The 85,819-nt window shown below is 68.2% G+C and carries 78 protein-coding genes and 1 pseudogene; 35 read left to right on the top strand and 44 right to left on the bottom strand.

The features are described from left to right. Positions 1-224 precede the first annotated feature (224 nt). Entirely contained in the window at positions 225-395 is a 171-nt protein-coding gene (locus ACFE65_RS08290; RefSeq protein ID WP_375381886.1) for a hypothetical protein, read from the bottom strand. A gap of 203 nt (positions 396-598) precedes the next feature. Continuing rightward, positions 599-1,272 (bottom strand): annotated as a pseudogene (locus ACFE65_RS08285) (CobW family GTP-binding protein). Positions 1,273-1,591: 319 nt separating this feature from the next. Here ACFE65_RS08285 and ACFE65_RS08280 point away from each other — a divergent pair. After that, the gene (locus tag ACFE65_RS08280) at positions 1,592-2,299 is read left to right on the top strand and encodes a ZIP family metal transporter (RefSeq protein ID WP_375381885.1); all 708 of its coding nucleotides are present in this window, start codon (positions 1,592-1,594) and stop codon (positions 2,297-2,299) included. A gap of 559 nt (positions 2,300-2,858) precedes the next feature. Here the strand turns inward: ACFE65_RS08280 and ACFE65_RS08275 are convergent. From ACFE65_RS08275 to ACFE65_RS08240, 8 genes are all read right to left on the bottom strand, one after another. After that, positions 2,859-3,668: a phosphatase PAP2 family protein gene (locus ACFE65_RS08275; protein ID WP_375381884.1), complete on the bottom strand. Its 810-nt coding sequence runs from the start codon at positions 3,666-3,668 to the stop codon at positions 2,859-2,861. Beyond that, entirely contained in the window at positions 3,665-5,314 is a 1,650-nt protein-coding gene (locus ACFE65_RS08270; protein ID WP_375381883.1) for a S10 family peptidase, read from the bottom strand. The genes ACFE65_RS08275 and ACFE65_RS08270 overlap by 4 nt, the downstream gene beginning before the upstream one ends. Positions 5,315-5,518: 204 nt before the next feature. After that, positions 5,519-5,707: a hypothetical protein gene (locus ACFE65_RS08265; protein WP_375381882.1), complete on the bottom strand. Its 189-nt coding sequence runs from the start codon at positions 5,705-5,707 to the stop codon at positions 5,519-5,521. Between the two features lie 178 nt (positions 5,708-5,885). Continuing rightward, complete coding sequence (locus ACFE65_RS08260; RefSeq protein ID WP_375381881.1) at positions 5,886-6,359, bottom strand: DUF3299 domain-containing protein; 474 nt, start codon at positions 6,357-6,359, stop codon at positions 5,886-5,888. After that, positions 6,356-6,847 carry a hypothetical protein gene (locus ACFE65_RS08255; RefSeq protein ID WP_375381880.1) on the bottom strand — a complete coding sequence of 164 codons (492 nt, stop codon included), beginning with the start codon at positions 6,845-6,847 and terminating at the stop codon, positions 6,356-6,358. The genes ACFE65_RS08260 and ACFE65_RS08255 overlap by 4 nt, the downstream gene beginning before the upstream one ends. After that, entirely contained in the window at positions 6,844-8,073 is a 1,230-nt protein-coding gene (locus ACFE65_RS08250; RefSeq protein ID WP_375381879.1) for an ABC transporter permease, read from the bottom strand. Before ACFE65_RS08250 ends, ACFE65_RS08255 begins: the two co-directional genes overlap by 4 nt. Continuing rightward, on the bottom strand, positions 8,074-8,709 hold the full coding sequence (locus tag ACFE65_RS08245; RefSeq protein ID WP_375381878.1) for an ABC transporter ATP-binding protein: 636 nt from the start codon (positions 8,707-8,709) through the stop codon (positions 8,074-8,076). Beyond that, entirely contained in the window at positions 8,697-9,113 is a 417-nt protein-coding gene (locus ACFE65_RS08240) for a TlpA family protein disulfide reductase (protein WP_375381877.1), read from the bottom strand. The genes ACFE65_RS08245 and ACFE65_RS08240 overlap by 13 nt, the downstream gene beginning before the upstream one ends. Positions 9,114-9,242: 129 nt before the next feature. Here ACFE65_RS08240 and ACFE65_RS08235 point away from each other — a divergent pair, with 129 nt between their 5' ends. Continuing rightward, on the top strand, positions 9,243-11,189 hold the full coding sequence (locus tag ACFE65_RS08235; protein WP_375381876.1) for a M1 family metallopeptidase: 1,947 nt from the start codon (positions 9,243-9,245) through the stop codon (positions 11,187-11,189). 73 nt (positions 11,190-11,262) lie between these two features. On the opposite strand, the gene ACFE65_RS08230 is transcribed toward ACFE65_RS08235, so the two are convergent. Further along, positions 11,263-12,246, bottom strand: a complete 984-nt coding sequence (locus tag ACFE65_RS08230) for a glycosyl hydrolase family 18 protein (protein WP_375381875.1) — start codon at positions 12,244-12,246, stop codon at positions 11,263-11,265. A gap of 28 nt (positions 12,247-12,274) precedes the next feature. Beyond that, entirely contained in the window at positions 12,275-13,522 is a 1,248-nt protein-coding gene (locus ACFE65_RS08225; protein ID WP_375381874.1) for a M16 family metallopeptidase, read from the bottom strand. Between ACFE65_RS08225 and ACFE65_RS08220 the strand changes: the two genes are divergently transcribed. After that, positions 13,512-13,649, top strand: a complete 138-nt coding sequence (locus ACFE65_RS08220) for a hypothetical protein (RefSeq protein ID WP_375381873.1) — start codon at positions 13,512-13,514, stop codon at positions 13,647-13,649. The two genes, ACFE65_RS08225 and ACFE65_RS08220, sit on opposite strands and share 11 nt — an antisense overlap. Here ACFE65_RS08220 and ACFE65_RS08215 read toward each other — a convergent pair. The 7 genes from ACFE65_RS08215 to ACFE65_RS08185 form a co-directional block, all read right to left on the bottom strand. Then, positions 13,646-14,989 (bottom strand): M16 family metallopeptidase, encoded by a 1,344-nt coding sequence (locus ACFE65_RS08215; RefSeq protein ID WP_375381872.1) that lies wholly within the window; start codon positions 14,987-14,989, stop codon positions 13,646-13,648. The two genes, ACFE65_RS08220 and ACFE65_RS08215, sit on opposite strands and share 4 nt — an antisense overlap. Before the next feature lie 123 nt (positions 14,990-15,112). Further along, positions 15,113-16,429, bottom strand: coding sequence for a GDSL-type esterase/lipase family protein (locus ACFE65_RS08210; protein WP_375381871.1), 1,317 nt, complete (start codon positions 16,427-16,429; stop codon positions 15,113-15,115). Positions 16,430-16,545: 116 nt separating this feature from the next. Then, a complete protein-coding gene (locus ACFE65_RS08205) occupies positions 16,546-16,776 on the bottom strand; it encodes a hypothetical protein (protein ID WP_375381870.1) in 231 nt (76 codons plus the stop codon). Beyond that, on the bottom strand, positions 16,773-18,125 hold the full coding sequence (locus ACFE65_RS08200; RefSeq protein WP_375381869.1) for a radical SAM protein: 1,353 nt from the start codon (positions 18,123-18,125) through the stop codon (positions 16,773-16,775). Before ACFE65_RS08200 ends, ACFE65_RS08205 begins: the two co-directional genes overlap by 4 nt. Positions 18,126-18,141: 16 nt before the next feature. Further along, positions 18,142-18,915: a prolipoprotein diacylglyceryl transferase gene (locus ACFE65_RS08195; protein ID WP_375381868.1), complete on the bottom strand. Its 774-nt coding sequence runs from the start codon at positions 18,913-18,915 to the stop codon at positions 18,142-18,144. Between the two features lie 22 nt (positions 18,916-18,937). Next, the gene (locus tag ACFE65_RS08190) at positions 18,938-20,320 is read right to left on the bottom strand and encodes a PAS domain-containing sensor histidine kinase (RefSeq protein WP_375381867.1); all 1,383 of its coding nucleotides are present in this window, start codon (positions 20,318-20,320) and stop codon (positions 18,938-18,940) included. After that, complete coding sequence (locus tag ACFE65_RS08185) at positions 20,310-21,692, bottom strand: sigma-54-dependent transcriptional regulator (protein WP_375381866.1); 1,383 nt, start codon at positions 21,690-21,692, stop codon at positions 20,310-20,312. Before ACFE65_RS08185 ends, ACFE65_RS08190 begins: the two co-directional genes overlap by 11 nt. Before the next feature lie 128 nt (positions 21,693-21,820). Between ACFE65_RS08185 and ACFE65_RS08180 the strand changes: the two genes are divergently transcribed. From ACFE65_RS08180 to ACFE65_RS08160, 5 genes are read left to right on the top strand one after another with little or no spacing between them, the layout of a single operon-like run. After that, the gene (locus tag ACFE65_RS08180; RefSeq protein WP_375381865.1) at positions 21,821-22,120 is read left to right on the top strand and encodes a hypothetical protein; all 300 of its coding nucleotides are present in this window, start codon (positions 21,821-21,823) and stop codon (positions 22,118-22,120) included. 33 nt (positions 22,121-22,153) lie between these two features. Next, positions 22,154-23,440 (top strand): efflux RND transporter periplasmic adaptor subunit, encoded by a 1,287-nt coding sequence (locus ACFE65_RS08175; RefSeq protein WP_375381864.1) that lies wholly within the window; start codon positions 22,154-22,156, stop codon positions 23,438-23,440. Between the two features lie 12 nt (positions 23,441-23,452). Continuing rightward, on the top strand, positions 23,453-24,133 hold the full coding sequence (locus ACFE65_RS08170) for an ABC transporter ATP-binding protein (RefSeq protein WP_375381863.1): 681 nt from the start codon (positions 23,453-23,455) through the stop codon (positions 24,131-24,133). A gap of 13 nt (positions 24,134-24,146) precedes the next feature. Continuing rightward, positions 24,147-26,561 carry an ABC transporter permease gene (locus ACFE65_RS08165; RefSeq protein ID WP_375381862.1) on the top strand — a complete coding sequence of 805 codons (2,415 nt, stop codon included), beginning with the start codon at positions 24,147-24,149 and terminating at the stop codon, positions 26,559-26,561. Next, on the top strand, positions 26,554-27,828 hold the full coding sequence (locus tag ACFE65_RS08160) for a TolC family outer membrane protein (protein WP_375381861.1): 1,275 nt from the start codon (positions 26,554-26,556) through the stop codon (positions 27,826-27,828). Before ACFE65_RS08165 ends, ACFE65_RS08160 begins: the two co-directional genes overlap by 8 nt. 20 nt (positions 27,829-27,848) lie before the next feature. Here ACFE65_RS08160 and ACFE65_RS08155 read toward each other — a convergent pair whose 3' ends face one another. The 6 genes from ACFE65_RS08155 to ACFE65_RS08130 form a co-directional block, all read right to left on the bottom strand. After that, complete coding sequence (locus ACFE65_RS08155; RefSeq protein WP_375381860.1) at positions 27,849-28,457, bottom strand: FMN-dependent NADH-azoreductase; 609 nt, start codon at positions 28,455-28,457, stop codon at positions 27,849-27,851. A 238-nt stretch (positions 28,458-28,695) separates the two neighbouring features. Continuing rightward, positions 28,696-29,490, bottom strand: coding sequence for a hypothetical protein (locus tag ACFE65_RS08150; RefSeq protein WP_375381859.1), 795 nt, complete (start codon positions 29,488-29,490; stop codon positions 28,696-28,698). A 315-nt stretch (positions 29,491-29,805) separates the two neighbouring features. Beyond that, on the bottom strand, positions 29,806-30,411 hold the full coding sequence (locus tag ACFE65_RS08145) for a DNA-binding response regulator (protein WP_375381858.1): 606 nt from the start codon (positions 30,409-30,411) through the stop codon (positions 29,806-29,808). Next, entirely contained in the window at positions 30,408-31,466 is a 1,059-nt protein-coding gene (locus ACFE65_RS08140; RefSeq protein ID WP_375381857.1) for a sensor histidine kinase, read from the bottom strand. The genes ACFE65_RS08145 and ACFE65_RS08140 overlap by 4 nt, the downstream gene beginning before the upstream one ends. A gap of 32 nt (positions 31,467-31,498) precedes the next feature. Continuing rightward, on the bottom strand, positions 31,499-32,266 hold the full coding sequence (locus ACFE65_RS08135) for an ABC transporter permease (RefSeq protein WP_375381856.1): 768 nt from the start codon (positions 32,264-32,266) through the stop codon (positions 31,499-31,501). Further along, positions 32,263-33,171, bottom strand: coding sequence for an ABC transporter ATP-binding protein (locus ACFE65_RS08130; protein ID WP_375381855.1), 909 nt, complete (start codon positions 33,169-33,171; stop codon positions 32,263-32,265). The genes ACFE65_RS08135 and ACFE65_RS08130 overlap by 4 nt, the downstream gene beginning before the upstream one ends. Before the next feature lie 224 nt (positions 33,172-33,395). On the opposite strand from ACFE65_RS08130, the gene ACFE65_RS08125 reads away from it, so the two are divergent. Continuing rightward, positions 33,396-34,307 (top strand): NADP-dependent oxidoreductase, encoded by a 912-nt coding sequence (locus ACFE65_RS08125; RefSeq protein WP_375381854.1) that lies wholly within the window; start codon positions 33,396-33,398, stop codon positions 34,305-34,307. 19 nt (positions 34,308-34,326) lie between these two features. Here ACFE65_RS08125 and ACFE65_RS08120 read toward each other — a convergent pair whose 3' ends face one another. Together ACFE65_RS08120 and ACFE65_RS08115 are read right to left on the bottom strand one after the other, a co-directional pair. Next, positions 34,327-35,946: a hypothetical protein gene (locus ACFE65_RS08120; RefSeq protein WP_375381853.1), complete on the bottom strand. Its 1,620-nt coding sequence runs from the start codon at positions 35,944-35,946 to the stop codon at positions 34,327-34,329. A gap of 98 nt (positions 35,947-36,044) precedes the next feature. Then, complete coding sequence (locus ACFE65_RS08115; RefSeq protein WP_375381852.1) at positions 36,045-36,395, bottom strand: hypothetical protein; 351 nt, start codon at positions 36,393-36,395, stop codon at positions 36,045-36,047. A 243-nt stretch (positions 36,396-36,638) separates the two neighbouring features. Here ACFE65_RS08115 and ACFE65_RS08110 point away from each other — a divergent pair, with 243 nt between their 5' ends. Further along, entirely contained in the window at positions 36,639-37,076 is a 438-nt protein-coding gene (locus tag ACFE65_RS08110; protein ID WP_375381851.1) for a hypothetical protein, read from the top strand. Positions 37,077-37,104: 28 nt separating this feature from the next. Here the strand turns inward: ACFE65_RS08110 and ACFE65_RS08105 are convergent, their stop codons facing one another. Genes ACFE65_RS08105 through ACFE65_RS08080 form a run of 6 tightly spaced genes read right to left on the bottom strand, consistent with a single transcriptional unit; the run spans position 37,105 to position 45,702 of the window. Further along, positions 37,105-38,550, bottom strand: a complete 1,446-nt coding sequence (locus ACFE65_RS08105; RefSeq protein ID WP_375381850.1) for an MFS transporter — start codon at positions 38,548-38,550, stop codon at positions 37,105-37,107. Beyond that, positions 38,547-38,939: a hypothetical protein gene (locus ACFE65_RS08100; protein WP_375381849.1), complete on the bottom strand. Its 393-nt coding sequence runs from the start codon at positions 38,937-38,939 to the stop codon at positions 38,547-38,549. The genes ACFE65_RS08105 and ACFE65_RS08100 overlap by 4 nt, the downstream gene beginning before the upstream one ends. Beyond that, positions 38,929-40,413 carry an aldehyde dehydrogenase family protein gene (locus ACFE65_RS08095; RefSeq protein WP_375381848.1) on the bottom strand — a complete coding sequence of 495 codons (1,485 nt, stop codon included), beginning with the start codon at positions 40,411-40,413 and terminating at the stop codon, positions 38,929-38,931. Before ACFE65_RS08095 ends, ACFE65_RS08100 begins: the two co-directional genes overlap by 11 nt. A gap of 41 nt (positions 40,414-40,454) precedes the next feature. Continuing rightward, entirely contained in the window at positions 40,455-41,246 is a 792-nt protein-coding gene (locus ACFE65_RS08090) for an SDR family oxidoreductase (RefSeq protein ID WP_375381847.1), read from the bottom strand. Continuing rightward, positions 41,243-43,066: a flavin-containing monooxygenase gene (locus ACFE65_RS08085; protein ID WP_375381846.1), complete on the bottom strand. Its 1,824-nt coding sequence runs from the start codon at positions 43,064-43,066 to the stop codon at positions 41,243-41,245. The genes ACFE65_RS08090 and ACFE65_RS08085 overlap by 4 nt, the downstream gene beginning before the upstream one ends. Positions 43,067-43,095: 29 nt before the next feature. After that, positions 43,096-45,702, bottom strand: coding sequence for a TonB-dependent receptor (locus tag ACFE65_RS08080; RefSeq protein ID WP_375381845.1), 2,607 nt, complete (start codon positions 45,700-45,702; stop codon positions 43,096-43,098). A gap of 150 nt (positions 45,703-45,852) precedes the next feature. Here ACFE65_RS08080 and ACFE65_RS08075 point away from each other — a divergent pair, with 150 nt between their 5' ends. Next, the gene (locus ACFE65_RS08075; RefSeq protein ID WP_375381844.1) at positions 45,853-46,494 is read left to right on the top strand and encodes a TetR/AcrR family transcriptional regulator; all 642 of its coding nucleotides are present in this window, start codon (positions 45,853-45,855) and stop codon (positions 46,492-46,494) included. A gap of 201 nt (positions 46,495-46,695) precedes the next feature. Here ACFE65_RS08075 and ACFE65_RS08070 read toward each other — a convergent pair whose 3' ends face one another. After that, a complete protein-coding gene (locus ACFE65_RS08070; RefSeq protein ID WP_375381843.1) occupies positions 46,696-48,441 on the bottom strand; it encodes a CocE/NonD family hydrolase in 1,746 nt (581 codons plus the stop codon). 551 nt (positions 48,442-48,992) lie between these two features. On the opposite strand from ACFE65_RS08070, the gene ACFE65_RS08065 reads away from it, so the two are divergent. Beyond that, positions 48,993-51,266, top strand: a complete 2,274-nt coding sequence (locus ACFE65_RS08065) for a CocE/NonD family hydrolase (RefSeq protein ID WP_375381842.1) — start codon at positions 48,993-48,995, stop codon at positions 51,264-51,266. A gap of 13 nt (positions 51,267-51,279) precedes the next feature. Next, positions 51,280-52,080, top strand: coding sequence for an enoyl-CoA hydratase/isomerase family protein (locus ACFE65_RS08060; RefSeq protein ID WP_375381841.1), 801 nt, complete (start codon positions 51,280-51,282; stop codon positions 52,078-52,080). A 15-nt stretch (positions 52,081-52,095) separates the two neighbouring features. Here the strand turns inward: ACFE65_RS08060 and ACFE65_RS08055 are convergent, their stop codons facing one another. Continuing rightward, positions 52,096-52,725 carry a TetR/AcrR family transcriptional regulator gene (locus tag ACFE65_RS08055; RefSeq protein ID WP_375381840.1) on the bottom strand — a complete coding sequence of 210 codons (630 nt, stop codon included), beginning with the start codon at positions 52,723-52,725 and terminating at the stop codon, positions 52,096-52,098. 111 nt (positions 52,726-52,836) lie between these two features. On the opposite strand from ACFE65_RS08055, the gene ACFE65_RS08050 reads away from it, so the two are divergent. From ACFE65_RS08050 to ACFE65_RS08020, 7 genes are all read left to right on the top strand, one after another. Further along, positions 52,837-53,124, top strand: a complete 288-nt coding sequence (locus tag ACFE65_RS08050; RefSeq protein ID WP_375381839.1) for a Dabb family protein — start codon at positions 52,837-52,839, stop codon at positions 53,122-53,124. Positions 53,125-53,139: 15 nt separating this feature from the next. Then, on the top strand, positions 53,140-53,370 hold the full coding sequence (locus tag ACFE65_RS08045; RefSeq protein WP_375381838.1) for a hypothetical protein: 231 nt from the start codon (positions 53,140-53,142) through the stop codon (positions 53,368-53,370). After that, positions 53,367-54,605, top strand: coding sequence for a CaiB/BaiF CoA transferase family protein (locus ACFE65_RS08040; protein WP_375381837.1), 1,239 nt, complete (start codon positions 53,367-53,369; stop codon positions 54,603-54,605). Before ACFE65_RS08045 ends, ACFE65_RS08040 begins: the two co-directional genes overlap by 4 nt. A gap of 100 nt (positions 54,606-54,705) precedes the next feature. Then, positions 54,706-55,656 carry a VOC family protein gene (locus ACFE65_RS08035; RefSeq protein ID WP_375381836.1) on the top strand — a complete coding sequence of 317 codons (951 nt, stop codon included), beginning with the start codon at positions 54,706-54,708 and terminating at the stop codon, positions 55,654-55,656. Between the two features lie 15 nt (positions 55,657-55,671). After that, positions 55,672-56,484 (top strand): fumarylacetoacetate hydrolase family protein, encoded by an 813-nt coding sequence (locus ACFE65_RS08030; RefSeq protein WP_375381835.1) that lies wholly within the window; start codon positions 55,672-55,674, stop codon positions 56,482-56,484. Between the two features lie 161 nt (positions 56,485-56,645). Further along, positions 56,646-57,464: a FadR/GntR family transcriptional regulator gene (locus ACFE65_RS08025; RefSeq protein ID WP_375381834.1), complete on the top strand. Its 819-nt coding sequence runs from the start codon at positions 56,646-56,648 to the stop codon at positions 57,462-57,464. A gap of 77 nt (positions 57,465-57,541) precedes the next feature. Next, positions 57,542-57,832 carry a hypothetical protein gene (locus ACFE65_RS08020; RefSeq protein WP_375381833.1) on the top strand — a complete coding sequence of 97 codons (291 nt, stop codon included), beginning with the start codon at positions 57,542-57,544 and terminating at the stop codon, positions 57,830-57,832. A gap of 230 nt (positions 57,833-58,062) precedes the next feature. On the opposite strand, the gene ACFE65_RS08015 is transcribed toward ACFE65_RS08020, so the two are convergent. Continuing rightward, positions 58,063-58,497 carry a cupin domain-containing protein gene (locus tag ACFE65_RS08015; RefSeq protein WP_375381832.1) on the bottom strand — a complete coding sequence of 145 codons (435 nt, stop codon included), beginning with the start codon at positions 58,495-58,497 and terminating at the stop codon, positions 58,063-58,065. Between the two features lie 176 nt (positions 58,498-58,673). Between ACFE65_RS08015 and ACFE65_RS08010 the strand changes: the two genes are divergently transcribed. Together ACFE65_RS08010 and ACFE65_RS08005 are read left to right on the top strand one after the other, a co-directional pair. After that, complete coding sequence (locus tag ACFE65_RS08010) at positions 58,674-59,183, top strand: flavin reductase family protein (protein WP_375381831.1); 510 nt, start codon at positions 58,674-58,676, stop codon at positions 59,181-59,183. A gap of 89 nt (positions 59,184-59,272) precedes the next feature. Beyond that, entirely contained in the window at positions 59,273-60,160 is an 888-nt protein-coding gene (locus ACFE65_RS08005) for an SDR family oxidoreductase (protein WP_375381830.1), read from the top strand. A gap of 94 nt (positions 60,161-60,254) precedes the next feature. Here the strand turns inward: ACFE65_RS08005 and ACFE65_RS08000 are convergent, their stop codons facing one another. The 3 genes from ACFE65_RS08000 to ACFE65_RS07990 form a co-directional block, all read right to left on the bottom strand. Next, the gene (locus ACFE65_RS08000) at positions 60,255-62,765 is read right to left on the bottom strand and encodes a TonB-dependent receptor (RefSeq protein ID WP_375381829.1); all 2,511 of its coding nucleotides are present in this window, start codon (positions 62,763-62,765) and stop codon (positions 60,255-60,257) included. A 190-nt stretch (positions 62,766-62,955) separates the two neighbouring features. Further along, a complete protein-coding gene (locus tag ACFE65_RS07995; protein ID WP_375381828.1) occupies positions 62,956-63,492 on the bottom strand; it encodes a nuclear transport factor 2 family protein in 537 nt (178 codons plus the stop codon). Between the two features lie 199 nt (positions 63,493-63,691). Continuing rightward, positions 63,692-63,865 carry a hypothetical protein gene (locus ACFE65_RS07990; protein WP_375381827.1) on the bottom strand — a complete coding sequence of 58 codons (174 nt, stop codon included), beginning with the start codon at positions 63,863-63,865 and terminating at the stop codon, positions 63,692-63,694. A 286-nt stretch (positions 63,866-64,151) separates the two neighbouring features. On the opposite strand from ACFE65_RS07990, the gene ACFE65_RS07985 reads away from it, so the two are divergent. The 3 genes from ACFE65_RS07985 to ACFE65_RS07975 all read left to right on the top strand — a co-directional run bounded on the left by ACFE65_RS07985 (position 64,152) and on the right by ACFE65_RS07975 (position 67,090). After that, the gene (locus ACFE65_RS07985; protein WP_375381826.1) at positions 64,152-65,375 is read left to right on the top strand and encodes an MFS transporter; all 1,224 of its coding nucleotides are present in this window, start codon (positions 64,152-64,154) and stop codon (positions 65,373-65,375) included. A gap of 53 nt (positions 65,376-65,428) precedes the next feature. Beyond that, positions 65,429-65,965, top strand: coding sequence for a nuclear transport factor 2 family protein (locus ACFE65_RS07980; RefSeq protein ID WP_375381825.1), 537 nt, complete (start codon positions 65,429-65,431; stop codon positions 65,963-65,965). A 69-nt stretch (positions 65,966-66,034) separates the two neighbouring features. Next, complete coding sequence (locus ACFE65_RS07975; RefSeq protein ID WP_375381824.1) at positions 66,035-67,090, top strand: alpha/beta hydrolase fold domain-containing protein; 1,056 nt, start codon at positions 66,035-66,037, stop codon at positions 67,088-67,090. A 67-nt stretch (positions 67,091-67,157) separates the two neighbouring features. Here the strand turns inward: ACFE65_RS07975 and ACFE65_RS07970 are convergent, their stop codons facing one another. The 3 genes from ACFE65_RS07970 to ACFE65_RS07960 all read right to left on the bottom strand — a co-directional run bounded on the left by ACFE65_RS07970 (position 67,158) and on the right by ACFE65_RS07960 (position 71,503). Further along, positions 67,158-68,750: a bifunctional 3-(3-hydroxy-phenyl)propionate/3-hydroxycinnamic acid hydroxylase gene (locus ACFE65_RS07970; RefSeq protein WP_375381823.1), complete on the bottom strand. Its 1,593-nt coding sequence runs from the start codon at positions 68,748-68,750 to the stop codon at positions 67,158-67,160. Positions 68,751-68,944: 194 nt separating this feature from the next. After that, a complete protein-coding gene (locus ACFE65_RS07965; protein WP_375381822.1) occupies positions 68,945-70,207 on the bottom strand; it encodes an acyl-CoA dehydrogenase family protein in 1,263 nt (420 codons plus the stop codon). Between the two features lie 189 nt (positions 70,208-70,396). Continuing rightward, positions 70,397-71,503: an aldo/keto reductase gene (locus ACFE65_RS07960; protein ID WP_375381821.1), complete on the bottom strand. Its 1,107-nt coding sequence runs from the start codon at positions 71,501-71,503 to the stop codon at positions 70,397-70,399. Positions 71,504-71,580: 77 nt separating this feature from the next. On the opposite strand from ACFE65_RS07960, the gene ACFE65_RS07955 reads away from it, so the two are divergent. The 8 genes from ACFE65_RS07955 (at position 71,581) to ACFE65_RS07920 (ending at position 79,133) form a co-directional block, all read left to right on the top strand. Then, positions 71,581-72,234 carry a TetR/AcrR family transcriptional regulator gene (locus tag ACFE65_RS07955; protein ID WP_375381820.1) on the top strand — a complete coding sequence of 218 codons (654 nt, stop codon included), beginning with the start codon at positions 71,581-71,583 and terminating at the stop codon, positions 72,232-72,234. Between the two features lie 418 nt (positions 72,235-72,652). Beyond that, the gene (locus tag ACFE65_RS07950) at positions 72,653-72,943 is read left to right on the top strand and encodes a hypothetical protein (RefSeq protein ID WP_375381819.1); all 291 of its coding nucleotides are present in this window, start codon (positions 72,653-72,655) and stop codon (positions 72,941-72,943) included. Further along, positions 72,940-74,052 carry an S-(hydroxymethyl)glutathione dehydrogenase/class III alcohol dehydrogenase gene (locus ACFE65_RS07945; protein WP_375381818.1) on the top strand — a complete coding sequence of 371 codons (1,113 nt, stop codon included), beginning with the start codon at positions 72,940-72,942 and terminating at the stop codon, positions 74,050-74,052. Before ACFE65_RS07950 ends, ACFE65_RS07945 begins: the two co-directional genes overlap by 4 nt. Positions 74,053-74,054: 2 nt before the next feature. Continuing rightward, positions 74,055-74,885, top strand: coding sequence for an S-formylglutathione hydrolase (fghA, locus tag ACFE65_RS07940; protein ID WP_375381817.1), 831 nt, complete (start codon positions 74,055-74,057; stop codon positions 74,883-74,885). After that, positions 74,882-76,126, top strand: coding sequence for an NAD(P)/FAD-dependent oxidoreductase (locus ACFE65_RS07935; RefSeq protein ID WP_375381816.1), 1,245 nt, complete (start codon positions 74,882-74,884; stop codon positions 76,124-76,126). Before fghA ends, ACFE65_RS07935 begins: the two co-directional genes overlap by 4 nt. A gap of 208 nt (positions 76,127-76,334) precedes the next feature. Then, positions 76,335-76,667: a hypothetical protein gene (locus tag ACFE65_RS07930; protein WP_375381815.1), complete on the top strand. Its 333-nt coding sequence runs from the start codon at positions 76,335-76,337 to the stop codon at positions 76,665-76,667. After that, entirely contained in the window at positions 76,667-78,022 is a 1,356-nt protein-coding gene (lysA, locus tag ACFE65_RS07925; protein WP_375381814.1) for a diaminopimelate decarboxylase, read from the top strand. Before ACFE65_RS07930 ends, lysA begins: the two co-directional genes overlap by 1 nt. A gap of 94 nt (positions 78,023-78,116) precedes the next feature. Further along, entirely contained in the window at positions 78,117-79,133 is a 1,017-nt protein-coding gene (locus ACFE65_RS07920; protein WP_375381813.1) for a CorA family divalent cation transporter, read from the top strand. On the opposite strand, the gene mgtE is transcribed toward ACFE65_RS07920, so the two are convergent. Both mgtE and ACFE65_RS07910 read right to left on the bottom strand, forming a co-directional pair. Next, a complete protein-coding gene (gene mgtE / locus ACFE65_RS07915) occupies positions 79,084-80,406 on the bottom strand; it encodes a magnesium transporter (protein WP_375381812.1) in 1,323 nt (440 codons plus the stop codon). The genes ACFE65_RS07920 and mgtE overlap by 50 nt on opposite strands. Positions 80,407-80,473: 67 nt before the next feature. Next, positions 80,474-82,933, bottom strand: a complete 2,460-nt coding sequence (locus ACFE65_RS07910; RefSeq protein ID WP_375381811.1) for a TonB-dependent receptor — start codon at positions 82,931-82,933, stop codon at positions 80,474-80,476. Between the two features lie 577 nt (positions 82,934-83,510). Here ACFE65_RS07910 and ACFE65_RS07905 point away from each other — a divergent pair. Together ACFE65_RS07905 and ACFE65_RS07900 are read left to right on the top strand one after the other, a co-directional pair. Beyond that, positions 83,511-85,085 carry an outer membrane beta-barrel protein gene (locus tag ACFE65_RS07905; protein WP_375381810.1) on the top strand — a complete coding sequence of 525 codons (1,575 nt, stop codon included), beginning with the start codon at positions 83,511-83,513 and terminating at the stop codon, positions 85,083-85,085. Between the two features lie 20 nt (positions 85,086-85,105). Continuing rightward, on the top strand, positions 85,106-85,789 hold the full coding sequence (locus ACFE65_RS07900) for a retropepsin-like aspartic protease (RefSeq protein WP_375381809.1): 684 nt from the start codon (positions 85,106-85,108) through the stop codon (positions 85,787-85,789). The last annotated feature ends 30 nt before the right edge of the window (positions 85,790-85,819 follow it).

The raw sequence follows: 85,819 nt of genomic DNA, 5'->3' as shown, positions 1-85,819 counted from the left end.
CTCGTCAGGCTCATAACCTGAAGGTCACAGGTTCAAATCCTGTCCCCGCAACCAACCTCGAAACCATACCCAATACCCCCAATAGCCGCGGCGATGCTTAGATCGTCCTTGGCAAGCATGTTACGCGGTATAGCCTCTTGCCGCTTTCTGCTATTTCATGAGGAGATCCGCGCCCCATCGATGCGGAAGGAACGTCGGCAGGGCGGCCCCGACGATCTCGGGTGTCAAAACCGACGCTCCGCCGTCACGCCGGGCACGACGAGCTTGACCTTTCGGCGCGTCAACTCCGTGCCGATCGCCAGAAGCCGAGGGTGCGACGCCTTGCGGAATTCGCCGAGCGTGTGCCCGCGCACGATGCACAAGCCCGTCCGGCCATGAGACCGGCAGATGTCCACGCACAGACTCCTCACGCGCGCACCTCCATGTCCAGTAATCGGGCGAGCATCACCGCTCCGTCGTCCTAGGCGATCGCCAAGGGGTCATTGCGCGGGTGGAAGGCTACGCGGCCTACGATCGTTCCCTTGCGTTCCGGAAGCAGCAGCGGCGCGTTGCCTATCGGCCCGTCTTGTCCTCGAACGGCCAGACGATCGCCTGAGCGTCACCGCCCGTCGCCAACCACTTGCCGCGCCGTTCCCAGGAGAAGTCGTGGGTCTTGGCGGCATTGACCGACATGTGCATGTAACGCCGACAGCGGCACGACGCAGTTGCGCGTCTCGTGCAGCCTTGCCGGTCCGTTGTTAGTGTAGACTCGCTGAAGTATTTGTTCCAGCTCCTGCGCCGAGACGAGGTCGATCTTGTTGAGCAGGATGACGTCCGCGAACGCGATCTGCTCTTCCGCCTTGTGGCTGTTCTCCAGCCGCGCGACATGCCGCGCGTCGACGACCGTCACGATCGCCTCGAGCCTCGCGCGGGCCTGCACGTCGTCGTCGACGAAGAAGGTCTGCGCCACCGGCGCTGAGTCAGCCAGCCCCGTCGTCTCGATGATGATCGCATCGAATGCGTACTTCCGCTTCATCAGGCCCTCAATGATGCGGATCAGGTCGCCGCGGACGGTGCCGCAGATGCACCCGTTGTTACTCTCAAACGCCCCTTCGTCGGCGCGACGATGAGGTCATTATTGATTCCTATCTCGCCGATCTCGCCGAACTCGTTGACGATCACCGCGTATCTGCGGCCATGGTTCTCGCTGAGGATGCGGTTGAGCAACGTGGTCTTGCCGGCCCCTAAATAGCCGGCGAGCACGACCACGGGGATCGGCGACGTGGCGACCATGAGCGGCCTCAAAGTACAATATATCATAGAACAATAGGATGCGGATGATGAACTCAACCGACCTGCGTGGCGCACGCTTGATCGGTTTGTCCGCCGCGGCGCACCGATCCGTGCTGTCGATTACCATTGAGATACAGTGTATCATTCTTTACCCGAACGCCTGTATGGCTGGGTGGAGCGAGTGAATGAATGAGGACTTCCTGCCGATGGCCGCCGCTGGTCGGGCGACAGGCAACGCGGACTCCTCGTCAGGGGATGCCGTCCGCGACCGGTCTGGCCCTTGTCTCGGTCGTGCCGTCCGGCTGAGGGGACGCCGGCCATGAACGCCTTTCCGATCATGTTCGGGATGGCCGCGACGGCAGCCACGTTGATGGGAGGTCTGCTCGCGCTCAGGTTCAGCAGCCGCATCGTGCTCGTCCTCGGCGTCACCGCCGGCGTCGTCATGGGCGTTGCGCTGTTCGATCTCGTTCCCGAGGCGCTGGAGCTCGCGGCGCCCCGCTGGTCTTCACGCGCGATCACGGGGTGGATTGGCGTCGGACTCGGGACCTATATGTTCATCGACCGTGCGTTCGGGCGCACGCAGCGACTGCCGATCCGCTGGCGCGCCCATTTCGCGCCGGCGACGCTGACCCTCCACAGCTTCTTCGACGGCCTGGGGATCGGGCTCGCCTTCCAGATCGACATGCAGGCGGGCTGGATCGTGGCGATCGCGGTTTTGACCCACGATGTGGCGGACGGCGTGAACACGGTCAGCCTGTGCCTGGCCGCCCAGGCGGAAAGCGCCGCGCGACGCTGGCTGTTGCTCAACGCGGCCGCGCCGCTGGTCGGCGTTCTGGTCGGGCTTGGCATCGCCGTCTCGTCAGCCATGCTGGCACCGCTGCTGGCGATGTTCGCGGGCGTGTTCCTCTACATCGGCGCCTGCGAACTCCTGCCGCGAAGCCATGCGCTGGACCCACGGCCCCGTACCACTTTCGCGAGCCTGAGCGGCATGGCGTTGATGTTCGCCGTCACCTCCGTCGTGCATTGAGGCGGCCGACGGGCTTGGCGAAAAGGGCCACTTCGACCCTTCACATTGATAGGGCGGCTCGATCGTTCCGATCCAGCGGCGAGCGCCAGCACCATCGCCGTACAGCCGCCTAGACGGCAAGACTGCGTCGCATGCGGTCGCCGCAGGTTCGTCGAATCGACCGCCAGCCAGACATCGGCCAGACCGCTGAGGCTGAGCAGACCAGGCGCGCCAGCGCGGTGTCGATCTGGGTAGAGTCGTCGAGTGAGGAACAGACCTTCGCCTGCATCCGTCGCCATCGGCCGCCGCCCGGGCAGCCGATGGCTATATGATATCCGCGAGATCTATCTCTTGGGCGAGCCGTCGCGCGCCGAGATCGGTCGTCCGATCGACCGCTATCTCTCGACCGCCGTCTGGCGCTCTATGGCGTGGCGAACGGGCCCCGCTTGCCGGTCGGTGCGCGGGCACACGAGGCGGGTGGATCGAGCCTGTCGATGACGGTGCGCTACGCGCCGGACGGGCAGGTCTCGCTGGAAGGCAAGGCAAGTCCCGTTTCGTCCCGCCCTCATTAGTTCTGCCCTCAATAGATGCGCTGCGCCACCAGCGCCGCCTCGGTTGCGCAGGCTTTCGCGTCGGGCCGCGGGGTTGCGGGATCGGCGCGCAGCGCGTCGATCTCGCGCTGGGCGTCGGCGAGATCGGCCTGGAAGGCGGGCGCCTGGGCTACCGCGTCCAGCGTCGCGCTTGCCGAAAGGAAGCCGTTCTCGACCGCGCTCAGGTTATGCGCTCCGCATACCGCCCGGCTCTCCCCGAACGCACGGCCGCGGGCGAGGATGGCGGTCGCTCGGTCGGGCGCGAGCCGGGCGAGGATCGTCGCCCACGTCCAGCCGAGCGTGGTGTGCCCGGAGGGATAGTCGAAGCTGTCCGCGAGTTCGGCGACCGGCTCGCAGACCGGGCCGGGGTCGAAGTGATAGGGTCGCGGGCGACGATAGAAGTTCTTCACGGCGTTGGTCTGGCGACCCGTGTCGATGCCGGCGCGGCGGAGCAGCGCCACCGTCCGTGGCGCGTCCTGCGGCGTGAGCGCGACCCCCAGCGAGCAGGAGAAGTCGCGGCCGAGGTCCGCCGGGGAGAGCTTCACGTCGTTGGTGGCCATCGCCCAGCGCGGCGTGCCTTCCAGCTTGCGCAGCGCGCGGAACTCCGCCCGGTCGGCATCCGCGCGCGGATCGCCCGGCACAGGGGCAGGGGGCAAAACCTGGCGGACGTCGAATGCGCCAGTCGCAAGGTATCCGCTTGGGCTGGCGTGCTCCTGAGCAAAGGCTTCCGTCACGAGCACCCCAGCCAGCGCCCCGACGACGATCACGCTTAGCCCAGCCGCGAGGGCCGTACGCCTCATCGCCGCGGCCTCGGCTGCCCGGCGGGTCGGTCCTCGGCAGCCGCGGCGACGGTGCCGTCGTAGAAGGCTGCGAGGTCGGCATGGAGCTGGTGCAGCGCGTCGGGGTTGAGGTAGACCATATGACCGGACGGATAATAGCGGAACGTGACGTTTCCGCGTAGCGGCGCGTCGAGCATCATGTGCGCGATGTCGTACTCGGTCGCGAAGAACGGCGTCGCCATGTCGTAATAGCCGTTGAGCGAGAGCACCTTCAGATAGGGATTGGTGCGGATCGCCGCGGCGAGGTCCACCGCCACGTCCGGATTGTTCTGCGCGTCGCTGGCACCCGGCGCCTTGTGCTTCCAGTCCCAGTCGAAATCCTTGAGGCCATAGGCGGCGACCCGGTACGGCACGTCGGACTGGTAGTGGAGGTCGCGCGACACATAGTCGCTGAACGTCGAGACGAACGCCGACGAGATCGCGCTGTCCGACGCATCGAACTCGGGGCTCTCGCCCGCGGCGTCGGTGTCGACGCCGGTGTAGCGGCTGTCGAACCGGCCGATCGTCCGCCGCTGGTCGCGCAGCAGCTCCTTCTGGAAGCGGCCGAGGTCGACGCGCAGGTTGGCGCGCTTGATGAACTCGGCCGACAGGCCGGTGTAGCCGGCCATCTTCGCGGCGATCGCGTCGATCTGCTCGGGGCTCAGGTTCTGCCCCTGCGCGAGTGCCTGCGCATAGGGGCCGCCGGCAAAGGCGCGCACCTCCTGCAGGAACGTCGGCAGGTCCGCCGGCGGGTTCGCGAGCCGCTTGTGGTACCATGCGGCGGCGGCGTAGCTCGGCAGGTAGCTGATGTAGGTCTGGTCGTAACCCGACTGCTCGATCCCGTAGTTGAGGATCGACGACAGCAGGACGACCCCGTTCATCGCCATGCCGCGATCCTGCAACTGATAGGCGAGCGCCGCCGAGCGCGTCGTGCCGTAGCTCTCGCCGAACAGGAACTTGGGGCTCGTCCAGCGGCTGTTCTTCGTGGTCCAGCGCATGATCGCCTTGGCAAAGGCGTCCGCATCCTGGTCGACGCCCCAGAAGTCCTTGCCCTTGGCGTCACCCAGCGGGCGGGAGAAGCCCGCGCCCACCATGTCGACGAACACCATGTCGGTCTTGTCGAGCAGCGTGTCGGGATTGGGACCGAACTCATAGGGCGCGGGGCGGATGAACTCGGGATTGGCGGTTTTCACCCGCACCGGCGCGAACGATCCCATGTGGAGCCAGACTGACGACGAGCCGGGCCCGCCGTTGTAGAAGAAAGTGATCGGCCGGTGCGCCGCGGGAGCGCCGTCGAGCGTGTAGGCGACGTAGAACACGCTTGCGACCGGCTTGGCGTCGTCGTTGCGGATCGTCACCGTGCCGGCGGTCGCATGGTATTTCAACGTGCGCCCGCCGAGCGCGATCGTGTGAGCGGTGGCGGTCTCCGACTCCTTCGCCGGGCTGGTCGCCCATTCCGCCGCTATGTCCTCCGCGACCTTCTGGCGGTGCCGATCCTCGATCGAGCCGGTCTTGGGCGCGTCGTCGCCACCGGCGGCGCTGGCAGGTTTGTCCTGGGCCATCGCCGGCGTTCCCATCGCGAGCGCCAACGTCGTCAAGGTCGTGAAGATCGTGGTCAGTCTGTTCATGCTGTTCCTTCCTTAAACGGCTTTCCGGCCAAGCCGTCATGCGCAGTCGAGTTCGCCACTGGTGCGCGAGGAGCGAACGACGCTCGGACCCGCAAGGCGACCCATCACGGCACTCAACCCGCCGCGCCGCCATCGGGGCGGGACACGCCAACAGGTGTTCGATGCGATGCTAGGGATCGCGCGCCCGCCCGGCAACGGCCCAGTTCATAGGCCACAGACCGTCCGGACGACTTCGCCGCCGATCGTGTGGTCGACCGCGGGCAGCATCGGGAGTGGCGCGGCGCCGACCGCCGAACGCCGCAGAACCTGGCCGTTCTCATCCTGCGCCTCGTATCCGAGCAGGCGCCACTTGCGGTCGCGGCAGTCGATCTCCTCGTCCTGGTAGACGAGCACGACTCGTCCGACGATCGCCGTCGGCGCGCCGATCCTAACCGGGCACGCCGTCGTCCATCGACGTCGCGCACGCTCGCGCGGTCGACGAAGACGCGGAGTCGCGAGTCGGTCACACCGACGGGCACCCAGGATGCCGCAACGGTAGCGGCTGCGCCTGCGATCACCGCCGCGGCCGGGATCATCGCACCTCGGCGTTAGACATCTGGAAGAACAGGCCGTTGTCGCCGTTGTTCTCGAGACCGAACCTGCCCGTCACCGCAACCTGCCTCGCGCCGTACGCGATCAGCCGGCTCGTCCGGACCTCGACTACCTCGTTTGGCTCTCCCGGCGGGCAGAAGGCGCAGACCGGAGTGTATTTGGAGAGGAGAAAGTGGCTGCCGCTCGTAAGCGCGTCCAGCGGCATCACGAAGCCGGACAGGGTGACGGTCCGGCCGACCAGCGCCTTCACCGCGGGCGGGTGATCCGCCTTGAAGATGCCGCGCGCGTCGTCCTCGCTGATCCTGGTGGTGCGCAACGTCGACCAGAGCGGCGAGCGCGCCTGCGGCAGCTTCGCCTGCGCCGACCGCTCGCCTGCCTCCTGCACCTGCGACGTCACGGGAACCAGCGGCATCGCCACGGCGGCGATCGCGATCGCCATGCGCATCCTCGTCATTGCACCTTCGCTCCGTCCAGCCTGAAGAAGAGGCCCTGCTCGCTGCGGCCCACCAGATGCAGCGTCCCGCTGACCGTCACCGGCGCCTGGGTGTAGGCCACGGGCTTCGCGGAAAAGACCTCGATCGCCTCCGTCGGCTCGTTGGGCGGGCAGAACGGGCATCCCGTGCTGCGACGCGTCAGCACGAAGTGCGGCGAGGTCGTGCTCGCGTCGACCGGCAGCATGTACCCCGTGATCTCGAACGCCGCGCCATTCTCCTTGGCGAGCGCCGGCGAGAAGGTGGCGCGGTACTCGCCTTTCGCGTCATCGGCGGCGATCTTCGCGTCATGGAAGAACACCCAGCGCAGATCGTCCTCGTGATCGAGGGTGCCGTTGCCGTTCGGACCCCATTGGGACGAGCCCCCGCCGTAGAATTGTGCAGCCGCGACGCCGGGCTGGAGGGTAAGGCCCGCCAGCAATGCGGCCAATGGGCGGAGATGGAGCCTCATGCCTTGAGCACCTGTGCTGGGCGAACGCGATAGGCCGCGATCGCGGGGATGAGCGAGGCGACCAGAGCGAGGGCCACCGCCGCGACGACGATCAGCGCGTCGCTCTCGCCGATCGGCGGCAGCGCCAGCGCCGGTCCGCCGCCGCCGGCGACGGCGCGTGCCGCCACGGATGCCGCCAGCCGGCCGAGCGCGACGCCGACGAGCCCGCCGACGGCGCCGAGCAGCGTCGCCTCCACCAGCACCAGCCGGACCAGCAGCCCCGGCCCGCCGCCGAGCGCGCGTAGCAGCGCCAGCTCGCGCTGCCGTTCCTGGACCGCCGACAGGAGCGCAACGAAGAAGCCAAGCGACGACAGCGCGAGCAGGCCGATGCCGAATCCGCGCAGCACTTGCGTTCCCGTTCCCAACAGCGTGTTGAGCCGCGCGAGTTCGAGCGCCGGCACAGCCGTCTGGACGTTCGGGTCTGCCTTGAGCAGGCGCGGCACCATCAGCGCGCCCATCACGGAGCGGTAGCGGACGAGCACCGCGGTGATCTGGCTGCCGACCGCCGGATAGAGGTCGGGTCCCTCGTCGGTGTGCTGTTCGGCGGCCACCGCGGCGGCATGTTCCGCGTTCTCGTGCTCGTGCACCTTCCACACGCTGGCGACGTCGGTCAGCGCGAGGCGGTCCACCACCGCCCCGGTCGGACGCAGGACGCCGACCACGCGGTAGGGATTGTCGATGTGGCGTTCTCCGCCGCGCGCCAGGCCGTGTTCGCCGACGAAAACGTCGCCGACCTTCAGATGCTCGTCGCTGGCCACCTCGCTGCCGAGCACCGCCTGGAGCGGCGCAGTCCACCAGCCGCCCGACGCGAGCGACGCCCCGTAGAGCCGTCCGTAGTCGGGCGTCGTGCCGACGATGCGGTAGCCGCCGATGTTGTCGCCCAGCGAGACCGGCACCGCGTCCTTGACCAGCATGTTGCGCTTCAGCCGGGCCAGCGTCGCGATCGGGATGTTGCCGGTGGGCTGGTCGATCTGGAACACCGAGGAGAGGATGATCTGCAGCGGGCTGCCCTTGCCGCTGACGACGAGGTCGATGCCGGCGAGGTCGCGGTCGAAGCGCGTGGCGAGACCGCGGTCGATCGCCAGCAGCGCCACCACCACCGCGACGCCCAGCGCGAGCGACAGCAGGTGGAACGCCCAGGCGAGCGGCTTGCGCCGGATCGAAGCGAGGGCGAGCTTCGTCAGCACTCAGGCCGCCTCCGCCGTCACGGTGCGGGAGATGTGCGAGCGGACGCGGCCATCGTGCGTCGCGATCACGAGCGCGGCGCCATACTCGCGCGCGGTGTCGCTCAGCAGCGCCAGGACCGCCGCGCACGATGCGTCGTCGAGGCTCGCGGTCGGCTCGTCCGCCAGGATCACGCGCGGCTTCATCAGCAGCGCGCGGGCGATCGCCACGCGTTGCGCCTGCCCCCGGCTCAGTGTCTCGGCACCGGACCCGGCGTGTTCGCGCACGCCAAGCCGTTCGAGCATCGCGAGCGCTCGCATCCGGTCCGGCCGGGCGCCGCTCGCGAACGGGGCGAGCAGCATGTTATCCAGCGCGCTCAGCCCCGGCACGAGGTGCAGGTCCTGGAACACCAGCCCGATCGCGCGGCCCCGGTGCCGGTCGCGCCCGCGGGGCGACAGTCGCGTCACGTCTTCGCCCTCAACCCGCACGCTGCCGCGCATCGTCTCGGCGAGCCCCGCGATCGCGAGCAGCAGCGTGGTCTTGCCGGATCCCGACACGCCGGCGAGGATCGCCGCTTCGCCCGCGCCGACCGACAGCCGATCGAGGTGCGCGACCGACTTGCCGTCATAGCCCGCCAGGAGATCCGTCACTTCGAGCATCGTGCCGCCCAGTCGTGCAGCTGGTCGGTTCCCAGCAGCCCCAGCTTTCGGCCGCAGATCCGCCCCTGCGCGTCGAGCGCGACGGCGATCGGCAGCGCCGTGCCAGGGCCGCCCCATTGGTCGAGCACGGTCCTGGGAGGGCGATCGTCGGCATAGGCATTCGCCGTCGGCTGACCGCGCTGCCGCAGCAGCGCCAGCGCCCGGTCGGGCGAATCGAGCGCCAGCGTCTTCACGGGAAGCGGTGCGGCCGCCGTCGCGAGCTGCGGCAATCGTGCCAGCTCCGCCTTGCAGGCCGCGCACCAGCTTGCCCACAGCACGACGACCGCTGGTCCGGCAAGCGGCGGCTCCCCGGGCGTCAGCGGACGCGGCGCGTCCGATGGCACCGCCGCGACCGCCGCCATCATAAGGAGGGCTGGCCCAAAGATCGTCGAAAACGTCATTCCTCTGGGATACTATATCATCTCCCGACTGGGCTAGTGACAAAAAGCGTCCGGTCGTGAAATGTCCACGCCTTGGCCAACGAAGGACCCGCAATGGCAGCACCGTCCACGATCCGACTGCTTCCGCTGCTAGCCCTGGTTGGCGCAGCGTCGCCCTACTCGCCGCGCGAGACATTCGCGCCGTTCGACATGGGGCAGGCGGTGAACGTGTACCGCGGGGGCGACGGCCTTCCCGGCCCCGCCTTGTGGCAGAACCGGGCCGACTATGCGATCCACGCGATCCTCGATCCGGGCACGCACGCGATCGCGGCCACGGTCACGATCCGCTACGCCAACAACAGCCCGACGCCGCTGGACGTGCTGTGGCTCCAGCTCGACCAGAACATCTACCGGCCCGACTCGCGCGGCAAGCTGATCGGCGGCGCCAGCCGGGGCGGGGGAGGCTCGACGGCCGGCATGACGCTGGACGCGGTGAGCGTCGCGGTGGCGGGCCATCCCGCCGTGCCGGTGACGCCCCTGGTGACCGACACGCGCGCCCAGTTGCGGCTGCCCGCGCCCTTGGCGACTGGAGCCAAGGCGGTGGTGACGATCCGATACCATTATGTCGTGCCGGACAAGACGTTCGGCGGCCGCACGTCGTGGGGAACCACGAAGAGCGGCGCGGAGGTTTACGACGTCGCGCAATGGTATCCACGCATGGCGGTGTACGACGACGTCCGCGGCTGGGACACGGCGCCTTATCTCGGGCAGGAGTTCTACCTCGAATACGGCGACATCGACTATTGGGTGACGCTGCCGGCGGGCATGACGATGGCGGGATCGGGCGCGTTGCAGAACCCGGCCGAGGTCCTGACCGGGGCGGAGCGCGCGGCGCTGGCTCGGGCTGCCGCGAGCGACGCGACGGTGACGGTACGCGGCCCCGACGATCTCGCCCGGCCTGCGCCCGCGGGCACGCGTACCTGGCATTTCCGCATGGCGGACACGCGCGACGTCGCCTGGAGCGCGTCGAGCGACTTCATCTGGGACGCCGCGCGGATACGCCTGCCGGCGGGCAGGACGGCGATGGCGATGTCCTTCTATCCGCCCGAGAGCCAGGGCGCGCCGAAATGGGGCCGCTCGACCGAATATGTGAAGGACACGGTCGAGAACATGTCGCGCCGCTGGTACTCCTATCCGTGGCCGGCGGCGATCAACGTCGCCGGTCCGTCCTCCGGCATGGAATATCCCGGCATCGTTTTCGACGGCCCGGACGACGCGGGCAAGACGCTGTTCTGGATCAGTGCGCACGAGATCGGTCATAGCTGGTTCCCGATGATCGTCGGCTTCGACGAGCGTCGCCACGCGTGGATGGACGAGGGCTTCAACACCTTCATCGACACCTATGAGTCCGATGATTTCAATCGCGGCGAATACGCCCCCAAACGCGACAGCGAATATGCGCCGGGCGGCGGCAACCCCGTCGACGATATCCTGCCGCTCCTCGCCGATCCCGACGCGCCGCCGATCCTCTCGCGCGCCGATACGGTGACGGAGAAGTACCGCCACCCCGTCACCTACTTCAAGTCGGCCCTCGGCCTGACGCTCCTGCGCGAGCAGATCCTCGGGCCGGAGCGTTTCGACCCGGCGTTCCGCCGCTTCATCGCCGCCTGGGCCTACAAAGATCCCAAGCCCGCCGACTTCTTCCGCGCGATGGAGAGTGAGGCTGGCGAGGACCTGTCCTACTGGTGGCGTGGCTGGTATCAGAACAACTGGCAGATGGACCTGGCGGTGCCCGGCATCGAGACGATGCCGGGCACCGGGCCGGGCGGGGCCACCGCCGTCCGCGTCGAGGCCCGAGACAGACTGGTCATGCCGGTCACGCTGCGCCTGAGCTATGCCGATGGGCACAGCACGGACATCAGGCTGCCGGCCGAGACGTGGATACGGCAGGCTTCGGTGGCGGTCGGCGTTCCCGCCGGGCGGGTCGTCCGGGCCGAGCTCGATCCTGACCACAAGCTGCCCGACCGCGACCGGAGCAACAACGTCTTCACGGCTGGCTAGGCACGGGTGTGCCGAGGGCGGGAGCAGGCGCGCTGGGAGCCTGTCCGACGTTGCCTTGATGGTCGTGGAGGGATCATGGGGACCTGCTCCAGAGCCGACCGTCCTCGGTCCCTAGGCGCCACAGAGCCACGTTCGCGGCGCCGGCCGCGCGGGCGATCGCGGCCTGGGCACCGGCAGTGGCCGCGTTCGCGATCCACACCTGATGCCCGATCCCGCCCGCGGCATAGGCGAAGTGGGTCGCGCCGCTCTCCGGATCGACGACGAGCGGCGCCCCGGCTTGCGCGGCGAGCGCCTCGGCCTGATCGACGGACAGGACCGTCGCCGGTCCGTTCGCCGGCCAATCATAGGCGTAGGAGGCGATCGCTACCACGCTGCGGCCGCGGGGCACCTGCGCGACCGCCCGGGCGACGGCGGAGCGGAACCAGCGATCCGACGCGATCGGACCGGGCGGGCCCGTCTGCCAATGCTCGTCATAGGCCATCAGGATCACGCGATCGACGACCTGGCCGATGGCGGCGAGATCCCAGGCGGGATCGGCAACGGGCGCGGTCACCGCAAGCGTCCAGCCGTGGCGGCGTGCGCGGTCGCGCGCCCTTGCGAGGAAGACGCGCAGATCGGGCTGCGCGGCCGGCGGCAGGTCCTCGAAGTCGATGACGAGCCCAGTGGCGGCGGCACCGACCGCTTCCGCTTCGATCCGGCCGAGCAACGCGCCCGTGGCGACCGGATCGCGCATCAGGCTGGCGGTGCCCGCGCCGTCCCAGCTTCCCAGGCTCGCGTTCTGGATCATGATCCAGAGCTTGGGGTCCCGATGTAGCCCTGCCAATGCGGCGCGGCCAGGGACGTCCGGCGCGATCGTCACCTGATGATCGGGGCCCGTGACCGAGATCCAGGCGGGCACGACGACGGCCAGATCGGCGCCATGCGCGCGGAGCGACGCGACGCTGGCCGGGTCCCAGGGGGCGTAGAAGCCGATCCACCGCTGCGCCAGCGCAGGGACGGACGCCGTCGCCAGCCACGCCGCCGTCGCCATCCGCGCCAGGCCGAGGGCGAACCGCATCACCTCATCCGCCGCAGACCGGACACCGTCACCGGGTCGGCGCCGGGCCTTGCACCGCGGTGACGAACGCGTCCGCTCTCACATAGGTGCGGAACGCGGCCTGGACGTCGGGCGCGGTCAGCGCCGCATAGCGCCCGCCGGCGATCAGGTCGCTGTCGAGCGGCTTGTCCTCAAGCGAATATTGCAGAAGCCGCGATGCGATGCCGTCGAAGCTCGACTCGCCGAGCACCAGCTCGCGGAGCAACATGCCCTGCGCCTGGTGCAATTCGTCCACGGAGATCGGCGCGTCCTGCATCGCCTTCATGTCGCGGACGACGAGGTCATGTGCCTGGCCGACCTTGTCCGGATCGCAACCATATTCCACCTGGTAGCGGCCGCGGCGGCGGTCGAGGTCGAAGCGGCTGTCGACGGTGTACACCAGCCCGCGCTGTTCGCGCAGGTCGCGGGTGAGCCGCGCCGAATAGAAGCCGCCGCTGAGCACCAGATTGCCGAGGTTGAGCGCGTAGCGGGCGTCGCTGTGATTGTTGACGGATATCTGCTGCGCCATCGTGACCGAATCCTGCAACGCGGTCCCGGCCGGCGTGTCGAACACGCCCGCGGCGGAGTTGGGCGGCGCGGGCGAATAGTCGGTCTCCGGTTTCGGCCCGCTCGCCGTCCAGCCGCCGAACGCCTGCTCGACCACCTGTCGCGCCTGCGCGGGCGTGACGTCTCCCACGACGACGATGGTGGTCATGTCGGGCCGGTAGACCTTCGCGTAATAGCCCTGCACATCGGCGAGGGTCAGCCCGCCGACGCTTCGGGGCGTCGGATAGCGCAGTTGCGGGTCTTCGGCCGGGAGCAGCGCCTTGCCGAGCGCGACCGCGTTGAGGAAATCGGGCGACTGTAGCGCGCCGGCCGCGCTCGCCGTCTCCCGCTGGCGAATGATCTGGAAGGCGGCGTCCGGCATCGCCGGATGCAGTTCGTTGTCCGCCAGCAACTGCATGCCGGCAGCGAAGCCGGCGGTGGGGACGGAGAGCGAAAAGGACTCGCCGGCCTGTTCGTGCGCACTGATCGCGTCCAGCGCCGCCTCGAAATGCCGCCGGTCGAGATGGGTGGTGCCGAAGGCAAACAGGCCGCCCAGCACGTCGGCGACGCCTTCCTTGTCGCCGGCGGCTTCCAGATCCTGGTTGGCCTTCACCCGTCCGAAGACCTGGACCGTCTTGCTGACCGCCTCCGGCTGGACGATCACGCGCAAGCCGTTGGGCAGCGTGAAGTCCGCCGGGTGGATGGCAGACATCGGCGCCGGCAGCTTCGCGAACGCGGCCTGTGCCCAGATCGGGAGCACCACCGGGCCGCTCGGCTGGCCGGAGAACGTCTCCGCGCCGCCGAAGCCCTTGCCGCTCGTCGGCTGGCCGGACGCCTAAGGCGTCAGGATCGCCGTGATGGCATGATCGGGATCGAACAGGCGCTTGGCGAGCGCATCGACCTGCGCGGGCGTGACCGCGGCGACCGACGCCTTCACAGCGTCGGGCGAGTCCTGACCGGCGAAGGCGAGCGCTTGCGACCAGGCGTTGGCGAGGCCGTCGACGGAGTTATTGTTATATTCGAGGTCGGCGATCGCGCGGCGCTTCGCCGCCTCGACCAGGTCGGCCGGGATGCCATGGGCGGCGGCATCGGCCAGGATGCCGCGCATCGTCTCGACGACGCCGTCCGGCTTGCCGTCGCGCGGAAAGACGCCGGTCGCATAGCCAAGGCCGCCCTGCGGCAGGAAATCGCCCGTGAAATCGCCGAACAGGGCCTTGCCCGTCAGCCCCATCTCGAACAGCGGACCGCGCCTGGAACTCATCGCCTGCGACAGCACGAGCGCGGCCGCATAGTCCGGGTTGCGCAGGCTGGGCATCCGATACGCGATCAGCGCGAGCCCATAGGGGAAGTCGGACGGCAGGGTGATCATATGGGCCTGCACCGGCTGAGGCGCGAAGACGGGCCGGGCCGGAAGGACCTTGCTCGGGATGGCCGAGAACAGCGCGCGCACCTTGGCGAGGGTCGCCTGGGGATCGACATCGCCAGCGATCACCAGGATCGCGTTGTTCGGCGCGTACCAAGTGTCGTGGAACCGCTTCAGGTCGGCGGCGGTCGTCTTCTCGAACGAGGGGCGCGTGCCCAGCGGGGTATGCGCATAGGGCGTCCCCGCGAACAGCCGCGACCGCAGGTCGGTGTAGAAGTTGAAGGTGGGATTGGAGAGGTCGCGGGACACCTCCTGCTCGATCGCGCCGCGTTCCTGCGCCCATTCCTGCGGCGCCATGTCCACGCCCTGCATCCGGATCGCATGGATGTGCAGCGCGATGTCGAGATCATGCGCCGGGACGGTGAAGAAGTATTGGGTCACGCTCTCGTTGGTGTCGGCGTTGAACTGCCCGCCCATGTTGGCGGCAAGCGCGGAGATTTGGTCCTTGTTCAGGCCTGGACTGCCGCGAAACATCATGTGCTCGACGGCGTGCGCCGTGCCGGGCAGGCCCTCGGGCGCCTCGTCCGAGCCCGCAAGATAGTTCATCTCCGTCGTCACGACGGGTGCCAGCGTGTCGCGCACAATCACGACGCGCAGTCCGTTGGGCAGCGTCGCGCGGGTCACGTCCTCCACTGCGCCGGGGCGGGCGCCGGTCGCACGGGCCGGCGCCGGACCGGCCATCGCGAGTAAAAGCAGCGCTGCACAGACGCTCGCGACCGACGTGCCGAACCGGCGTTTCACGGATCGACCCGGCATGACATTCCCTCCGAACATCCCTGCCGCGTGATACAGTGTCACCGGGCTGTCAGTGTCTGTGACGTCGGGCGCCGGTCGCTCGCCAGCCCGACGGAGGACCTGCGGCTCCGGGCCGCCTGCCGGTCAGAACAGCGACAGCGGGATCGCGGCAACCATGGCGGCGTAACCCGACGGGTTGGGGTGGATGTCATCGCCCGAATCGTAGGTCGGCTTCATGTAGCTGCGGTTGGCCGGGTCGACGAGCGCGCCGTTGAAGTCGATGATGGCGTCGGCGCCGGGCGGCTGCACGGCGGTGCCGTTGACGGTGGACGGCTGGGTGGACACGACCCAGCCGTTGATGAGGAAGCGCTGCGCCTCCTCGCCCGGTGCTTCGGCGAACCGGCTGCCGAAACCGGACGGGTTCTGCGCTCCGCAGAAGGTGGAGGGCGCGGTGGTCGCCAGATACAGCTTGAGCCCGGCGGCGCGCGCCTGGGCGGCGATGGACTGCTTGCCCGCGATCAGCGTCTCCGCCTTCACGCACGCGCCGCGCAGGTCGTTGGCGCCGAGATAATCGATCACGCCCGTCACGCCCGGCAAGGCGGTCACGTCGCGCGCGAAGCGGTTCACGCCGGCCGTCGGATCGGTGCCGAGCACCTGCGTGCCCGCGATGCCGACGTTCGCGATCGCCACGTCGTCGCGCCCGGCCGCATGCAGCGCCGCGGCGAGCTGCTCGGGATAGGTCATGTGCTGGTCGCGGCCCGAGGCGATGCCGTCGGTCGTCGAACTGCCGAAGGTGGCGATCGTCCCCGCATAGGCGCCGTACACGTCCACCCGGTCGAGCAGGAAGGTGTTGAAGATAGTCCCGGTGAAGCTCGCGCCGACCGCGTCGGCGGTCTTGTCGCCCGCGTTGGCCGCGGTGGCGTAGCTGGTCACGTTGCTGCCGGCCTGGTTGTGCTCCGTCAGCGCGGTCCAGGACCCCTTTACATATTCGGTGACCGCCAGGACGTCGCCATAGGCAAAGGTCATCGCGACCTGATCCGAGGTCGCATAGCCGCCGGCCGGGATCGTCACGGACGCGGCGCCGCCAAAGGTGACGGCGACGTCGTGCGACACCGCCGCGCCCGTTCCCTTGATGCCGACGTGGGCCGCGCCGATCGTCACCGGCATGGTGCCAAAGAAGTTGGAGAAGTGCAGCCGGACGGTGCCGCGGCTGCCCACGGTCGGCTTGACGATCTCGCGGAACGTCTGCTCCGAGCTCGCCGGTCCGAAGGCGTCGCTCGGCGCATCCGCCCAGGCGGTGACCCAGCGCTGAACTGGCGTCGGCGTCGGCGTGGGGTCGGCGCGGGCGTTGCCATAGAGCCGTCGCCACCACAGCTTGCCAGACAGGTGGCCAGGGTCGCAGATGCCAGAAGAGCTCGCCAGAACCTCATACCGCCTCCGGTCGCGCGCCTGCTCTGGCACCGCTCTGCTGGCATGAGAACCGGCGGGCACCGGCGCAAGCGGCGCGTCGGTCGGACGCGATCATCCGGTGCGGGGCGTCGGCAGGTCGGGATCGGCTCGCCGTCTTCCGGCAGGCATCAGTCTTCGTCGGACGAGCGCATCATCTGAAGCCCCGCCCGGGCCAGGAAGACGCCGGTTATGCAGGGAATGATCCCGACGAGCAGCAAGGGGGAGGCGGGCAGCATCGCGCCCGGCTGGCGAATGGCTTCGGGAAGCGCCGACAGGATCACGAACCCTGTACACAGGCCCGTCGTACCGGCGAGCAGGACGCCGATCGCCAATAGGAGGCCTCCGAAGAACTTGGTCATTCAATGCTCCTCGTCCGTCGACCGTCGAGCTTCGCCGCCGCCAGCACCGACGCTCCTGCCGCGCCCGGCCGGTAGAAGAGGTTGTAGGTATCGAACGGAATGATTGCGCCATCGGGCTGGACGAAGTGGACGCAGCTGCGCTTGACCGTGCCCAGGTCGAAATTGAAGCGGTCGAGGAACTGCGAGATCACGACGCGGAACGTCTGCTCGTACCCAATATCGTTCGGCACCGCCGCTTCGGGCAGGCAGCACAGCAGGCTGGCGAGCTTCTCCGAAGTGTCCGCCTGCGCGGTGGACAGCGACAGCAGCTGGAAAACGCGTTCCTTCAGCTCGGGATACGCCTCGAAGCTGACGGTGTTGGGAACGGCGGCGACGAACAGCTCGCGCGGCAGCATCGCGGTCACCGGTGCCACTTCGCGCCCGTTGCGCAGGCCGTAGCCGATGCAAATCTGATCGGGATTGCACGGCAGCGGGATCAGGTCGTCGAGCGCGAACACCCCGGTCTCGGCGATGCGGCGGCGGATTTCCGTTAGGGTGATGCGATGTCGCTTGGCATCGAAGCCGTCGTTGCGCCCCGCATCCTGCACCGGCTGGAAGGTAACGCCACGCACGCATCGCCACTCCAGCGCATGGCGGACGATGTCGGGGATCTGCTCCTCATTCACACCCTTCTTCACCGTGACGACGAGGGTGGTCGAGATCCCTGCCGCCTCCAGCGCCTCGAGCGCGCGGCGGCGGATGCCGGCAAGCCGCGCGCCGCGGAGCGCCATCAGCGCCTCGTCGTCGAGCGCATCGAATTGCAGGTAGATTTCAAAGCGCGGGCGGAAGGTCGCGAGGCGGGCGACGAAATCCGGCTCCTGCGCGATCCGCAGGCCGTTGGTGTTGACCATCAGATGCCGAATCGGACGGGCCCGCGCGGCTTCGAGTATCTCGAAGAACTGCGGGTGGATCGTTGGCTCGCCGCCGGAAATCTGGACGAGATCGGGCTCGCCCTCGGCGGCGACGATCACGTCAAGCATCGCCTCGACTTCGGCGAGCGGGCGATGGCCAAGATGATGGACTGACGAGCCGGCGAAGCAGACGGGGCAACTGAGGTTGCACGCCTCGTTGATCTCGATGAGCGCGAGGCAGCTATGCTGTTCGTGATCGGCGCACAGGCCGCAGTCGAACGGGCAGCCGTGATCGGTGCGCGAGTGGATCGACAGCGGCCGGTCGCCCGGCTTCAACCAGTCCTTGGCGGCGCGCCAATAGCCGACGTCGTCGGAGATCAGGGTCTTGGTGACGCCATGGTCGCGGCACCTCTTGCGGTAGAAGACGAGATCGCCCTCGATCATGATCTTGGCCGGCACCGGCTGCAGACAGGTCTCACACAGGCTCGTCGTCTCGCCGAAGAACAGATAGGGTGCGACTGCTCGTGGCGGCGCGCTCGCGTCGGACGTCGGCGACGTAATAAGCGCATCCATAAGCGATCAGCCCCAGACATAGCAGGTGAAAGACGTTTAGCGGCCCGATCAGCCTTGGATAGGGCTTGAGGAACTCCCAGGCGAAGCGCTGCGCGCCATACCATCCCGCAAGCACGTAGAAGCTGCGGCGGAACGCCCATCGCCGCCGGCGTGCCAACGCGACCAGATAGACGAGGAGGAACGCGAGCATCGCAACGCTCTCGTAGAGCTCGACCGGATGCCGTCCGACGCCGTCACCGAGATCGACGGCCCAGGGCAGCGACGTCGGGACGCCATATGTCCCGTCCGGTAGGCCCGCGAACAGGCATCCCCATCGCCCGATCACGATGCCGACCGCCAGCGGGGCGACGAACGGCGTTCCCGTCGACCCGGTCACGCCCGCCGCGCGCTTGTAGATTTCGACCCCGACGATCGCACCTGCAAGCGCGCCTGCAATGCTGTGCGACAGCGTCGGAGTGGTCATGCGGAGCGAGTTGAAGGAGCCCATCGCCCACGCTCCGATCAACGCGCCTGTCGCGAGCGCCAGGAAATAACCCGGGCCGGCAGCGCGCGACAACCGCTCGACGGCATCGCGCAATCGCCAGCGGTGCAGCACCGTGCCCGTAAGCGCCGACGTCGCCCAAGCGAGCATGTCGAACAGCGCGTGCGCCCATGGCGCCGTCGGTATCACCAGCATCGTGGGGTGTCGTCCAACGCTTTCAGCCCTGCCGCACGCCATCTCGACCCGCGAGCGTGTCGCCGCGGGCCGCGGGCAGAAGCGCTTCCAGGCAGCCGCCGCCTGCCGCGGCGATGCCGATCTGGCCGCCGTGCAGCATCACGATCTGCCGGGCGAAGCTCAGCCCGATGCCGGTGCCGGTCGGCTTGGTGGTAAAGAAAGGGAGGAACACGTCGCGCGCCAGCGTTGGCGGGATGCCCGGGCCGTTGTCGGCCACGGTGATCTTCACGCGGCCGTCGAGCGCGGGCTCCGCGCTGACGGCGATTGCGGGACTGGCCAGGCTGGCCGTCGCCTCGCCGGCGTTCTTCAGGAGGTTGAGCATCGCCTGGGTCAGCAAAGCGGCATCGCCATCGATCGCGGGCGTGTCGTTCGCGACCGACCAGGAGACCGTGACGCCCTGGGCGGCCGGGGTGATGCCGAACAGCTCCGCAAGCTGGGCGAACCATATCGCGACCGGGATCGCCGCGCGTTGCAGCGCCGGCGCCTCGCTGAACCCCTTGTAGCTGGTGACGAACCGTTCAAGCTCGGCGGCGCGGCGGGCGAGGGCGCCGATCGCGAGCTGCGCGTCGGCGATGCCCGGCGCCGCCGCGGCGTCGAGGTCGCCGATCAGATGCGCGGCGGACGCGGCGAGCGAGGTGACCGGGGTCAGCGAGTTCATCACCTCATGGGTCAGGACGCGGACGAGGTCGACCTGCGCGGCAAGCTCGGCGCCGTCGAGCTCGACCTGGATGACCTTGATCGCGACGATGCGGCGGACCTGGCCACCCATGTCGGCCTGGGTGGTGTCGAGCGCCACCCTCTGCGACAGCCCGTCGAGGACGATGTGCGCCAGCCGCGTCGGCCCCGGCGCGGCGGCGCGCAATGCCGCGACGAACGGCGGCCCGAACGGCGCGAGCGCGTCCAGCGGGCACGGATCGCCGCGCGCGAACAGCCGGCGCGCCGCCTTGTTGGCGAAGCTCACCTCGTCGTCGGGCGCGAGGACCAGCAGCGGCGTCGGCGCGCCGTCGACGATCGTCTCCGCGATGCGTGCCGCGGCCGCGCCGCTCGCCCGCTCGGCGCGCAGCCGCTCCAGCGCGGCTTCATAGGCCGAGCCGAGCTGTTCGAAGCCGGCGCCGCGCCCGTCCCGGCGGAACGACTGGCCAAGATCGAGGCGGTCGAGCGCGGTCACGAACCGGGTGAGCTCGACATTGCCCCTGTTGACGACGCGCCACAGCTCGATCGCGGCCGCCGCCACGGCCAGCAGCGCGAGCCCTGCCGCAGTCGGCGCCCGCCCGAACGCCAGCAGCGCCGAGGCGACCGCCACCGTGGCGAGCAGCCAGGCGACGCGGGCCGCGAGGCTGAGCGCGAACCGGCGGCTAGAGGCCATGTTTCTCCATGCGGCGATACAGCGCCCCGCGCGACAGGCCCAGTTCGGCGGCCGCGGTCGAGATGTTGAAGCCGTGCTTGCGCAGGGCCTGTTCGATCAGCTCTCGCTCGGCGCGGTCGAGGTTGAGGTCGGCGGCGAGTTGCTGGGGCGCCGCGGGCGATGGCGATGGCGATAGCGGCGGTGGCGGCGGCGGCGCGGCGCGGCCGAGCGGGAAATCGGCAAGCGCATAGGCGTCGCCCTCCGCCAGGATCACCGCGCGCTCGGCGGCGTGGCGGAGCGCGCGGACGTTGCCCGGCCAGTCATGCGCGACGAGCGCGGCGAGGACATTGGCCGGCACCGCCCGCTCCAGCTTGCCGTACCGCTTCGCATAGTCGGCAAGGAACGTGTCGAGCAGCAGCGGGATGTCGTCGCGCCGGTCGCGCAGCGGCGGCAGTTCGATCTCGACGGTGTTGAGCCGGAACAGCAGGTCCTGGCGGAAGCGGCGCTCGTCGGCGAGGTCGGCGTTGGTCGCCGACACGATGCGCACGTCGACCTCGACCGGCCGGTTCGCGCCCACCGGCGTCACCCGCCGCTGTTCGAGCACGTTCAGCAGCTTGGGCTGGAGGTGAAGCGGCAGGTTGCCGATCTCGTCAAGGAACAGCGTGCCCCCGTCCGCCGCCTGGATGCGCCCCGCGCGATCGGCGCGCGCGTCGGTGAAGGCGCCTTTGACGTGGCCGAACAGCTCGGCGTCGAACAGCGTCTCGGCCACCGCGCCGAGGTCTACGGTGACCAGATCGGCGGCGCCGCGCCGCGACAGGCGATGGAGCTCGCGCGCGACCAGTTCCTTGCCCGTGCCGTTCTCGCCGAGGATCAGGACGTTGGCGTCGGTCGGCGCGGCCTTCTCGATCAGCGAGTGGACCCGCGCCATCGCCGCCGACCCGCCGAGCAGCGACGACGCCGCGCGGGACGATGCCGCCACGCTGCCGCCGGCGCGACGCGACGCGCCGAGCTGCGTGGCGTTGCGGACCGTGGCGAGCAGCCGGTCGTTGTTCCAGGGCTTGGACACGAAATCGGTCGCGCCCTGTTTCATCGCGTCCACCGCGATCCGGACGCTGGAATGCGCGGTGATCATCACCACCGACGCGGCCGGATCGGCGGCGAGGATCGCGGCGAGCCAGCGGAACCCTTCGGCGCCGTCGGTCGCGCCGCGCGCGAAATTGGCGTCGAGCAGGACCGCGTCGGGGCGCCGCCCGCCGACGGTCGCCACCGCCTCGGCCGGCGAGGCGGTCGTCGCGACCTCGCCGAACAGCGGCGCCAGCGCCAGCCGCGCGGACAGGCGAATGTCGTCATCATCGTCCACGACGAGGCACAAGGAGAAAGGCGACGCGGCCATGGACGCTCCTGTCAGCATCTCCGAAGATCAATCAAGATACATGCCAGCTTCCTACAGGCTAGCGTCCGGTAGGCCGGTGTCCGGAAGCGGACACTTAGCTGGTCGGCAATGGACGGTTGGACGCGATCATGGGCAAGGTCGATGACCTGACAGCTCGGGCCAAGACCATAAGAAGCAACGCTTTTCCGACATTACCGCCAGCTGGCACGCCTCTTGCAGAACGTATCGTGCCGGCATCGTCGCCGGACGACGGGAAGCACATCATGACCTCGATCATCACCCGCGCCTGTTGCGCGATGCTGAGCATCATCGGCGCCGTCGGGCTGGTGGCGTTCGCCGATCCCGGCAGCACGATCGGTACGGTTCGTTCCGATCCCGCAAAGGTCATCGCGGCGGCCGGCCCGGTCGCGGTCGCGCAGCGTGGCTGAGCGGGCCGGACGGTCGACCGCGGCGCGGCGGCGATGACGGTCGCGCCCCCGGCACTGGCGCCAGCATCGCCACCGGGAATGGACCGGGCGATCCAGCGGCCGCGTCGTCTCGATCGTCGCGCCCGCCTCGCGCTGGTCGCGCTCGCCGTCGTGGCGCTGGTCGCGGCCTTGTGGTGGTGGCTGCCCGCCGCGCAGTCGACGAACGTCGCCGCCGCCGACCTCCAGACCGGCGCGATCGAGCGCGCGCCGTTTGCGGACGTGGTGCCGCTGCGCGCCACCGTCGCGCCCGAGGTCTCGACCTTCGTCGGCGTCGTCTCGGGCGGGCAGGTCGACAAGCTGCTCGTACAGGACGGCGCCGCCGTGACCCAAGGCCAACCGCTCGCGACGCTCGCCAACCCGCAGCTGAAACTCGACATCCTGACTCGCGAGGCGGCGATCGCCAGCCAGCTCGGCCAGGTTTCGGGCGAGGACCTGTCACTCGAGCGCGGCTCGCGCGATCGCGACACCCAGGTCGCCGGCGCCGACTATGACCTCATCAAGGCGAAGCGCGACCTGTCCATCCGCCAGCAGCTCCACGACCAAGGCTTCGTCTCCGACGCGGGCCTGCGCAGCTATCAGGAGGAGGAAGCGTACCAGCGCCGGCGCTCGGCGCAGCTCCACGCCGCCGAAGGATCGGAGGCGCGCATCGCCGCGCTGCAGGCCGGGCGCCTGTCCGACACGCGCACGCGGCTGACCAGCAACCTCGCCGCGGTGCGCGCCGGGCTCGACGCGCTGGTGCTGCGCGCGCCGATGACCGGCCGGCTCAGCAACTTCACGCTTCAGCCCGGCCAGGCGCTCAAGCCCGGCGATCCGGCGGGGCAGGTCGATACCGAGGGATCGTGGAAGCTGGTCGCCGACGTCGACCAGTTCTTCCTCGGCCGGGTCCGCGTCGGCCAGCCGGCCAGCGCGGAGGGCGACCTGCGGCTGACGGTCGCCCGGGTGCTGCCGGCGGTCACCGACGGGCATTTCCGCGTCAAGTTGGGCTTCGTCGGCCGGTCGGCGGCGGGGCTCAGCCGCGGCCAGATCCTCGACGGCCGGATCACGCTCGGCGCCGCGCGCGCCGCGGTGGTCGCGCCGCTCGGCGGCTGGATCGAGAGCGACGGGGGATCGGCCGCCTATGTCCTCGATGCGAGCGGTGCCCATGCGACCCGCCGCGCGATCCGCGTCGGCCGCCGCAACGCCGACCAGGTCGAGATCCTGTCGGGCCTCGTGCCCGGCGAGCACATCGTCACGTCCGACACCGGCGCCTTCCACAAGGCACCCATCATCAACATCAACTGAGGAGGGGCACCCATGATCACCCTTGAAGGCATCCAGCGCCGCTACGTCTCGGACGCGGTCGAGACGACGGCGCTCGCCGACATCAACCTCCACGTCGCCGCCGGCGAGTTCGTCGCGATCATGGGCCCGTCGGGGTGCGGCAAGTCGACGCTGCTCAACACGCTGGGCACCGTCGACCGGCCGAGCGCGGGCAGATATCTATTCGACGGCCGCGATCTCGCGATCGAGGACGAGGCGCGGCTGGCGCAGTTCCGCGCGCGGACGCTCGGCTTCGTCTTCCAGAGCTTCAACCTCATCGACGAGCTGACCGTCGCCGAGAACGTCGAGCTCGGCCTCGTCTATCGCAAGGATGGCGCGATCGACCGGCGCCGGCGCGTCGACGCGGCGATGGACCGGGTCGGCATCTCGCACCGCGGCCGCCACTATCCGCACCAATTGTCGGGCGGCCAGCAGCAGCGCGCCGCCATCGCCCGCGCGATCGTCGGCGATCCCAAGCTCATCCTCGCGGACGAGCCGACCGGCAACCTCGACACCGAGAACGGCGCGCAGGTTATGGGCATATTGGAGGCGCTCAACCAGGGCGGCGCGACGATCATCATGGTCACCCACTCGCCCGCGCACGCCGATCGGGTCGGCCGGCGCATCGACATGCTCGACGGGCGCGTCGTCGCCTCCGTCGAGCGGCAGATCTGAAGGAGGCCGCCCGATGAACCGCTTTACCCTGGTAAGCTTCTGGCGCTCGATCGTCCGCCACCGCCTCTACGCCGCGCTCAACATCGGCGGGCTGGCGGTCGGCATCGCCGTGTTCCTGGTGCTAGCGCTCTACGTGCGCTTCGAGACGGGGTTCGAGCGCTGGCTGCCGCGGCATGACCAGATCTATCTCGTGCAGACGGAGTCGAAGGGGATCGATGGCCCCTTCATCGGCACCTATCCGAACACCATGGGTGGCTTGCTCGACGAGCTGCGACAGGATTTCCCAACGATCGTCGGCACGCGGTTCATGGGCGGCGCGGACGGCGGCAGCGTCATCCGGAACGGCGTCGCCTCGCGAGCCGATGTCGGCTGGGTCGATGCCGACTTCTTCAAGGTATTCGACCTGCCGATGATCAGCGGCGACAAGGCGACCGCGCTGGCCGATCCGACCAGCATCGTTATCAGTCGCTCCGCCGCGCAACGCTACTTCGGGAACGCCGATCCGATTGGCAGGACGATGACGATCGCCTACGACAAGCCCGCCACCTACCGCGTCACCGGCGTGTTCGCCGACCTGCCGCGCGACACGGACTTCCAATTCTCCATCCTGGCCCGCCTGATGCCGGGTCCGAAAGCCTATTGGCATCATTGGGGGTCGACGTCGCTCTACACCTATCTGCGGTTCGCGACTCCAGCGATGGCGCGCGCGTTCGAACAGCCCTTGCCGGCCTTTATCGATCGTCACGGCGCCCGCGACATGGGCGCCCATGCGTCTCACCAGATGGGCCTGCCGCTGCTGCCGCTCGTCCGCGCGCACCTGCAGCCTGCGGGACAAGCGAGCGCCAGCCGCAAGCTGACGATCGCGACGCTCGGTATCGTCGGCGCGCTGACTCTGCTGATCGCCATCGTCAATTACGTGAATCTCGCGACCGCCCGCGCCGCGCTCCGGGCGCGCGAGGTGGCGATGCGCAAGGTGCTCGGCGCAGGTCGAGGAGTGCTGATCCGTCAGTTCCTTGGCGAAGCCGTGCTCACGGTAGCGATCGCGGCGGTGGTCGGGCTCGCGCTGGTGGAACTGGGCCTGCCGTTGATCAATGCAGCGGGCGGCCTGGAACTTGTCATTCCCTATCTGCTCGTCGTGCCTGCGCTGGTGGTGCTCGCGCTGGTCGTCGGGGTTCTGGCCGGTTTCTATCCCGCATTGCTGCTGTCGCGCTGGCCGGCGAGTGCGGCGCTCGCGTCGGCGCGCTCGCCGGGCGGCGGTCGCGCTGGCACGCATGTCCGCGAGATACTGGTGATCTTCCAGTTCACGCTGGCGGTGGCGTTCATCGTCGGCACGCTCGTGCTGATTGCGCAGACCCGCCATGTCCGCGCCGCCGATCTGGGGTTTAGGCGCGACGGGCTGCTCGTGGTGCCGTCGCTTGCCGAAGATGGCCTGGATCACGCTCAGCGCACGGCATTGCTCGCCGCCTTCGGCCGACTGCCCGGGGTCGTGTCGGTCACCACTGCCGACTCTGCGGTTGGCGGCAGCGGCAACGACAATTCCGACAATCTCGACGTGCCAGGCAGGCCCAAGCCCGGCCCGTCGCTGCGGCGGATCAGCGTCGGCCGCGACTTCTTCCGCACCTATGGCCCGCATCTGATCGCCGGACGATTGTTCGACGACGCGCATCGGATGGACGACGCGACAGGCCTCAAGTGGCACGATCCGCGCAACATCGTCGTCAACCGGCGAGCGGTGGTGAAGCTCGGGTTCCGCTCGCCCCAAGACGCGATCGGCAAGACCGTCGGCGGCGGAGCGGCGCGAACGATCATCGGCGTGGTCGATCAGCTACGCTTCTTCTCGCCGCGGTTGCCCGACGATCCCACTTATTATGTCTACTATGGTGATTTGGCACCCGATCCCGTAGCTACCTTGCGATTCACGGGCGATCCGCGGCCTGTAATGGGGGCGGCGGAGGAGATCTGGCGTCGGATCGCTCCGCAGGTCCCGTTCATCGCCGGAACGGGCGCCAAACAACTGATTAAGTTCTATGAGGACGACGACCGCGCGGCGCGGCTGTTCGGGATCGGTGCGGCGCTGGCGGTGATGATCGGCTGCGTCGGGCTGTGGGGCCTCGCCTCGTTCAACACCGCGAGGCGGATCAAGGAGATCGGCATCCGCAAGACGCTGGGCGCCTCGTCCGCCGACGTCGTCAGGCTGCTCGTCGGCCAATTCCTGCGGCCGGTGCTGATCGCCAACCTGTTCGCCTGGCCGCTGGCCTGGGTGGCGATGCGGACCTGGCTCGCGGGCTTCGACGACCGGATCGCGCTGTCGCCCTTGTTCTTCGTCGCCGCCAGCGTCCTCGCATTGGTGATCGCGCTGGCGACCGTGCTCGCCCAGTCGCTGCGCGCCAGCCGCGCGACCCCCGCCTGGGCGCTGCGCCATGAATAGCCCCGTACTGGCGGCCGTGCTGGCGGCGCTGCTCGCAGCGGGGCATGCGTCGGCGCAGGCATCAGGTCCGGCGCCGACCGAGACGCTCGCCGATGCGGTGCGCGCCGCGGTCGCGTCGAACCCGGCGCTCGCCGCCGCGCGCGACCGGCAGGACGCGCTCGCCGAGACGCCCGAACAGGCGCGCGCCGCCGGGCGCCTCACCGCCGAGGCCGACGCGACCGGCGGCTACGACCGGTTCGACTATGGCAAGGGCGGGGTCGCGACCGTCTCGGCGGCGCTGCCGATCTGGACCGGCGGCCGCGTGTCGACCGCGGTGCGCGCCGCGAACGGCGACGTCGAGGCGGGCGCGCAGACCCTGCGCGACACCGCCGCCGACGTCATTGAGCAGGTCGTCGGCGCCTATGCCGCCGTGCAGTTCCAGCAACAGGCGGTGGCGATCGCGCGCGCCGACATCGCGCTACTCGACAGCCAGGTCGCCGAGGCGAAGGCGCGCTTCGATCTCGGCGCGGGGACGCAGACCGACGTCGTCCGCCTCGTCGCCGAACGCGAGGGCGCGGTGGCGACGCTCGCGGCCGCGGAGGCGGCGCTGGTCGCGGCGGGCGCCTCCTTCCGAGCGGTGGTCGGCCGCGATCCGGGTGCGCTGGCGCCGCCTCCGGCCGACCTCGCCGAGCTGCCGGCCAGCCTCGACGAGGCGCGGCGACGCAGCGTCGCGGCCAACCCCGCCTATCTCGCCAGCCTCGCGGCGCGCGGTGCGGCGGCGGCGCGGATCGGCGTCGCGCGCGCGAACGGCGCGCCGAGCGTCACGCTGGCCGGCGGCTATGGCTATGGGCTGGCGTTCGGGCGCGATCCCAGCGGCTATCCGGCCAGCGCCGCCGCCGGGGTGACGCTGCGGGTGCCGATCTTCACCGGCGGGCTCGTCGCGTCGCAGGTGCGCCAGGCGCAGGCGGGCTCCCGCGCCGCGGCGCACGACGCCGACGGCGCGGCGCGCGAGGCGATCCGGGCCGCCGACACTGCCTGGGCCAACGTCGTCGCCGCGCATGTGCGGGTCGCGGCCGGAGAGCGCGCCGTCGTGGCGGCCGACCGCGCGCTGGCCGGGGTCAAGGCGGAATACGTCGTGGCGCTGCGCACGACGCTCGACATATTGATCGCCGACGAGAGCCTGCGCGGCGCGCAGCTCGCGCTGGCGAGCAGCCGCTCCGACCTCCTGACCGGCGAGGCAGCACTGCTCCGCGCGGTCGGATCGCTGGATCGGACGGCGATCACCTGATCAGCGCGGCCGCTCGCGCGCTAGGCGGCGACAAGCGTCCCGATGCGCTCCTGCGCGGATGCCATCGCGGCCTTGTCCTGATCGGGGCCGTAGGCGACCCCCTCGGCACGCACGACCTCGACCTCGCCGATCCCGAGGAAGCGCAAGATGGACGTGAGATACGTCGCGAGGTGCTCCACCGCCGCAAATGGGCCCTGCGAATAGATCCCGCCGGACGAGAGCGCGAGATAGGCCTTGCCCGACAGCAGACCCTTGGGGCCGGTCGCCGTATATTGAAACGTCTGCCCGGCGATCGAGACATGGTCGATCCAGGACTTCAGGGTCGACGGCACCGTGAAATTGTACATCGGCGACCCGATGACGACGACGTCGGCGGCTTTCAGCTCGTCGACCAGGGCCTTGGATCGCGTCGCCGTTGCCGTCAGCGCGTCATCCTTCTCGCCGTCGGGCAGCCACGCCTCGCGGATGGTCAGGTCGACATGGGGAAGACGGTCGACCGCGACGTCGCGGTAGACGACGGAGGCGCCGGGATTGGCGGCCTTCAGCTTATCGACCAGCTCGGCCGAAAGGCGGCGCGTATGCGACGTCGCCGCGTCGCTGGCGCTGGAGTCGATGTGCAGGATGTTCATGGAAGCTTCCTTGCATCGCCACCAGGATGGTGCCGGTCTGCGGATCGATTGAATGGCAAAATCGATCATCGCTCGCAAGGAGGCTTTGGCCAGGCGCTCGGAGGCGCCGCAGCCTGAGGAGGCCCCGAACGCTCAACCGTGAGCCGACAGAGCGCCCGATCCGGTACGGGCCGGACAGGGCGCTCAGGAGCAGAAGACTTCAGGTGATCCGTGTGGACAGAGACGCGTTCCGCCCCAGTTATTCCTCCGTCCTGACGACGGCCGGCGAAGCGACGGCAACGGCAGGCTGAAGCGTCGCCGCGACCTGGGTGAGCGCGGCGACCGCGGCCTGCAACGCCTTCATCGTGTCCGCATTCGATGGCGGCGGCGGCGCAACCGGAACCGCTTTGGTCGCGACGGGGACGGCAACGGGGTCGTGGACAGGAGCCGAGATGGCGGCGAGCACTTCTGGGGAATGTTCGCCCGGCACGATCGTCGCGACCGCCGGCTCGGCCTTGACGGGGAGGGGCGCCGGCGGCGTCGCGGCGATGTTCGGCCTGCGCCATACCGGTATGACCATCGCGGCCGGCGCCGCGACCGCGGCGGCCGGCTCCGGGCATTGGGTGATCGACGTCGTGGCGGCCGTCATGTTCGCCAGCACCGCCAGATCGTCCTCGCTCGCGGCCGCAGCCAGCCGTGAATAGGTGCCCGCCTTCTCGCACTCGCCGACCGTGACAAGCGCCGATGAGTTCTGGTTGCCGAGCCTGGTCTGATAGTCATCAGACGCCTTCAGACCATCACCGGCGCCGTATTGCCGGACGAAATGCGCCTGGATCAGGTATCTGTCGCGCACGATCACGTCGTGCTTGTCGGCCATGAACTTGTTGTACGCGGCCAAGGTCGTCGGTGACGTCTCCTGGCACTTCAATGCCTGCACCATCAGCAGCGTCTGCAACGTTCCGACCCGCGCGGCAGCCACCTCATCGGCGTGCCAGCAGTCGATCTTGCCCGCCGCATCGGCTCCGGCATGCGAGGTCGTGATAGTTGTTGCCACGGCACAAAGCGCCGCCAATCGACGAACGAACATCGTGTGATCCTCCAGTCAAAAGACTGACGGCTAATCGCGCTGGCCAGGAAACGAGTCGTCGCTAATCCTATAACGTCAAAGACTTCAGGCCGTAAGTGCCTTTCTTTCAACACATTAGTAATCTGCGTTGTAGAAACCGCCGCTTCCAAACCCCTCAGGCTCGATCGCGCAAGAAAGGCCACAGTCATCGCCTGAAGGTTGCAGACCGCAGGCGAGCCGCCGGCGACGCGACAGGCCGCGCGGCTCGTGCCTAGTCTTGGTGGAGATCGATCGCAGGCGCCGTCAAAGCCATCCGTTGAGCCGCGCGATCCGGCCCGCCTCGATCCGGTTGGAGGCGCCCAGCTTGGCCGCGCCTTCGGATAGATAGTTGCGCACCGTCCCCGGCGACAGCGCGAGCCGAGCCGCGATCGCCTTGTTCGACAATCCCTCGTCGGCGAGGCGCAGCGTGTCGCGCTCGCGTTGGGTCAGCGGGTCCGCGCCGGCATCCCAGGCCGCGGCGGCCAGGTCGGGCGGCACTACGAGGCCGCCGCGTGCGACCTCGCGGATCGCGGCGGCAAGCTCCTCGACGGGGCTGTCCTTGAGGAGATAGCCGCGAACGCCCGCCGCGCGCGCGCGCGCCAGATAGCCCGGCCGCGCGAAGGTGGTGACGATCACCGTCCGCGTCGTGGCTCCGGCTTCCGACAGCAGGCGGGCGGCGTCGATGCCCGTCGTCTCCGGCATCTCGATGTCGGTCAGCAGGATGTCGGGCGCGAGCGCGCGGACGCATGCCACCGCGGCGGCACCGTTCGCAGCGCGCCCGATCACCTGCATGTCGGGCTCCAGATCGAGCAGCGCGGAGATCGCGCCGAGCACCAGCGCCTGATCCTCCGCTATCACGATGCGGATCATGCCGGCACCGTCGCGACGAGGCGGGTCCCGGGCGCGTCGGGCTGGATGCTCAGCGAGCCGCCCGCCGCCGTCAGCCGCTGGCGCATGCCCGCCAGCCCCAATCCTTCGCGGAAGCTGCGGCCGACGCCGTCATCGGCGACCACCAGCCGTGCCAGCCGGGCGTCGAGCGCGAGCTCGATCGTGCAGGTGCCGGCCTCGGCGTGGCGGATCACGTTGGTCACCGCCTCGCGCAGCGTCATCGCGAGGACCGCGCCGGCATCGGCCGGGATGGCGGCGCCGTTCCCCGCCAGGCGCGCAGCGATGCCGGCCGCGGCCAGCGCCTCGCGCGATGCGGCGATCTCATGCGCCAGCGTGCTGCCGCCCTGTCCGGCGAGCGCGGCGCGCACCTCGGCGAGCCCGGCGCGCGCGATGCCGGCCACCGCCCGCATCTCGGCTTCGGCCCGCGCCGGATCGGGCGCGGCTAGCTTCGCCGCCAGATCGGCCTTGAGCGCGGCGAGCGTCAACGTGCGGCCGACCACGTCGTGCAGATCGCGGGTGATCCGCTCGCGCTCGGCGGTCCCGGCCAGGCGGCGGACCTCCTCCTGGCTGGCGAGCAGCGCCTGCGTCCGCGCGTAGAAGGCGGAGCGGGAGATCGTCGCGCCGCCGGTGGCGATCACCAGCATCACGCCGGCGGCCCACCAGAACAGCGGCTGGCGCCAGCCGAGCCCGATCGCGATCGTCGCGATCGCGATCAGCGCGATGGCGATCGCGGCCCCCCGCGCCGGCCGGGCGCGCCCGGCCTCGGATGCGGCATAGATCGGGAACACCGTCCAGCCGCCACCGACCGGCGCCAGCGCGGCGCCGACGAGCAGCATCACGCCCGCCGTCGCGAACAGGCGCGTCCCTGTCAGGCGGTGGCTGGCGAAATAGACGGGCAGGAACACCGCGAGCCCGACTGCCGACGCCGCCAGTTGCCAGGCCGCCGGCCGGGCCCACAACCAGGGCACCGCATAGAAGACGAGGTAGATCAGCCACGGCCAAGGCCCGTCCCACCAGCGCTCCGCCTTCGTCTGCACGCCGCCATCGTCGCGCCTTGCCCCCGGCATCGTCAAGCCGGGCTCCGCCGCCAGCCGGCCCACGCCCAGGCCGCCGCCACGACCGTCATCGCCGCCACGGCCGCGCCATGCGTCCAGGCGCTTCCGATCACCGGCATCCCGACAATGCCGAGCGCGAGCTGACCCAGATGGTAGGACGGCATCGCCTCGCCGATCGCGCGCATCCAGCCGGGCAGCATCGCCGACGGGATCCAGAGCCCGCCCAGTATGGCGAAGCCGAGGAACAGCGCGTTGGCCGCGGCGACCGCTCCCTTGCCGCTCATCCGCATGCCCAGCCCGAAGCCGATCAGCGCGAACGGCACGCTCGAGGCGAGGTGCAGGACGACGAGCCGCAGCCATTGCGCCGGCGCCAGGGCCGCGCCCGCGACGATCGCCAGCAGGTAGATCAGCGCCAGCGCCGCCGCCACCGTCGCGACGGTGGCCGCCAGCTTGGCCGCGACATAGGCGCCGGCGGGCAGCGGCGACACGCGCTTGAGCTCGATCAGGCCCTGTTCGCGCTCCATCGCCACGCCCGCGCCGAAGCCGAACAGCGCCGGGCCGATCGCGGCGAACACGCCATAGCCCGCCAGCGTCGCGACGGCCGCCGCCGGCGACCGGTTCTGCGCGATGGCGAGCGTGAACAGGCCGTAGAAGGCCGCCGGGGTCAGCACTGTCGGCACCAGGAACTGCGGCAGCCGCCACGATCGCTTCAGCTCGGCCACGCACTCGCGACGCCAGATGCCGGCAGGAAGGGGGAGGGCGGGCAGGGTGAGGGCGGTCATGCGGCGATCCTTTCGTCACGGGCGAGCAGGCTGGCGATCGCGTCCTCCAGGGCGGCGTCATGGACGCGCAGGTCGGCGATGAGGGGATCGGCGTCGAGCAGCGCACGTACGGTCGCGGCCGCGTCGATCGTGACTAGGCGCAGCTCGGCGCCGTCCGCCGCCGCCTCGCAGATGCCGGGCAGCGCCGCCGCGTGCGCCCTTGGCAGCGCGCTGCGGCAGCGGACGACCGCGCCGCCGGCGCGCGCGCGGATCGCGGCGGGCGTGTCGTCGGCGACGATGCGCCCGGCGTCCATCACCACCACGCGATCGGCGAGCGCATCGGCTTCGGCGAGGTCATGCGTCGTCATCAGCACCGCCGCTCCGTCCGCCGCCGCCTCGCGCACCGTCGCCCACAGCGCGCGCGCCGAGGAACGGTCCATCGCCGCGGTCGGCTCGTCGAGGACGAGGAGATCGGGCCGCCCGCAGATCGCGAGCGCATAGTGCACGCGGCGCGCCTGCCCGCCCGACAGCGTGCCGCAACGACGCCGGGCGAGGTCGCCCAGCCCGGCGAGCGCCAGCGTCTCCCCTAGCGGGCGGGGATCGCGGTAATAGCCGGACTGCAGCGTCACCATTTCGGCGACGGTCATCACGTCGGGCAGTCCCGCCGCCTGGAGCATCACGCCGAGGCGCGCCCGCGCGGCCGGACGGTCCGGGCTCAGCCCATATAGCCGCACCTGGCCGGCGTCGGGCTGCAACCGCCCGACGAGCAGGCCGACGGTGGTCGACTTGCCGGCGCCGTTCGGGCCGAGCAGCGCGGTCACCTCGCCGGCGCGGATCGCGAGGTCCAGCCGATCGAGCACCGGTTTGCCGCCCAGGCTCTTCGCCACCCCCTCCAATGACGCCGCAGCCGTCCTATCCCGTTCCATTCGCCCACTCCCTCATTTGGTTTGCGAGATGTGGACCGGCGCGGCGCGAGCCGTCAGTGGCGAGCGTCATGCGCTGGGGGTGACAGATGTCAGGGCGAGGTGACGCTCGGCGCGGGCAAGATCGGCTACGGTCCGGGTCGGAACATGGGAAAGAGGCTTCGATAGCGCCACGACGCCGGCCTGTGCGTATATCGCAGGACGAGCGACGTCCGGAGGAACAGGCGATGAGAGCGGTTCGGATCTATCACTACGGCGGGCCCGACGTCCTGCGGTACGAGGATGACGTGCCGGAGCCCGCGATCCGTCCCGACGCCGTGCTGATCGCGGCGGTCGCGACGAGCGTGAACCCGATCGACTGGAAGGTCCGCTCCGGCGCCCGGCAGAAGGACTTCCCGCTGACGATGCCGGCGATCCTGGGCCGGGACGTGAGCGGCGTCGTGACGGCGGTCGGGAGCGAGGTCCGAAGCTTCAGGCCCGGCGACCGCGTGATCGCCCTGGCCGACGCGACCTATGCTCAGGTCGTGGCGGTGCCGGCGGCCTTGGTCGCCCACCTTCCCGACGGGGTCGACCCGATCGACGCCGCGGCCATCCCGCTCGTCTCGTTGACCGGGGACCAGCTCGTCCGGGTCGCGACGCAGGCGGCGGCGGGCCAGACCATCTTCGTCAGCGGTGCGCTCGGCAGCGTGGGCCGCGCGGCCGTGCACAGCGCGAAGAAACTCGGCGCGACGGTCATCGTGGGCGTCCGAGCCCGGCAACTGGACGACGCGCGGCGCCTGGGCGCCTACGCCGCCGTCGCGCTCGATGACGAGGACGCCCTGGCGAGGCTGGAGGCGGTCGACGGCGTGGCGGACACGGTCGGCGGCGAGGTCGCGGCGAGGCTCCTCGGCAAGGTCCGGGCCGGCGGCCGGTTCGGTTACGCCTCGGTGCTACCCGAAGGTGCCGCGAGAGCGGCGTCTGTCGAGGTCAGCCGCGTCTTTGCGCGGCCCGACGCGTCCAAGCTCCGCGAGTTCGCCGACGACATCCGCGACGGCACGTTCGTTCTGCCGATCAGCCGGCGCATGCCGCTGCGCGACGCCGGCGCCGCCCACGCGCTGTTGGAGAAGGGCGGCGGCGGGAAGATCGTGCTCACTCTGTAACCGGATATGGCGGGCGCGCTCAGCGCCGGCCCGGGTCGGGGTGCGGGTGTTGAGGCGCGGGGTGAGGATGCGGTGCTGGCGGCGGCGCTGCGCGGGGTGGCGGCGCCGCGCGGGGCGGTGGGGCGGCATGCGGCGGTGGTGCCTGACGTTCCGCCGGAGGATGAGCTCCGCCGCCGTGATGTGGTATGTCCCTCGCGGGCGGCTCCGCCTGCTCTCCTCTGGCGACGACGACATGCTGTTCGTGCCCCAGCGCCGCATGCTCGCGCCTCGCCTCGGCGCCCGCCGCGGCTTCCTCATGGGCAGCCTGGACGAACCGCGCATGCTGCGCGCGAGCGGCCTGAACGTTGCGCTGCGCGGCAAAGCGGGCCGCTTCCGTCTGCGCGGCCCGTGCCTGGACGTCTCGCGCCTGCGCCTGCGCGGCGGCCGGGGCGGCAAGCTGCTGCTGCATCCGGGCGCCGCCGACCACGGGGCGGTGCTGCGCGGCAAGCACCGCGGCCGCGGGCATGGCGGCTCGGGCTGGCGGCTGATTTTCGACATATCGGTTCGGCGCTGCTGCGAACCCTGCTTGCCGCACCCGGACGGGCGGGGGCGCAGCAGGGGTGGGTGCGGGCGCGACCGGCCGCGCATAGGGTTGGGGCTGGGCGGACGCGACGCGACCCGCCGCGGGCGGCGGAAAAGCGCCTCCCGGCCCTTGCAAGCCCTGGTTCGGTGTCATCCCACCAAGCTGCGGGACACGTTCCGGGCCGGGCGATGGCCTGGCATCCGCGCCCTGCCGCTGCGCCAGGACCGCTCCCGCCGCGAAGCCGAGGCCGGCGCCGATCGCTGCCGCATAGGCGGTGCGTCGGCCCTGTTCCGCCTGCCAGTATCGGCGGTCGTCGTCCTGATGCGCGTCGTGCCACGCCTGCCAGTCCGCGTCGCGGGCGCGGGCGGCGTTCCATGCCTGTTGCTGCTGGATCACGGCGACACGTCGCTCCCGCCAGTCGGCGGCATAGGCCGCCTGCCGCTGGTCGTATTGTGCCGCCCGGAAGAGCGCGCGGGCGCGATCGAGATAGCGCGCCGCCGCATCGGCCCGCTGCGCGGCATAGACGTCGTCGAGCGGGACACCGTCGGGCGAGTAGATGCCCGCCAGCTCGTCACCGTCATAGGCGTAGCCGCCGTCCGGATCGCTGACATAGAAGGGCTGGGTGGCGCCGGCGTCGTAATAATAGACGCGTTGCCCCTCGGGCAGACGCTCGACGACGCGGTAGCCGCCGTTGTCCGCCCGCCAGATCCAGGGCCGTGTCCCCTGATAGTCGACGGTATAGTCGGGCGGGCTCTCGCCGAACGCCTGGCCCATGGCACAGGCCCGCTCGGCGTAGCGGTATCGGTCGGCGCGGCGGCCGGGCGTCAGGCGGATCGCGCGGGTCGCGCTGGGCAAGGCCATTGCCGGCGGCGCGGCGACGGCGGGAGCCGAGGGCGCGGCCGTGGCGAGCGGCAGGGCCGCGATCGGCGGCGCGGTGACGGGCTGACCGGTGCCGCTCGCCACCTGTTGCGGCGCGGTCGGCGTCCCCTTGTTGCAGCCGGCCAGTGCCAGAGCCGCGAGGCCCACGCCCAGCGTCAGCCGAGCCGTCGTGCCGTGTGTCATGATCGTCTGCCCCATGATGGACTGCGCCTCGAGATGGTCGATCCTTGCTGAACGACTGCCGAACCCGTGTTCGTGATCTCCCGCCGGACGACCGGCGGGAGGTCATCGCCGCCTCACCAGCCGGAGTGGCGCATCCAGCGGATCTGGCGGCTGATGCCGTCGAGACGGCCCTGCACCTGGCCGAGCTGGCCTGGGGTCAGACGGCCTTCGTCTTCCCAATGCATGTGGTGGATCCATTGGCGCACGCCGTTCAGCTCGTGGTTGACGCGGCCCGCCTCGCGGCGATCCAGGCTGCCGTTCGACATGCCTTGGTTCACCCGGTCCTGCAGGAACTGGATGCGCTGATACGGGCTGTCGGGCGCTCCACGCCAGAACGCACCCGGGTTGTACGGGCCGGCCTGGGCGGTCGCTGCACCGGCCGTCATCAGGCTGGTTGCGGCGAGGGCGATTGCAAGAAGTTTCATGACATCCTCCGTTCTATACCATCACGTTCTTGTCGGGATTGCCCGAGAAGAGCGGCTGAAATGACGGCGAAGCTCTGAACTTTTGCGTAACGAGCATTGCAGCCGCCGTTCAGCACAAAGTGTTCGGTTCCAGAGGCAGTCCGGTCGCTGTTATCATGCCGTAGGGCGCGAAGTGAGGTGCTGGAAGCGACGGATTGAAATTGGTATGGCGCTCCGACCCGCTTCGTCGAAGGATGATCGCGAATGAAGAACCTGTCTCTTGCCGTCGCGCTGATCGCCTGCGCGTCCCCTGCCGTCGCACAACAGGCGGCTCCGACTCGCCCGACGGCGGCGGACGCGGCCCGCCTGCTCGCCAATCCCGCGGCTCAGGACCTGATCGCGCAGCAGATCGCGTCGCTCGCGGGCATCGTCCTCGATACGAAGGTCGGGCCGCTCGCCGCGCTCACCGACCCGCGCGACCATGTCCGTCCCGACGACACGTTGCACTCGGTCGAGCAGCGCAGCGATCCCGAGTTCGACCGGCACCTGTACGACGGTTCACGCCACGCCGTCGCCACCGCAGGTGCCGTCGCCGGCGGTGCGGCGATGGAAGCCGCGGAGCTGCGCCGGACGGCCGACCGCCTGCGCGCCGCGCTCGCCCCACTGGTCAAGGCGGCGGGTTCGCTCAACCAGGCTCAATAGTCACCGGCAGCCGGGACTGCTTCCAGGATTACGGTCGATGACCCGGAGCGGCACCGGCCGGGTCCGCGATCCGGCCGCCGCCCTTGACGAGTCCGAGGACGATCAGCCCGGCGACCAGCAGCCCAACGATCGGCAACAGTCCCGCGCGCTGCGATCCGGTCGTCGCGGTCGTCACCTGGACGAGCAGCGGCCCGAGCCACATGGTCGCGGTGCCCGCGATCACGAACAGGCCGAAGAAGACGCCGATCTTGTCGGCCGGCGCGACGCGCGTCAGCATCGTGCGGCGGGAGGAATAGGCGGCCGTCACCGTCACCGCCGCCAGCATCGCGCAGCCGATCAGTGCAAGCTCGGGCGCGGTGCGGAAGATCGGGCCGCTCCAGATCGGCGGATGCGCTGCCGGATCATAGGACCGGTACAGCAGCAGCGACGGCGTGTTGCCGAGCAGGAGCAGGAACGAGACGATCACGCCCGTTATCTCGATCTGAAGCGCGCGCTTGGGCCCGACCCGACCGTCCAGCCAGCCGGCGAGCAGCCCGCCCGCTACCGCGAACACGCACAACACCATGCCGTACACGAGCAGTTCCAGCGTGTGCCAGCCCATCGTGCCCGCCGCATAGACGCCGCTGAACAGCAGGATGCCGGTCAGCCCGTCGGTGAACAGCATCAGCGCGGCAAGATAGGTGAGCGCATCGCGATACCCGCGGGCTTCCATCACCAGCGTCTTCAGGTCTGTCACCGCGAGGCGCAGCGCCCGCGCGAAGCCGATCCCGGTCGCGGCCACGTCCGGCACGCGGAAAAGCAGCGGCAGCGTACCGAGTGCAAGCATGACGGCGGCGATGACCGGCACGATCCGATCCTGCTCGTGCGCGGCCACGTCGAGCCCGAACAGCGGCGCGGTCGGCACCAGCCCCCCTCCGCCCTTGGCGGGCAGCGCGAACGCCCACAGCACGAAGACGAGCGCGGCGACCGACATGAAGTTCCCGAACGCCAGCCCCAGGCCCGACGCCGATCCCGCCCTCGCCATGCCCGCCGCCGGCACCAGCAGTGCGTTGTGCAGCGTCTCGGTATAGGCGAACAGCACGGACAGCGCGGCGAGGATGGCGATGATCGTGCCGATGCCCAATCCCGCTCCGGCGGGCTTGGCCCACCACAAGGCGATCAGCAACGGCAGCATGAGCGCCACCACGCCTGCGAGCCACGGCTTGCGCGCACCCATCCGGTCCACCGCGGCGCCCAGCAGCGGTGCCGTGAGCGCGACGATCCAGCCGGCATATTTGGCGCCGCCCGCCACCGCCGCCTGCCCGTGGACCGGATCGCCGATGACGCTGGTCGCGAGATAGGGAACGAAGATGTAGATGGTGACGAGGATGATGTAGGGATCGCGCCCACCCTGAAACGCGGCCCAGGCCCAGGCGGCACCGCCCAGCCGCGCGGCGACCGGCGACTCGAACGGCGCGATCGGCTGTTCGGTCACGCCGCGTCGGCCGGCGAGAGGAGCCAGGCCAGCGCTTCTGTCTCTTCGGTGAACAGCCGCTGGTTAGGGACGGCGATGCGTTCCATCTGACGCTTGAGCAGTGCGCTCGACACCAGGCTGGCGAGGCGGCGCGGCGCGGCGAGCCCGTGCGCCTCGATCCGGTCGCGCCAGGCCGCCACGACTTCTTGCGATTGCGGGCCGCCGGCGCGGGCGTCGACCAGCGCGAGGATCTCGTCGACAGGGCAGCCCAACGTCGCCATCTTCGTTCCCGCCTCGATCACCGCGTGCCGATAGGCTTCGACCGTCTCGACGGTCCAATGGCCCTGCATCGTGATCCGCATGAGCCGCTTGTTGGGTTCGATCGTGATCTGGAACGGTTCAGTGCTCACTCCCGCTCTCCGCTGCAGCGCCGCCGAGTACTGCCTGTACCAGCCCCGCCGCCTTTGCATAGGGCGCGTAGAAGGCGTCGATGTGGTCGCCCTGGCCGCGCACCACTACGCCGCGCTGGTTGGAGAACTCGCGGAAGCCCTCGATGCCGTGGTGGCGACCCATGCCGCTCATGCCCGAGCCGCCGAACCCCATCGAGGGCAAGGCGCTCTGCACCGCGCAGGCGTTCACCGCCGCGCCGCCCGAGGTCGTCGCGACGAGCACCCCGTTGGTCACGGCCGGATCGTCGCCGAAGACGTAGAGGCCGAGCGGACGCTCGCCCGCGTTGATGCGGCCGATCGCGGCGTCGAGATCGTCATAGGGGACGACCGGCAGGATCGGCCCGAAAATCTCCTCCTGCATCAGGCGCAGATCGGAGGCGGGGTCGACCACCAGCGAGATCGGCATCCGCCGGGTCGTGCGATCGACCTCGTCATCGTCCTGCAGCGTCACGATGCGGCTCTGCCGGTCGCGCGCCTCGTGCAGCATGGTCTCGACGCGGTCGAGATGACGGGTCGAGATCATGCCGGTGCATTCGTCGCCATGCGAATAGTCGGGCGCGGCCCTCGCCATGAACGCCTTGGCCTCGTCGACGAACGTCTCCAGCTCGGCGCGCGGCACAAGCGCATAGTCGACCGACACGCACATCTGGCCATTCTTGATGATCTTGGTGCCGATCACCGACTCCACATTGGCCGTGGTCACCGAGCCCGGAGTCAGGATCGCCGGGCATTTGCCGCCCAGTTCCAGCGTCACCGGCGTCAGATTGGCGGCGGCCGCCTGCATCACCTGCCGGCCGACGTTCGGGCTGCCGGTGTACAGCAGATGGTCCCAGGCGACCGACGAGAAGGCGCGCGCGAGGTCGAGCCCGCCCACCGCCACCGTCACCAGGTCGGGATCGAAGGTGGCGGCGATCATCTCGGCGAGCAGGTCGGCGCAGGCGGGCGTGTACTCCGACGGCTTGACGATCCCCCGGTTGCCCGCCGCCAGCATCTCGACCATCGGGCCGACGGAAAGGTCGAACGGGAAGTTCCAGGGGACGATGTTGCCGATCACGCCCTTGGGCTGATATTGGACGTGCGCGGTCGCGGTGCCGAACAGCGCGGCGTCCATGTCGCGCGGATCGGGGCGCATCCACGCCTCGAGATGCTCCATCACATATTGCGCGCGCCCGACCACGCCGAGCGTCTCGATCAGGTCGGAGGCAGGTGCCGGATGCGCGCCGAAGTCCGCCGCCATCGCGGCGGCGATCCGCTCGCGGTTCGCCAGCATCATCCCGATCAGCGCGCCGAGCCGCTCGTGCCGCTTGGCGAGGCTCGGGTCGCGGTCGGCCGCGAACGCCGCGCGCTGGGCCGCGAAGGCGGCGTGCAGCCGGGCGATCTCGTCGTCGTCGGCGGACGCGATCGGCTGGACGGGGGCGGCTTCCAAAATCGACATCGTGGCAGTTCCTTGCTTGTGTCCGGATCGCGACCGCGACGTTATTCGGCCATCATCGCCATCAGCGCCGTGCGCTCCTCCCGGACCGCCTCCGGCTCGTTCACCACGCGCGCGTGGAAGGCGCGGAGTTCCTCGGGCACGTACCAGTGGAGCACGTCGGCGGAATAAGCCTTCCAAACCGTCTCGGCGACCTCCAGCGGTTTGACCAGCCGCCACTCGCCCTCCGCCGGCGCCATCGCGCGCATCCGGTCGGACAGGAGCGGCGTGTCGATCAGTCCCGGTAGCAGATCGGCTGCGCGCACGCCGAAGCGCTTGAGCTCGATCGACAGCGCTTCGGTCAGCCCGCGCACCGCGTGCTTGGTCGCGGAATAGACGCCGATCCCGGCCGTGCCGAAGATCGCCGACGACGACGACGTGATGAGGTTGAGCGAGCCGGGCGTGGCGCGCAGGAGCGGGATGGCGGCACGCACGCCGATCAGGACGCCGATCAGGTTGACGTTGATGATCTGCAGCGCCTGCTCCCACGGCTGCTCGTCGATCAGGCCGCCCATGCCGATGCCGGCGTTGCCGAACATCAGGTCGAGCGTGCCGCCGGTCGCGGCGCCGAACTCGGCCATGACCTTCCCGAACGCGTCGACGTCGGTCACGTCGAGCGTGGCGAACACGCCGTTGGCCGCGCCGATCTCCTTCTCCAGCGCGGCGAGGCCGGCCGCGTTGACGTCGTGCGCACCGACGAACCAGCCGCGGCCTGCGAACAGCAGCGCGGTCTCGCGGCCGATCCCCGATGCCGCACCGGTGATGAAGATCGACTTGCGGCCCTCGGCGCCGCTCACGACACCGCCTCCGCGGTCGCGCGGGCATGCGCGCCATCGAGCTCCATGCCGGCGAAGTCGCCCTCCTGGCGCCACTGCCGCAGCAGATCGGCGAAGGCCAGCGGCCCGGCGGCAAACGTGCCGACGGTCGCCCCGGCCGCCGACGCACGACCCTCATTGTTGTAGAAGCCCGGCGTGCATTCCGCCAGGATCTTGCCCCGTGCGGCCATCCCTGCGACGATCGCGCTCACCCAGTCCTTCTCCGCCGCCTCGGTCGGCTCGACCGCCCCGATGCCCTTGGCAAGGCATTGCTCGACGATGTGAGCGATGTGCGCGGCCTGCTCGCTGATCATGTGGGGGAAGTTGGGCGACATGCCGGCCTGCACCTGACTGATCACGAAGGCGTTGGGGAAACTGCGGGTGTGGAGACCGTGCAGCGTCGATGTCCCCTTTTCCCATTTTCGATTGAGCGAGAGGCCGCCGACGCCGGTGATGGTCATCCCGCCCGACCGCTTCGCATAGCTCGAATCGGTGTCGAACCCGGTCGCGAAGATCAGACAGTCGAGCGGGTACAGCGTGCCGTCCACGATCGCGCCTTCGGGCGTGATCTGCTGAACGCCGGCGCGGCCGGTCTGCACCAGCGTGACGTTGGGCTCGTTGAACGCCTGCAGGTAGAGGTCGGAAAAGCAGGGGCGCTTGCAATAGACGCTGTACCACGGCTTCAGCGCCTCGGCGGTCGCAGGGTCGGTGACGATCGCATCGACCCTGTCGCGCGTCATCTGCATCTTCTCGAAATCGGCAAGATCGTGGAGCGCGGCATAATCGGCGCCAGGCCCGTGCTCGACGACCTTCTGACGCATCGCGCGGGCAAGCACGGTCCAGCCGTCGTGCACCAGATCGGTGGGGGGCAACGCCTGCGTGAACTGCGCGGAGAAGTTCTCCATCCGCTCCTTCTGCCAGCCGGGCGGCAGGCTCGCCCACCAGGCCGGGTCGGTACGGCTGTTGTCGCGCGCGTCGACGCCCGACGGCGTCCGCTGGAACACGGTCAGATGCGCCGCATCGCGGGCCAGCGGGGGCACGCACTGGACGGCCGTCGCGCCGGTCCCGATGATCCCGACGCGCTTGTCGGCCAGTTTCGCCATCGGCTCGGTCGCGCTGCCGCCGGTGTAGCCGTAATCCCAGCGGCTGGTGTGGAAGCTGTGCCCGGCGAACGTGTCGATACCCGGGATGTCGGGCAGCTTGGGACGATTCAACGGCCCGGTGGTCAGCACCACGAAGCGCGCACGAACGACATCGCCCTTGTCGGTCCGCACGGTCCAGCGCGCCGCCGCGCCGTCCCAATCGAGTGACGTGACCTGCGTGGAGAACAATGCCCTGGGATAGAGGTCATAGGTCTCGGCGATGCGGACGGCGTGCTGGCGGATCTCCTCCGCCTTGGAGTAACGCTCCACCGGCATGTAACCGGTCTCTTCCAGGAGCGGAAAGTAGATATAGGACTCGATGTCGCACGCCGCGCCCGGATAGCGGTTCCAATACCAGGTGCCGCCAAAGTCACTTCCTGACTCGGCGATCCTGAAACGGTCGACCCCCGCCTCGCGCAACCGGGCGGCGGTCAGCAACCCACCAAAACCGCCGCCCACGACGAATACGTCGCTGTCCTCCACGATCGGCTCGCGCGTCGGCGCGGTGCCGTAGGGGTCATCCAGAAGATGACCGAACCCCGTTTCCGGATCGCGATACCGGCGTTCGGTCGCATCGGTCGCGAGACGCTTGTCGCGCTCCGCGCGATAGCGTTCGCGCAACGCCACGACGTCGAGGGTCGGGGTGGAGTCGGTGGACATTGAAAGCTCCTTGATCGGGGCGCGTCGCGTCAGAACCGCTTGGTGAACGTCACGCCATAGGTCCGCGGATCGTTCAGGAAGCCGGAATAGCTCCCCGTCTGCGCCACGGTCGGGAAGGCGAAGTTGATCTGATTGTTCTTGGTCAGGTTGCGCACGAAGAACAGCAGTTCCACCTTCTGCGGGATCAGCGAAAAGCCGAGGCTCGCGTTGACGTTCCTGACCCCATAGGTCGAGATGTTTGCCGGGACGACTTCGGTCAGCTGCGTATTGCTCTGGTAATCATATTCGCCGCGCAGGAACGCGCCGACGCTCTCGCCGAAATTGTGGTTGATCGTTGCGGATGCCGATACGGTCCACTTCGGGATCAGCGCGGGCCGCGTTCCGGAGAGGTCTCGGAACAAGGGGGCGACGCCGGTCGCAGGATTAACCGCGCAGCGCGGGTCGAACGTCACGCACGGTGCGCCCACGAACGAGTCGTAGCGCGGGTCAAGATACGTGGCGCCGCCGGTCAGCGACAGCCAGGCGATCGGTCGATAGGCCGCATCGACCTCCACGCCCTTCACCGTCTCCTGGCCTGCGTTCACCAGCGCATAGCCGGTGCCGACATACGCATTGTCCTGGAAGCCCTTGATCGTCTGCTTGAAGACCGCAACGTTCAGGTAGCCGCCGCGGAACGCCGACTTCGCACCGGCCTCGTACAGCGTCACGTTCTCGGGATTGACGGAACGACCGACCCCATTGGCGTCGGGCGCGCGCGCATCGGTCGACAGGTTGAACGCACCGGCCTTCCAGCCCGTGGAATAGCTGACGTACAGATTGACCGGCCCGGCCTCATAGTTCGCGCGGGCGAGATAGGTCACCTTGCTGCCCTTGAGGATGCCCGACTCGTTGGCGTTGGGATAGTTGACCGGGCCATGCGTGGGTGCATCGCCATAGAAGAACTGGAGTGGGGCAAGCGCGCCGTACAGGTTCGCCGGCAGACCCAGCGCGGTGAACTGGGGTATGTTCTGAAGGTTGAGCGCCGAGAACGGATCGGTCAGCTGGACGTTGGCGGTCGATGCCTTGCGATCGTTCAGATAGGCAAGGCCGCCCGTGATCGTCAGGTGCCGGATGGGATGGATGTCACCCTGACCGAAGAAGGAGAAGGAGTCCTGCGATTGCGTGTAGGGCGCATACACCGCCTGGCCGGGCTGGAAATAGGTCGCGCCGGGACGGATCGACGGCGTGACCAGGCTCTGCAAAAACTCCAGCGCATAGATGTTGGAGCGACCCGTGAGCGCGGCGATTGCCGGGGCCGGAAGTGCCTTGGAGAGCGCCTGCACGAGTGCCGTGTCCGGCCCGCTCAAGCCGTCGGCAAAGGCGCGGATCTGGCTGCCGAAGTTGATGGTGCTGTTGTAGTTGAGATTCTCGTGATCGTAGAACCCGCCGATCAGCCAGGTGAAGAAGCCCTTGCCGGTGGAGGTCAGGCGCACCTCCTGCGTGAAGGTCTTGGTATGCGTGTTGTCGACGCGGCTCGACAGGTCGGCGCCCGTGAAGTCGACGTCGCCCGTCTCGTCGTCGCGCTGATCGCGATAGGCGGTGATCGACGTGAACCTGGCGAACGACAGGTCGTAGTCGATCTGGCCGGAGATGCCCTTGCCGACGATGTGATTGGTCGGGTCGACGTTGGTCGCGACGTTGCGGTTGAACTTGTTCGCCGGATCGGCGACGGTGGCGCCGAGGCCGAACGGCGCAGGTGCGGCGATGAACTGCGTCGCGGGACCGTTGAGCAGCGATACGGCGCCGCAGCACTTCTCGTCGATCTCGTTGATGTCGGCGATGATGCGGACGGAGAGCCGGTCGATCGGCTTCCACAGGACGTCGACGCGGCCGGATACGCGGTTGCGGTCGTTGTCCTTCTGGCCGGTCACGACGTTCTTCAGGAAGCCGTCGCGCTCGTCGACGTTGCCCGACAGCCGGATCGCCAGCGTGTCGGACAGCGGACCGGTCGCGGTCGCCTTGGCGATGAGCTGGCCGTAATTGCCGACGGTCAGGTCCAGCCGGCCACCGGGATCGAACTGCGGCAGCTTGGTGACGATGTTGATCGCGCCCGCCGACACGTTCTTGCCGAACAGCGTGGACTGCGGCCCCCGCAGAACCTCGACCCGCTCGATCTCCGGCAGGTCGTTGAGCGAGGCTGCGCTGCGCGACCGGTACACGCCGTCGATGAAGACGCCGACCGACCCCTCGATGCCGACGTTGCCCGCGCCGTTGCCGAAACCGCGGATGTAGAAGTTGGTGGCGCCGACCGTGTTGCCCTGGGTGACCTTGAGCGACGGGACGACCGACTGGAGGTCGACGAGGTCGCGGATCTGCGCGCGCTGGATCGTCTGCTCGCTGGTCACCGCAACGGACAGAGGCACGTCCTGGAGCGTCTGCTCGCGCTTGTTGGCGGTGACGATGATGTCGTCGGTGGTCTGCTGCGCATCCGCGGCCGCCTTCGCGGGCGTGGGGTTGGCGACGGCGCTGCTGTCGCGATCGTTGATCGACTGCGAGCTGGGTGCAGTCGTCGTCGGCGGCGCGGTCTGCGCCGACACCGACGTGCTGACGGCCAGCGCCAGCAACGAAACGCTCACCAAACCGGTCTTGCCCATCATGAACTCTCCTTGTGCGCGCGCCGAGTGGTCCGTCGCTTCGCGTGCAGTGCTCATCGCACGCAAGAAAACCGAACTCAACCTAGAATTGTTGGAAGCTGTCGTTATTGTCGGTCGCAGGCCCGTGGTCAGAGAGGCTCGAGAGGAACGCGAATGACAGTGCCGGACCGCGCATCCGCCGTGCGAGCGGCGCCCGATCCCAAGCCGCGCGCCCGCGGCCGCAAGTCGGCGGACAAGCGGCTCGCGATCATGCGGGCGGCGATCGAGATCATCAACGCCAAGAGCTTCGCGCTGGCGACGATGACCGAGATCGCGGCGAGCCTCGATCTGCGGGACGCGACGCTTTACTACTATTTTCCGAACAAGCAGGCGCTTGTCTACGACTGCCATGTGGCCTCGCTCGCGCGCTTCGAGCGCTTGCTGGCGCAGGCGGACGAGGCAGGCGGCAGCGGCATCGACAAGCTGCGACGGTTCCTCCTGATGTTCCTGGAGGACTCGCAGATCAACGGCCAGCAACTGTACCTCGGCGATTATTCTTACCTCGAAGAAGCCCAGCGCGAGCGGATCGCCGGCTGGGCGGAGCGGCTGAAGAACGGACTGCGGGGCTTCATCGAGGAGGGCATGGTTGACGGCAGCGTCGTGCAATCCGAGCCCGAACTGGTGGTGCAACTGATGCTGGGCACGTTGATCTGGCTGGCGAAATGGGCGCCGGAAGTCAGGAGCCTGACCGTGCCGCGGCTGGCGGGAGCGATCGAGGCCTTTGCGTTTCACGGGCTGGAAAGCCGCAGCATCTGACCGGACGGGAAGCGGCGCCATCGGTGCGGGACGTTTCGCGCCCGGCAGTGATCGACGTCGCAGGATCACCAGAAGCGCGCGCTAAGCTGAGGAAGGACGGCCGCTGCCAGCACAAGAAACCCGTGAAATGCGTTATCCGACCGTCCTCGGCGACCCGCGCGTAGCTCTGCGCGGCAAGGCAGGCGGCAACCCGCAGGCGCGTTACGCTGCCTTCGGCTTCATGGGAAGCTGAAGGTAGGAGGCGTACTGCCCGCCGGTATGGATGACGTGCCGGGCCGTGTTCGCATTGGGCACGTTGTCGGTCCCCGGCATGACGCCGCCGAGTAGATGCTGCCCGCTCAGGATCAGCCGCAGCTGTTCGCCGGGATGCAGCGCGAGGCCCATGGGGAACAGGTCGATGTCCAGGCAGGCGACCTCTCCGGGCGCGAGCTTCTCGACCTTGGCGAACCGGTGGACCGGGATCGCGTCGGTCGACTCCGCCTCGTCCAGCGCCCGCATCGATGCCCGCAGCCGGCCGTTCACGCCCTTGTACTTGAGGATCGCCGCGCCGTTCCGCGTCACCGCGTCCATCTGCGGACCCTTGTTGGGAACGTTGAACTGTTCGAGCGCCTCGCCATCCGCGTTCAGCTTCTGGAGCAGGGCGAAGACGTCCAGATCGTCGCCGCCGTTCGCCTCGACGAAGAGCCGGAGCTTGGGATAGCCGACGAACTCCGCCCCCTCATCGAAGCGGATCGTGAAACTCGCGGACCCGTCTGCCGATGCGCCGTCATAGGTCGCCGACGCTGCGGCGGTCGGCGCCTGCGTTCCCAGCGATCCGGGACCCGCGTCGAGATAGTATTTCTCCAGCGTGACGTCGGCCGGCGGGAAGTGGGATGCCGTCTCGTTGACGCGATCCCCGCCTTCGAGGTCGAGCACTGCGTAGCGGACCCGCGGCGTCTCGCGCCAGCCGTTGTCGATGCCCTTGAGGTAGAAGTCGAAGAAGCGGAGCAGGTCGCTGAGGTGCTCCTCCTCGTAATAGTCCGGCCATTCCATCGTGTTGTGGATGCGCAGCCATTTGTCCGCCGAGGCGATCCTGCGCCAGCCGCGGAACGTTCCGGGTGTGTGGATCGAGTTCGAATAGCTCGCCACGACATAGGCCGGCACGGTGATCTTCTCGAACGCCGGGGTCTTGGTCTGCCAGAACTCGTCCATCAGCGGGTGACGTTCGGCCTCCGCGACCAGGTCTTCACGCTGGTTCTGGCCGACGAAGCTCCGCTCCAGCGTCTTGGGGAACGGGAAGTCGGGAATGCCACCGCGCATCACGAGGTCACGGTAGATGTCGCTCATGCCCTCCCATGGCGCGATCGCGGCGAGGTGAGGGGGTTGCTCGGCGGCGGCGAACCATTGCGCGATCGCCAGATAGGAGTTGCCCGACGTCGCGACCTTGCCGCTGCACCAGTCCTGCCCGGCGAGCCACTCGATCACATCGTGGCAATCCTCGCCTTCCTGGCGGCTCCACACGCGGAGGTCGCCTTCGGAACGGAAGGAGCCACGCGGGTCCGGGTTGCAGACCGCATAGCCGTGGGCGCACCAGAACGCCGGATCGGGGCCCTCGAACCGCATCAATCCCGACACCGTGCGCGTGTCCATGCCCAGCATCTGGAAGATGCGGACGTACAGCGGCGCATTGCCCCGGCTCTTGCCGTAGGGGCTCCAGCCGACGATCACGGGCGCCTTGTCGACGCCGACCGGGCGGAACACGTCCGCATAGATCGTCACGCCGTCACGCAAGGTGATCGCCACGTCCTTGTCGAGGATGATCTCGACAGGCAGCGGCATGAACTTCTCTTCCACCTGGAAGCCGGCGGGAAGCGTGCGCGTGCCCGGGTCGAAGGCGCTGAAATGCCCCTGGTCGCTGTCCTGATCCAGCGGATAGGCGGGTGCGAGCACTGGTTCGATGTCGAGCATGCTTGTTCCTCTTGAAAGTTCCGAGCGGGCGGGCGCCGCGCAGGTCCATGAGACCGAAGCGCTAGACGAGGCCCAGTGCCTTGATGTCCGACATCTTGCGGTCCACGGCCACCTCTCGCTTTTCTTGAACCCGATGTTCGCGAAAGACACCTGGTCTCTTAATGAGCGCGTATCACCGGCGTTGTGCCCGCGCAAGTCAGCTGTCGCGGCGGTTGAAGGTCAGGCTGTGGGACGACCGTTTTTCTTGTCTGGCCTCAGCCGCCATGACCCAAGCCTTGACGGCAGTCACCTGGTCACCTAGCCGGTCGTGGCCGCGTACGACGCACCTAGAAGGTCGTGGCCGCGCACGACGGTGGGGAGAGTGGATGCGAGAGCGATCGAGCGATCCGAAGCCGGCCTCGGCCGCGCTCCATTACCGCGGCCTGTGCGACTGGCGGACGGCGTATCGGCCGCGAGAGGCTCCGCCGCCACCGCCCAGCGCTTTCGCCGCAGCGGCGCCTGGTGCGCCCCCGTCGCGGCGTCGCTGACAACCGGATCACAAGGAAGAACCCATGCTCCTCAAAGGTGTATTCGCAGGACCCGTCGTCGGCCTCAGATATCAGACGCCAAGCTGTTCCGGCGTCACCGATGACAAAGGACAGTTCAGCTACAGGGCAGGGGAGAGGATCGCCTTTCTCGTCGGTGACGTGCCGGTCGGCCACACGATGGGCGCGGAGCGGGTCAACATGGCCCAGCTCGTCAGCCGCGTGGACGGCAACATCCAGAAGCTGCTCGATCCTGGTCTGACCAACGTCGCCCGCTTCCTGTGCAGCCTGGATCGCGACGGTGATCTGGACGGCGGCATCGAGATCGCGCCCGAGGTCCACGCCATCGTCGGCTCGCGGCCGATCAACTTCCGGAGGGACGTCTCGTTCGCCGGTGTCTACGCGGATCACGTCGGGGATTTCGAGCGGGATCCGCTCATCCTGAAGGTCCTGGCGGATCTCGACCAGGACGGAGCGTTCACGGGCAATAAGCCGCGGCGGCTGTGCTCCGCCGCGACGGCCCGCAACGAAGTCCGCCGCAACATCCTGGGCATCCGCCGTTTCCGGGACGTCAAGGTCCCGCTGCAGAACGGCTCCTACGTCTATGCGGACGTGTTCCGGCCCGACCGAAACGGCCAGTTCCCCGTGGTCATGAGCTGCGGCGTCTACGGCCGGGCGTTCCACCACCATACCGTCTGCAACGATGCCGATTTCGAACGGCATGAGGAGGAAGAGGAACGCTATTTCCAGGGCAATCCCGAAGGCTTGATCTTCGAGAATCACGAAAGCGTCAACACGGCGGACTGGGTGCCCCACGACTATGTGGTCGTCCGCGTCGACGGGCCGGGAACGGGCAAGAACCCGGGCAAGCTCGCGGTCTGGGGCCATTCGACCGCCGAGGCGTATCGCGACGCTATCGACTGGGCCGGCGTGCAGTCCTGGTGCAACGGCAACGTCGGCCTCTGGGGCCTGTCCTATCTGGCGATGACCCAGCATCAGGCCGCCAGCCTGAAGCCCGCGCATCTCAAGGCGCTGATCGCGATCGGCACCGACGTCGATATGTACGAGGAGGTCGTCTACACGGGCGGCATCCTCAACGAGGAGTTCTTTCCCTTCTGGTTCAAGGCGGGCGCGGCACGGGCGGTGTGCGGGGAACCCGACGCGGTGGACTTCATGTCGATCGTGCGGAACGCGCCGTTCAAGGACTCCAATCCCGCCGCGGTCTTCGGCCCGACATCGGAGGTCTTCATGAGCCCTGACATGAGCGGCGTCGACCTGCCGCTGTGGACCGTCGCGGTGACGGCCCATCCGTCGCATCTCCACCAGCTCGGCAGCAGCGAAGCCTATCTGACGACCAATACCACGAACAAGAAGATCGACTTCTGGGAAGATTGGTTCACCAAATCCTATTCGGCCCAATCGGTTGCGGAGCATCGCGCCTTCTTCGATCATTGGCTCAAGGGCATCGACAACGGAATCATGAGCAGTCCGCCGGTGCGGCTCGAGATCCGTGCGGGCAATGGGTCATATTACCTCCAGGAGGAGAACGAATGGCCCGTCGCGCGGACGCGCTACACCAGATGGTACCTCGATGCGTCGCCCTCCGACTGGAGCGGTGACCCATGGCGTGACGACTTCTACCGGCTATCGCCGGACGAACCCGGCGCGGCGCGACAGGTCGACTATCCCGCCGAAGTCGCGGCGGAGATCCGCACCGGTCCTCCGGCGGCGCTGCTCCCCGTCGAAGCGGGAGCGACCGCGCTCCACTGGCGGACCGGCATCTCGTTCATCAGCGATCCGATGCCGCAAGACATGGTGCTTGCCGGGTACAGCAAAGCCCGACTATGGGTGTCATCGACCAGCCGCGACATGGACCTGTTCCTGTCGCTGCGCATCCTGGACGAGCATGATCGCGAGGTCGATTACGTCGGCCCGGCCACGTTGGGATTTCCCACCAGACAATATCCGTTGGCGAAGGGTTGGCTCAAGGTGTCGCACCGCAAGATCGACCCCGTCCGCTCGACCGACTACACCGTCAAGCACACGCATCTGCAGGCCGACTATGCGCCGCTTGCGGCGGACGAGGTCGTGCCGGTCGAGGTGGAGATCATCCCGACCGCGGCGATGATCCGGAAGGGGCATCGCATCCGCCTCGATGTGCAGCCGTTCGACGGCTACGCGCATGGCGCGCGTCACCAGTGCGACCCGAGCTATCACGACGGCGCGCGCAACACGATCTATACGGGCCCGGACCGCTTGAGCTGGGTGCAGTTGCCGATCGTGCCGGCACGATCGGTGTGAGGCGTCGCTGCGCATGACGACGGGGACCGACCTTCCAGACGTCGTCTGCGGCGAAGCCGACGGCGTCGCCACAATCGTTATCGATCGTCCAAGCCGTCGCAACGCGTTGGCGATCGCGACCTGGCATGCCCTCCGCGCCGCCGTCGTCGCCGCGGACGCCGATCCGCGGACACGCGTCATCCTGGTGCGGGGAGCGGCCGGGACGTTCGGGGCAGGAAACGATCTCGACGAGTTCGCCGGCTTGTGCGGCGATCCCGAAGGTGCGTTGGCGTTCGGCTTTGCCATGGCGACGGCGATGCAGGCGATCGAGACCGCGTCGAAGCCCGTCATCATGGCCATCCAGGGCTCCTGCTACGGCGCCTCGGTCGCGTTGGCGCTGGCGGGTGACCTCCGGTTCGCGGCCGACGATGCGAGCTTCGCCATCACACCCGCCAAGCTCGGCGCGCTCTATCTGCGCAGCGACCTGCATCGCCTGGTCGCGGCCGTCGGCGCGGGGCATGCGAAGCGCCTGATCTACTCGGCGCAGGCGATCGATGCCGCCCGGGCGGAGCGGATCGGCCTGATCGACGAGGTGTTGGCTGCCGACCGCTTCGAGGAGGAACTAGGCGTGTTCCTGCAGCACGTGCTGCGCGGGTCGACGTACACCGTGCGGCGGAGCAAGGAGATGCTGTCGACGGTCGGCGCCGGTCTGGCTCCCCCCGAAGACGAGGAAAGCCTCGCCAGCTTCGTCGCGGCCACGCAAGGCGAGGACTTCCGCGAGGGCGTGGACGCGTTCCTGGGCAAGCGGGCACCCCGGTTCGCGCGCGCCGGATGATCGGTCCGGTGTCCGTCAGGCCGCGTCGGCCTCCGGTTCGGTCGCGATCCGCAGCGTCCGGCTGTCCGCCGCGCTCATGCCCAGGATGCGAAGCTGATATTCGGCGGCGCGGGCGGAGACGTCTGGTCCGCCGCCGGCCAGCCGCGCGCTGACACCGGCGCGCAGGATCGCGAGGTGCGCATCGATGACGAACTCGTCGAACGGCTCGTCGAATCGTCCCTGCTCTATGCCGAGCGCGACATCGAGGCGCATGTAGCGCGCGATCTCCTCCTTGATCGCTTCGAACTCGGTGAAGGCAGCCACCAGCAGCCGGCCCCAGATCGGCTCTGCGGCGGCGATCTCGATGAACTGCTGGGTCCCGAAGGCCACGCGCGCGGCCCCGTCCTGCAGCGACAGCCGCGCGCTGCTCATCTCGTCGTTCATGGCGAGCGTGACCGCGCGGCAGACCGCCGCGACGATCTCCGCCTTGTCGCGGAAGTAGAGATAAAAGGTCCCGTTCGCGAGTTCCGCCGTTGCCGCGATCTCGCTGACCGACGTCGCGTTGATGCCGCGCTCGGACATGAGCTTCAGCGCCGCCGCCGTCAGCCGCGCCCGCGTCCGCGCCCGCTTTCCGTCAGCCTTCGGGGCGGTCGTTCTTCTCGCCATCGCCGCCGATTAGCCAAGCGGTCGCGCGGCGGCAATTGTTGACCCATCTGTGATGGTGAGATACCTCTCAGTTTGAATAACGCTCTGGCCGAGGCGAGGGGAGGGGACGCAATGGTAACGCACGTCGTGATCTTCTCCTGGCGCGAGGGTGCCGCGCCTGAGGACGTCGCGCGGTTGCGGGATGGGCTCGACCGGCTGGCATCCGACCTGACCGATCTCGGCACGATCCGGCATGGCGCCGACCTGCGTTTTCGCCACGGCAATGGCGACTACGCGCTGGTGGCGACCTTTGCGGATCGCGCCGGATGGGACGCCTACCAGGCGGACCCGCGGCACAAGGCGCTCGTGCGCGATCTCGTGGCGCCGATCCAGGCGAGCCGCCTGACGATCCAGTTCTGACCGGAGCCGCCCAGCATGAGCCAGTCCACCCAGCCGGCCAATGGCAACGTCTTCGCGCTGTTCGAGGCGGCCGCCTCGGCGCGCGCGGTCGTCTGGCTTCAGCGGACCGGAGTAGAGCGCGGGGAGCGAGCGCTGGTGCAGGTCCACAAGTCGCCCGCCGCCGTGATCCAAGACCTGCCGTCGGCGAGCGTGTTCATGGGGACCCCCACCTTCTGCACCTGCCTGCTGGCCGAGGAGATTTCATGATCGACCGCTTGCCTCTGTCTGGAATGCGCGTGCTCGATCTCAGCCGCGCGCTTTCGGGTCCGTTCTGCTCGATGATCCTCGGCGACCTGGGCGCCGATGTCATCAAGGTCGAGGCGCTTCCCGGGGGTGACATGATCCGGACCTGGGGACCGTTCCAGGAAGATGAAAGTGCCTATTATTTGTCCGCCAATCGCAACAAGCGTGGCATGGCGCTCGATTTCAGATCGCCCGAAGGGCGTGATCTGCTCAGCAAGATGGCCTCGCAATCGGACGTGCTGGTCGAGAATTTCAAGCCCGGTACCATGGCCGCGATGGGATTGGATCCCGATGCCCTGCGCGCCGCCAACCCCGCCCTCATCGTCGCCAGCATCAGCGGCTTCGGAAGCGGCGGCCCCTTGGGCGATCAGCCTGGCTTCGACCAGATCGCGCAAGGCTATTCGGGGTTCATGAGCTTTACCGGGACGCCGGAGACGGGGCCGACCCGCGTCGGCGTCGCCATTGGCGACATGACGTCGGGCATGTGGCTGGCGATCGGCATCCTCGGCGCCTGGATCGAGCGGCAGGCGTCCGGCCGTGGCCAAGTGGTCGAGACGTCGTTGCTGGCCAGCTTGGTCGGCCTGCTCAGCGTCCAGGGACAGCGCTACCTCAGCCTGGGCCAGGTCGCCGAGCCCACCGGCAACGTGCATCCGGTGATCGCGCCCTATGGTGCTTTTCGAGCGCAGGACGGCGACCTCAATATCGGCGCCGCAACGCAGGACATGTGGCTTCGGCTATGCGACGTGATCGGGCAGCCCGAGCTGCGTACCGACGACCGGTTTCTGAACAACGCCCTGCGCATGAAAAATCGTGACGTCCTGCGCGATCTCATCGACGGCGCGCTGGCAACCAACACAAAGTCGTACTGGTCCGAGCAGCTGGTCGCCGTCGGCATACCGGCAGGCCCGATCAACTCGGTTGCGGAGGCGCTCGACAATGATCAGGTGCGGCATCTCGGCCTGGTGGAAACCGTTGACCACCCGACCTTGGGGAAACTCCGCCAAGTCGCCATCCCGCTGGCAAAGCCGCACTCGACGAATGCATGGGTCCGGCGCGCGCCGCCGGTATTGGGCCAGCATACCCACGAGATCCTGCGCGAGTTGAACATCGCGGAAGCCGACATCGACCAATTGATGGCGGCCAAGGTCACCTTCCAGGCACCCGATCCAGTCGGCTGTTTGCCAGAGGCGGCTACGTAGAGATGGATGGCTAAGGCGCAGAAGACCGATTTGCGTAATCAGCATGAGGACAATTTCGCCGCCGATCCCCAGTGACGGCCGCGGCAACCGGAGATCGACGATGCAGTTGCCGACACCCGTCTACAAGCCGGCGTTCAACGTCACCCGCGCCAGTCACGTGGTGTCCCGGGTCAGCGACCTGGAGGCGAGCCGCGCCTTCTATTGCGACACGTTGGGCCTGGTCGTGAGCGACGAAGATTCGCAAACGCTCTGGCTGCGCGGCCTGGAGGAGGCGTGTCACCACAGCGTCGTCCTCAAGAAGGGCGAGCCGGCGGCGGAGCGGGTCGGCATGCGGGTGCTCACGGAAGAGGATCTGGACCTGCTCCAGGCGCATTTCGCGGCCGCTGGGTTCCCGACCGAGTGGGTGGAGGTCCCCCATCAGGGCCGCACGCTGCAGACGACCGATCCGGCGGGAACGCCGCTGGAGTTCTGTGCGACCATGGAGACGCGGCCCCGCCTTTTCTCCGACGTGGCGCGCTACCGCGGCGCCTGCGCGATGCGCCTCGACCATTTCCAGATCGTCACGCGCAAAGTCCGCGAGAGCCTGGATTTCTACAACGCGATCGGCTTCCGCCTGTCCGAATATGTCGTCGCCGGCGACAATCTCGAGATGATCTTCCTGCAGCGCAAGGGCAACCCGCACGACATCGTGTTCGCGAACAGCGAGGGGCCGAGGCTCCATCATTTCGCGCTCCAGGTGCCGGAGTCGCACTATCTGATGCACGTGTGCGACCTGCTCGTCGGGCAGGATCGCGAGGGCCAGATCGAGTTCGGTCCCGCGCGCCACTTCAGCCCGGGCCTCGCCCGCTTCCTCTACCTGCGCGATCCCGATGGCCATCGCGTCGAGCTGTTCCCGAGCCACTACCATACCGTCGACATCGAGGACGAGCCGCTGAAATGGGAGGTCCCCGCCTTCAAGATCGGCGGCTGGATCGCGCCGCCCGAGCGCTGGTGGAACGACACCACCGCGTTCGCCGACACCGCGACCGCGTTCGCCGACGCTGCAATCTGACCGCCAGGAACCACCATGCGAATCATCACCTTCTCGACAGACCATGGCATCCAGCATGGCGTTCGCGCCGGCGACCATATCCAGGTCTATCCGACCGCCACCTCCGCCGTCGATCTCGCGATGAACCCCCGCGCCCATGCGGCCGGCGACGAGATCGCGGTCGCCGACGTCACGTTGCTCGCGCCCGTGCCGCGGCCCGGAAAGGTGATCTGCATCGGGCTCAATTACCGCGCGCATGCCGAGGAGGGTGGCAATGCGATCCCCGACTATCCGTCGGTGTTCCTGCGCGGGCCGACGTCGCTGGTGGGGCCGGGCGGTGCGATCATCCTGCCGGCGTGTTCGGACAAGCTCGACTATGAGGCCGAACTTGGCGTCGTGATCGGCAGGACGGCGACCAACGTCCGCGCCGACCCGCTCGACTATGTCGCCGGCTATTGCTGCTTCAACGACGGGACGCTGCGGGACTACCAACGCAAGACGTCGCAATGGACGGCCGGCAAGAACTTCGACGGTACCGGCGCATTCAGCGCGGAGCTCGTCACGCCCGACGAGCTTCCGGCCGGCGCATCCGGGCTGCGCATCCAGGCGCGGCTCAATGGCGAGGTCATGCAGGACAGCGACACCGCCGACATGATCTTCGACGTCGCCACGCTGATCACCCTGATGTCCGAGGTCATGACGCTCGAGCCCGGCGACGTCATCGCGACGGGCACGCCTTCCGGGGTCGGCTATGCGCGCAAGCCGCCGGTGTTCATGCGCGACGGCGACCGCATCGAGATCGAGATCGACCGGATCGGCACGGCCTCGAACCCGATCGCTCGCCGGTAATTGACCATGTGACGATGTAGGCAGTCTGCGAACGACGACCGCAGCGCCGGTCGCGGAATAGCCGCACAGGGCGGGCTCAGGCCCAGACCCTTGCGCCCATCTGCTAATCGGGCCAACGTGATCGACGGAGTTGTCGACCTCGTGACATAAGGACTTGAGCTTTGCAGAGCCCGTCGGCCGGTCCCGAGCCGGAGAGGTCGCGCCGCCGCCGGGTCAAGGTCGTCGACGAGATCATCGAGACGCTGCGCCAGGAGATCGTCACCCGCCGGCTCCCGCACGGCGGGCGCCTTCCGAGCGAGAAGGAGCTGTCCGACCGGTTTCAGGTGAGCCAGCCGACCGTGCGCGAGGCGATCCGCGCGCTCGAGACGCTGGGCCTGGTGGAGGTGTTCCACGGCAACGGAACCTTCGTCCGGAGCCAGGGCGATTACGCTCTCGCGTCCGCGCTCCAGACGTTGCTGCAGCTACAGCGTGTCGGGATCATGGAGGTCCTCGACGTGCGGCAGGTCCTGGGCCGGCACTCCATCGAGGTGGCCGCGGTGAACGCGACCGCCGAGGACATCGCCGCGATAGAGGCGGCTAGCGCGCGGTTCTACAATCCGGGCGACCTCAAGGATGTCGACGAGGTGATCAGGTGCGTCATCGAGTTCCAGCGGGTGGTGTCGGCCGCCTCCCGCCGCCCGATCCTGCAATCGCTCGAGGCCTTTCTCCTGGCGCTGCTCAATGAAGTGCAGGTGACGTCGCTGACCGGGCGCGGCATCCGGTTCTGGCGGGCAAGGGCGATGGAGTTCCAGCCGCACCGCATCGCCATCCTCGAAGGACTGCGGGCGAGCGACCCCGTCGCCGCGCGGTGGGCGATTGACCGGTATTTCGAAGCGCAGCGCGCGCGATTCGACCAGGACGAAGCGCTCCGGTCGATCGACCTGGCAAGCCCGAAGCTCGTCACGATCGTTGCCGACATGGTCCGTCTGTCGCGGGACTGATCGCCGCACGATCAGCGCCCCCCGCTCAGCGCCCCCCGCTCAGCGCCCCCCGCTCAGCGCCCCCATGATCAGGCCGGATGATCCGCGAGCAGCCAGGCTTGCGCCTCGGCCTCATCGAAGAAGATCGCTCGGTCGGCGGTGCGATTGACGCGGTCGGCCTGCAGCTTGCGGAGCATCGTGGCGACGACGACCGCCACTCGGACGCTTCCTGCCCCCCGGCGGTGCGCGCGGCGCTGGAGCGCGTCCATCACTTCACGGGGCTGGATCTCCTGTTGGCGGCCATCCACGAGGAGCTTCAGCGGTCCACCGTCATGTCCACCGTCATGTCCACCGTCATTTCGGGCCCCAGTGTGGTGCGCGACGAGTAGGTCCATCTCGTCGTTGAACCGGTCGAGAAGCTCAAGCGACCAGTAACCGCGAAGGACCACCCGAACGAAGCCACGCGGATCATGGCTGATCTCGTAGGGTTTCATGAAAGTCCTCTCCGCGCCCGTCCTGTCGCCGGACCATTGTTATCCCAGCGGCCAACAATGCGCAGACCGCGCGATCCGGACCGCCTCGGCCCCTACTCACTGTCACTTCTTCGTTCCATGGGGGATCATGGCGGGCACGCTTGCGGGGGCGGGCGGGTGGCTGTGTCGTATTCAAGCAGCGTGACCAACCCAACGTCACGATCCCGTCGTTCAAGCCGTCGGCGGGGAGTGACAACCACGATCGCGGCGGGTGCGCCACTGTCGTTCACCACCGCCCGCGCCTCACCCGCAGGCACGAAAATGCTGTCCATCCGCGAGAGCGTGTGGCGGACCCCGTCCGCCTGCTCGACCGAAAGGCTGCCCTCGACCACGACGTAGATCTTGCCCGTGGGGCCTGCCTCCATCGGGATGACGGCGCCTGCCGGAAAGATCGTATGCCCCACGAGAACGAAGGCGGCGCTGCTTGCCTCCCCGCCTTGCAGACGTCTGACGCTCACCTCGTCATGGTTGGCGACCGTATACCCTGGCGCGTCGGCGAACCGTACCACTTCCATCTGCATCACTCCTGTTGGTGGCGAAATATGCTTGCCTGCGGCACCAGCCGGCGTCACAACAGGTCACTAGATGAGAGCCTAATGGATCGGCGGGCCTCGTCAACGAGGATCGGGCGGAGCCGAGAGTCGGACGGCATCGGCTTGATGGTCCGGTCCGGGATCGTGCCAACGGAGCGGCAACAATGAGTGCGACGCTGGACGGCCAGACCTTTCGCCGGATCCTCGGCCATTATCCGACGGGCGTCTGCGCCGTCACCTCGGTGGGCGACGCGGGACCGATCGGCATGATCGTCGGATCGTTCACGTCAGTGTCGCTCGATCCGCCGCTCGTCGCTTTCCTGCCGGATCGTAAGTCGACCACCTGGCCCAAGGTCGAGGCGACGGGTCGTTTTTGCGTGAACGTGCTGTCCGAGCGTCTGCGACACGTGTGCAGCAGCCTGTCGTCCAAGGCCGACAACAAGTTCGAGGCCGTAGCTCATCGCCCGTCCCCGGCGGGGCTGCCGATCATCGAAGGGGCGGTGGCCTGGGTGGAGTGCAGCATCTACGCCGTCCACGAGGCCGGAGACCATTTCATCGCGATCGGACAGGTCGAGGCGCTCGACGTCGAGCATGCCGACCAACCGCTCCTGTTCTTCAAGGGCGGCTATGGAAGTTTCCTCGCGGCGGCACTGGAGACGGGTGTTCCCGTCTGATGACGCGGGCCGGAGGCGCGTTTGCGTCGCGACGGGTCTGACATGATGGGCTTCGCGAACCGCGCCATAGCAGTGGGAAACGTGACTCGATGATCCTCGTGACCGCGGCGAACGGCAACCAGGGCAAATTGCTCGTTCCCAGACTGCTGGCGGCGGGCCACACGATACGGGCCTGCGTGCAGAGCGAGGCGTCCGCGCGCCATCTGGCGGCGCTCGGCGTCACGGACGTGATGACGGGCGACATGGCGGACCCGGGCTTCATCGCCCGCGCCGTAAGCGGCGTCCGGCTGGTGTATCATATCGGCCCGACGCTCCATCCTGCCGAGCGGTCGATGGGTTTTGCCATGATCGATGCTGCCCGAGCGGCGGGCGTCGGGCAGTTCGTCTTCAGCTCGGTCCTCCACGCCATCACCACCGATCTGATCCAGCATGAGATCAAGCGCGATCTGGAAGAGCATCTGTTGTCCTCCGGGCTGGAGTTCACGATCCTCCAGCCGACGAACTACATGCTGCCGTTCCGGATGAAGTCCGTCTTCGAGGAAGGCGTGTTCCGCCTGACCTGGTCGCTCGATCGCTATCAGTCGATGATCGCGGTCGAGGACATCGCCGACGTCGCCGCGCTCGTGCTGAACGATCCCGAGCGTCATGCGGCGGCGACATATGAGCTCGCCGGTCCCGGCCGCTTCACCGGCCATGACATCGGACGGACATTGTCCAAGGTGATGGGACGCGAGATCGGGGTCGAGCGGATCGAGCCCGGCACGTTCGCGCGCGCGATGTTCGGCGAGCAGGACTCCGAAACGGCGGAACATAAGGGGCGGGCGGCACGCGCGATCGCGGCGCGCTACAGCAGCCATGATTTCGTGGGCAATCCCAACGTCCTCACATGGCTCCTTGGCCGCGCGCCGACGACGTTGGAAGACTTCGCGCGGCGGCAATATGCCGCCTTCCAGGCTCGGGTCGGAAGCCGCGCTTGACTAGCGGCGGTGCTCGGCGACGGACAAACGACACGCGATCGTCCGGGCACGCAGCCGGGACCCTCCGCCCCCGCCGCGTACCCGGAGCTGGTCGTCAGAAGCTCCGCTTCACCGAGAACTCGAACGTCCGAGGCTCGCCGGGTGCCTCGGTCGGGAAGGAGAGCGGATCGGTGCCGGACGCGAGCACGATATACTGATGGTTGAACAGATTGCGCACATAGGCGCTGAGCTCCCATTTGCCCTCTGAGATGCTCGCGTTCAGATTGGTGATCGCGAAACCGGGAGTCCGGAACAGCGCGAGGACCTGCGTGGTCGTGACGCCGGGCGCGCCACCGGCCGGGCCACCATAACGCGTGCCCGCCGGAACTCCGGTGTAATCGTTGACGTAGCTCGACGTGTAGCTCTCTTCGGCCGTCAACTGGAAGCGGCGCCCGTCGAAGTCATGGTTGTAGGTGACGTACCCGTTGACCGACTCCCTCGGCGAGCGGACCAGCGGAACGCCGACGAAGGTGACCTGTGGCGCCGGCGCCGCCGGGATGTTGTACGCGGTGATCTTCGAGCCCTGATACGTGTATTGCACGCCCAGCCGGAAGTCGCTGGTCAGTACCGCCGACGTGTCGAGGTCGATGCCGCGACCGCGCGCCTTGGCGGCATTCAACGTCACCTGCGTGTTGACGTTGTTGATCGACACGGCCTGGAAGAACTGCAGGTTGCTGTACTCGTTGTCGAACAACGCCAGGTTCAGCCGGATGCGCTTGTCGAGCAGTTCGGATTTCAGGCCCACCTCATACGCGTTGACGTTCTGCGGCACATATTGGATCGTCGCCGCGCCGCCGCTGTTGAACCCGCCCGGCGAGTTTCCGCGCGAGTAGCTGGCGTAGACCAGCGCATCGGGCGCCAGTTTGTAACTGAGGTTCGCGGTGCCGGTCGTGGCGTTGAAATTGTGCTTCAGGTCCGTTCGCGGGACGGTAACGATCACGGGTCCGGAGATGAGCTGCGCGGCACCCAGCGTGTATCCGCTGAGCTCGTCGCGCGACTGGCGCAGGCCGCCGGTCAGGTTCAATCGATCGGTGATGTCGTAGCCGACCTGAGCGAACGCCGCATAGGCGGTCGTCTTGGTGTCGAACGGCGTGTAGATCGCCTGGATCCCGGCGAGGTTGTAGAGGGTCGAACCCGGATAGACGCGAATGAATGGCGCGTTCGTGTCGATCGTCGCGCCCGGATCACCGAACTTGAAGTCAGTATGAAGGAAGTACAATCCGCCGATATAGCTGAACCCGTTGGACTTTCCGGACAGCCGGACTTCCTGCGAGAACCGCTGTTCGTCGGTGATCGTGAAGATGTCCGCGACGTTGCGGATCGACGCGTCGGCGGTCGACAGGATGTTGGTGTCCGAGTGCGTATAGTCGGTCAGGAATGCGAGCTCGCCGATGCCCGTCTCGTAGCGGATGTCCATCGTGCCCTGCTGGCCGTTGACCTTGCCGATTTGCGGGCGGGTCAAGGTGGTGCGCCAGATGTCGGGCCCGCGCAGATACGTCGCGACGTTGCCCGGCACGGGATAAGGGATGCCCGACAGCGCCTGCTGGCCCAGCGGCGGGATCAACGTTCCCGAGGAGACGTCGCCGCGCGGGGCGTTGTCGTGCATCAGCGAGCCGGCAAGAGTGACCTTCAGCTTGTCGGTGGGCTTCCAGACGATCTTGATCCGGCCGAGCGTGCGATCATAGCCGTAGCCGCGGTTGCCCGATACCGGATCATAGGTGAATCCGTCGCGTTGCTCGTGATCGACGAAGATGCGGGCCGACAGCGTGTCCGTCAACGGACCCGAGAGCACGCCGCGGGTGTGCCAGAGCAACTCGCCGTGCGACGAGCTGCCGCCGACGCCGCCGTCGAGGTAGCCGGAGAAGGTGTTCGTCGGATCGTTGGTGACGATGTTGATCGCGCCGGCATAGGTCGAGCGACCGTAGAGGGTGCTCTGCGGACCTTTGGCGACCTCGACCCGCTCGACGTCGTCGCGCGACGTGAGCGCGCTCAGGAACGGGGCGATGAAGACGCCGTCCTGGAAGATGCCGATGGTGTTGTTGGGTCCTTGCGTGTTCGCACGGTTGCCGAAGCCACGGATGCCCACCGCCGGGATCGGGCCGAAGCTCTTGAAGGTGAGGCCCGAGACAGCGGACGAAAGATCGTCGAGCGAGCTGGAGCGCGCGATCTGCGCGTCGCCGATCGAGGCAACGCTGCCCGGAATGTCCTGCAGACGCTCGGACACGCGCCGCGCCGTCACGACCACGTCGCCGAGCTGGTTGGCGCGGCTCGCGCTGTCGTCACCGTTGGCGGGCACGCCGGCGGCGCCCGATGTCGTCTGTGCCGGCGCCGTCGCCTTGGGGCCGACGCCGACGGCGGTCGCCGCCGACGCGGCGCCGGTGTCGCTGGACGAGGGCGGGGTGGTCTGTGCGGTGCCTGAAGCGGGTGCGGCTGCCTGCGCGTGGGCGATCGATGGCGCCAGTGCGACCGCAAGCGACAGGAGCGATGCGCGGCCAAGGCGCGAGGCCCGGCGACGTGCGATGCTCAGCGGCGCTTGCGTCGGCTGTCTGGTTTTGTCCAAGTACATGAATACCTCCCCTTTATTTTTGTGTTTTATGTGTCGGGATCAAATAGCCGAAGTCGCGGCCTCCCGAGAAAGCGATGCTTGAAAGTACTTACTCACGAACCGGACAAGCCAATTAACACTGCGCGAGCGGTGCCGCCGAGTTCATCCGTAAGCCCACGGTCTTTATGCTGTGCTGGCCCGGCCGAACATTTCACTGGGCCGCCGCCGTACCAGTGAAACCGGCGCGGGGCTTGATGAACGGGTCGGTTCCGTTGCGTCGCGTGTCCGAGGCGTCGGGATGATCGTCGAACCAGCCCTCGGCCGGGTATTTGTACATCCAGTCGATGACCAGTTCACGCCGCGCGATCTTCCACACGCCGTCGCGCTCCTCGAATCGGTCGAGATACCGGCCCCACAGCTCGATGACCCGCGTCTTCCAGTGATGCTCCGGCGTCCCCTGATGGTCGGCGTGCAGGTAGGTATCGACATAGGCGGTCTTCGGCCCGTCGAAGTCGATCACGATGTTCGTGATCGAGTGCCTGGTGCGCTGGAAACGAGGGAACTCGTTCGTCGCGAAGTTGATGAAGCCGTCGAGCGAGCCTTGGTGCAGGCTCTCGGGGAATTGGACGAACGCGTCCTCGTGGAAGGTGCTGCGCACGAGGACGAGGTCGTTGCGGTCGACCCCGCGCGTGTAACGCACCAGCGCCTCGCGGATTTCCTCGCGTGCGATCAGTTCCTCGAGTGTCATTATAGCCCTCTCCCGCGCATTAGCGCTTTGCGAGCGGGACTAGGTCACCAAGTCTCTTTCGTCAACACGTTCCGAACGGTGTCAAATTGAGGCGCCACCTGATCGGCTTGGGCTAAACGATGCCGGCGCGCGGGGGACCTGGCGCCGGCACGCGGTCGATCTGCGGTGGGCGACGCAGATCCCCGTCAGCCAGCCGTGCTCAGTTGCCCGTCGTAACGGCATCCCCCAGGAGGACATGGACCGCGCCCGACAGCTTGCGCAGATCGTCATGTCCGAACGTGATGCCGCGGATGTGCGTGCCGACGATGTCGTCCGCCCTCGTCGCGAGCTCACGCAGGAACGTTTCGGCTTCCGGCCGGCTCATCTCAGACATCGCGATCCTCCTTAATAGACTTGTTCACCAGGGATCGGATCGGCGCTGGGTTATTGCGAGTCAAGGGGAACCGGCGAACCGGCCGTCGTCGCGCGACCGAGCGTGGATGATCGCTCCCCTCGCGAACCGGCCGCTTCATCCAAACACCAGGTCTCTTGAACAGATCGGGCATTGCCCTTAGCGATCGTCGCCGATCCGCCGCGGCGGTAACGAGAGCCGATCTCGACAGGATGATGCCGCCAGTATGCGGTGCGAGCAGTCGGCCAGCGATATAAGGGAGCAGGATATGCGACGTTGGCTGGTGCTCCTGGGCTGTTTCATCGGCATGGGCGTCTCGATCTCCGCGACGCTCGCCTTTCCGTTCGGCCTGTATCTCGAAGCCATGACGCGCGAGTTCGGCTGGTCCAGGACCCAGTTCGCGGCCACCTTGTCGTTCGTCTCGCTCGGCAACATCGCGATGCTTCCGGTGGCCGGCTATGCGGTCGACCGGATCGGCCCGACACGCAGCATCCTGATCGGGTTGCTCGCGGGATGCCTCTCGTGCGCGGCCATTGCCCTCGTCCGGTCGTACCCGGCCTTCATCGTCGTCAGCTGCGTTGCGAGCATGTCGGGCTCGCTAGCGCTCTACCCCGCCTATTTCGCCATCGTGCGCGGCTGGTTCGACCGCAACCTGGGCCTTGCGCTCGCGGTCGCGTCGGCGGGCGTCGCCGTCGGTGTGGCGGGGTTCGCGCGGTTGATCACCGTGATGATCGATGCGCACGGCTGGCGCAGCGCGTTCGTCGCCTCGGCGCTGGTCGCGCTGGTGCTGGGCCTGCTCGGCTTGTGGCTGCTCATCCGGGAGAACCGGGGGGCGCTGCCCGACGCGGAGCGGCTCCGGAACCAGGAGGAGGGGCCGCTGGCGGGATCGTCGCTGGGCGAGGCCCTGCGCACGGGCGACTTCTGGCTGTTCTCGATCGCGTTCCTGCTGGTCGTGTTCGCCGGGTCCGGTCCGCAGGTGCATCTGCCCGCGCTGCTGTCGGACAAGGGCGTGTCCTCCGGCACGATCGCATCCGTCATCGCCGCGCTGTCGGTCGGCTCGATCGCGGGGCGGATCGCGACCGGCGCGCTGCTGGACCGCGTCTCGTTCCGCGTGGTCGCGACCATCTTCTTCCTGGGGCAGGCGCTCGGCATCGTCATCCTGGCGCGCGATCCGTCGCTTGCGATCCTCGCCGCCGTTCTCATGGGCGGCGCCTTGGGTTCCGAGATCGACATCATGGGCTTCGTCATGGCCCGGCGGTTCGGCCGGGTCGCCTATGCGAAGATCCTCGGCGTGGCGCTCGCGGTCGCACAGAGCGCGTTGCTGGTCAGCCCGGTCGGTACCGGCATCATCTACGACCACTACCATTCCTACGACCTTGTCCTGTGGACATATCCCGTCCTCCCGGTCGTCGCCGTGATCCTGATCCTGTTCGCGCGGACGTCGCGGCCGGTGCCGGCGCCGGCAGATGCCGCCCGCAGACCGCAACCTTGACGACAGAGACCAGGTGACCTAGTCGGGCCACAAGAAGACAGCAGGAGAGGTCCATGACGTTCGAGGAACTGAGCGCGCGCGAGCAGATTCGCGACGTGCTCGTACGATACACGCGGGGCGTCGACCGCGAGGACCTGGACCTGGTGCGCAGCGTGTTCCACGACGACGCTCACGTCCAGTTTCCCGAGAGCCTGCATCAGGGATCGCTCGAAGGGTTCATGAACTTCGCGTCCGCGGAGATGCCGCGGTTCATGCGGACGCGGCACGCGATCACCAACACGCTCATCGACTTCGACGGGCCGAACGTCGCGTATGTCGAGACCTATCTCCATGCCGACCATCAGGGCTCGGAGGCGCACCACTGGAAGACCAGCATCATCGAGCTGTGGGCGCGCTACCTCGACAAGTTCGAGGAGCGCGACGGAGTCTGGAAGATCGCGCGTCGCGAGCTCGTCGTGGACTGGATGTACAAATATCCCGCCGAAGGCTGGTTCGACGATCATCCCGACGCATCCGAAACGCGGCGTCAGGGGACCGATCCGTTCGTCAAGCCGCGTGCGGGGTTCGCCGGGGTACCCGTGGCGGCGTAAGGTGTCGGCGCTGCGCCGCACGGCCGTAACGGGCAGTCATCTCCTTCGACGCAAGCCCCGGCGGGTACCATGACCGACCCCGAGCGCCCGGCGATGATCGACCGTCCCGGCCTTGCGGCTCTGCAGTCGGAGGCGAACATCGCGGTCGGTCCACGCCGGGTGCCTGGCCGGGACATCCCCGTGCCGACCGGGCTCGACGCGTCGCATGCCGTGCTGGTGGAGGCGCCATATTCGCCCGCCTGGAACCTGGCGCCGGCCGATGATGACGGCTGGCGGGTCGTCCAGCGGGCGATGGCCGAGCGCGTGGGGCCGATCCTGTCGCGGATCCGCGATGAGCTTGGTATAACGATGATCCGCACGATGCTGGGAAGGGTGGGGGCCTATATGCTCTCGCCTGCGGACCTGCCCGCGGCGCACCGCGACCAGCTTGTCTTCTTCCTCCACGGCGGCGGATATGTGCTGGGCGCCGGGGAGGCGGGAACCACGGAGGCCACGCTGCTGGCGGCCTATGGCCGATATCGGGTGGTCTCGATCGACTATGGCGTGGCGCCAGATCGCCCGCATCCGGCCGGCCTGAACGATGCGGTCGCGGCGTGGTGCGCGCTCACTGCCTCGCACGATCCTCGCACCCTAGCCTTGGGAGGGCTGTCGGCCGGTGGAGGCCTGGCGCTCGCGCTGCTGCTGCACCTGAGGGATGAGGGGTTGCCGATGCCCGCCGCCGTCTCGCTGGGCTCGCCCTGGGCGGACATGACCCGCACCGGGGACAGCTACGCGACCAACGAGTGGCTCGACAACGTCCTCGTCAGCTATGACGGTTACCTGTCGCATGCGGGGCGTCTCTATGCCGCCGGCCACGACCTGCGCGATCCGGCGCTGTCGCCGATCTATGGGGATTTCGCCGGCCTCCCACCCACCATCCTGCTGACGGGGACGCGCGACCTGTTCCTGTCCAACACGGTGAGGACGCATCGCAAGCTCCGCGACGCGGGTGTCGAAGCCGACCTTCAGCTGTTCGAGGGCCTGTCACACGCGCAGTTCGCACTGACGCCGGGCGCGACGGTGACCCGGACGGCGTGCGGCGAGATCAGCCGCTTCTTCGATCGGCACTTGATCGCGGCTGACTGAGCCAACCCGGCCGCCACCTGCGAGACCATTCGCCTGGCTACGAGGAGCCAGGCAGGCCCCGTGCGTCTCAGGCAACCATCTCGGACAGTTCCTGCCGCCGCTGCGTCCCACTTCCGTCCGCGATCGCGCGAGAGGCCGCAACCAGCAGCGCGCCGGCGTCCGCCACCGACGACGTCCCGAATACGTAGAGGTCCGGTCGGACGAGGACGACGTCGGCGCCGAGACGAGCGAACCAGGCGCCATAGGTCCCGTCGAGGTCCACCGTGTCGCCCGCGGCGCCGAACCGCGCCGTCACCACGCCGAGCCATGTGAGGGCCGCGCGTGCCTCCGCGTCGAAGTGCGCGGGCGCGCAGCCGTCACGGAGCAGCAACTGCCAGCCGGGTCCGACCACATCGTCGAACAGCCCGTCGCGCCCCGAGCGCCGGACGCGGCCCTGAACCGACAGGTAACCCGCATGCGGATCGTCCACGACATACAGGCCTGCACTGCCGAGCCGCGGTTCGGGTGGCGGCTTCAGGGCCCGCGACGGGTCCTTGATCGCCGCCTTCATCTGCTCGTCGCGGGCGGCGACCTCCGCCGGGTCGAGCATGCAGATCACGCGGCCGATCTCCACCGCCTGCCGGACGATCTCCCGCACATGCTCGCTGCGTTCCGGGCCGTAGCTGTCCAGCAGCGCGTCGGGAGCATCGCCCCGCAGGATCATCGACAATCGCCAGGAGAGCGCGACCGCATCACGCATGCCGGCGCACAGGCCTTGTCCCAGAAACGGCGGCATCAGGTGCGCGGCATCGCCGGCGAGCAGGACCTGCCCGGACGTCCATCGATGCGCCCAGGCGCCGCGGAACGTGTACACCGCGTGGCGCTCCAGCGTGGCGGAGCCGGGCTTTATGTCATAGGGCGCAAGCAGTTCCCACGCCTTGGTGGTCGTGTTGAGCTCGTCGATCGTCTCGCCCGGCAGCCGCATGAACTCCCAGCGGCGGCGCCCCGGCCCGCTTCCGACCAGCGTCGTCGGGCGCGACGGGTCGCAATGCTGGACGACGTACGGCTTCCAGACCCGCTCCTCATGAGGAACGACGTCGACGACCAGCCAGTCATAGGCAAAGCCGAGATCCGTCTGCTCGATGCCGAGCTGCTGACGAACGGTGCTCCGGGCGCCGTCCGCACCGATGACGTAGCGGCCCTGCACGTCGACGGTCGCGCCTTGCGGCTGCGCCGCGTCGGACAAGCGCAGGACGACGTGATCGGGATGCTGTTCGAGTTCGGCCAGTTCCAACCCGCGCCGCACCTCGACATTGGTCAGCGCCTCGAGATGCCGCACCAGCATCCGTTCGAGATCGGGCTGGTAGAACATGTTCATCTGAGCCCAACCAGACGCCCCCGGTCGGTTCCAGTCGATCTGGAGCAGCGTCTCACCCGCCTGGTTGTGGAACTCGTACGTCTTTTCCGGGCCCATGATGGGATCGAGCAGCGGCCCGAACTCGTCGCCCAGCCCGGCGTCCTGCAACAGGCGGATGATCTCGTGATCGATGCTGCATGCCCGCGGCAGGGGATAGAAGGTCGGCCACTTCTCGAACACGGCGACCGTATGGCCCCGCTGTCCGAGCAGGAGCGCGGCGAACAGTCCGACCGGACCGGCTCCGACAATGACGACGTCGTTCATCACAGCCATTCGTTATGAAACCACAAGATCAGAGAAGATTACATTTGCGCCGGCCGGCGGCAAACCGGGATCGGCTCCACCCGTGCGGTGGAACCGATCCTGATCCACTGCCCGCCGGAACATGGCACCGGAAGCAGCACATTGATGACCCTTTACCGAACCACGCCCGTCCGGCCGAGCCATACGCCGCCATCTCACCCGACGCGTTCCAGCACGTTGCCGGACGCCTGCTTCACCTGGATGCCGCAGAGCTGACGGCCATAATTCTCCATGCACGTCTGGACGTTGTGCACCGCATGCAGGCTGCCGGCGCGGCAGTTGCGCATCACGAGCTGGAGCGGCTGCTTCTTCGCGATCGCCGATGCTCCGGACGCCTTGAAGAGCGTCTCGATCGCCGTGGCGCACGTGTCCCAGATATAGGCGGCGTCGGCGTGCAGCCGCACCATGTCCGCCGGGGTCGTGTCTTTCCCGTCCTCGTACAGGCTGTCGAGCTCGTCGAGCGCGGCCTCGGCGACGCGGCGCGCAGCCTTGATCTGCATCTGGACGCCGCCGACGTTGAGGTGCGTCACCGGCGCATCCTGCTGGCGCGCATAGGGCGAATAGGCGATCGGCTTCTTGCCGATGCTCTGCAGGAACAGCTCAAGCGCATGTTCCGCCATGCCCAGGGCGTTGCCCGTGCCCACCATCACCGATCGGGCGAGACCGCCCGGGCGCAGCCCGTCGCCCTGCGCTTGCAACTCCGCGAGACGTTGGATGAGGATCTGGGGCGAGCTGAAGCGGGCGTCGGGGACGAACAGTTCTTCCTCGACGACAAGCGTCGCGCTGCCGGTCGCCGCAAGGCCCATAGCGTCCCAGTCGTCCAGCCTGACATACTCGTCACGCGACACCAGCACCATGCCGACCTTCGTGTCGTCGGTGTCGTCGAGATACACCGCGAGGTAGGCGTGCGACGCATGCGCGCCGCCGGTCGCGAAGAACCATGCGCCCTTCACCATCCAGCCGCCGTCGACCTTGCGCGCCGTGCCCGCGAGCCGCCGGGTGCTGCCGCCGACGGCACACGTACGGTTGCCGACCCAGGGAGTCGCATAGATCGGCCGCACGACCCGCTCGGGGAACGCCGCGCTCCACAGATTCCCGCCGGTCGACGCCCAGACCGTCCACGACGTGGCACCGCAGCCCGCCCCGAGCGCTTCGTAGATCCGGAACAGCTCCCGCGACGAGAAGTCCGCGCCGCCGAACCGTGCCGGCGTCGTCAGGCAATAGATGCCGATGTTGTCCAGCCGCTCGACCGTCTCCTGCGGGACCCGGCGCTGACGCTCCGCGTCGGCCTGCTTGTCCCTCAGCCAGGGGCGCAGAGCCGCCAGCCCGGCCACCAGATCGTCCGCACTCGGGCGATTATCGGGGACCGTCGTTAGGCTGGGCTCCAGGACCAGCGCTGCACCGTGAGAACTCGGCATACAGGTTCCTCTCCATCGAGCCTTGGGAAGAACGACAAGTCCAAGAGCGGTAAGGCCCGTGGCTCCTGTCGCAAACTTCCCACACAAGACGCGCCATAGCACCAAAAGGCGCCGTCTGTGAAGCAGTCATCTGGAGACTTAGTGAGTTACGTTACCCGATGCCGGCGGCGACGAGGCTGGAGCAGCGCCTTAGTCCAGTCGCGAGGCGACCGGGCTGCCGCCGAACACGACGTTCTGGCGTCCCGGCGGCGAGAACAGGCCGTAAAGCGAAGGCTCCAGCGCCGTGGCAGCATCCAGCGTGGCGAGCTGCTCCGCGGAAAGGTGGAGGTCGGTCGCGCCGATGTTGTCGTGCAGCTGCGAGACGCGGCTGACGCCGATCAGCGCGGTGTCAACGCCGGGCCTGGAGAGGACCCAAGCCAGCGCCACCCGCGCGGGCGGCTCGCCGATTTCTGCGGCCATCACCTTGAGTGCGTCGACGATCCGCCAGTTGCGGTCGGTGAACAGCGTGTCGCCGAACGGGTTGGGGCCGTCGAGTCGCCGATCACCTTCGGGACGCGGCTGGCCGGTCCCGGCGTCGCTGGGCAGCCCGCCCGCGCGCGGGCCGCTCGCCTCGACCTGCGCGCGATCATATTTGCCGGTCAGCAGGCCATAGGCGAGCGGGCTCCACGGCACCACGCCCAGCCCCGAGTCGCGGGCGAGGGGTACATGCTCCTGCTCGATATCGCGACTGACCAGCGAGTAGAAATGCTGCATCGCGATCGGCCCGGGCATGCCGCGCACCGCCGCCAGCGTCGCGAGCTTCGCGACATACCAGGCCGGCGTGTTGGAGATGCCCCAGTAGCGGATTTTGCCCGCGCGCACGAGCGCCGCCATCGTCTCCAGCAGCTCCTCGGGCGGCGTGACCGAGTCCCACACATGCGCCCAGTACAGGTCGATATGATCGGTCTGCAGTCGCCGCAGCGAGCCTTCCACCGCGGCGTAGATGCGCTTGGCGCCATTGCCGCCCGCGTGCGGACCCGAGCCGGTGGCAAAGCCGCTCTTCGTCGCGAGGACCAGGCGATCGCGCAGGCCGCGGTCCGCGATGATCGCGCTCAGCATCTCCTCGCCGCGGCCGCCCGCATAGACGTCGGCCGTGTCGACCAGATTGCCGCCAGCCCCGACATAGGCGTCGAACACCGCTTCGGCCTCCGGGCGGTCGATGCCCCAGCGCGCCACGCCGAAGGTCATCGTACCCAGAGCGAGCGGGCTGACGACGAGCCCGGAGCGGCCGAGCGTGCGATAGGAATCAAGAGGCATGGTCGTCTTTCGTAGCGGTCGATACGGAATACTTCAGCCCGTTGCGAAGCCGGGTCAAGTCTTTTATAGCGACCGCTATGGAAGTGACGTCATCCGCACGCCGGACCGGCCGTCCGTTGTCGTTCGACCGCGATACCGCGCTGGCCGCCGCGATGCATCTGTTCTGGCGCCAGGGCTTCGAGGCGACCTCGGTGGCCGAGTTGACGCAGGCGATGGGGATCACGCCGCCCAGCCTCTATGCGGCGTTCGGCGACAAGCAGCGGCTGTGCCGCGCCGCGATCGACCGCTATCTGGGCGGGATCGAGGCGGTGGTCGCCCGCATCGAGGGCGCCGTCACCGCGCGCGCGGCCGCGCGCGAGCTGCTGGTCGCGGCGGCGATCCACGACACCGGCGAGGATACGCCGCTGGGCTGTCTGGTGGCGAGTTCCATCGTCAGCAGCTCGCCCGGCGCCGCCGACCTCCGCGAGGAAGTGGCCGAGCTCCGCCGCACGATCGAGGCGGCGCTGCGCCGGCGGATCGCGCGGGACATCCGCAGCGGTCTGCTGCCCGCGACATGCGACGCCGACATCATGGCGGGCCACGCCGTCGCGGTGGTGCAGGGCATGTCCACGCTGGCGAAGGATGGCGCCGGCCGCGCGAAGCTGCTCCGCATCGTCGAGGCGGCGATGCAGGGGTGGCCGCCCGAGGCTCGGACGAGGCGGGACCCTGACGTCCGTTCCATCGGCGGGTGACGGCTTCGCGTCGGCGCACCCACCACGAAAATGCGATGAGTCCTTGCGCCGTCTGTGGCGTCGGCAATTTCGTGGTGACGACCAACGGTGATCCCGCCACTGCCTTCACCGGCCCACGTCGGCCAACTGTATTTCTTCGATTCCGACCGGACCGAGGTGCTGAACGGGCTACAGGGCACGCCGTACGGCCGCAACGCGACCGCCCGCGCCATCAACGTCCTGCCACTCAGCTCAGGCCTGGCGAGCTATCCGGCTATGCGACCGCCGGTGACGCCAACCACAATGCCGAGTCCGCGGAGGGTGCGATCAACCTCCCGCTCGGCGCAAGTCCCTCTTCTACGTCAGCCCGGGCGCGGTTCGCGACACGCTGTCCCGGCTGGTGCCGGACGGGTTCGTCGTCTCGCGCGGCCAGCGGGGCTTGAGCGCCGCGCCGATCTCGCTCGACGACCTCCTCGACCTGACGCGGCTGCGCTGCGACGTCGAGGAGCTTGCGCCGCGGCGCGTCGTCGCGGAAGGGGACGCATCGTGGGAAGCCGCCATCCTCTCGACGGCGCATCGCCTTCGCCGGACCGTCCGGATCGTGGACGATCCGCCGAGTTCCGACTGGACGACGCCGGCTGATGCCGTGCCGGGCCGGCAAGCCCCGACGATCGTCGAAAACAATGTTGCTGACGGCCCGGAACGGTGCCGGAAAGGTATGAGACCATGAAGACCCGAGCCGCCGTCGCGTTCGAGGCTAAGCGCCCGCTGGAGATCGTCGAGCTCGATCTGGAAGGCCCGAAGGCGGGTGAGGTGCTGATCGAGATCATGGCTACCGGTATCTGCCACACCGACGCGTACACCCTCGACGGGCTGGACTCGGAGGGGCTGTTCCCGGCGGTGCTCGGCCATGAGGGGGCAGGGGTCGTGCGCGAGGTGGGCGTCGGCGTCACGAGCGTCGCGGTCGGCGATCACGTCATCCCGCTGTACACGCCCGAATGCCGGCAGTGCAGGTCGTGCCTCAGCGGCAAGACCAACCTGTGCACGGCGATCCGCGCGACGCAAGGACGCGGCCTGATGCCCGACGGCACGACCCGCTTCTCATATCAGGGCTGGCCAATCTTCCACTACATGGGCTGCTCGACCTTTTCGAACTTCACCGTGCTGCCCGAGATCGCGGTGGCGAAGATCCGCGAGGATGCGCCGTTCGAGACGAGCTGCTACATTGGCTGCGGCGTCACGACCGGTGTCGGCGCGGTGGTGAAGACGGCCAAGGTGCAGGCGGGCGAGAACGTCGTCGTGTTCGGCCTGGGCGGCATCGGCCTCAACGTGATCCAGGGCGCGCGGCTCGTCGGCGCGGGCCGGATCATCGGCGTCGACATCAACCCCGATCGCGAGCGCTGGGGCCGGCAGTTCGGGATGACCGACTTCCTGAACTCCAAGGGCCTGTCGCGCGACGAGACGGTCGCCGCGATCCTGGCGCTGACCGACGGCGGCGCCGACTACAGCTTCGACGCGACCGGCAACACCGAGGTGATGCGAACCGCGCTCGAATGCTGCCACCGCGGCTGGGGCACCTCGATCATCATCGGCGTGGCCGAAGCCGGCCGCGAGATCAGCACGCGGCCGTTCCAGCTCGTCACCGGCCGCAACTGGCGCGGCACGGCTTTCGGCGGCGCCAAGGGCCGCACCGACGTGCCCAAGATCGTCGACTGGTACATGGAGGGCAAGATCGCGATCGATCCGATGATCACCCACGTGCTGAGCCTCGACGAGATCAACAGGGGCTTCGACCTGATGCACGCGGGCGAGAGCATCCGGTCGGTGGTGGTCTATTGACGATGGAGACGGTCTCTACCGCCCGGGCGTTCGGTGGCGTGCAGGGCGTCTACCGCCATGCGTCGGCCGCGACCGGCACGGACATGACCTTCTCCGTCTTCGTGCCGGCCCATGCGGCCGGCGCGCGGCTGCCGGTGGTCTGGTATCTGTCGGGCCTCACCTGCAGCCATGCCAACGTCACCGACAAGGGCGAGTACCGCCGCGCCTGCGCGGAGCTCGGCCTGATCTTCGTCGCGCCGGACACGAGCCCGCGCGGGGCAAGCGTGGCGGACGATTCGGCCTATGACATGGGGCAGGGCGCGGGCTTCTACGTTGACGCCACGCAGGCGCCCTGGGCGCCGCACTTCCGGATGTGGCGCTATGTGACGGAGGAGCTGCCCGCGCTCGTCGCCGAGCAGTTCCCGGTCGACCCCGCGCGGCAGGCGGTCACGGGCCATTCGATGGGCGGCCACGGCGCGCTGACGATCGGGCTCACCTATCCGCAGCGTTACCGGTCCGTCAGCGCCTTCGCGCCCATCGTGGCGCCGAGCCTGGTGCCCTGGGGCGAGAAGGCGCTCGGCGGATACCTGGGCCCCGACCGGTCCGCCTGGCGCCGGCATGATGCGGTCGCGCTGATCGAGGACGGCGCGCGGGTGCCTGCGTTGCTGGTTGACCAGGGCGATGCCGACCCGTTCCTGGCGGAGCAGCTTCGGCCCGAGCTGCTGAAGGACGCGTGCGCGTCGGCGTCGATCGATCTGACGCTGCGGCTTCAGCCGGGCTACGACCACAGCTACAATTTCGTCTCGACGTTCATGGCCGATCATCTCGCCTGGCATGCGGAGCGGCTCCGGTGAGCGCGTCCTACGACGTCGTGATCGTCGGTGCGGGGCATGGCGGCGCGCAGACGGCGATCGCGCTGCGGCAGCGCGGCTTCGCGGGGACGATCGCCATGGTCGGCGAGGAGGACGAGCTGCCGTACGAACGCCCGCCGCTGTCGAAGGATTACCTCGCCGGGGGGAAAGCCTTCGAGCGATTGTTGATCCGGCCGCCGACGTTCTGGAGCGACCGGAACATCGCGATGTGCGGCAACCGCCGCGTCGTGGCGGTCGACCCCGAGCGGCGGATCGTCGAGGCGCAGAACGGCGAGGCGATCGGCTATGGCGCGCTCGTCTGGGCGACGGGGGGAAGCCCGCGGCGGTTGAGCTGCGACGGTCATGATCTGGCGGGCGTGCATGCCGTCCGAAGCCGTGCGGACGTCGACCGGATGATCGCCGAGCTGCCCGGCGTCGAGCGCGTCTGCGTCGTCGGCGGCGGCTTCATCGGGCTGGAAGCCGCCGCGGTGCTCACCAAGCTGGGCAAGCAGGTGACGCTGCTGGAGGCGCAGAATCGTCTGCTCGCGCGCGTATCCGGTCCGTCGCTGTCGCGCTTCTATGCGGAGGAGCACCGCTCGCACGGCGTCGACCTGCGGCTGGGCAGCTCGGTCAGCTCCCTCGCCGGGACCGCGGGCCGCGTATCGGGCGTGATCCTCGCGGACGGGACCAAAGTCGCCTGCCAGATGGTCGTGGTCGGCATCGGCATCGTGCCGGCGATCGAGCCGTTGCGCGCGGCCGGGGCGACGTGCGGGAACGGCGTCCTGGTGGACGGGAATTGCCGCACCTCGCTCGGCGACGTGTACGCGATCGGCGATTGTGCGCTGCATCCCAACACCTACGCCGATGGTGAGGCGATCAGGCTGGAGTCGGTGCAGAACGCCAACGACATGGCTACGGTCGCCGCGCGCGTGATCTGCGGCGATCCGAGCGGTTACGATGTCGTGCCATGGTTCTGGTCCAACCAATATGATCTCAAGCTCCAGACCGTCGGCCTCGCGACGAACCATGATCGGGAGATCGTGCGCGGCGATCCCGTATCGCGCAGTTTCTCGGTGGCGTATCTTCGCGGCGGACGGCTGGTCGCGCTCGACTGCGTCAACGCGGTTCGGGACTATGTGCAAGGCAAGGCGCTGATCCTGCGCCACGTCGATTCTGCCTTGCTCCAGGATGCCGCGGTGCCCCTGAAAGAGATCGCCGCGGGCCTCGTATCGGAACGGACCTGATCCGAGCGCGCTCCGCCGGAGCGGCAGCGGACGCGATGGGGGCCTGAGCCCCCTTACGCAAATGCTATGCGATCCGGCCGGGATCGATCTCGAACCATCATGACGGGCATCGTACTTCCACGCCGCGGGTAATCGGGCCCGGGATCGCGAGGATCGAACGATGACGCCGGCGCCTGCTCTTGCGGAGCCTGACCGAAACTGCCCCATTGTGAATGTCGGCGATGACGATGCCGGGCACCGGACCGCGCGGGTCCCGGCCTGGCGGATGGCCGGCATGACGCGGCGCGACTGGGCCTGGCGCAGTAGCGGGTTCGCGATGCTGGCGGGCAGCTGCGTCGCCGCTCACCTCGGCTTCGGCGGGACGGCGGCCGGTCCCGGCTATTTCATCGCGGCGATCGTCGGGATCGTGCTGCTCGTCAACGGGCATCGCGTCCTCGTCATGATCCAGGCCGAGCGTCGCGGCCACGCGATGACGGCGCAGGTCATCCATGCCCGCCGCATCCGCCGCTACGCGGCGCAACATCCTCAAGGACGGCGATAATGGCTTCAGATCGTTCGAACGCCGCAAGTTTCTTTGCCAGCAAGGACGGCGTCCTGCACGCAGAGGGCGTTCCGCTGCCGGTCATCGCGCGCGATGTCGGCACGCCCGCCTACGTCTATTCCGCCGCTGCGCTGCGCCATGCCGCTCGGGCGTTCACGCAGGCGCTCGCCTCGGTGCCGCACGCGCACTTCGCGTTCGCGGTGAAGGCGAACCCCGACATTGCCGTGCTGCGGCTGCTGGCCGAATGTGGCTTCGGGGCGGATATCGTCTCCGGGGGCGAGTTGCGGCAGGCGCTCGCCGCCGGCATGCTGCCCGGCGGGATCATCTTCTCGGGCGTGGGCAAGACGGATCGCGAGATGGCGGACGCGCTCGACGCCGGCATCGGGCAGTTCAATCTGGAGCTCGAGGAGGAAGGCGAGGTCCTGTCCGATCTGGCGCTCGCGCGCGGCCTGCGCGCGCCGGCGGTGCTGCGCGTCAACCCGGACGTCGATGCCGGGACGCACGCCAAGATCTCGACGGGGCGCAAGGAGAACAAGTTCGGCATCGCGCTTCCCGACGTGCCCGCGATGTACGCGCGCCTGTCACGCCTGCCCGGCCTGAACTTACGCGGCGTGGCGGTCCACATCGGCAGCCAGTTGCGCGATCTCGCCCCGCTGGAGGCGGCCTACCGCAGGATCGGGGAACTGATCGGCGATCTCCGGTCACAGGGCCACAGGATCGCCACCGTGGACCTCGGCGGCGGCCTCGGCATACCCTATGCGCCGGACGATGTGGTGCCCTCGGTCGCGGAATACGGCGCCATGGTGCGCCGTGTGACGAAGGCGTGGGACGTCGCACTGTCGTTCGAGCCCGGCCGGGTCGTCGCGGGTGCCGCAGGGGTGCTGCTGACCCAAGTCATCTGGGTGAAGCCGGGTGCCGCTTGCCCCTATGTGATCGTCGACGCGGCGATGAACGATCTCGCCCGGCCGGCCCTGTACGACGCCTATCACCGGTTCGAGGCGGTCGCGCCAAGGGAGGGCACGATGATCGCGCACATCGCCGGGCCGATATGTGAGAGCGGCGACGTGTTCGCGCGCGAGCGCGAGATCGAGACGGTGGCGCGCGGCGACCTGGCGGTGCTGCATACGGCAGGCGCCTATGGCGCGGCGATGGCATCGACGTACAACTGCCGGCGCCTCGTCCCGCAGGTCCTTGTCGACGGCGACCGGTACGAGGTCGTGGCCGAGCGGGGATCGGGCTTCGGCGTGGACGCGCCAGACCGGACGGCCGGAGCGTTCTTCGGCGCCGCGGACGCCGACAGCGAGCGGGATCGCGGGCCGGTCCCGCGCTTCGATCGATCGCTGATCGATGCATGACGGCCCCGCGTACGACCATTCCGGGCGCGGAGGCTGACGGTCTGCGGGGAGGAGCGCCTGCCGGTCGTGGCGGACCGCGCCGAACTCCCGGCGCATGACGATCCTCGCGACGTCGCTGTACCGGCAGGGCGTCCGCCTGTCGCGTCGCGACGGTGGCTGCTGCGCTGGACCCGGGCTCGCCGACGGGGACTTCGTCTGGATCGATCTGGCCGATCCGACGCCGGCGGACCTCCTGGTCCTTCAATCCGCCTATGACCTCAGCCCCTTGGCCGTTATGGAGGCAATGGACGGGGATCGTCACTGTCGGTGCGAACGGCTGGGCGAGCTATACGCCGTGAACGTCCCCGCCGCACCTGCCCGACGCGGAGAGCCCGGGTGGAGCAGCGTGGCGGCTCTGCTCGGGCCGCATTACATCGTCACGATCGCTCATGGGTGTCGTCGCGACCGTCGGCCGCTCGCGGACACCATCGAGGTCGACGCAGACCCGGTAAGACTTAGCCCCGAACACATCCTCCACGCGTTCCTGTCGGAGACTATCGGTGAACATGACCGCCTGTTGAGCGCGTTGCGGGAAGAAGTGACGGCTTGCGGACAGCAGGCGCTGACGGCGGAGCCGGTTTCAGGGGGCCGTGGCGTCGCGTCGAGGCTGTGGGTAGGCACAAGATCGATCGCGGAGACGCTTCATCGATTGTGCGACATGCTGGACGATGTCCGCCGCTACAACGCTACGTCAGCAGACGAGACCCTGCAAAACTTGTTCTCAACATTGTCCGACCGAGTTGCGAAAGTTGCTCAATCCGCGGACGAGTTGCTTCAGGCTCTGGAAACAACACGAGCGTATCTCGACCACAAGTCCACGGATAGTCGTAAGCACGGAAGAACGATGCTCGCGGCTTCGCTCCTGATGTCGGTCGTCTTGCTGCTCGCCACGCGATTGGCCGCGGACCGATCAGCCACCCCGGCACTTGGCCTTGCGCATTTAGTGGCGCTTACAATCGTCGTTCTGTGCACGACGATGGCGTTGATGACGCATCTGAACCGTCGTTCTCAAGGTGCGCCGATCACAGGAGCGTCCCGTGCAGGATCGCCGCCGCCACGCCGAAATAGATGACGAGGCCGGTCACATCGACCAGCGTCGCCACGAACGGCGCCGAGGCGCTCGCGGGATCGAAGCCCAGCCGTCGAAGCGCGAACGGCAGCATTGAGCCCGTCAGCGAGCCGAAGGTGACGATCCCGACCAGCGCCGTACCGACGGTCAACGCCACCAACTGCCAATGCGGACCGTAATTGTAGAAGCCGAGCCGCTGCCACAGCGTGATGCGGACGATCCCGATCACGCCCAGACAAACGCCCAGCGTCAGCCCGGTCGGTATCTCGCGCAGCGCCACGCGCCACCAGTCCTTGAGCGTCACTTCGCGCAGCGCCAGCGCCCGGATGATCAGCGACGTCGCCTGGCTGCCGGAGTTGCCGCCCGAGCTCATGATCAGCGGGATGAACAGCGTGAGGACGATCGCCCGCTCCAGTTCGCCTTCGAACCCCTGCATCGCCGATGCGGTCAGCATCTCCGACACGAAGAGCACGCAGAGCCAGCCCGCGCGCTTGCGGATCATCGCGCCGAACCCGAGCCGTAGATACGGCACGTCCAGCGCCTCGACGCCGCCGAACCGTTGAACCTGCGCGGTCTGCTGCTTCACCATGGCGTCGATCACGTCGTCCACCGTGACGATGCCCTGAATATGGCCCTGCTCGTCCACCAACGGGATCGCCAGCAGATCGTATTTCGCAATCAGCCGCATCGCCTCCTCGCGGCCGGCAAGCGGCTCGATGGTCACCGGCGCCCGCTCGGGCGCGGCGGAGAGCACGCCCGCATCCGGATCGCCCGACAGCAGCCGGCGCAGCGTCACCGCCTGGATCAGCGTGTTTTCCGCAGGATCGACGACATAGACCGAATACACCGTCTCGCGTGACCGCTCCACCATCCGGATGTGGTCGAGCACCTGCGCGATCGTCCAGTCGGACGGCACCGCCACGAACTCCGTCGTCATGATCGATGCGGCGGAGGAGGCCGGATAATGGAGCAGGCGCTCGATCGTCGCGCGGACGTCAGGCGCCACCGCCGACAGCAGTTCGCCGCGCGCGGGCTCGTCCAGGGACCGGAACACCTCCGCCGTCCGGTCACTCGACATCGCGTTCAGCAGGTCCGCCGCCAGCGCCCGCGGAACTCGCGACAGGATCGCGGGCGCGCAGTCGATGCCCGGTTGATCGAACGCCTTCACCGCATCCTCTAGCGGCAGCCGTTCGACGATGGCGGCGGCCTCGTCGGGCTTGGCCCTGTCGAGCACGTCGGCGATGTCGGCTCCGCGTGCCCCAATCAAGCGCTTCATTCGATCCTCGACGCCGCGCCCGCGGCCTGATGGTCAAGCCGCGGGACGCAGCGATCGGCTGTCATTGTCAGAAGTGAAAGCTGAGGTCGATACCGCCGGTCAGCGGCTGGTTGGTCACGATCCGGTTGAACGAGGCGGCGGGCAGCGTCTCCTGGAACAGGCTTTCCAGCTGGGCGTGCTTGTTGAACACGTTGTCGACGAACAGCGACGCGCTCCACCCCTTCTCCGAGCGCAGTCCAACGCGCAGGTTGGTGAGGTCGTAATCGGGCAACAGGATGTAGCGGCCGTTGAGCGAATAGCCGAAGGGGAAGGCGAGCGAGTAGCGTTTGCCGGTATAGCCGTTCTCGCCGCTGGCGGTGAGAGCCAGGCCGCCGCCGATGTCGTGCGAGTAGCTCAGGATCGCGTTGGCGGTGACAGGCGCCACGTCCGACAGTCGGTCGGCGGGAACGATCTGCCAATGCGGGCCCGAGTCCACCCGCGCATGGGTATAGCTTGCCGACACCTTGAGCTCGAACCCTGCGCCGAGCACGCCGCGCGTCTCGATCTCGCCGCCGTAGATCTTCGCCTTGTTGCCGTTGATGTTGAGCTGCCAATCGCCGGGCAGGGCGAGCAGCTGGATATGGTCCCAATCCTCGTAATAGACGCTGCCGTTGATCGTCAGGCGGCGGTCGAGCAGGCGCAGCTTCTCACCAACCTCGTAGCTCCAGACCGAGTCGGCGTCGTAGCTGGTCGGCCATTTGTTGCCCGTGAAGTTGTACGGGGCGTAGACCGCGCTCCAGTACGGCCCAGTGACGGGATATTGGGCGTTGCCGCCGCCCGGGCGAAAACCGCGTGCGGCGGTAGCGTAGAGCGTGAGGTTCGAGTTCGGCTCGTACGACAGGTTGAACTTCGGGCTGACGCCCTGCTCGTTGTGCGTGATCAGCCCTGACAGCGACGGGGTCGCCGCACCAAGCCCCGATCCCCAACCGGTGATCGACGAGGTGAAGTGGTAGTCGAACTTGTAATAGCGCGCGCCGGCGGTGAACTTGAGCGTCGGCGTGATCGCGAACGTGCCTTCGGCGAAGGCGGCATATTGCTTCAGATGGGTCGGCGAATAGGCGAGGAACCAGCTCGTCGTCGTCGCACGGTCGAAGGTGCCGAGGTCGAGATAGGCCGACGGGTTCGACGTCCGCCCGTCGAAGTTCCACGTCATGTGATAGTCGCTGTAGAACAGCCCGCCGACCCAGCTCAGCCGGTGGTTGCCCTTGGATGCGATGCGCAGTTCCTGGCTGAACTGCCGCGACGGGTCGTTCTCGGTGCCGGACACGATGCCGCTGCCGTTCGGTCCGTAATAGCCGGGGTTGGGCAGGCCGTTGTTCGACGCATAGGTCGCGCCGGTGTTCGGATTGTTGAAATCCTCGCTGCCGTCCTCGACCTGGGTCGAGCGGCGGTTCCAGTAGGCGCTGCTCGACGTGATGTCGAACGCGTCGAAGGCATAGTTGACGGTCAGGCCCAGGATGATGATCCGGTCGGTCAACGGCTCGGCGACGTCGAATGGCTGATAGTGCGCGAGCGTGCCGGGATCGCTGTCATAGGCGCTGACGCCGTCCTGCTTGCTGTGCTGGTAGAGCACCATCGGCGTGATCGACAGCGCGTCGGTCGGCTTCCACAACAGGGTCGCGCGGAAGCCGTAGGTCTGCGACGCGTTGGAACCGTGATAGTCCTTGATCACGGGCGAACCGGCGACGTTGCCGCGGGTCGATCCGTCCACGCTGCCTGTCGGATAGGTGTTGCCGGCGCCCGCGACGATCCGGTCGATCCACCCGCTGGTGAAGTTCTCCGAACCGACGATCCGCAGCGCCAGCCGGTCCTCGACCAGCGGCAGGTTGATCATCGCGTTCACGGCATGGTTGAAGCCGCCGCCCTCGGTGCCCGACAAGGTTGCCTGCGCGCTGCCCTCGATCCTCGTCGCATCGGGCTGGTTGGCGATCAGCCGCACCGTGCCGCCCATCGATCCCGAGCCGTAGAGCGTGCCCTGCGGCCCGCGCAGGATCTCGATACGGTTGAGGTCGTATAGCGACGGATCGATCACCACCTTGCCGTTCTGCGCGGCGGACGGAGCGGTCAGCGGGATGTCGTCGAGGTAGAAGCCGACGGTCGGAGAGTTTCCTCCGCTCGACGTCATGCCACGCAGCTCGATCTCGGTCTGGGACGGCCCCTCGCTCTTGAGCGACACGCCGGGCGCCGATTGCGCGAGGCTCGCGAAGCTGGCGATGCCACGCGCGGCGAGCTCGGCGCCGCCCACGGCGGTGATGCTGATCGGCGTCGACTGCACGGTCGACGAGCGGCGCTGCGCGGTGACGATGATATCCACAGGAACGCTGTTCGGCGTGGTGGGCTCGGTAGCGGTAGCCTGAGGAGTAACATCGGCCTGCAGAGGCGCGGTCTGCGCCTCGGCTGTACCCGCCGCCAGCCCGGCTACGAGCCCGGCTACGAGCGACGTGCTCGCCAGCAATCCGGCAACAGTGATCTCAACACGACGAAACATGTCCGCGGTTCCCCTTATGGATTGGATCGTTCCGCCGGACCACCGCGCATCGGCGGACGCGCGCTGGCCGTGGAGCGGTCGGCCGACGCTGTGCGACTTGCCGAAACGAGCCGGCGGCACCCGCCGTCGTCCTCAGGGGGCAACTACAAAAACCCGAACTCAGATTTCAACATAGTATAACGGCAATTGTCGTTGGGATCGCATATGTTTTGGCATGTCTCATTTGAAGGCATGTCCGCGCAAAGCTATGCGAAACATACGCAGGCAGCCTGGGTTCGCTGTCGATAAACTATTGCCATCTCAATATAGCTGCCCGCCGCACGCCGGGGGCGCTGCGCTACGGCGAGTGGCCGTGAGCAGATTAGAACAGGTCTTGAAGAGTTACATGAAAAGCATAGCACCTACGAAGGCGGCGACGCATGTTGCCGTGGCAATGTTGACGGTCGGGATGATCGCGACGCCTGCAATCGCTGCGGCGACGCCCACAAAGGATGCCGCTACGCTGGCGCCCGGTGACGGGCAAGACGTCGCCGTCTCGCCGGTGGTCGCGGTCGTTCAAGCCCGGTCAGCAGCATCCGTGCCTGACCAGGCACAGCCTGCCGCACCTGCTCCGGATCAGGCACCGTCGGCAGCGCCCGCACCAGACACCTACACGATCGACAATCTCGGCAGCGGTTTCTTCCATCGCCTGTTCGGCTATTACAAACTGGAGATGGGTCACGGCTCCGCGCCCGCCGACCCGAACGTCCCGTCGTCGCGTCAGGAGGGCTGGTCACCGGCGCCGGAAACGACGCCGCCGATGCCGTTTACCGAGTGGCCCTATGGTGGCGCGACCAGCTTGGGCGTCACCCGGCCCAACGCGGTCGACAGCCCGCTGATGACCGCGCTCGCGCCGAGCAGCCTCGGCCAGGCGCTGTCGAACGCGCACATCCAGGCCTATGGCTGGGTCGATGTCGGCGGCAATTACGGATCGAACTCCGTCCGCGGCGGCAACGCGCCCGGCGGCTACAATTACGAGCCGCGCCGCATCCAGCTCGATCAGGCGGTGATGTACATCGAGCGTGTTCCCGACACGGTGCAGACCGACCATGTCGACTGGGGCTTTCGCGTGTCGGCGATCTACGGCGTCGATTATCGCTACACCATTTCCTACGGCCTGCTCAGCGGCCAGCTGACCACCCGCAACAACGACTATGGCCTCGATCTGCCGATGGAATATGCCGAGGTGTATATCCCCAACATCGCGCATGGGCTGCTGATCCGTGCCGGCCGCTTCATCTCGATCCCCGACATCGAGGCGCAGCTGGCGCCCAACAACTACATGTACACGCACTCGCTGACGTATACGTTCGACAATTTCACGAACACCGGCATCCTTGCGACACTGGCGGTCAATAAGAACCTGTTCCTGCAGGCGGGCATCACCGACGGTACGGAGACCGCGCTGTGGAACGCCGGCAAGACGATCGCCAACCCGTTCCCCAACCCATTGTATCCCAACGCCCGCTTCGCCAAGGATCCGGGCAATCAGCCGTCCTTCTCGGGCTGCATCCGTTACCAGACGTCGGACGCCAAGACCGCGGTCTATGGGTGCGTCAACGGCATCAACAGCGGGAAGTGGGGATACAACAACCTTCAGTGGCGCGGCCTGACCGTCTACCACAAGTTCAGCGACAAATGGCATGTCTCGATGGAGGCGTACAACATCGTCGAGCGTGACGTGCCCAACGCGTTGAACCCGGTCGTGCAGACCGCCTACGCGAACGGCGGTACCCCGTTCAGCCCGCAATACACGCCGTTCAATGCCCCAGGTCTTGCGCAGTGCAATGATGCCAGTGCCCTGAAGTGCGACATCTATGCGCAGTCGGGGCTGGTCTACCTCAACTATTCGCCCAACGCGCTCAACAACTTCACCGTACGCGGCGAGTATCTCGACGACCAGGAGGGCCAGCGCACCGGCATCAAGACCCGCTATGCGGCCGGGGCGATCGGATGGCAGCGCTGGCTGTCGCCGCAGATCGAGCTGAGACCCGAGGTCGCCTATTACCGCTCACTCGACGCGGCGGCGTTCAACGGCAACTCCAACCGCGGGATCGCGCCTAACAAGCAGGACTCGGTCGTCTTGTCGGGCGACGTGATCGTGCACTTTTAAAGAAGACGCGACGCCTGAACATGAGCCGCCTCGCCATGATCCGCGTCCGCGATCGGCCCGCGACGATACACGGCGATGCCGCCGTGCCGTTCAGGCTGATCGCGGGCAGGATCGTGATCGAGGCGACGCTCGACGGCCGGCCCGTGACTGCGATCGTCGACATGGGAGCGCCGGTGTCGCTGGTCCGTCCTGCGCTGGCCGCGACGTTGGGGCTCGACCACCGGCGGCAGGCTACCTTCCGGTCAGAGCATGGACCGGTGAGGGCCGATCTAGTCGGTCCGGCCCGCCTCTCGATCGGGGAACGAACGCTGACGCTGCGCGAAGCGATCGTCATGACAGGGCCGATCCTTGGCGAGACCGGCATCGACGTCGATCTCGTCGTCGGGCAGGACATCTTGTCGGCAGCGACCGTCGAGATCGACTTCGCGCACCGGCACCTGCGATTGCGCGAGACGGGCTGGCGTCCCGAGCCCGGCTACACCGTCATCCCCATCAGCATCGACGATGCCCGACGCCTCGTGATCCCGCTGGACCTCCCCGGCATCGGGAAGGTGCCGGGGATCGTGGATCTCGGCAACAACGCGGCGCTGATGATGGATGCCGGGTTCGTGCGGCGGCATGATCTGGCAACTGGCGTGACGACCTCGTCCGGTCTGTTCGCGACGCTGGGTGGCGTTTGCGTGTTGATTTCCGCTACGAGTTGACCCGGGGAGTGCCGAGTTTCCGCTGAGAAG

This window comes from uncultured Sphingomonas sp., assembly GCF_964237335.1.
In the GTDB taxonomy this organism is placed as follows: domain Bacteria; phylum Pseudomonadota; class Alphaproteobacteria; order Sphingomonadales; family Sphingomonadaceae; genus Sphingomonas.
Note: the sequence above shows the minus strand (reverse complement) of the source record. Positions and strands in the feature narration are given on the sequence as shown.

Coding starts and splice junctions, on each gene's coding strand:
- ACFE65_RS08275 (WP_375381884.1), bottom strand. CDS start 3,668: ATGAGGCGTACGGCCCTCGCGGCTGGGCTAAGCGTGATCGTCGTCGGG.
- ACFE65_RS08125 (WP_375381854.1), top strand. CDS start 33,396: ATGAGAGCGGTTCGGATCTATCACTACGGCGGGCCCGACGTCCTGCGG.
- ACFE65_RS08015 (WP_375381832.1), bottom strand. CDS start 58,497: ATGCAGATGGAAGTGGTACGGTTCGCCGACGCGCCAGGGTATACGGTC.
- ACFE65_RS08050 (WP_375381839.1), top strand. CDS start 52,837: ATGGTAACGCACGTCGTGATCTTCTCCTGGCGCGAGGGTGCCGCGCCT.
- ACFE65_RS07975 (WP_375381824.1), top strand. CDS start 66,035: ATGACCGACCCCGAGCGCCCGGCGATGATCGACCGTCCCGGCCTTGCG.
- ACFE65_RS08075 (WP_375381844.1), top strand. CDS start 45,853: ATGACAGTGCCGGACCGCGCATCCGCCGTGCGAGCGGCGCCCGATCCC.
- ACFE65_RS07960 (WP_375381821.1), bottom strand. CDS start 71,503: ATGCCTCTTGATTCCTATCGCACGCTCGGCCGCTCCGGGCTCGTCGTC.
- ACFE65_RS08245 (WP_375381878.1), bottom strand. CDS start 8,709: ATGCTCGAAGTGACGGATCTCCTGGCGGGCTATGACGGCAAGTCGGTC.
- ACFE65_RS07965 (WP_375381822.1), bottom strand. CDS start 70,207: ATGCCGAGTTCTCACGGTGCAGCGCTGGTCCTGGAGCCCAGCCTAACG.
- ACFE65_RS07995 (WP_375381828.1), bottom strand. CDS start 63,492: ATGACACTCGAGGAACTGATCGCACGCGAGGAAATCCGCGAGGCGCTG.
- ACFE65_RS07910 (WP_375381811.1), bottom strand. CDS start 82,933: ATGTTTCGTCGTGTTGAGATCACTGTTGCCGGATTGCTGGCGAGCACG.
- ACFE65_RS08155 (WP_375381860.1), bottom strand. CDS start 28,457: ATGAACATCCTGCACATCGACTCCAGCGCCAGCGACGCGGCGACGTCG.
- ACFE65_RS07985 (WP_375381826.1), top strand. CDS start 64,152: ATGCGACGTTGGCTGGTGCTCCTGGGCTGTTTCATCGGCATGGGCGTC.
- ACFE65_RS07920 (WP_375381813.1), top strand. CDS start 78,117: ATGACGATCCTCGCGACGTCGCTGTACCGGCAGGGCGTCCGCCTGTCG.
- ACFE65_RS08185 (WP_375381866.1), bottom strand. CDS start 21,692: ATGGCCGCGTCGCCTTTCTCCTTGTGCCTCGTCGTGGACGATGATGAC.
- ACFE65_RS08170 (WP_375381863.1), top strand. CDS start 23,453: ATGATCACCCTTGAAGGCATCCAGCGCCGCTACGTCTCGGACGCGGTC.
- ACFE65_RS08160 (WP_375381861.1), top strand. CDS start 26,554: ATGAATAGCCCCGTACTGGCGGCCGTGCTGGCGGCGCTGCTCGCAGCG.
- ACFE65_RS08070 (WP_375381843.1), bottom strand. CDS start 48,441: ATGCTCGACATCGAACCAGTGCTCGCACCCGCCTATCCGCTGGATCAG.
- ACFE65_RS08280 (WP_375381885.1), top strand. CDS start 1,592: ATGAACGCCTTTCCGATCATGTTCGGGATGGCCGCGACGGCAGCCACG.
- ACFE65_RS08145 (WP_375381858.1), bottom strand. CDS start 30,411: ATGATCCGCATCGTGATAGCGGAGGATCAGGCGCTGGTGCTCGGCGCG.
- ACFE65_RS08135 (WP_375381856.1), bottom strand. CDS start 32,266: ATGACCGCCCTCACCCTGCCCGCCCTCCCCCTTCCTGCCGGCATCTGG.
- ACFE65_RS08000 (WP_375381829.1), bottom strand. CDS start 62,765: ATGTACTTGGACAAAACCAGACAGCCGACGCAAGCGCCGCTGAGCATC.
- ACFE65_RS08175 (WP_375381864.1), top strand. CDS start 22,154: ATGACGGTCGCGCCCCCGGCACTGGCGCCAGCATCGCCACCGGGAATG.
- ACFE65_RS08030 (WP_375381835.1), top strand. CDS start 55,672: ATGCGAATCATCACCTTCTCGACAGACCATGGCATCCAGCATGGCGTT.
- ACFE65_RS08130 (WP_375381855.1), bottom strand. CDS start 33,171: ATGGAACGGGATAGGACGGCTGCGGCGTCATTGGAGGGGGTGGCGAAG.
- ACFE65_RS08055 (WP_375381840.1), bottom strand. CDS start 52,725: ATGGCGAGAAGAACGACCGCCCCGAAGGCTGACGGAAAGCGGGCGCGG.
- fghA (WP_375381817.1), top strand. CDS start 74,055: ATGGAGACGGTCTCTACCGCCCGGGCGTTCGGTGGCGTGCAGGGCGTC.
- ACFE65_RS08225 (WP_375381874.1), bottom strand. CDS start 13,522: ATGTCTGCCATCCACCCGGCGGACTTCACGCTGCCCAACGGCTTGCGC.
- ACFE65_RS08270 (WP_375381883.1), bottom strand. CDS start 5,314: ATGAACAGACTGACCACGATCTTCACGACCTTGACGACGTTGGCGCTC.
- ACFE65_RS07990 (WP_375381827.1), bottom strand. CDS start 63,865: ATGTCTGAGATGAGCCGGCCGGAAGCCGAAACGTTCCTGCGTGAGCTC.
- ACFE65_RS07955 (WP_375381820.1), top strand. CDS start 71,581: ATGGAAGTGACGTCATCCGCACGCCGGACCGGCCGTCCGTTGTCGTTC.
- ACFE65_RS08180 (WP_375381865.1), top strand. CDS start 21,821: ATGGGCAAGGTCGATGACCTGACAGCTCGGGCCAAGACCATAAGAAGC.
- lysA (WP_375381814.1), top strand. CDS start 76,667: ATGGCTTCAGATCGTTCGAACGCCGCAAGTTTCTTTGCCAGCAAGGAC.
- ACFE65_RS08010 (WP_375381831.1), top strand. CDS start 58,674: ATGAGTGCGACGCTGGACGGCCAGACCTTTCGCCGGATCCTCGGCCAT.
- ACFE65_RS08190 (WP_375381867.1), bottom strand. CDS start 20,320: ATGGCCTCTAGCCGCCGGTTCGCGCTCAGCCTCGCGGCCCGCGTCGCC.
- ACFE65_RS07945 (WP_375381818.1), top strand. CDS start 72,940: ATGAAGACCCGAGCCGCCGTCGCGTTCGAGGCTAAGCGCCCGCTGGAG.
- ACFE65_RS08040 (WP_375381837.1), top strand. CDS start 53,367: ATGATCGACCGCTTGCCTCTGTCTGGAATGCGCGTGCTCGATCTCAGC.
- ACFE65_RS08120 (WP_375381853.1), bottom strand. CDS start 35,946: ATGGGGCAGACGATCATGACACACGGCACGACGGCTCGGCTGACGCTG.
- ACFE65_RS08195 (WP_375381868.1), bottom strand. CDS start 18,915: ATGCTGGTGATACCGACGGCGCCATGGGCGCACGCGCTGTTCGACATG.
- ACFE65_RS07900 (WP_375381809.1), top strand. CDS start 85,106: ATGAGCCGCCTCGCCATGATCCGCGTCCGCGATCGGCCCGCGACGATA.
- ACFE65_RS08240 (WP_375381877.1), bottom strand. CDS start 9,113: ATGATGGCGGCGGTCGCGGCGGTGCCATCGGACGCGCCGCGTCCGCTG.
- ACFE65_RS08085 (WP_375381846.1), bottom strand. CDS start 43,066: ATGTCCACCGACTCCACCCCGACCCTCGACGTCGTGGCGTTGCGCGAA.
- ACFE65_RS08065 (WP_375381842.1), top strand. CDS start 48,993: ATGCTCCTCAAAGGTGTATTCGCAGGACCCGTCGTCGGCCTCAGATAT.
- ACFE65_RS08115 (WP_375381852.1), bottom strand. CDS start 36,395: ATGAAACTTCTTGCAATCGCCCTCGCCGCAACCAGCCTGATGACGGCC.
- ACFE65_RS08080 (WP_375381845.1), bottom strand. CDS start 45,702: ATGATGGGCAAGACCGGTTTGGTGAGCGTTTCGTTGCTGGCGCTGGCC.
- ACFE65_RS08095 (WP_375381848.1), bottom strand. CDS start 40,413: ATGTCGATTTTGGAAGCCGCCCCCGTCCAGCCGATCGCGTCCGCCGAC.
- mgtE (WP_375381812.1), bottom strand. CDS start 80,406: ATGAAGCGCTTGATTGGGGCACGCGGAGCCGACATCGCCGACGTGCTC.
- ACFE65_RS08045 (WP_375381838.1), top strand. CDS start 53,140: ATGAGCCAGTCCACCCAGCCGGCCAATGGCAACGTCTTCGCGCTGTTC.
- ACFE65_RS08215 (WP_375381872.1), bottom strand. CDS start 14,989: ATGCCGGGTCGATCCGTGAAACGCCGGTTCGGCACGTCGGTCGCGAGC.
- ACFE65_RS08020 (WP_375381833.1), top strand. CDS start 57,542: ATGATCCGCGAGCAGCCAGGCTTGCGCCTCGGCCTCATCGAAGAAGAT.
- ACFE65_RS08035 (WP_375381836.1), top strand. CDS start 54,706: ATGCAGTTGCCGACACCCGTCTACAAGCCGGCGTTCAACGTCACCCGC.
- ACFE65_RS08005 (WP_375381830.1), top strand. CDS start 59,273: ATGATCCTCGTGACCGCGGCGAACGGCAACCAGGGCAAATTGCTCGTT.
- ACFE65_RS08205 (WP_375381870.1), bottom strand. CDS start 16,776: ATGACCAAGTTCTTCGGAGGCCTCCTATTGGCGATCGGCGTCCTGCTC.
- ACFE65_RS07970 (WP_375381823.1), bottom strand. CDS start 68,750: ATGAACGACGTCGTCATTGTCGGAGCCGGTCCGGTCGGACTGTTCGCC.
- ACFE65_RS07980 (WP_375381825.1), top strand. CDS start 65,429: ATGACGTTCGAGGAACTGAGCGCGCGCGAGCAGATTCGCGACGTGCTC.
- ACFE65_RS08110 (WP_375381851.1), top strand. CDS start 36,639: ATGAAGAACCTGTCTCTTGCCGTCGCGCTGATCGCCTGCGCGTCCCCT.
- ACFE65_RS08060 (WP_375381841.1), top strand. CDS start 51,280: ATGACGACGGGGACCGACCTTCCAGACGTCGTCTGCGGCGAAGCCGAC.
- ACFE65_RS08255 (WP_375381880.1), bottom strand. CDS start 6,847: ATGAGGCTCCATCTCCGCCCATTGGCCGCATTGCTGGCGGGCCTTACC.
- ACFE65_RS08220 (WP_375381873.1), top strand. CDS start 13,512: ATGGCAGACATCGGCGCCGGCAGCTTCGCGAACGCGGCCTGTGCCCAG.
- ACFE65_RS08230 (WP_375381875.1), bottom strand. CDS start 12,246: ATGCGGTTCGCCCTCGGCCTGGCGCGGATGGCGACGGCGGCGTGGCTG.
- ACFE65_RS08260 (WP_375381881.1), bottom strand. CDS start 6,359: ATGACGAGGATGCGCATGGCGATCGCGATCGCCGCCGTGGCGATGCCG.
- ACFE65_RS08235 (WP_375381876.1), top strand. CDS start 9,243: ATGGCAGCACCGTCCACGATCCGACTGCTTCCGCTGCTAGCCCTGGTT.
- ACFE65_RS08165 (WP_375381862.1), top strand. CDS start 24,147: ATGAACCGCTTTACCCTGGTAAGCTTCTGGCGCTCGATCGTCCGCCAC.